This is a genomic window from Rhodosalinus sediminis, assembly GCF_003385555.1.
Taxonomy (GTDB): Bacteria; Pseudomonadota; Alphaproteobacteria; order Rhodobacterales; family Rhodobacteraceae; genus Rhodosalinus; species Rhodosalinus sediminis.
On record NZ_QOHR01000001.1, the window covers coordinates 273047 to 381874 of the forward strand.

Consider the following 108828-nt stretch of genomic DNA (forward strand, 5'->3'; position numbering starts at 1 on the left):
TCGCCCATCAGGCGCGCGAGGAGGACCGCGCGCGCGTCGCGGCCTTCTACGCCGAGCACGGCATCGCGGCGGAGGTGGCGCCCTTCTTCCGCGACGTGCCCCGCCGCATGAGCGAGGCGCAGCTGGTCGTCAGCCGCGCGGGCGCCTCCTCCATCGCCGATATCGCCACCATCGGGCGCCCGGCGATCCTGATCCCGCTGGCGAGCGCGGCGGGCGACCATCAGACGGCGAACGCGCGCGGGCTGACGGAGGCGGGCGCCGCGATCCGCATCCCGGAGTCCAAACTCACCGCCGAGAGCCTCGCCGAGCAGATCGCCGCCGTGCTCCGCCACCCCGAGGGCGCCCAGCGGATGGCCGCCGCCGCGCAGGGCTGCGCCGTGCCCGATGCCACGGAGCGGCTTGCGCGCATGGTCGAACGGCTGGCAGAGGGGCGCATCACGGAGGGCGGGGCATGAACGCGGCGACGAAACTTCCCAACGACATCGGGCCGATCCATTTCGTCGGCATCGGCGGCATCGGCATGTCGGGCATCGCCGAGGTGCTGTTGAACCACGGCTACCGGGTGCAGGGCTCCGACCGGAAGGCCTCCGACATCACGCGGCGGCTCGAAGCGCTCGGCGCGCGGGTGTTCCTCGGCCAGGACGCGGAGAACCTCGACGGGGCGGAGGTCGTGGTGATCTCCTCGGCGATCAAGCCGGGCAATCCCGAGCTCGACGCCGCCCGCGCGCGCGGCCTGCCGGTGGTGCGCCGGGCCGAGATGCTCGCCGAGCTGATGCGGCTCAAGTCCAACGTCGCGGTCGCGGGCACGCACGGCAAGACGACGACGACGACGCTGGTCGCCACGCTTCTGGACGCGGGCGGGCTCGACCCCACGGTGATCAACGGCGGCGTGATCCACGCCTACGGCTCCAACGCGCGGCCGGGCGACGGGGAGTGGATGGTCGTCGAGGCCGACGAGAGCGACGGCACCTTCACCCGCCTGCCCGCGACCATCGCGGTCGTCACCAACATCGACCCCGAGCATCTCGATCACTGGCGCGATTTCGAGACGCTGAAGCGTGGCTTCGACGATTTCGTGGGCAACATCCCCTTCTACGGGCTCGCTGTCTGCTGCACCGACCACCCGGAGGTGCAGGCGCTGGTGGGCCGCGTCACCGACCGGCGCATCCTGACCTACGGCTTCAACGCGCAAGCCGACGTGCGCGCGGTGAACCTGCGCTACGAGCGCGGCGTCGCGACCTTCGACGTTGCGTTGCAGGCGGAGGGGCGCACGATCGAGGGCTGCACCCTGCCCATGCCGGGCGAGCACAACGTGTCCAACGCGCTCGCCGCCGTGGCGGTGGCGCGTCACCTCGGCCTGCCGCGGGTGGCGATCCGCGAGGCGCTCGAGAGTTTTCAGGGCGTCAACCGCCGCTTCACCCGCGTGGGCGAGGTGGACGGCGTCACCATCATCGACGACTACGGCCACCATCCCGTCGAGATCGCCGCGGTGCTGCGCGCCGCGCGGCAGGCCTGCGAGGGCCGCGTGATCGCCGTGCACCAGCCGCACCGCTACTCGCGTCTCTCCTCGCTCTTCGAGGAGTTCTGCGGCGCCTTCCACGAGGCCGACGTCGCCGCCATCGCCGAGGTCTACGCCGCCGGCGAGGACCCGGTCCCGGGCGCCGAGCGCGACGATCTGGTGGCCGGGCTCGTGCGTCACGGCCACCGCGGCGCGCGCGCCGTCACGGGGCCGGAGGGGCTCGAGGCGCTCGTGCGCGAGGTGGCGCGGCCCGGCGACATGGTGGTCTGCCTCGGCGCGGGCACGATCAGCGGCTGGGCGCGCGCGCTGCCCGAGCGGCTCGCCCGCGGCGCGGCCTGAGGCGGGGCGGGGCGCGTGACGCTCTCCCTCACGCTCTTCTGCCTCTGGGCCGTGATGGCCAATGTCGCCGCGATGATCCCCTCGCGCGACCGCCACCGCCGCCGCGCCGTGGCGCTGATCGCCACGGGCCTCCCGCTCGTGGGCTTCATGGCTTACGAGACCGGGCCCTGGATCGGCCTGCTGACGCTCGCCGCCGGCATGAGCGTGCTGCGCTGGCCGGTGGCGTATCTGATGCGCCGGATCGGCGGAGGCGGCGATGCGGCTTCCTGAGGTGCGCGGCCGCCTGACGCCGGCGAAGCCGCTCTCGGAGCTCACCTGGCTGCGGGTGGGCGGGCCGGCGGAGTGGGTGTTTCAGCCGGCGGACCTTGACGATCTGGCGGATTTCCTGCGCGGGCTCGACCCCGGGGTGCCGGTCTTTCCGATGGGGGTCGGCTCCAACCTGATCGTGCGCGACGGCGGCCTGCGGGGCGTGGTGATCCGGCTCGGGCGGGGGTTCAATCACGTCCGGGTGGAGGGCGAGCGCGTGATCGCGGGCGCCGCGGCGCTCGACGCGCATGTGGCGAAGCGCGCGGCGGAGGCGGGGCGCGATCTGACCTTCCTGCGCACGATCCCGGGCGCCGTGGGCGGCGCCGTGCGCATGAACGCGGGCTGTTACGGCACCTATGTCGCCGATCGCCTGATCGAGGCGACCGCCGTCACCCGCGCGGGCGAGGTGGTCCGCCTCACGCCCGGCGATCTGGCCTTCCGCTACCGCGAGACGGACCTGCCCGCGGGCTGGGTGCTGACCGAGGCGGTCTTCGCCGCCCCCGCGGGCGATCCGGAGGCGCTGCGCGACCGGATGGCGGATCAGCTCGCCCGCCGCGACGCGACGCAACCCACGAAGGAGCGCACCGCCGGCTCCACCTTCCGCAACCCGGCGGGGTTCTCCTCCACGGGGCGCGCCGACGACACGCACGAGCTCAAGGCCTGGACGCTGATCGAGGCGGCGGGGATGCGCGGCGCGCGCCTCGGCGGCGCGATGATCTCGGAAAAACACGCCAACTTCCTCGTCAACGCCGGTGGCGCGACGGCCGCGGAGCTGGAGGCGCTGGGCGAGCGCGTCCGAAAAAGGGTTTTCCACGCAAGCGGAATAGAGCTAGAATGGGAAGTGATGAGGGTCGGTCAACCGGCCCCTGACGAGAGCCGGGACGACGCAGAAGCCCGGCCCGATCGAGGCAGGCGCGACTGAGGCAGACGGCAGTCCGCCGCACACCACGACCAAAGAGACCCGGCCGGCGTCCGCCGCGCGGGGTATGACAATTCGGGCGCGGACCCGAGGGGCAGTGCGAGGCGAACGCGGGGATGTCGGGCAGGACACACCCCAGAGTGGCGGTTCTGATGGGCGGTCTTTCGGCCGAGCGGGAGGTGTCGCTCTCCTCGGGGCGCGAGTGCGCCGCCGCGCTCCGGGGCGAAGGCTTCGACGTGGTCGAGATCGACGCGGGCCACGACCTGCCCGACCGGCTGGCCGAGGCGGCGCCCGACGTCGTGCTGAACGCCCTGCACGGCCGCTGGGGCGAGGACGGCTGCGTGCAGGGCATGCTCGAGTGGCTGGGCCTGCCCTACACCCATTCCGGCGTGCTGGCCTCCGCGCTCGCCATGGACAAGCAGCGCTCCAAGGCGGCCTTCGCCGCCGAGGGGCTGCCCATCGCCGAAAGCCGGATCGTGCCCCGGGCCGAGGCCGAGGCGGGCCACGTCCTGCCGCCCCCTTACGTCGTCAAGCCCAACGCCGAGGGCTCCTCCGTCGGCGTCTACATGGTGGCGGCCGAGGCGGCGGCGCCGCCCGCGCTCGGCCCCGAGATGCCGGCCGAGGTCATGGTCGAGGCCTTCGCGCCGGGGCGCGAACTCACGACGACCGTGCTCGGCCCCGGCCCGGTGCAGGACGCGGCGTGCGCGCTCGGCGTCACCGACATCGTGACCGAGGGGTGGTACGACTACGCCGCCAAATACACCCCCGGCGGCTCGCGCCACGTCCTGCCGGCCGAGATCCCGGCCGAGATCGCCGCGCTCTGCGAGGACTACGCGATCCGCGCGCATGCCGCGCTCGGCTGCCGGGGCGTGAGCCGCACGGACTTCCGCTGGGATGAACGCCGGGGCGCCGAGGGGCTCGTGGTGCTCGAGCTCAACACGCAGCCCGGCATGACGCCCACCTCGCTCTCGCCCGAGCAGGCGCGCGCGGCGGGGATGTCCTTCGGGGCGCTCTGCCGCTGGATGGTGGAGGACGCGTCATGTGGCCGCTGAGGCGCCCGTCCGATCCGCGGCGCGATCCGGCGCCCTCGCGCTGGGCCTACCGGATGCAGCGGCTGATGCTGACGCCGGCCTTCCGGCTGACGCTGCGCGCGGGGCTTCCGGCGGCGGCGGTCGTCGCGGCGGGCGCGCTCTGGCTCGGCGATGCGGAGCGGCGCGCGCATCTCCTCGGCTACGTCGCCGAGGCGCGCGCGGCGATCGAGAGCCGGCCGGAGTTCCGGGTGGAGCTCATGGCGATCGACGGGGCGAGCGCCGATCTCGCCGAGGAGATCCGCGCGACGCTCGCGCTCGACCTGCCGACGACGAGCTTCGATCTGGACCTCGACGCCCTGCGCGAGACGGTCGCCGCACTCGCGCCGGTCGAGTCGGTGAGCCTGCGCATCCGGCCCGGCGGCGTGCTGCAGCTGGAAGTGACCGAGCGCGTGCCCGCCCTCGTCTGGCGCAGCGCCGAGGGTCTGCACCTGCTCGACGCCGAGGGGCACGCCGTGCGCCGGATCGCGGCGCGGACGGACCGCCCCGATCTGCCGCTGATCGCCGGCGAAGGCGCAAATGCGCACGTTGCCGAGGCCCGCGCGCTCCTGTCGGCGGCGCGGCCCATCGCGCCACGCGTGCGCGGGCTCGTCCGCGTGGGCGAGCGGCGCTGGGATCTCGTGCTCGACCGCGGGCAGCGGATCATGCTGCCGGCCGAACGCCCGCGCCGGGCGCTCGATCGCGTGATCGCGATGGACGGGGCTCAGGATCTGCTCGCGCGGGACGTGACGGCGGTGGACATGCGCCTCGCCGGGCGGCCGACGCTGCGGCTCGCGCCCGCGGCGATGGAAGAGATGCACCGCATCCGGCGGATCGAATGGGGAGAGGACTGAGGCGGAATGAACGAGCTCTATCAATCCCAGCGCGCGATGCGCGCGATGCGCAAGGCGGCGATGCAGCGCGGCGTCGTGGCGATCCTCGACGTGGGCACCTCCAAGATCGCGTGCCTCGTGCTGCGCTTCGACGGGGCGGACCCGCGTCTCGACTCCGACGGCGTGGGCCCGCTCGCAGGGCAGGCGGGATTCCGGGTGATCGGCGCGGCGACGACGCGCTCGCGCGGGGTGCGCTTCGGCGAGATCGCCGCGATGCAGGAGACCGAGCTCGCCATCCGCACGGTGCTCAAGACCGCGCAGAACATGGCGCAGATCCGCGTCGATCACGTCATCGCCAGCTTCTCGGGCGCCGAGCCGCGGTCCTACGGCCTCGCCGGCGAGGTGGAGGTCGCCGAGCAGACCGTGAGCGAGCACGACGTCGCCCGCGTGCTCGCCGCCTGCGAGGTGCCGGACTACGGCGCCGGGCGCGAGGTGCTGCACGCGCAGCCGGTGAACTTCGCGCTGGATCACCGCACGGGGCTCTCCGACCCGCGCGGCCAGATCGGCAACGCCCTCGCCGCGGACATGCACATGCTGACGGTCGACGCGCAGGCGGTGCAGAACCTCGCCCAGGCGATCAAGCGCTGCGACATGGAGCTCGCGGGTCTCGCCTCCTCAGCCTATTGCGCGGGCATCTCGGCGCTCGTCGAGGACGAGCAGGAGCTCGGCGCGGCCTGCATCGATATGGGCGGCGGCTCCACCGGGGTGTCGATCTTCATCAAGAAGCACATGATCTACGCCGATTCGGTGCGCATGGGCGGCGACCACGTCACCGGCGACATCTCGATGGGGCTGTCGGTGCCGACCTCGGTCGCCGAGCGCATCAAGACCTTTCACGGCGGGGTCGTGGCCACCGGCATGGACGACCGCGAGATGATCGAGATCGGCGGCGACACCGGCGATTGGGAGCACGACCGCCGCACGGTGAGCCGGGCGGAGCTCATCGGCATCATCCGCCCGCGGGTGGAGGAGATCCTCGAGGAGGTGCGCGCCCGCCTCGACGCCGCCGGCTTCGAGCACCTGCAGAGCCAGCAGATCGTGCTCACCGGCGCGGCGAGCCAGATCCCCGGCCTCGACGGGCTGGCCTCCCGCATCCTCGGCCAGCGGGTGCGGCTCGGCCGACCGATGCGCGTGCACGGTCTGCCGCAGTCGGTCACCGGGCCGGGGTTTTCCGCGGCGGTGGGCCTCTGCCTCTTCGCGGCGCATCCGCAGGACGAGTGGTGGGACTTCGAGATGCCGGCCGAGAGCTACCCGGCGCGCAGCCTGCGCCGCGCGGTGCGCTGGTTGCGGGAGAACTGGTGACCCCCAGATGTCCGCATCTCGGCAAAATACCGCGAAAAGAGGCTGGACACGCGCCATATTTGGCCGCTTTCGACGCATTTTCGCGTGACGTAATGGCGACGAGTCGGTAGGATCGACCCCGACAGGCAGACAGAGGGCTCGCGCAACGGGTCCGGAGAACGACAGGCGGACAGAGCGATGACACTCAACCTTTCCCTGCCCGGGCAGGACGAGCTGAAGCCCCGGATCACGGTCTTCGGGGTCGGCGGCGCCGGGGGCAACGCCGTCAACAACATGATCGACAAGGAGCTCGGCGGCGTCGATTTCGTCGTGGCCAACACCGACGCGCAGGCGCTGCAGCAGACGCGCGCGGAGCACCGGATCCAGCTCGGCATCAAGGTGACCGAGGGGCTGGGCGCGGGCGCGCGCGCCAGCGTCGGCGCCAAGGCCGCCGAGGAATCGATCGAGCAGATCGTCGATCACCTCGCCGGCGCGCACATGTGCTTCATCACCGCCGGCATGGGCGGCGGCACCGGCACCGGCTCGGCCCCGATCATCGCGCAGGCCGCGCGCGAGCTCGGCGTGCTGACCGTGGGCGTCGTGACCAAGCCCTTCCAGTTCGAGGGCGGCAAGCGGATGCGCCAGGCCGAGGAGGGCGTCGAGGCCCTCCAGAAGGTGGTCGATACGCTCATCATCATCCCGAACCAGAACCTCTTCCGCCTCGCCAACGAGAAGACGACCTTCACCGAGGCCTTCTCGCTCGCCGACGACGTGCTCTATCAGGGCGTGAAGGGGGTGACCGACCTCATGGTGCGGCCGGGCCTCATCAACCTCGACTTCGCCGACGTGCGCGCGGTGATGGACGAGATGGGCAAGGCCATGATGGGCACCGGCGAGGCCGACGGCGAGGATCGCGCGATCCAGGCCGCCGAGAAGGCGATCGCCAACCCGCTCCTCGACGAGATCAGCCTGCGCGGCGCCAAGGGCGTGCTCATCAACATCACCGGGTCGCACGACCTGACGCTCTTCGAGCTCGACGAGGCCGCCAACCGCATCCGCGAGGAGGTGGACCCCGACGCCAACATCATCGTGGGCTCGACGCTGGACACGGAAATGGCCGGCGTGATGCGCGTCTCGGTCGTGGCCACCGGGATCGACGTGAGCGCCGAGCAACAGGAGGTGCCCGCGCCGCGCCGCTCGCTCTCGCGCCCGCTCGAGCGCGAGGAGCCCGCGGCGGCGCCGGAGCCCGAGGTGCAGCCCGAGCCGCAGGAGCGCTACGAGGCGCCGGCCCCCACCGAGGTCGCCCCGGCGGCCGAAGACGGCCCGCTCTTCGCGCAGGCCGAGGACGCCGAGCCGCCGGTCGAGGACGACCTGCCGCCGCCCGCCTATCAGCCGCGCCGCGCCGAGCCGGAGGCGCCGGCCGCGCGCGCCGAGCCGGAGCCGGCCCCGGAGAACCCCGCCGCCGCGCAGGCGCCGGGGACGCCGTCGCCGGAGGCCCGCGCCCGCCTCGAGCAGGCGGTGCGCCGCGCGCCGCGCCCCGCGGGCGAGGCCGCGCGCGAGGTCGAGGATACGCAGGCCGACAAGTCGCGCTTCGGCATTAATTCGCTGATCAACCGGATGACCGGACATGAGGGCGGGCAGAAGGCGCAGCCCGCCGCGCAGCGGCGCACGCCGCCGACGCTCGGCGGTGCGGAAAGCCCGTCCTACGATCACGACGACGAGGCGGACCCGGATCAGGAGCGCATCGAGATCCCGGCGTTCCTGCGGCGTCAGGCGAACTGAGCGCGCCACGCCGCCACCTGGTTCGAAGGGGCCGCCGCCGCGCGGCCCCTTTTCTTTCGAAAACCGGGTGGATCGGGCCCGTGACGGCGGGTGTCCGCCTGTTGCAGACCGTCGCAATCCGTGAGTTGAGGCCGCCGCGGGCCCCGGGTTAACCGGTAAGCGGCGGCGGGTGAAACGCCCGACGATTGAGATCGGGCCGTCCGCGCCGGGGCGACGAGCGAGGGGCGATCGTGCAAAGGACAGTGAAGAGCGACCTGCGCTTCGAGGGCGTCGGCCTGCACACGGGCCGCGCGGCGCGCATGGTCGTGCGCCCGGCCGCCGCCGGGCAGGGCATCCGATTTCGGCGCACCGACGTCGTGCGCGGCGACCCGCTGATCCCGGCGCGCTGGGACGCGGTCGAGATGTCGCCGCTCTGCACGCGTCTCGTCAACGCGGCGGGCGTGAGCGTCTCGACGGTGGAGCACGTCATGGCGGCGCTCGCCGGCACCGGCATCCACGACGCCCTGATCGAGATCGACGGGCCGGAGGTGCCGATCCTCGACGGCTCGGCCGCGCCCTTCGTGCGGGCGCTGCTCGCCTGCGGCGCGCGCCGGTTGCCCGCGCCGGTGCAGGCGCTCGAGATCCTGCGCGAGGTGCGCGTCGAGACGGAGGCCGGCTGGGCCGCGCTCGCCCCCGCCGAGGGGGTCGAGATGGCGTTCCACATTGATTTTCCGGACGCGGCCATCGGGCGGCAGGACCTGACGCTCGACCTCGGCAACGGCGCCTTCGTGCGCGAGCTCTGCGACGCGCGCACCTTCTGCCGCCAGCAGGACGTGGAGGCGATGCGCGCCAGCGGCCTCGCCCTCGGCGGCTCCTTCGACAACGCGGTGGTGGTGGACGGGGCCTGCGTCCTCTCGCCCGGCGGGCTGCGCCGCGCCGACGAGGCGGTGCGCCACAAGATGCTCGACGCGGTGGGCGACCTCGCGCTCGCGGGCGGGCCGATTCTCGGCCGCTACACCGGCCACCGGGCGGGCCACGCGCTGACCAACCGCCTGCTCCGCAAGCTTTTCGCGACGCCGGGCGCGGTGCGGGGCGTGACCTGCGACGCCGCGCGCGCGGCCCGGCTGCCCGGCATCGGCGCGGATCTCGCGGAAATGCCGGCCGTCGCCTGACGCCGGGCCGGGATCGGCGCAAAGGCGTTTTGCCCCGCAATCAACTGTGCTAGGACCGGCGCGAAGCGGCGGCGGGCGAGGGCCGCGCCGCGCGTAGGGGGTGGAGTGCGGATGACCGGCACGAAGGCGCTGAGAGGGACGATCGCCGCGGTCTGCGCGGCGGCGCTGCTCGCGGGATGCGGCGACCGGCTGCGCGGGGGCTTCGGAGAGGACGCGCCCATCGAGTCCTTCAGCGCCCAGCAGATCTACGAGCGCGCGGAGTTCGAGCTGGCCAACGACCGCAACGAGAGCGCCGCCGAGTATTTCGCCGAGGTGGAGCGACTCTATCCCTACTCCGAATGGGCGCCGCGCGCGCTCGTCATGCAGGCCTTCGCCTGGCACGAGGAGGGCAACTACGAGGAGGCGCGCGCCGCGGCGCAGCGCTATCTCGACGTCTACCCGGCGACCGAGGACGCGCCCTACGCGCAGTATCTCCTCGCGCTCAGCTACTACGACCAGATCGAGGACGTCGGCCGCGACCAGGGCCTGACCTTTCAGGCGCTGCAGGCGCTGCGCGAGGTGATCGAGCGCTACCCCGAAAGCGAGTACGCGCGCTCCGCGATCCTGAAGTTCGAGCTCGCCTTCGACCATCTCGCCGGCAAGGAGATGGAGGTCGGCCGCTACTACCTGAAGCGCGGCCATTACGCCGCCGCCGCCAACCGCTTCCGCGTGGTGGTCGAGGATTTCCAGACCACGACCCACACGCCGGAGGCGCTGCACCGGCTGGTCGAGGCCTATCTCTCGCTCGGGCTCACCGAAGAGGCGCAGACCGCCGGCGCGATCCTCGGCTACAACTACCAGGGCTCCGACTGGTACGAAGACAGCTACGCGCTGCTCACCGGCGAGGGGCTGGAGCCGGAGGCGCGCGGCGACAACTGGCTCGCGGCCATCTACCGGCAGGTGATCCGGGGCGAATGGCTGTGAGACGCGGGGCGTAGCCTGCATGCTGCGTGCCCTCGACATCCGGGACATGCTGATCATCGACCGGCTGGAGCTGCGCGCCCGGCCGGGGCTCAACGTGCTCACCGGCGAGACGGGGGCGGGCAAGTCGATCCTGCTCGACTGCCTCGGCTTCGTGCTCGGCTGGCGGGGCCGCGCGGAGCTCGTCCGCGAGGGCGCCGATCAGGGCGAGGTCGTGGCCGAGTTCGCGCTCACGCCAGACCACCCAGCCCATGCCGTGCTCGCCGAGGCGGGGCTGCCGGACGAGGAGGACGCGCTCCTCCTGCGCCGGGCGAACCGGCGCGGCGGGACCAAGACCGCCTGGGTGAACGACCGCCGCGTCTCGGGCGAGATCCTGCGCCGGCTCTCGGACACGCTGGTGGAGCTTCACGGCCAGCAGGACGACCGCGGCCTGCTCGATCCGCGCGCGCACCGCGGCTTGCTGGACGCCTTCGGCGGGCTCGAGGATCAGGTCGCCGCCGTCCGCGCCGCCTGGGGCGAGCGGCGCGCGGCGCGCAAGCGCCTGGAGGAGGCCGAGGCCGCGCTCGCCGAGGCCCGCGCGGAGGAGGACTACCTCCGCCACGCCGCCGGCGAGCTCGACGAGCTCGCGCCCGAGCCCGGCGAGGAGGAGGCGCTCGACGCGCGCCGCCGGATGATGCAGGGTGCCGAGCGCGTGCGCGAGGACGTGGCGCGCGCGCAGACGGCGCTCGGCCCGCAGGGCGCCGAGGGCGCGATGGGCGACGCGCTGCGCTGGCTCGAGGGCGCCGTCGAGACGACCGAGGGGCGCCTCGAGGAGCCGCTCGCCGCGCTCTCGCGCGCGATGGTCGAGCTCGGCGAGGCGGTCTCGGGCGTCGAGGAGGTGCTTCAGGCGCTCGCCTTCGACCCTCTGGAACTCGAACAGGTGGAGGAGCGGCTCTTCGCCATCCGCGGCCTCGCGCGGAAGCATCAGGTGCTGCCCGACGAGCTGCCCGACCTCGCCGAACGCCTGCGCGCCCGGCTCGAGGCGCTCGACGCCGGGGAGGGCGAGATCGCCGGCCTCCGCGCCGAGGTGCAGGCGGCCGAGGCCGCCTACGACACGGCCGCCGAGGCGCTCACCGCCGCGCGGCGGGAGGCGGCCGGGCGCCTCGACGCCGCGGTGACCGCCGAGCTCGCGCCGCTGCGGATGGAGCGCGCCGTCTTCGAGACGCGCCTCGAGGCGGCCGAGCCGGGGCCGGAGGGGCGCGACACGGTGCAGTTCATGGTCGCGACCAACCCCGGCGCGCCGGCCGGCCCGCTCGACCGCATCGCGTCGGGGGGCGAGCTCAGCCGCTTCCTGCTCGCGCTCAAGGTCTGCATCGCCGCGCCCGACCGGGGCGTGACGATGATCTTCGACGAGATCGACCGGGGCGTGGGCGGCGCGACCGCCGACGCCGTGGGCCGGAGGCTGAAGGCGCTCGCCGACGGGGGGCAGGTGCTGGTGGTGACCCATTCGCCGCAGGTCGCCGCCCTCGGCGCGCATCACTGGCGGGTGAGCAAGCGGGTGGCCGACGGCGTGACGCTGACCGACATCGCGGCCCTCGACGCCGCGGGACGGGTGGAGGAACTCGCCCGGATGCTCGCAGGCGACCGCATCACCGCCGAGGCGCGCGCGGCGGCGGAGTCGCTCCTTGCGGGGTAGGGGGGGCGTGCTCGTACCCTGCGGATGAGGGGGGCGTGCGGCGCGTAGTGCGTCCGCGCACGAACCGCCCGTCACGCAGCGCACCCGCGCGTCACGGCCTGCGCCGACGGTCACGCACCGCCCCGCCCGTCACGGCCTGTACCGACGGTCACGCACCGCCCCGCCTGTCAGGCACCGAATCGTTCGTTAGCCACAGCGCCGCCCATAACGCACCACACCGCCGACGCACCACACCGCCGTTACGCAGCGCACCCGCCCGTCACGACACACCGCACCGCGCGTCACGCACCGGACGGCGCGTCAGGCGCCGCCCGTCACGTACGCGGCGCCCGTCACCCCGACCCGTCGCGCCCGTCCTCTCCGGCTTCGGGCGTGAGGCCGTAGCGCGCGGCGAGGCGCCAGACGTGGGCGGGCACCATGTTCTTCATCTTCGCGGGATGCGCGCGGCGCAGGTGCAGCACCGTCTCGATCGCCTTCATCTCGACCCGCGCGCGTGCGAACTCCAGCCCGCGCGGCCCCGTCCGCGGCTGGAGCCACGCCACCAGCGGGCGCAGCCAGTCGGGCATCCGGCGCAGCGGTAGCCCGCCCGCCGCGCGCTCGGTGTTGGCCATGAAGCCCTTCACGGCGGCCTCGCGCTTGCCCTTGTCGGTGAGCGGCGCGGTCGTCAGCCGGTCGCCGAGGGCCGAAAGCATCTCCTCGCCGCGGGCGTTGCGCGCGATCACCCATTGCTCGCCGTCGCCGGCCATGTAGCCCACCGTCACGTCGGCGAGGCGGTTGGTGTAGTCCACGCAGGTCTTGCAGGTCATCGGGAAGAAATCCGCCGGCAGGTCCGAGAGCGGCAGCTTCAGGAAGGGGATGAAGCGCGGCTTGCGGCCGTCGTCGAAGCGCAGCTCCACCCGGTAGTCGGCGCGGAACTCCAGGTAGCTGATCGTCTCGGGCCGGTCGTCCAGCCGGGCGAGGAAGTGGTGGAAGTTCTCGGTCGTCGTGTTGTCGGAACAGGGCGTGCCGATGACGTGGATGCGGTCGAAGCCCAGCTCCTCCTCCAGCGCGCGCAGGGCGTAGACCTGGCAGGGGATGCCGACGAGCGCGATGCGCCGGTGCCCGGCGGCGCGCGCGGGCTCCAGCAGCGCGAGCGTCGGCGCGTAGCCCATCCGCATGCCGCGGCAGCGCGCCATCGCGTCGGGGTCGGTGACGATCACCGGCTGCGGCTTCCAGCGGTCGTCGGGATGCGGCGCGACGGCGAGAACGGCGTCCACGGTGCCGGTCCGCAGGAGCTCTGCGGCGAGCGCGGTGGTGAGGCCGGTCCATTGCGCCCCCTCGGCGGGCGGGTCGAGGCGCGCGCGCCACATCGCGCGCGCGACGCCGAAGAAGGCCTCCTCGCCGTGCTCCGGGTCGGCGGCGCGGCCGTGGGCCTTCGCCTCGAGCGTGGGGTAATCGGGCCGGATGAACTGACACGCCCGCCCGCAGGCGCGCCCGTCGCCTATGCGCGAGACGCCGCAGTCGGTGCAGAGCCCGGGCCGCGCGGCGCCGCCGAGCGCCGGCGCGGAGATCCCCTCGGGCAGGTCGAGGTCGGAGGGGGGCAGGGTCATGCGCGGCTCCTGTATCGCGGGCCGAGTGTCGGTCCGGACGCCCCGGGTTGTCAAGTTGTCCTGACAGTCGCCCGCCGGGCCGGCCCGCCGCGCCATTCGCCTGCCGCATGGCAGCGATGTGCCCGGGGCTTGATACAGGTCAAGGAATCGGGCGCGCGCCCGCGCGAGTGTCGCGGGGAAACGTGCGATCTACGGACCAAGGAGGCCCGCATGAAATCCCTTACAGCCACGTTGGCCGGAAGCGCCGCCGCTTTCGCGCTGGCCAGCCCCGCCATGGCGCAGGACGAACTTCGCGACTGGGCGCTGGACATGTTCAGCCCCGTGCCCGCGACCGTTCCGGCGCTCGAGGACAACATCGTCACCCCCGAGAAGGTCGATCTGGGCAAGGCGCTCTTCTTCGACCCGCGCATGTCCGCCTCGGGCGTGTTCTCCTGCAACTCCTGCCACAACGTGGGCACGGGCGGCGACGACAACATGCCGACCTCGGTCGGCCACGGCTGGCAGACCGGCCCGCGCAATTCGCCCACGGTGTTCAACGCCGTCTTCAACGAGGCGCAGTTCTGGGACGGCCGCGCCGCCGACCTCGCCGAGCAGGCGAAGGGCCCGGTGCAGGCGGGCGTCGAGATGGCGAACACGCCGGACAACGTGCTCAAGACGCTGAACTCGATGCCGGAATACGTCGAGTGGTTCGAGGAGTCCTTCCCCGGTGAGGACGACCCGGTCACCTTCGACAACTTCGCCAAGGCGATCGAGGCCTTCGAGGCGACGCTCATCACGCCCGCGCCCTTCGACGCCTGGCTGAACGGCAACGACGCCGCCATGACCGAGGAGCAAGTCGCTGGCCTCGAGACCTTCCTCGAGGCGGGCTGCGCGAGCTGCCACAACGGCGTGAACCTCGGCGGCAACGGCTACTATCCCTTCGGCCTCGTCGAGAAGCCGGGCGCGGAAATCCTGCCCGAGGGCGACAAGGGCCGCTACCAGGTGACCGAGACGGCGGTGGACGAATACGTCTTCCGCGCCTCGCCGCTGCGCAACATCACGGAGACGGCGCCCTATTTCCACTCCGGCGTGGTCTGGGACCTGCGCACCGCCGTGGACATCATGGCGAGCTCGCAGCTCGGCGCCGACCTGAGCGAGCAGGAGATCGACGAACTCACCGCCTTCCTCGGCGCGCTTACGGGCGAGGTGCCGGAGATCACCTACCCGATGCTGCCCGCGGAGACGGCGGAGACGCCGCGCCCGTCGAGCGAAGTGCTGCCGAACTGATCCGGCACGCCTGACGGTGACACGAGACCCCCGGCGGCGGCGCCGGGGGTCTTTTGCTGTGCGCTCAGCCCTCCGCGCCGATCAGCGCCGCGACGATGGCCTTCGCGCTGTCCGAGGCCCATTCGGCGTCGCCGCGCAGGCGCGCGATCTCCTCGCCCTCGGGCGACAGGATCACCGTGATCGGCAGGCCGAAGATGCCCATCTCGCGGGCGAGCGCCTGACGCGGGTCGCGGTGGAGCGGGAGGTTGTCCACGCCGATCTCCTCGAAGAAGGCGCGCATGCCGGGCACCGCGTTGCGCCCGGTGGCGACGGTGACCACCTCGAAGGACTCGCCGCCGAACTCTTCCTGAAGCTCGGAGAGATAGGGCATCTCCTCGCGGCAGGGGGCGCACCACGTCGCCCAGAAATTCAGCACCACGTGCTTGCCCGCGTAGGCGTCCAGCGTGAGCTCGCCGCCGTCGACCGTCTCGAAGGCGGCCTCTCCGGCGGGCTTCGGCGTCTCGTGCCAGGCGAGCTTCTTCATGTCGCCCTCGGCGAGCGCGGCGAGCGCCTGCGTGTCGGCGGCCGCCGCGGCGTTTGCGCCGAGCGCGAGGGCCGTATAAAGGGCGATGGACTTCAGATACCGCATCATTCCTCCGGGCGGGACGCCATGACTGACCAGACCTCCAACGCGATGTGGGGCGGCCGCTTCGCCGCCGGACCGGACGCCGTCATGGAGGCGATCAACGCCTCCATCGGCTTCGACCAGCGGCTCGCGGCGCAGGACATCGCGGGCTCGCGCGCCCATGCGGCGATGCTCGCCGCCACGGGCATCCTGAGCCATAGCGACGCCGAGGCGATCCGGGAAGGGCTGCTCACGGTCTTGTCAGAGATCGAGGGGGGCGACTTCGCATTCTCCCCCGCGCTCGAGGACATCCACATGAACGTCGAGGCGCGGCTGAAGGAGATCGTGGGCGAGGCGGCCGGGCGGCTCCATACCGCGCGCTCGCGCAACGACCAGGTGGCGACCGATTTCCGCCTCTGGGTGCGCGACCAGATCGACGCGGCCGACGCCGGCCTCGCCGCGCTCCAGCGCGCGCTCGTGGCGCAGGCGGAGGCGGGCGCGGACCTCGTGATGCCGGGGTTCACCCATCTGCAGACCGCGCAGCCGGTGACATGGGGCCACCACATGCTGGCCTACGTCGAGATGTTCGCGCGCGACCGCGGGCGGCTCGCCGACGCGCGGCGCCGGCTGAACGAGTGCCCGCTCGGCGCCGCGGCGCTCGCCGGGACGGGCTTTCCCATCGACCGGGAGATGACGGCGCGCGAGCTCGGCTTCGACCGGCCGACGGCCAATTCGCTGGACGCGGTCAGCGACCGCGACTTCGCGCTGGAGTTCCTCTCGGCCGCCTCGATCTGCGCGATGCACCTTTCGCGGCTGTCCGAGGAGCTGGTGATCTGGGCCTCGGCGCAGTTCCGCTTCGTGCGGCTCTCGGATCGCTTCTCGACCGGGTCGTCGATCATGCCGCAGAAGAAGAACCCCGACGCGGCCGAGCTCATCCGCGCCAAGATCGGCCGCATCCTCGGCGCGACGATGGCGCTCTTCACGGTGATGAAGGGGCTGCCGCTCGCCTATTCCAAGGACATGCAGGAGGACAAGGAGCAGGTCTTCGACGCCGCCGACGCGCTCATGCTCTCGCTCGCCGCGATGGAGGGGATGGTGCGCGACATGGAGGCGAACGCCCCGGCGCTCGAGGCGGCGGCCGCGACCGGCTTCTCGACGGCGACCGACCTCGCGGACTGGCTCGTGCGCGAGCTCGGGCTACCCTTCCGGGAGGCGCATCACGTCACGGGCCGCCTCGTCGCGGCGGCGGAGGCGAAGGGCTGCGACCTGCCCGACCTCTCGCTCGCCGAGATGCAGGCGGTGCACGAGAGCATCCGCGCGGATGTCTTCGACGTGCTGGGCGTGCACAATTCGGTGGCCTCGCGCACCAGCTACGGCGGCACGGCGCCCGCCCGCGTGCGCGAGCAGGTGGCGGCCTGGAAGGAGCGGCTGGGATGAGACTGGGACTTGCACTCGCGGCGCTCGCGGCGCTCGCCGCCTGCGGCGCGGACGGCGCGCCCGAGCGGCCGGGGGCGGAGACGCGCTCCGGCGTGACGCTCTCCGGCGAGGCGCGCTTCGGCCTGACGGGAGCCTGGTGAGATGGGGCGGCTCAAGTATCTCTGGCTCGCCCTCGCGCTCTGGGGGACGGTGCATCCGATGTACTGGTTCCTGTCGTGGTTCCGCGCCAACGGCTTCGACCTCGCGGGCATGGTGGAGGCGTGGCACGCCAACGCGGCGACCTCGGGCCTCGTCTGGGACCTGACCGTCGCGGCGGTGACGCTCACGCTCTGGATCCTCGTGGACGCGGTCGGGCGGCGCGACTGGCTCTCGCTCTTGGCGATCCCGACGATCTTCGGCATCGGGGTGAGCTGCGGGCTGCCGCTCTACCTCTATTTCCGCGCGCGCTTCGCCGGGGCCGCCGCCGCCAGCACGGGCTGAGCCGTCGCGGTCCGCCGCTGGCGCGGCGGGCCTCCGGCGGGGATATTTTCGCCAAGAAGAAGCAGGGGCGCGCCGCGCCCCGGGAGACGCGGATGGATCATTTCGTCTATCGGGAGGGGCGCCTCTTCGCCGAGGAGGTGCCGGTCGCCGGGATCGCGGCGCAGGTGGGCACGCCCTTCTATGTCTACTCGGCCGCGACGCTCGCGCGGCATTACCGGCTCTTCGACGAGGCGCTGGCCTGGGGGCCGCACCTAGTGTGCTTCGCGGTCAAGGCGGCCTCGAACCTCGCGCTGCTGAAGCTTCTGGGCGAAATGGGCGCGGGCATGGACGTGGTCTCGGGCGGGGAATACCGCCGGGCGCGCGCCGCGGGCGTGCCGGGCGAGCGGATCGTTTTTTCCGGCGTGGGCAAGACGCGCGAGGAGATGCGCCTCGCGCTCGAGGGGGGCGTGCGCCAGCTCAACGTGGAAAGCGAGCCGGAGATGCGCGCGCTCTCGCAGGTGGCCGTGGCGCTCGGCGTGACGGCGCCGATCAGCGTGCGGGTGAACCCGGACGTGGACGCGAAAACCCACGCCAAGATCGCCACCGGCAAGGCGGAGAACAAGTTCGGCGTGCCGATCGCGCGGGCGCGCGAGGTCTACGCCGAGGCCGCGCGCCTGCCGGGGCTCGAGGTCGTGGGCATCGACGTGCACATCGGCAGCCAGCTCACCGAGCTCGCGCCCTTCGAGGCGGCCTATACCAAGGTCGCGGAGCTGACGGAGACCCTGCGCGGGGACGGGCACGACATCCGGCGGCTCGACCTCGGCGGCGGGCTCGGCATTCCCTACGCGCGCTCGAACGAGGTGCCGCCGCTGCCGGCCGATTACGGCGCGCTCATCCGGCGCACGGTCGGGCATCTGGGCTGCGAGATCGAGATCGAGCCGGGCCGCCTGATCGCGGGGAACGCGGGGCTCCTGGTCTCTGCCGTGATCTACGCCAAGGAGGGCGAGGGGCGCGATTTCCTGATCCTCGACGCGGCGATGAACGATCTGATCCGGCCCGCGATGTACGACGCCTGGCACGACATCGTGCCGGTGACCGAGGCGCCGGCGGAGGCCGCGCGCGCGCCCGTCGACGTGGTCGGCCCCGTCTGCGAGACGGGCGACACCTTCGCGCGCGGCCGCCCGCTGCCGCCGCTGGACGAGGGCGATCTGGTCGCCTTCCGCTCCGCCGGCGCCTACGGCGCGGTCATGGCGGGGGAGTACAACACCCGCCCGCTGATCCCCGAGGTGCTGGTGAGCGGCGATCACGTCGCCGTCATACGCGCGCGGCCGACCTTTGACGAAATGCTCGCGCGCGATACCATTCCAGAATGGCTGTAGCGGCGTGACGCGCGCCGGTCGGCCCGACCCCCTGGGCGGCTGCGGGAGAGCCGAGGCGCGATGGACGAGCGAGAGAGCGGCGACACCGATATCCTGACGCGGCTCGGCCGCCCGCTGCGCCTGACCCGGCTCGGCATGGCGGCGGAGCGCGCGGCGCGCGCCTTCTGGCCGCTCTGGTCGATCGTGGCGGCGGCGCTCGCGCTCCTGATGCTCGGCGTGCAGGACGCGGTCGCCGTGGAGGGCGTCTGGGCCGCCGGCGCGGTCACCGGCCTCGCCGCGCTCTGGGCGCTCCGGCACGGGCTGCGCCGCTTCCGCTGGCCCGGCCGGGTGGAGGCGATGGCGCGGCTCGACGCGACGATGCCGGGGCGGCCGATCTCCTCGGTGCTCGACGCGCAGGCGGTGGGCGCCACGGACGCGGCCTCCGCCGCCGTCTGGCGCGCGCATCGGGCGCGCATGGCCGCCCGCGCCGCAGAGGCCCGCGCGCCGCGGCCCGACCTGAACGTCGCACGGCGCGACCCCTTCGCGCTGCGCTACGTCGCGCTCCTCGCGCTGGCGGTGGCGCTGCTTTTCGGCTCGGTGCTGCGCATCGGCTCGGTCGCTGAAATGGCGCCGGGGCAGGCGCAGGCGCTCGCCGGCGGCCCCGCCTGGGAGGGCTGGGTCGAGCCGCCGGCCTACACGCGCCTGCCGGCCGTCTATCTCAACGACATCACGGCGGAGCAGCTTTCCGTCGCCGAGGGCAGCCAGGTGACGCTCCGCCTCTACGGCGAGGTCGGCGCGCTTTCCGTGCGCGAGACGGTGTCGGACCGGCCCGCGCCGGAAAAGCCCGCCGCGTCGCCCAGCCAGGTGTTCGAGGTGACGGGCGACGGTCGCCTCGCTGTCGAGGGGCCGGGCGGGCGCGCCTGGCAGATCGCGCTGCGCCCGGATCAGCCGCCGCGGGTGGCGCTCGAGGGCGCGCCGGAGGCGACCGCGCAGGGCGAGATGCAGCTGCCGTTCTCGGCCGGGGACGACTACGGCGTGACGGGCGGCGAAGCGCGGCTCGCGCTCGACCTCGCGGAGGTGGACCGGCGCTACGGCCTCGCCACCGAGCCGGAGGCGCGCCCGGCGATCGAAGTCCCCCTGCCGCTGCCGATCTCGGGCGACCGGGCGGAGTTCGAGCAGACGCTGGTCGAGGATTTCTCCAAGCACCCCTGGGCGAACCTGCCGGTCGAGGTGCGCCTCACGGTGGAGGATGCCGCGGGGCAGACCGGGCGCTCCGAGCCGCGGACCATCACGCTGCCGGGGCGGCGCTTCTTCGACCCGCTCGCCGCCTCCGTGGCCGAGCAGCGCCGCGATCTCCTCTGGTCGCGCGCGAACGCCCGCCGCGTGTCGCAGGTGCTGCGCGCGGTCTCGCACCTGCCGGACGATGTGTTCCGCTCCGAGACCTCGGCGCTGCGCCTGCGCGTGACGCTCGAACGGCTCGAGACCTACGCGCGCCACGGCCTGACCAAGGACCAGCGCGACGACATCGCCGAGGCGCTCTGGGATCTCGCCGTGGAGCTCGAGGAGGGCGACCTCGCCGACGCGCTGGAGCGACTGCGCCGCGCGCAGGACCGGCTCGAGGAGGCGATGCGCAACGGCGCCTCGGACGCCGAGATCGCGGAGCTCATGCAGGAGCTGCGCGAGGCGACGGACGACTACCTGCGCGAACTGGCGCGGCGCCAGATGCAGGAGGGCGAGCAGGGCCAGCAGAACCAGCAGGCGCAACAGTCGCCCGGCATGGAGATGACGCAGAACGACCTGCAGGAGATGATGGACCGCATCCAGGAACTGATGGAGCAGGGCCGCATGGCCGAGGCGCAGGAGGCGCTGCGCCAGCTTCAGCAGATGATGGAGAACATGCGCGTCACCCAGGGGCAGGGTCAGCCCTCGCCCGGGCAGCAGGCGATGGAGGGCCTCGCCGAGACGCTGCGCGATCAGCAGGGCCTCTCGGACGAGGCGTTCCGCGAGTTGCAGGAGCAGTTCAACCCCGGCCAGCAGGGCCAGCGCGGGCAACAGGGCCAGCAAGGGCAACAGGGTCAGCAGGCGCGGCCCGGCCAGCCCGGACAGGGGCAGCAGGGCCGCCCCGGCCAACCGGGCCGGGGCCAGCAGCAGGTCGAGCCGGGCGAGGGCGAGGGTCTCGGCGACTCGCTCGAGGAGCGCCAGCGCGCGCTCCGCGACGAGCTGCGCCGCCAGCGCCAGGGCATGCCCGGTCTCGGCGGCGAAGAGGGCGAGGCGGCCGAGGAGGCGCTTGACCGCGCCGAGGGCGCGATGGAAGGCGCCGAACGCGCGCTGCGGGACGGCGACCTGGCCGAAGCGATCGACCGGCAGGCCGAGGCGATGGACGCGCTCCGCGAGGGCATGCGCAACATGGGCGAGGCGCTCGCGCAGGAGCAGCGGCAGGGCCAGGGCCAGCAGGGCATGGCCGAGGGCGACCCGTCGGGCGAGCCGCGCGACCCGCTCGGGCGCAGCACGGGGCAGGGCGGCCAGCTCGGGACCGAGGAGAACCTCCTGCAGGGCGAGGACGTGCGCCGGCGCGCGCAGAACCTGCTCGAGGAGCTCCGCCGCCGCAGCGGCGAGGCCGCACGCCCCGAGGTCGAACGCGAGTATCTCGAGCGGCTGCTGGAACGCTTCTGAACCCCGGCGCGCCCCTGCCGGCGGCCGGCTTCCCTCCGTGTCGCGCGGCGGCGCCGCGGCGAGGTCGCCGACCGGCACGAGGCCGTCGTGCAGGTCGAGAGACGCAGGGCCGATGCCGTGCGCCCCATGAGACTGTCGCGCACCCGACCGCCGTCACGCCCGCGCCTGGCGAGGCGGTGCAAGGCGCACGGACGATTCGCCGGTCCTGTCCCCGCCGGCGGCCAGCGCGCCGTCCCGCACGAACGTCGCTGGCGATGCCCTGCGCGACGCCCCACGCTCCGGACGCGCACCGCGCCCCCGCCGGACGGACCGTCCGGCGCAACGTCCGTGCAAAGCCGCGACCGGCCCCTTCTTCTTGGTCCAAATATCCTCGGGGGGTGAATTGGCCGAAGGCCAAGAGGGGGGCAGACAGCCCCCCTCCCGCGGGCCGGCCATGTCCCTCAGTAGATGTAGCGGATCTGGTCGCTCCAGTAGCGTTCGAGCCGGCGCAGCGTGTGCGTCATCTCGTCGAGCGCGTCGAGGTCGAGCACCTGCGCCGAGACGAGCCCCTCTGCGTGGCGCGCGAAGAGCGCGGCGACGGTGCGGCGGATCTCCTGCCCTCGGGGCGTCAGGCGCACGCGCACGGCGCGGCGGTCGATCTCGCAGCGCTTGTGGTGCATGAAGCCGCCCTCGACCAGTTTCTTGAGGTTGTAGCTGACGTTCGAGCCCTGGTAGTAGCCGCGGCTCTTGAGCTCTCCGGCGGTGACCTCGTTGTCGCCGATGTTGAAGAGCAAAAGCGCCTGCACCGCGTTCACCTCGAGCACGCCGACGCGCTCGAACTCGTCCTTGATGACGTCGAGCAGCAGCCGGTGCAGCCGCTCGACGAGCGAGAGCGCATCGAGATACCCGGCCATCACCCCGCGCTCGGCCCCGGCCGGAAGGGGCGTGTTCATGTTCATGTCGTCGCCTCCGCCTCGGTGGACGACGACACCCTCGCGCGGAATACCGAACAAGCGGTTAAATCGCGCCGTGGTCGCGTAAAATCCGCTCTATTCCGTACTCGGAAGCAGGGCCTGGATGGCGGCGACGGCCTCTGCGTGGCGCTCGGGCGGCGGCGTCTGGCCGGAGATCCAGGCGTAGAGGTCGGTGTCGCCCTCCTCGAGCAGCGCCTCGTATTGGTCGAGCGCGGCGGCGTCGAGCGACGCGCCCTCGGCCTCGAAGTAGCGCATGAGGATGACGTCCATCTCCTTGGTGCCGCGCCGCATCGAGCGCATGGCGAGGCGGCGCAGCCGGGTGTCGCGGTCCTCCGGGCTCACTGGCCGGTCTCCCTGAGCTGCACGCGCAGCTGCTTTTCCAGCCGGGCGAGGCGGTCGGAGGCCGACTTGAGCTCGGTGCGCAGCTCGCGCATGGAGGCGAGGATGCGGCCGACCTCGGCGGGCACCTCCGCGGTGTCCTCCGGCCCGTCGAGGCCGTCGCCCTCGCCGGTCAGCAGCCACATGATCGAGACGTTCAGGATGCCGGCCATCATCGAGAGCCGGTTGGCGCGCGGCTCGCTCAGGTCGTCCTCCCAGCCGCGCAGCGTCGAGAGCTTCACGCCCAGCCGGCGCGCCAGCTGCGCCTGGGTCATCGCCGCGCGCTCGCGCGCCGCGGCGAGCCGGTCGCCGAATGTGGCGACCTCGGGGCCGTACCAGTTGACGGCCTCCTGAAGATCCTCGTTCATCCGTCTCTCCCTTCCGCGGCCGGGGCCGCTTGATCCGTCGTTCGCCGGCAGCCTATGACATGGGCTGTCCGCCTTCAAACCGGTGCCGCATGATCCCTCTTTCCGCGTCCCTCGCCCGCGTGCGCCCCTCTCCCACCGTCGCCGCGAGCCAGCGCGCGCGGGAGTTGATCGCCGCCGGGCGCGACGTGATCTCGCTCAGCGCCGGCGAACCCGACTTTGACACGCCGCGCCACGTCAAGGACGCGGCGATTGCGGCACTCGAAGGGGGGAAAACGAAATATACCGCCCCCGACGGCATCCCCGAGCTCAAGGCGGCCATCGCGGCGAAGTTCCGCCGCGAGAACGGGCTCGACTACGCCCGGGAGGAGATCACCGTCGGATCGGGCGGCAAGCAGGTGATCTTCAACGCGCTGATGGCGACGCTGAACCCCGGCGACGAGGTGGTGATCCCCGCGCCCTACTGGGTCAGCTACCCCGACATCGTGCGCCTCGCCGGGGCCGAGCCGGTGATCGTCGAGACGGAGATGGCCGCGGGCTTCAAGCTCGCGCCCGCGGCGCTCGAGGCCGCGATCACGCCGCGCACGCGATGGGTGCTGCTGAACTCGCCCGGCAATCCCTCGGGCGCGGGCTACGGCCGCGCCGAGCTCGCTGCGCTGGCCGAGGTGCTCCTGCGCCACGAGCAAGTGCTCGTCCTCGCCGACGACATCTACGAGCACATCGCCTACGAGGGCTTCACCTTCGCCACGCCCGCGGAGGTCGCGCCGCGCCTGCGCGACCGCACGCTGACGCTCAACGGCGTCTCCAAGGCCTACGCGATGACCGGCTGGCGCATCGGCTACGCGGGCGGGCCGGCGGAGCTGATCGCGGCGATGGGCAAGCTTCAGTCGCAGAGCACCACCTGCCCGGCGGCGCTCAGCCAGTGGGCGGCGGTCGCCGCGCTCGAGGGGCCGCAGGACTTCCTCGCCGAGGCGCGCGCCGCCTACCGCCGGCGGCGCGATCTGGTGGTCGAGCGGCTGAACGCGATTCCCGGCGTCGCGTGCCCGGTGCCGGAGGGCGCCTTCTACGTCTATCCCTCGATCGCGGGGCTCATCGGGCGCACCACCGCCGGCGGCCGGCGGATCGGCAGCGATCAGGATTTCACCGACGCGCTTCTGGAGGAGCAGGGGGTCGCGGCGGTCTTCGGCGCGGCCTTCGGCCTCTCGCCGCATTTCCGGGTGAGCTACGCCACCTCCGACGCGGTGCTGGAGGACGCCTGCGCGCGCATCGCCGCCTTCGTCGGGGGCATGCGGGCATGAGCGACCTGCCGGCCTATTACTTCCGCGTGCGCGAGACCGGCGCGCTCGTCTTTCGCGTGGACGGCGCCAACCGGCACAGCCGCCTCGAGATGGACCCGATCGCGGTGGTCAATGTCCGCAACGGCCAGATCCGGCCGCAGGGCGACCGCACGCTCGACGACGCGGACCACGCCGCCATCCGCGACTGGATGGAGGAACGCCGCGCGGTGCTCGCCGCGCGCGAGATGGACGACATCCGCCGCACGCTCGACCGGATCAACCTCGCCGCGCAATGGGCGCAGAGCCGCGCGACCGACGCCGAACTGGAGGAGGTGACGGACGGCCTGCTGCTGGCGATGCACGACCTGCGCACCGTGCTCGTGCGCAAGAAGGCCGAGCGCGCCGCGCGCGAGGACTAGGCGCGCGCCACGCGCGCACGCAGGCGCGGCACCGCGCGGCCCCAGAAGCGCGCCATCATCAGCACCCCCGCGCAGGCGAGGCCCAGCGTCATGCCCAGCCACACCCCCGCGCCGCCCCAGTCGAGGACGAAGCCCATCACGAGCGCGCCGGGGATGCCGACGCCCCAGTAGCTGACCGAGGCCATGACCATCGGCACCGTGGTGTCGCGCACCCCGCGCAAAAGGCCGAGCGCCATGACCTGCGCGGCGTCCACCAGCTGAAAGAGCGCGGCGATGGCGAGGAGCGTCGCGCCGAGCGCCATGATCTCGGCCCGCGCGGGCTCCTCCGGGTCGAGGAAGAGCGCGTAGAGCGGCCCCGGCGCCGTCAGGAACAACAGGATCGTCACCCCTGCCGCGAGCGCGCTCAGCGCGAGGACGGCGCGCGCGCCGCGGGTCAGGTGCTCGGCGTCGCCGAGCCCGTAGGCGTTGCCCGCCCGGATCGTCGCCGCGTTCGAGAGCCCCATGTGCATCATGAAGAAGGCCGAGGTGACCTGCAGCGCGATGCCGTGCGCGGCGAGCGGGATGGTCCCGAGCCAGCCCATCATCACCGAGGAGAAGGAAAAAAGCGCCACCTCGGCGAGATTCGTCACCCCGATCGTCGCGCCCATGCGCGCCACCTCGCGGAAGGCGTCCCAGTCCGGCCGCCAGAGCCGCGCGAAGAGCCGGTGCCCGGGCAGCACGACCGCGGCGTAGGCCGCCGAGAAGAGAAGTGCGAGCGCATTGGTCGAGACGCTCGCCACCGCCGCGCCGCGCAGGCCCAGCTCGGGCGCGCCCCAGTTGCCGAAGATCAGCGCGTAGTTGAACCCGGCGTTGGCCACCGCCGCGGCGACGGTGATCCAGAGCACGACCTGCGTGCGCCCGAGCGCGGCGAGATAGGACTTCAGCACCATCACGAGAAGCGCGGGCAGGAGCCCCGGCCCCGCGATGCGCAGGTAGGTCTCGGCCGCCGCCGAGAGCTCCGGCGTCTGCCCGAGCGCGCGCATAACCGGCGCCGAGAACCACACCAGCGGCAGGCAGGCGAGCGCGAAGAGCGTCGAGAGCCAGAGCCCCATGCGCGTGACGCGGCGGATCGCCGTCTCGTCCGCCTCCGCCTCGGCCGAGGCGACGAGGGGCATCACCGCCCAGGCGATGCCCGATCCCATGATCCAGAGCATGAACCAGAGCGCCGTCGCCAGCGTCAGCGCCGCGAGCCCCTCGACCGAGTGCCAGCCCATCATCACCGTGTCGGTGAGATGGATGGCGAACTGCGCCAGATGCCCGCCGACGAGCGGCAGGCCCAGCACGAGGATCGCGCGGAGGTGGCGGGGATAGGTCATCCGGGGCGCGGCCATGGCCGCGGCTTACGCACCGCCCCCGCCGCCCGCAAGGCGCCTCAGACGAGCCGCAGCGCCATCTGCCACGAGAGCGCCGCGATGACCGCGCCCGCGCCCACCTCGAGAAGCGGCGCGGCGCGGGCGAGCGTGCGGCTCTCCGAGAGCTGCGCCAGCGCGCCCTCGCGCGCGGTGAGCGCGGCGAGGGCCACCGCGACGGTCACGCTCGCCGTGCCGAGGGCCATCGCCATGACCCCCGCGATCCCCTGCCAGACGAGGTCCATCCGCCAGGTCAGCACCAGCAGAAAGAGCGCCCCGGTGCAGGGGCGCAGCGCCACCGCCCCGATCAGCGCTGCCGCGTCGCGCCAGCCGGTGACCCGCGCGGCGGCCTCGGGGCCCGGCCCGTGGGCGTGCCCGCAACAGGCCGCCTCCGCCCGCAGCCGCATGAGGCGGCGCGCGCCGCGCAGGACAAGCCACGCGCCGATCGCGCCGACGGCGGCGTAGGAGAGCGGCGCGAGCCAGGACTCTGCGGTCCCGGTCAGCTGCGCCCGAGTCAGCCCGAGCGCCCAGACCCCGCCGTAGACGAGCGCCACGGCGCTCGCCCCCTGCGCGAGGCTCGAAGCGAGCGCGAGCGCCGAGAGCCGCGCCGCCGGCACCCGGGTGCCCGCCGCGTAGCCCCCGAGCAGGAGCTTGCCGTGCCCGGGCCCGGCCGCGTGGAAGAAGCCGTAGGCGAAGGTGACGCCCACGAGCGCGGCGAGCGCGCCGGGCTCGCCCGCGCGCAGCGCGCGCAGGGGCGCGGCCATCGCGCGCTGCGCGGCCTGCTGGCCCTCGGCGGCGCGGCGCGCGACCTCCTCGGCGCCGCCGAGCAGCCAGAGCCAGCCCGCCGCGAGGCCGACGGCGGCGAGCCCGATCAGGAGGAGGGCGCGCATGCGATCCGGGCCCCGTCGGCGTAGAGATGGCCGACCTCCAGCACCTCGAAGGTCATCTCGTCCACCGCGCCGGCCATCTCGGCCACCTTGCGGTCGGCGGCGGCCTCGTCCGCCGGCTCGATCTCGGCGCGGCAGCCCTCGGGCGGGGTGACTTGGGTCAGGGTGTAGTCCACGAAGAAGGTCGGGTCGTAGGCCTCCAGCACCGTGCCCGCGGCCGGGACGGGGGCGACCGGGCGGCGGTGGCTCGCCACGATGCGCGCGTTCTCGACGGCGATGCCCGTGGCCTCGGGCAGGCCGATATCGGCGGTCGCCTCGCCGCGGCGGAGGTAGATGTCGCCCTCGAAATCCTCGGGCCAGATCTCGAGGTCGAAACCGCGCAGCTCCGCGAGCTCCGCCTCGGTGAGCTCGGCGTCGCCGTCGGGGTCGAGCCCCATGTCCTCGAGGATCATCAGCGTCGAGAACTCGTCGTAGGTCCAGGTGACCTCGACCGCGGTGATCCGCCCCTCCGCGTCCGCCTCGAGCGTCACCGCCGTATCGACGAACATGTGCGGATGCGCGGCGCCGGGGACGGGCGCGAGCGCGAGGGCCGTCGCGGTCAGGGCAGGGCGCAGCATGCGCGGAAAGCTAGGCGCCGCCCGCGCCCGCCGCAAGCGCGGCGCGCCGCGCGGTCGGCGGCGCTCCGCCGCCCGCCGCGTGGCGGACCCGTGCGCAGCCCCTTTCCGGGCGGCGCGGTTGCTGGTCTAATGGTGGACCAAACAGAAGGGCCGGGCAGGCATGGCAGACGATCTTCTCTCTCAGCAGGGACACGGCGACTACGACGCTTCCTCGATCGAGGTGCTCGAGGGGCTGGAGCCGGTGCGCAAGCGCCCCGGCATGTACATCGGCGGCACCGACGAGCGCGCGCTCCATCACATGGCCGCCGAGGTGCTCGACAACGCGATGGACGAGGCCGTCGCCGGCCACGCGAGCCGCATCGAGATGGAGCTGCACGCCGATGGCGCGCTCACCATCCGCGACAACGGTCGGGGCATCCCCGTCGATCCGCACCCGAAGTTTCCCGAGAAGTCCGCGCTCGAGGTGATCCTCTGCACGCTTCATGCGGGCGGCAAGTTCTCGGGCAAGGCCTATCAGACGAGCGGCGGCCTGCACGGCGTCGGCGCCTCGGTCGTCAACGCGCTTTCGGACACGATGACCGTGCAGGTGGCGCGCAACAAGGTGCTGCACGAACAGCGCTTCGCCCGCGGCAAGCCGCAGGGCCCGGTTGAGGAGGTCGGCGCGGCGCCCAACCGGCGCGGCACCACCGTCACCTTTCACCCCGACGCCGAGATCTTCGGCGCCGCGCGCTTCAAGCCCGCGCGCCTCTTCGCCCTCGCGCGGTCGAAGGCCTATCTCTTCTCCGGCGTCGAGATCCGCTGGAAATCAAACGTGGACGACGGCGAGACCCCGGCCGAGGCGACCTTCCGCTTCCCGGGCGGGCTCGCCGACTACCTCGCCGAGCGCCTCGAGGGCGCGACGACCTATTCCGAGCGCCCCTTCGCCGGCAAGGTCGATTTCGAGGAACGCTTCGGCCGCCCCGGCAAGGTCGAATGGGCGATCAACTGGACGCCCGCGCGCGACGGTTTCGTGCAGAGCTACTGCAACACCGTGCCCACGCCCGAGGGCGGCACGCACGAACAGGGCTTCTGGGCGGCGATCCTGAAGGGCATCCGCGCCTACGGCGAGCTCGCGAACAACAAGAAGGCCGCGCAGATCACCCGCGAGGATCTCATGGGCGGGGGCTGCGCGCTCGTCTCCTGCTTCATCCGCGAGCCGGAGTTCGTGGGCCAGACCAAGGACCGCCTTGCCACCGCCGAGGCGGCGAAGCTGGTGGAAGGCGCCGTGCGCGACCACTTCGACAACTGGCTCGCCGCCGATCCGAAGAGCGCGGGCGCGATTCTCGATTTCCTCGTGCTGCGCGCCGAGGAGCGCCAGCGCCGCAAGCAGGAGAAGGAGACCGCGCGCAAGTCCGCCACGCGCAAGCTGCGCCTGCCGGGCAAGCTCGTGGACTGCACGGCGAACGCGCGCGAGGGCACGGAGCTCTTCATCGTCGAGGGCGACAGCGCGGGCGGCTCGGCCAAGGCGGCGCGCGAGCGGCGCACGCAGGCGCTCCTGCCGCTCCGGGGCAAGATCCTGAACGTGCTCGGCGCGGCCTCCTCCAAGCTCGGGCAGAACGCCGAGATCAACGACCTCTCCCAGGCGCTGGGCGTGGGGCTCGGCACGAAGTTCCGCCTCGACGACCTGCGCTACGAGAAGGTCATCATCATGACCGACGCCGACGTGGACGGCGCGCATATCGCCTCGCTGCTGATGACCTTCTTCTTCAGCCAGATGCGCCCGCTGATCGACCACGGGCACCTCTATCTCGCCTGCCCGCCGCTCTACCGGCTGACGCAGGGCGCGAAGCGCGTCTACGCCCTCGACGACGCGGAGCGGGAGGCGTGGATGCAGACGGGCCTCGGCGGCAAGGGCAGGATCGAGGTCAGCCGCTTCAAGGGCCTTGGCGAGATGGACGCCAAGGACCTGAAAGAGACCACGATGGACCCGGCCTCCCGCCGGCTGATCCGGGTGACCATCGACGACGACGAACCGGGCGAGACCGGCGACCTCGTCGAGCGTCTTATGGGCAAGAAACCGGAACTGCGGTTCCAGTACATCTCCGAGAACGCGCGGTTCGTGGAAGAGCTGGATGTGTGAGCGGCCGCAGGGTGCGTGCCGGGCCCGCGCCCTGCGCCGGCCGCGGCGGCGGCGGCTATCCCGCCTGCGGCGCGACCCTTTGTGAAGCTGCGACAACGGCTGTGCCCCCACCACCCCCCAGTTGAAACCCGGCCCGCGCGCGGGCATGGTGACGAGGACACGGGCGCGGGGCGTCCGGAGGGGCCAATCCGGAGAGGCGGCATGAGCGGAGCGGGGCGTGCGGTCCTGGCGGGCGGGGTGATGCTGACGCTCGCGGCCTGCGGGGCGGGGCGGTTGCAGAACGCCTGCATCGATTCGGGGCGCGCCGGGGCCAATCCGGCGCTCTGCGGCTGCGTGCAGGCGGTGGCCGACCGGGAGCTCGACCGGGGCGACCGGCGCCTCGCGGCGAGCTTCTACGACAATCCGCAGCGCGCGCAGGACATCCGGCAATCCGACAGGCCGGCCGACCGGCGCTTCTGGGATCGCTACACCGCCTTCGCCGATGAGGTGGAGCGCAGCTGCGCGCGGCTGCGCTGACCGGGCGGCGCGCCCGCCGGGAGGAGGCGATGGGGTTCAAGGGCGTCACCCTGCGCGGGCTCGAGGTGTTCGAGGCGCTCGCCGCGACCGGCTCCGTCGCCGAGGCGGCGGCGCGCACGGGGCTCTCCGCCCCCGCCGTCTCGCAGCAGTTGCGCAACCTCGAGGCGGCGCTCGGCACCGCGCTCGTGGATCACGCGCGCCGGCCGATGCAGCTGACGCCGGCGGGGCGGCATTTCCTGCCGCGGGCGCGCGAGGTGCTCTCGCAACTGCGCCTCGCGCAGTCCGAGATCACGATGATGGATCTCTCGGGGCTCACGACGCTGGCGCTCGGGCTGATCGACGATTTCGACAGCGACCTGACGCCGCGCCTCGCCACGATCCTCGCCGAGAACATGGCGCGCTGCCGCTTCCGGATGGTCACCGCGCCGAGCCACGAGATCACGCAGGCGGTGGCCGAGCGCCGCCTCGATCTCGGCGTCGCGGCGCGCCCGGGCACCCCGCCCGAGGGCCTCGCCGAGCGGCCGCTGGTGCGCGATCCCTTCATCCTCGTCACGCCGCGCGGCCCGCAGGAGGGGCAGGCGGCGCTCGGGCGGCTGCCGTTCCTGCGCTACGACCGCACGCAGCTCATCGGCCGCACGATCGAGGCGCATCTGCGCAGCGAAGGGGCCGAGTATCCCGAGCGCTTCGAGATCGGCGCGCATCAGGCGCTGATGGCGCTGGTGGCGCGCGGCGCGGGCTGGGCGATCACGACGCCTTTGGGCTACATGCGCGCGGCGCGGCTGCACGACCGGATCGCGGCGCACCCGCTGCCCTTCGCGCCGCTGTCGCGCACGATCTCGCTTTTCGCCGGGGCCGACTGGGCGAGCCCGGTGCCCGAGGACATCGCGCGCACGATCCGCGATCTCGTGGAGACGCAGGTGGTGGGCCCGGCGCGCGCGCAGCTTCCCTGGCTCGAGGGCGCGCTGCGGACGCTGGGGTGAGTCACGCCTCGAGGAAGGCGCGCACCGCCGCCTCGAACTCGCGCGGCTTGTCGGCGTGCAGCCAGTGCCCCGCGCCCGGGATCTTCGCCATGCGCGCGGCGGGGAAGAGCACCTTGATCCGCGCGCGGTGCTCGGGGCGGATATAGTCGCTCTCGGCCCCCGCGAGGAAGAGCGCCGGGCCGTCGAAGGGGCCCGTGACCTCCGGAAAGCCGAGGATCGCGTCCATGTCCCGCGCGAGGGCGTCGAGGTGGAGCCGCCAGCGCCGCGCCTTGGCGTCGAGCGACTGCGCGAGAAAGGCGGCGAGGCCCTGCGCGTCCTCCCCGCCCAAATGCTGCGCGAGGGCGGCGGTCGCCTCCGCCCGGCTGTCGATCCCGGAGAGGTCGAGCGCGCACATCGCTTCGAGCGCGGGCGCCTGCGAATGCGCGTAGGCGACGGGCGCGATGTCGGCCACGACGAGCCGGCGCAGGCCCGCGGGCGCGGTGAGCGCGAGGACCATCGCCGCCTTGCCGCCCATCGAATGACCCAGCAGGTCGCAGTCCCGCCTCTCCGCCGCGATCACCTCGGCCAGGTCGGCGGCCATGCCGGGGTAGTCGTGGCGTTCGGTGCGGGGGCTTTCGCTGTGGTTGCGCATGTCCACAGCGATCACCTCGCGCGTGTCGGAGAGGCGCTTGGCGATCACGCCCCAGTTGCGGCCCGAGCCGAAGAGCCCGTGCGCGATGACGAGCGGCGGGCGGTCGGTGGGCGTGCCGTGGCGGGTCAGGGCGAGCATGGCGCGTCCCTAGCGCGCCACGCTCCGGTTTGCCAGCCTCGCAGGCGCGACCCCCTCCCGTCCGGTCGGTCGTCGCGGGACGCGCCCGGGCGGGCGCGCCGCGCGCCGCGGCTCAGAGCTGCGGGTAGAGCGGGAAGCGGCCGCAGAGCTCGGCGACCTCGCCCTTGACCTTCTCCTCGACCGCGCCGTTGCCCTCCTCGCCGTTGGTGGCGAGGCCGTCGACCACCTCGGTGATCCAGCGGCCCACCTGCCGGAACTCCGGCTCGCCGAAGCCGCGCGTGGTGCCGGCCGGCGAGCCGAGGCGGATGCCGGAGGTCACCATAGGCTTCTCGGTGTCGAAGGGGATGCCGTTCTTGTTGCAGGTGATGTGCGCGCGGCCGAGCGCCTTTTCGGTGGCGTTGCCCTTCACGCCCTTTGGCCGCAGATCGACGAGCAGCACGTGGCTGTCGGTGCCGCCGGTCACGAGGTCCAGCCCCCCCTCGACGAGCGATTCGCCGAGCGCCTTGGCGTTGGCGATCACCTGCTTCTGGTAGGTCTTGAACTCCGGGCGCAGCGCCTCGCCGAAGGCGACGGCCTTGGCCGCGATGACGTGCATCAGCGGTCCGCCCTGGATGCCGGGGAAGATGGCGGAGTTGAACTTCTTCGCCAGCGCCGCGTCGTCGGTCAGGATCATGCCGCCGCGCGGGCCGCGCAGCGTCTTGTGCGTGGTCGTCGTGGCGACATGGACGTGCGGGAAGGGCGAGGGATAGACGCCCGCCGCGATCAGCCCGGCGAAATGCGCGACATCGGCGAGCAGCCAAGCGCCCACGCTGTCGGCGATCTCGCGGAAGCGCGCGAAGTCGAGCTGGCGCGGAATGGCCGAGCCGCCGGCGATGATCATCGCCGGCTTGTGCTCCTCGGCGAGCCGCGCGATCTCGTCGTAGTCCACGTCGAGGGTGTCGCGCCTCACGCCGTATTGCACGGCGTTGAACCACTTGCCCGACTGGTTCGGCGCCGCGCCGTGGGTCAGGTGCCCGCCGGCGTCGAGGCTCATGCCGAGGATGGTGTCGCCGGGCTTCAGCAGCGCGAGCGAGACCGCCTGGTTCGCCTGGCTGCCGGAGTTGGGCTGCACGTTGGCGAAGCCGCAGCCGAAGAGCTTCGTCGCGCGCTCGATCGCGAGCTCCTCGGCGACGTCCACCCACTGGCAGCCGCCGTAGTAGCGCCGGCCGGGGTAGCCCTCGGCGTACTTGTTGGTCATCACCGAGCCCTGCGCCTCCATCACGGCGGCGGAGACGATGTTCTCGGAGGCGATCAGCTCGATCTCGTCGCGCTGGCGGCCGAGCTCGCCGCGGATGGCGTCGAAGAGTTCGGCGTCGCGGCTTTCGAGGCTTTCGGTGAAGAAGCCGTCGTCGCGGTGCGGGGCGTTCATGCGCGGTCCTCCTCTGTCGGGGTCGGCCCGGACATACCGGAAAGGGGGCCACGGTAAAAGGCCGGAAAGCGGCAGGGCGTCCTCTGGACGCGGCGCGCACTGGTGCGCGGCGCCGATCCGTGCTTGTCTCGCGCCGCACGACGCGCCGCGCGAGGGACCCGCATGAGCCTCCGGATCGCCTTCACCGCTTCGGACTGGGACGTGGCGCAGGAGGCGCGCGACCGCCTCAAAGCGCGCTACGGCGACGCGCCCGAGGAGACCGCCGACGTCATCGTCGCCCTCGGCGGCGACGGCTTCATGCTGGGCACGCTGCACCGGACGTCGCACCTCTCGGCGCCGGTCTACGGGATGAACCGGGGCACCGTGGGCTTCCTGATGAACGCGTATTCCGAGGATGACCTGCCCGCGCGGATCGCGGCTGCGGAAGAGACGGTCATCAACCCGCTCGCCATGCGCGCCGAGGCCGCGGACGGCACGGTGCAGGAGGCGCTCGCCATCAACGAGGTCTCGATCCTGCGCGCCGGGCCGCAGGCCGCGAAGCTCCGGATCACGGTGGACGGCAAGCTGAGGATGGAGGAGCTCGTCTGCGACGGCGCGCTCGTGGCGACGCCGGCGGGCTCGACGGCCTACAACTACTCGGCGCACGGCCCGATCCTGCCCATCGGCTGTGACGTCCTCGCGCTGACGGCGATCGCGCCCTTCCGGCCGCGGCGCTGGCGCGGCGCGCTCCTGCCCAAGACGGCGACGGTGCGCTTCGACGTGCTCGACCACGAGAAGCGCCCGGTGATGGCGGATGCGGATTCGCGCGCCGCGCACGACGTGGTCCGCGTCGACGTGCGCTCGGAGCCCGCGATCGCGCACCGGCTCCTCTTCGATCCGGGCCACGGGCTGGAGGAACGGCTCATTCAGGAGCAGTTCGTCTGACGAAAGGGAGATTTTTCGTACGAAAAATCTCCCCCGCCGCGCCCTGTCTCCGCGCGCGCCCTGCCGCGCCGGCCCCGCGCGGCGATTTTTCGTACGAAAAATCGCCCCCGTTCAGCCCATGCGCGCCCAGAGCCGCGGCGCCATGGGCCCCACGCGCGCCTCGATCGCAGCCATGGCGTCCACGACGAGGTCCTCGCGCCAGCGCCGGCCGACGATCTGCACGCCGATGGGCTGCGGCCCCTGCGGCAGCTCCGCGAGCCGGGCGGGCACGTTGCCGGCGGGCAGTCCGAGGAAGTTCATCGCGAAGGACCAGAGCGCGGAGCCAAGCGCCTCGGTCATGCCCTCGGCCCCTTCGAGGTCGCGGTCGGGCGCGAAGAAGGGATGCGCGAGGAAGGGCGTGAGCGCGAGCGGATAGGTCTCCTGAAAGACCGACCAGGCGCGGGCGAAGGCGCTGCGCTCGGCCATGGCCGCGAGAAGCTCGGCGCCCTCGTAGGGCGGATACTGGCGGAAGTATTCCTCGAAGAGCGCGCGGAAGGCGGGCGAGCCGTTGCGCGCGAACTCCTCGGAGAGCAGCGCCTTCGTCTCGCCCATCAGCGCGCGGTAGCCCACGCGCGCGGCCTCGGGCATGGCGGGCGGCGTGATCTCCTCGACGGCGTAGCCCGCCGCGGCCAGCGCCTCCGCCGCCGTGTCCAGCGCCGCGGAGACCTCCGGGTGGAGGGCAAAGCCGAAGCAGTCCTTCGTGAAGGCCACGCGCAGCGGCGCGTCGAGCGGGGGGGCCGCCCAGGGCAGGGGCACGTGGAACGGGTCGCGCGGGTCGGGCGCGATCAGGCCCGGCATCGCGAGCGCGAGATCCGCGGCGCTGCGCGCGAGAAGGCCCTGCACCGACATGGACTGCGCGAGCATCCCCCGCTCGGCCTTCTGCGACGGGTTGTAGGCAGGCACCCGGCCGAGGCCGGGCTTGACGGTCACCGCCCCGTTGGCCGCGGCGGGGAAGCGCAGGCTGCCGCCGATGTCGTTGCCGTGCGCGAGTGCGCCGATCCCGGCCATCACCGCCGCGCCCGCGCCGCCCGAGGAGCCCCCGGGCGAGACATGATCGCCCCAGGGGTTGTGCGTGCGCCCGTGGAGCGGATTGTCCGTGTCCGCGCGGAAGGAATACTCGGGCGTGTTCGTGCGCCCGATCGGCACCGCCCCCGCCTTCAGGAGGTTCGCGACCACCGGCGCGTCGTCGGGCGCGATCAGCTCGGCGTAGGCCGTGACGCCGTTGGTGGTGGCGCAGCCCTTCTGGTCCACGTTGACCTTGACCGTCACCGGCACGCCGTGGAGCGGCCCGGTCACCCCGCCCGCGTCGAGCGCGTCGGCGCGGGCGCGCGCCGCCTCGGCGAGGCTCTCGACCACGGCGTTCAGCCGCGGGTTGACCGCCTCCATCCGCGCGAGCGCGGCCTCCGTCGCGGCGCGCGCCGTCAGGCGGCCCGTGCGGATCGCCTCGGCCGTCTCGGCGGCGGAGAGGCGCCATGGTTCGTCAGCGTCGGTCCCGGTCATGGCGCGTCCCTTTCAGAGTGCGGAGCCGTGGCGCGCCCGTGTCGGGCGGTGGGGCGAGCCATCGGGGCATATGTGGTCGCCACGCTGGGCGGCGGCGTCGTTGTGGTGGCGCGGCCCGCGTCGCGGGGGCCGCGCCGGCCGTGGCGGTCCGCTTCGCCCAGCGCTTGCCCTATTCCCAAGCTAGGGGGCGCGCCGCGGCGCCTGCAAGCCGGCTCACTCGACGGCGATCCACGCGAGGTCCACGGCGGCCGTGTGATCGCGCCCGTAGGCGACCAGCGCGATGGAGCGCACGGCGCCTGGACGCACCGCGTCCCGCAGGAGCCCGCCGGAGGGCGTGAAGGCCGACAGCGGCACGCGCAGCTCCTGCCAGTCCCCGGTCGTGTCGAAGGCCGCCTGGTAATACTGCCACGGCAGGATCGTCCCGCTCGTGCGCAGGTGCAGGAAATAGCGCTGCCCGTCGCCGCGCACGGTGATGGCGAGCGCCTCCGTCCCCTCGGGCAGGCCCTCGGGCAGATCGCGCCGCGCCTGGATGAAGCCGCCGCGGTTCTCGGTGCTGACCTCGCCGGTGAGGCGCAGCGCCGTCCGCTCGCCCTGAACGATGGTCGCCTCGCCCGTCGAGACGCCGCCCATCACCTGATCGGTGAAGAAGCGCCACTCGCCCGCGGGCGGCGCGAAATCCTCGATCACCGTCTGGGCCATGGCGGGCAGGGCTGCGAGCGCGAAACAGAGCGCGAGGAGGTGGCGCATGGAAAGCTCCCGTGGTGCATACATCGGAGGTAAGGGCGCCGGCGGCCGCCGCCAAGGGCCTTGCAAGGCCCTTGGCCCGCCCGCCGGGCGGGCGCCGCGATCCGCGGGATCGCGGCCAAGGCGCGTCGCACGCGCCTTTCCCCGCTCAGCCGCCCGCGTAGCCGAGGCGGCGGCAGGCGGCGCGGATCTCGTCGAGGATCGCGGGATCGTCGATGGTGGCCGGCGTCTTGACCGCCTCGCCGTCGGCGATCTTGACCATCGTGCCGCGCAGGATCTTCCCCGAGCGCGTCTTGGGCAGCCGGTCCACGACGACGGCGTGCTTGAAGGCCGCCACCGGGCCGATCTGGTCGCGCACGAGCGCCACGCATTCGCGCACGATCTCCGCCTCGGATCGGGTCACGCCCTTCGTCAGGCAGAGGAACCCCATCGGCAGCTGGCCCTTGAGGTCGTCGGCCACGCCGATCACCGCGCATTCGGCGACATCGGGATGCGCGGCGAGCACCTCCTCCATGCCGCCGGTGGAGAGGCGATGACCGGCCACGTTGATGACGTCGTCGGTGCGCGCCATGATGTAGAGGTAGCCGTCCGCGTCCATCATCCCCGCGTCGCCGGTCTCGTAGTAGCCGGGGAAATGCGCGAGGTAGCTCTTGCGGAAGCGGTCCTCGGCGTTCCAAAGCGTCGGCAGCGTGCCCGGCGGCAGCGGCAGCCGGATCGCCACGGCGCCCAGCGTGTCGGGCCCGACCGGGTGCCCGCCCTCGTCGAGGATGCGGACGTCGTAGCCGGGCATCGGCACGCCCGAGGAGCCCATGCGCGGCTCCGCGCCGCCGAGGCCCACGGGCACGCCGGTGATGGTCCAGCCGGTCTCCGTCTGCCACCAGTGGTCGATCACCGGCACGCCGAGCTGCGCCTTCGCCCACGCGATGGTGTCGGGGTCCGCGCGCTCTCCGGCGAGGAAGAGGGTGCGCAGGCTCGACATGTCGTAGCGGCCGACGTGGCTGCCCTCCGGGTCCTCCCGCTTGATCGCGCGGAAGGCGGTGGGCGCGGTGAAGAAGGCCGCGACCTTGTGCTCCTGGATCACGCGCCAGAAGGTGCCGGCGTCCGGCGTGCCCACCGGCTTGCCCTCGAAGACGATCGTCGTGTTGCCGTGGATGAGCGGCGCGTAGGCGATGTAGGAGTGCCCCACGACCCAGCCCACGTCGGAGGCCGCCCAGAACACCTCGCCCGGCTCGACGCCGTAGATGTTCTTCATCGTCCAGTTGAGCGCGACCAGATGCCCGCCGGTGGGGCGCACCACGCCCTTGGGCTGGCCCGTCGTGCCGGAGGTGTAGAGGATGTAGGCCGGGTGCGTCGCCTCCACGGGCACGCAGTCCGCGGGCTCGGCGCCGTACTGGAAGGCGTGCCAGCCCACGTCGCGGCCGGGCTCCAGCCGCGCCACCTCCTCTTCGCGCTGGAAGATCACGCAGAACTCGGGCTGATGCGCGGCCTCTGCGAGCGCGCCGTCGAGAAGCGGCTTGTAATGCACCACGCGCCCCGGCTCGATCCCGCAGGAGGCGGCGATCACGCACTTGGGCTTGGCGTCGTCGATGCGCACGGCGAGCTCGTGGCTCGCGAAGCCGCCGAAGACCACCGAGTGGATCGCGCCGAGCCGCGCGCAGGCCAGCATCGCCTCCAGCGCCTCGGGCACCATGGGCATGTAGATCACCACGCGGTCGCCCTTCCCGACGCCCTTGGCCCGAAGCGCCCCCGCGAGCCGCGCGACGCGGTTTCTCAGCTCGTCGTAGGTGATCTTGTGCACGACGCCGGTGACCGGGCTGTCGTGGATGATCGCCACCTGCCCGCCGCGCCCGGCCTCGACGTGGCGGTCCACCGCGTTCCAGCAGGTGTTGACCATGCCGTCGGGAAACCACTCGTAGAGCGGCGCGTTCGACGCATCCAGCGCGGTCTCGGGGAAGCGGTCCCAGTCGATCCCGCGGGCGGCCTCCAGCCACCAGCCCTCGGGGTCCGCCTGCCACCGCGCATACTCCTCGGCGTAGCTCATCTCTGTCCTCCTCCCGGGTCGTCCTCGCGCGTCGCCCGCCCCTTTACGCATGGTCCCGCCCGGCGTCCAGCCGGGGCGGTTGTGCGGTGCCGTCGCACGGCGAGGCTCGATCCGGGCGACCGGCCTCGGGCGATCGATCCCGGATGCACCGGCACCGGCGTTGCGCCGCCGGCGCGCTCCGCGCAGGATCGCGCGCGAAAGGAGCGCGCCCATGACCCACCGCTTCCAGTGCCGCGTCTACTACGAGGACACCGACTTCGGCGGCATCGTCTATTACGCCAACTACCTGAAGTTCATCGAGCGCGCGCGGAGCGAGTGGGTGCGCGCGCTGGGTCTCGACCAGCGCGCGATGAAGGAGGGCGCGGGCACCGTCTTCGCCGTGCGGCGGATCACGGCGGAGTACCTGAGCCCCGCGCGCTTCGACGATCTGCTCGACGTCGAGACCGAGGTGGTCTCGGTGCGCCCCGCGCGGATGACCCTCCGACAGCGGGTGCTGCGCGAGGGGGTCGTTCTCTTCGACGCGGAGGTGGAGCTCGTCGCGATCGGGCCGGAGGGGCGGCCCGTGCGCCTGCCCGAGGTGCTGCGCGCGCTCGCGGGCTAGCCGTCCGGCCGGGGCCGCGCGCCGCGACGCGCGCCCGTCAGGGCGTGAGGAGCCGGCCGGACGCCGGCGACAAATCGCGGATGCCGGGGCCGGTCACACGCGGTTGTGTTGGCGTCGGCGCGCCAAATCGGGTATTGGTGACCTCAAAGAAGCCGCGCCGCGCGCGAGGGGCGTGCGAGGGCGGTCCGGGCAGGCCGGGGCGGCGGGGCCGCTCCGCAAGAACAGAACGAGCAGGCGGAATGGAAACGGAAGCTCTGGCGCTCGCGCAGGAGATGGATTTCTCCATGTGGGGGCTCTTCGCACGCGCGACGCTCACGGTGAAGCTCGTGATGGTCGTGCTCGTCCTCGCGTCCTTCTGGGCCTGGGCGATCATCATCCAGAAACTGATCGCCTACCGCGCCGCGCGCGCCGAGGCGCGCCGCTTCGACGCCGCCTTCTGGTCGGGCGAGCCGCTCGACGAGCTCTACGCGTCGCTCGGGCCCGATCCCGCGGGGCGCGCCGAACGCGTCTTCGCCGCCGGCATGGGCGAATGGCAAAGGAGCCACACGGGCGACGGCGGGCTGATCGCCGGCGTGCAGTCGCGCATCGAGCGCAGCATGGACGTGGCCATCGCGCGGGAATCCGAGGAGCTTCAGAAGGGGCTGCCGCTGCTGGCGACGGTGGGATCGACCTCACCCTTCATCGGGCTCTTCGGCACGGTCTGGGGCATCATGCACGCCTTCATCCAGATCGCCGAGGCGGGCAACACCAACCTCGCCGTGGTCGCGCCGGGCATCGCGGAGGCGCTGCTGGCGACCGGGCTCGGCCTGCTGGCGGCGATCCCGGCGGTGATCTTCTACAACAAGCTCTCGGCGGACGCGGACCGCATCGTGGCGGGCTACGAGGCCTTCACCGACGAGTTCGCCACCATCCTCAGCCGCCAGCTGGACGGCTGAGGCGATGGGCGCGGGCGTCACCCAGAAGGCCGAGCAGCCGCGCCGCGGACGCGGCCGGCGCCGCCGCGCGGTGCCGATGGCCGAGATCAACGTCACGCCCTTCGTCGACGTGATGCTGGTGCTCCTGATCATCTTCATGGTGGCCGCGCCGCTGATGACGGTGGGCGTGCCCGTGGACCTGCCCGAGAGCGCGGCGCGGTCGCTCCCCGTCGCCGAGGAGGAGCCGCTGACCGTGAGCATCACCGGCGAGGGCACGGTGGCGATCCAGACGACCGAGGTGCCGGCCGGTGAGCTCATCCCGCGGCTGCGCGCCATCGCCGAGGAGCGGGCGAGCCCGCAGATCTACCTGCGCGCCGACGGGGGCGTGCCCTACGCCCGCGTGATGGAGGTGATGGGCGCGCTGAACGCCGGGGGCTTCGACCGCATCGGGCTCGTGACCGAGAGCGGCGGGCCGCGCCTCGGCGCGGAGGAGTGAGGGGCCGCGCGTGCATGTCGGGCATTACATCTCCGGCGCCGGGCACATCCTGCTCCTCGGCTGGGCCTTTATCGGCGGCGCCTTCGAGTCCGAGCCGCTGCCGATGGAGGTGGCGGAGGTGACGCTGATGACGGGCGAGGAATACGCGGCGCTCGTGGCGCCCGATCCCTCGCCCGAGGCCGCGCCCGGCGTGGCGCAGCCCGAGGCGCCCGCGCCCGAAACCGCCACGCCGGAGGCCCCGGCCGCCGAGACGCCGCCCGAGCGGCCCGCGCCGCCCGAGGCCGCGCGCGACCCCGCGCCGGACGCCACGCCGGTGCCGCCCGCGCCGCCGACCCCGGCGCCCGAGGTGGCCGAGCCCGACCCGGCGCCCGAGCTCTCGCCGCCCTCCGAGGCTGCGACGCTCCTGCCGGAGGAGACCCCGCGCCCCGCGCCGCGCCCGGCCGACCGTGTCGCCCCGACCCCGGCGCCGCCCGCGCCTCCGCAGGCCGAGAGCGCGCCCGACGCCACGCCGCAGGCCGCGCCGGCCCCGGACGCGCCGCCCGCGCCGCAGGAGCCGCCCGCCGCGCCGGAGGAGGCCGCCCCCGAGATCGTCACCGAGGCCGAGGAGGCGCCCTCGGGCGCGCCGCGTGCCTCGCTGCGCCCCCCGGCGCGGCCGGCGCCGCGGCCCGAACCGGCGCCCGAACCGGAGCCGGAGACCGAGACGGCCGAGGCCGCGCCGGAGCCCCCCGCCGAACCCGCCGAGAGCGACGCGACCCGCGCGGCGGTGGACGAGCTGCTCGCCGAGGCCACGCGCGGCGGCGGCGGCGAGACCCCGGATGCCCCGCCGCTCAGCCGCGGCGAGCGCGAGGCGCTGCGCGTCGCGGTCGAGCGCTGCTGGGTCGTGGACGTGGGCAGCCGCGCGGCCGACGTGACGGTGACCGTGGGCATGGAGATGAACCCCGACGGCACGGTGGTCGACGGCTCGCTGCGCCTGATCTCGGCCGAGGGCGGATCGGGGCGCGCGGTCGAGACCGCCTATCAGGCCGCGCGCCGCGCGGTGCTGCGCTGCGGGCGGGACGGCTTCGATCTGCCGGAGGAGAAATACGCGCGCTGGGAGACGATCGAAATGGTCTTCGATCCGTCCCGGATGCGATGACCCGGCCTTGCGCCGGGCGCGGCGCGCGGCTTGACTGGAAGCGCGGCCCGGCGCGGGCGGCGAAAGGGAGAAGGCGATGATGCATCGGCGACATCTGCTGCGGTGGCTGGCGGCGCTGCCGGCGGCGGGGCTTGCGCGGCCGCTCGCGGCGCAGGGCGAGGGGCCGCTGCGCATCGAGATCACCGAGGGCGTGATCGAGCCCATGCCGGTCGCTGTGCCCGACTTCGTCGCCGAGACGCCCGGCGCGGGGGACTGGGCGCGCCGGATCGCCCGCGTCGTCGCGGCCGATCTGACCGGCACGGGGCTCTTCCGCGAGATCCCGCAGGAGGCGCATATCGCCACGATCACCAGCTTCGCCTCGCCGGTGGCCTTCGCCGACTGGCGCGCGGTGAACGCGCAGGCGCTCGTCACCGGGGCCGTGGCGGTGCGGGGCGACCGGATCGAGGTGAAGTTCCGCGTCTGGGATGTCTTCGCCGGCGCGGAGCTCGGGCAGGGGCTGCGCTTTCAGGGCACCACGGAAAGCTGGCGGCGCATGGCCCACAAGGTGGCCGACGCCGTCTATTCCCGGATCACCGGCGAGGGCGGCTATTTCGACAGCCGGGTGGCCTTCGTCTCGGAGACGGGGCCGAAGGGCGAGCGGCAGAAGCGCCTCGCCGTGATGGACTACGACGGCGAGAACCTGCGCTACCTGACGGGCGGCGACTCCCTCGTGCTCGCGCCGCGCTTCTCGCCCACCGGCGACCGCCTTCTCTACACCAGCTACGAGACGGGCCGGCCGCGCATCTACCTGCTCGACGTGGGATCCGTCACGCGGCGCGCGCTGCCGACCGAGCCGGGCGCGACGGCCTTTTCCCCGCGGTTCAGCCCGGACGGGCGACAGGTGCTCTATTCGCAGGCTGCGGGCGGCAACACCGACCTCTGGCGCCTCGACATCGCGAGCGGGCGCACCGAGCGGCTGACGCGCGCGCCCTCGATCGAGACCGCGCCGAGCTATTCGCCCGACGGCGCGCGCATCGTCTTCGAGAGCGACCGCTCCGGCGGACAGCAGCTCTACGTGATGGAGGCCGGCGGCGGGCGGCCGCGGCGGATCAGCTTCGGGCAGGGGCGCTACGGCACGCCGGTCTGGTCGCCGCGCGGCGACCGCATCGCCTTCACCAAGCAGGCGGGCGGGCGCTTTCACATCGGCGTGATGCGCACCGACGGCTCGGACGAGCGGCTCCTGACGGCGAGCTTCCTCGACGAGAGCCCGACCTGGGCGCCGAACGGCCGGGTCCTGATGTTCAGCCGCGAGACGCAAGGCGAACGAGGCACCTCGGCGATCTATTCGGTGGACGTCTCGGGGCGCAACCTGAAGCGGGTGCCGACGCCCGCGGGCGCCTCGGACCCGTCGTGGGGCCCGTTGCAGGACTGAGGCGGCTTTCGCGCGCGCGGCGCGCTGTGGTATCACTTGGACGCCACGCGCCCGGCACAAGGGCGCGCGAGGGCAGCAGAGGCTGGGCAACAGAGACCAGGCAGCAGAGACCAGGCAGCAGAGACCGGGCAGGAGAGAGCGGGCATGACAGGACTTGGCAAGGTGGCGCTGATCGCGGGGGCGCTCGCGCTCGCGGGGTGCGCGGATCAGCGCTTCGGCGCGGGGACCGGCGCCGGCATGGGCGGCGACGGCATGACGGGCGCCGGGGCGGGCGCGACCGCCGGCAGCGTCTCGGACCCGACGAGCGAGGCCTTCTTCCAGGAGGCCGTGGGCGACCGCGTCTTCTTCGCGGTGGATCAGTCCACCCTGTCGACCGAGGCGCGCCGCGTGCTCGACGAACAGGCCGAATGGCTGATGACCAACGCTGATTTCGCCGCGACGATCGAGGGCCACGCCGACGAGCGCGGCACGCGCGAATACAACATCGCGCTGGGCGACCGCCGGGCGAACGCCGTGCGCGACTACCTCGTGAGCCGGGGCGTGGCGCCGAACCGGATCACCACGGTGAGCTACGGCAAGGAGCGTCCGGTCGCGCTCTGCTCGGACGAGAGCTGCTATTCGCAGAACCGCCGCGCGGTGACCGTGCTGGCGCTCGGCGCGGGGGTCTGAGGCGATGCGGCGCGCGGCGGCGTGGCTCTCGGTGGCGCTGGTCCTCGGGCTGGCCGCGCCGCTCGCGGCGCAGACCGAGCCCACGGCGCGGGAGCGCACGCTCGCCGACGTGCGCCAGGATCTGAACGTCCTCTACATCGAGATCCAGCGCCTGAAGCGCGAGCTCTCGACCACCGGCGGCCCCGACGTCACGCCGAGCGCGGGCGGGCCGATGCTCGACCGGGTGGACGCGATCGAGGGCGCGCTGCAGCGCCTGACCGCCCGCACCGAAGAGCTCGAGCACCGCGTCGAGCGCATCGTGGAGGACGGCACGCAGCGCATCGGCGATCTCGAGTTCCGCCTCGTCGAGCTCGAGGGCGGCGACGTCTCCGCGCTCGAGGAGACGACGACGCTCGGCGGCGAGGTCGACGCGCCGGCCCCCGACCCGGCGCCCGAGGCCGACGCGCCCCAGCTCGCCGTGGGCGAGGAGGCCGATTTCGAGGCGGCCACGGCCGCGCTCGAGGCGGGGGAGGCGGGGCGCGCCGCGGCGCTTTTCCGCACCTTCCGCGAGGACTATCCCGGCAGCCCGCTCGCGCCGCGCGCGGCGCTCGGGCTCGGCCGGGCGCTCGCGGCGGAGGGCGACACCCGCGCGGCGGCGCGCGTCTGGCTCGACGGGTTTTCCGCCCACCCGGACGCAGAGGTGGCCGACGAGACGCTCTACCGCCTCGGCGACGCGCTCGCCGCGCTGGGCCAGACGGAGGCGGCCTGCCCGATCCTCGCGGACGTCGGCGTGCGCTTCCCCGACTCGCCCTTCGCCGGGGAGGCCGCGGCGCGGCGCGAGGGGCTTTCCTGCCCGTGACGCTCGACCGGCGGGCGGCCGCCGCGCTCGACCGGCTCCTGCCGGAGGTCCCGGAGCGGCTGGGCGTCGCCGTCTCGGGCGGCGGCGACAGCATGGCGCTCCTCCATCTCTGCCAGACTTGGACCGCGGCGCGCGGCGTGGCGCTCGCGGCGATCACCGTCGATCACGGGCTCCGCCCGGAGGCGGCCGCCGAGGCCGCGCTCGCCGCGCAGGCCTGCGCCGCGCTCGGCGTCCCGCACGAGACGCGGGCCTGGGCCGGATGGGACGGGCGCGGCAACCTGCAGGACGCGGCGCGGCAGGCGCGGCGCGCGCTTATCGCCGACTGGGCGGGCGAGCGCGGGGTCGGCGCCGTCGCGCTCGGCCACACGCTCGACGATCAGGCCGAGACGGTGCTGATGCGCCTGGCCCGCGGCTCGGGGGTGGACGGGCTATCCGGTATGGCGGAGGCCGCGCGGGATCGCGGCACGCTCTGGCTGCGCCCGCTGCTTGAGGTGCGCCGGGACGAGCTGCGCGCCTGGCTGCGCCGGCGCGACATCCCCTGGGCTGACGACCCGTCGAACGCCGACGAACGCTTCGCCCGGGTGCGGGCGCGCGCGATCCTCGCGGCCTGCGCGCCGCTCGGGCTGGACGCGCCGCGCCTCGCGCGCACCGCCCGGAGCATGCGCCGCGCGCGCGCCGCGCTCGCCGCGGCGGCGCAGGATCTGGCCGCGCGGGCGGCGGAGGTGACCGCGGGGGCGGTGGCGCTCGACCGCGCGGCGCTCGCCGCGGCGCCGGAGGAGACGCGCCTGCGCGTGATCGCGGGGGCGATCGCGCTCATCGGCGGGCGGGCCTATCGCCCGCGCCTCGACGCGCTGGAGGCGCTCGCCGAGGCGGGCACCGGCACGCTCCATGGCTGCCGCGCGGTGAGCGTGGAGGGGCGCCTCTGGATCGCGCGCGAGGCCGCGGTGGTGGCGGATCTCACCGCGCGTCCCGGCGCGATCTGGGACCGCCGCTGGCGCGTCACCGGGCCGCGGGCCGATGCGGCCGTCGGCACGCTCGGGCCGGAGGGCCTTGCCGAATGCCCGGGCTGGCCGGCCACCGGGCTGCCGGCCGCGGTGCTGGAGGCGAGCCCGGCAGTGCGCGACGGCGCCGATCTGGTCGCCGCGCCCGTGGCGGCGCCGGAGGCCGCCGCGGCGGCGGGCTGGCGGGCGGAGCCCGTCCTCGGCGCCTGCGACCTCGCCGCGCGGCTGGGCGCGCATTGAACCCGGGGCGGCGATTTCTATGTTACATGTAACCGTGCCGTGCTAGGCATGGCCGTGACATTTACAGGAGTGTTCCCTTGGGCAACGCACGCAACATCGCCTTCTGGGTGGTTCTGTTCCTCCTGATCCTGGCGCTCTTCAACCTCTTCTCCGGCGGCAACTCGACGCTGCAGAGCCGCGAGATGAGCTACACGGAGTTCGTCGAGTCGGTCGAGAACGACAACTTGAACGCCGTCACCATCGACGGCGAGCGCATCCGCTTCCGCGGCAACGACGGCAACGAGTACGTCTCCGTCAAGCCCGAGGACGCGCAGGTGACCGAGCTCCTGATGGAGAACGGCGTCGAGATTCGCGCCGAGGTGCAGGAACAGTCGGGCTTCCAGACCTTCCTTCTGTCGCTCCTGCCGTTCCTTCTGCTGATCGGCGTCTGGATCTACTTCATGAACCGGATGCAGGGCGGCGGCCGCGGCGGCGCCATGGGCTTCGGCAAGTCGAAGGCCAAGATGCTGACCGAGAAGCACGGCCGCGTCACCTTCGACGACGTGGCCGGCATCGACGAGGCGAAGGACGACCTCGAGGAGATCGTCGAGTTCCTGCGCAACCCGCAGAAGTTCTCGCGCCTCGGCGGCAAGATCCCGAAGGGCGCGCTCCTCGTCGGCCCGCCGGGCACCGGCAAGACGCTGCTCGCGCGCGCCGTCGCGGGCGAGGCGGGCGTGCCGTTCTTCACCATCTCGGGTTCCGACTTCGTCGAGATGTTCGTGGGCGTCGGCGCGAGCCGCGTGCGCGACATGTTCGAGCAGGCCAAGAAGAACGCGCCCTGCATCGTCTTCATCGACGAGATCGACGCGGTCGGCCGCTCGCGCGGCGCCGGGTACGGCGGCGGCAACGACGAGCGCGAGCAGACGCTGAACCAGCTCTTGGTGGAGATGGACGGCTTCGAGAGCAACGAGGGCGTCATCATCGTCGCCGCCACCAACCGCAAGGACGTGCTCGACCCGGCGCTCCTGCGGCCCGGCCGCTTCGACCGCGAGGTGACGGTGCCCAACCCCGACATCAAGGGCCGCGAGAAGATCCTCGGCGTGCACGCGCGCAAGACGCCGCTCGGCCCGGACGTGGACCTGCGCATCATCGCGCGCGGGACGCCCGGCTTCTCGGGCGCCGACCTGTCGAACCTCGTCAACGAGGCCGCGCTGATGGCGGCGCGCGTGGGCCGGCGCTTCGTCACCATGGAGGACTTCGAGAACGCGAAGGACAAGGTGATGATGGGCGCCGAGCGACGCTCGATGGTGCTCACGCCCGAGCAGAAGGAAAAGACCGCCTACCACGAGGCCGGGCACGCCATCGTCGGCCTGACGCTGCCGCAGTGCGATCCCGTCTACAAGGCGACGATCATCCCGCGGGGCGGCGCGCTCGGCATGGTTGTCTCGCTGCCCGAGATCGACCGCCTGAACTGGCACAAGTCCGAGTGCGAGGAGAAGCTCGCCATGACGATGGCCGGCAAGGCGGCCGAGATCATCCACTACGGCGAGGAGATGGTCTCAAACGGTCCGGCCGGCGACATCCAGCAGGCGAGCGCGCTGGCGCGCGCCATGGTCCTGCGCTGGGGCATGTCCGAGAAGGTGGGCAACATCGACTACGCCGAGGCGCACGAGGGCTACTCGGGCAACACCGCGGGTCTGTCGGTCTCGGCGCATACTAAGGAGCTCATCGAGGACGAGGTGAAGCGCATCGTCTCCGACGCCTATGAGCGCGCCTATTCGATCCTGATGGAGCGCAAGGAGGACTGGCAGCGCCTCGCCGAGGGGCTCCTCGAATACGAGACGCTCACCGGCGAGCAGATCAAGCGCGTGATTCGCGGCGAGCCCCCGCATCTCGGGGAGGACGAGGACGACAAGCCCTCGTCTGGCAGCGCGCCCTCGGTCACCGCGATCCCGAAGACCCGGCCGAAGCGCAAGCCGCCGACCGAGCCGGGCCCGGACATGGAGCCGGAGCCGACCTGACCCGGCCATGCGACAGCGACCGCCCCCGAAGCCCGCGCTTCGGGGGCGTTTTTCTGTCGGGCGCCCGGACGGTCACGCAATCGCGGGCCGGAGCGTCGCGGCCATGCGCTCGGAGGGGTCGGCAGCACGGCGAAGCGCCAGCGCCGTCGCGCCGGACGCGCCCCGCGACACACCGCCGCAACAGCGGCGGGAAATGTCGGAAACACGCGTTGGCCTCCTCCGCACGCGCGGTATAGGCGAGAGGGAAACGCGCCCGCAGACGCCGCCAAACCGCAAGGGACGGACATGAGCCACAAATCCGACATCGAGATCGCCCGCGAGGCCGCCAAGCGCCCGATCCAGGAAATCGGCGCGAAGCTCGGCATCGGGGCCGACGATCTGCTGCCCTACGGCCACGACAAGGCCAAGGTGAGCCAGCCCTTCATCGACGGTCTCGCCGACCGGCCCGACGGCAAGCTGATCCTCGTCACCGCGATCAACCCGACGCCGGCGGGCGAGGGCAAGACGACGACGACGGTGGGCCTCGGCGACGGGCTGAACCGGATCGGGAAGAAGGCCGCGATCTGCATCCGCGAGGCGAGCCTCGGGCCCTGCTTCGGCATGAAGGGCGGCGCGGCCGGCGGCGGCTACGCGCAGGTGGTGCCGATGGAGGAGATGAACCTCCACTTCACCGGCGATTTCCACGCCATCACCAGCGCGCACAACCTGCTCTCGGCGATGATCGACAATCACATCTACTGGGGCAACGCGCTCGGCATCGATCAGCGCCGCGTCGTCTGGCGCCGGGTGATGGACATGAACGACCGCGCGCTGCGCGACATCGTCACGAGCCTCGGCGGCGTGCCCAACGGCTTCCCGCGCCAGACGGGCTTCGACATCACCGTCGCCTCCGAGGTCATGGCGATCCTCTGCCTCGCCTCCGACCTCGCCGATCTGGAGCGTCGGCTCGGCGACATCATCGTGGCCTATACCCGCGACAAGGCGCCGATCACCTGCCGCGACATCGGCGCGGACGGGGCGATGGCGGTGCTCCTGAAGGACGCAATCCAGCCCAACCTCGTGCAGACGCTGGAGAACAACCCGGCCTTCGTGCACGGCGGCCCCTTCGCCAACATCGCGCACGGCTGCAACTCCGTCATGGCGACCAGGACGGCGCTGAAGCTCGCCGACTACGTGGTGACCGAGGCGGGCTTCGGCGCGGACCTCGGCGCCGAGAAGTTCATGGATATCAAGTGCCGCAAGGCGGGCATTTCACCGGACGCGGTGGTGATCGTCGCCACCGTCCGCGCGATGAAGATGAACGGCGGCGTCGCCAAGGGCGACCTCGGCGCGGAGAACGTCGCGGCGGTGCAGGCGGGCTGCGCCAACCTCGGCCGCCACATCGAGAACGTGAAGAGCTTCGGCGTGCCGGTGGTGGTGGCGATCAACCACTTCGCCGGCGACACCGAGGCCGAGATCGCGGCAGTCACCGACTATGTCGCCGGGCAAGGTTCGGAGGCGGTGCTCTGCAAGCACTGGGCCGAGGGCTCGGCCGGGACCGAGGCGCTCGCCGAGCGCGTCGTCGCCCTCGCCGAGGGGGAAGGCAGCGCCTTCTCGCCGCTCTACCCCGACGAGATGGGGCTCCTTGAGAAGATCGAGACCATCGCGACGCGCATCTACCGCGCCGACGGCATCGTCGCCGACGCCAAGGTGATCAAGCAACTCGAGGAGTGGGAGGCCGCGGGCTTCGGCCATCTGCCCGTCTGCATGGCCAAGACGCAGTACAGCTTCACCACCGACCCGACGGCGCGCGGCGCGCCCACCGGCTTCTCGATCCCGGTGCGCGAGGTGCGCCTCTCGGCCGGCGCGGGCTTCGTCGTGGCGATCTGCGGCGAGATCATGACCATGCCCGGCCTGCCCTCCGCGCCGGCGGCGGAGACGATCCGCCTCAACGAGGCGGGCGACGTCGAGGGGCTGTTCTGAGCGAAACCGCCCGGCCGGGGCGTCGAGCCCCGGCCGGGCGGGCCTCCGGCGGGGGTATTTTCGGCAAGAGGAAGGCCCGGCGGCAGAGCTGACGTTGGGTGCGTTCTTGCACGCACCATCGATTGACGGGCAGGCATGCGCCGAGAAAGAGGGACGACATGACGGCGGAGATCATCGACGGCAAGGCCTTCGCGGCGCGGCTGCGCGGCGAGGTGGCGGAGCAGGTCGCGGTGCTGAAGCGTGACCACGGGATCACGCCCGGCCTAGCCGTGGTGCTCGTGGGGGAGGACCCGGCGAGCCAGGTCTACGTGCGCAACAAGCACAAGCAGACGCTCGAGGCGGGGATGGAGAGCTTCGAGCATCGCCTGCCGGCGGAGACGCCGGAGGCGGAGCTTCTCGATCTCGTCGGGCGGCTGAACGCCGATCCGGCGGTGCACGGGATTCTCGTGCAGTTGCCGCTGCCCGATCACATCGACGCCGAGAAGGTGATCGCCGCGATCGACCCGGACAAGGACGTGGACGGCTTTCACGTCTCGAACGTCGGGCGGCTGGCGACGGGGCAGGCGGCGCTCGTGCCCTGCACGCCGCTTGGCTGCCTGATGCTGCTGCGCGACCGGCTGGGCAGCCTGTCGGGGCGCGAGGCGGTGGTGATCGGGCGCTCCAACATCGTGGGCAAGCCGATGGCGCAGCTTCTCCTGCGCGACAGCGCGACGGTGACGATCGCCCATTCGCGCACCCGCGACATCGAGGCGGTCGTGCGCCGCGCCGAGATCGTGATCGCCGCCGTGGGCCGGCCGCGCATGGTGACGGGCGACTGGCTCCGCCCCGGGGCGACGGTGATCGACGTCGGCATCAACCGGATCGAGGACCCGGAGGCCGGCAAGACGCGCCTCGTCGGCGATTGCGATTTCGAGAGCTGCGCGGCGGTGGCGGGCGCGATCACGCCGGTGCCGGGCGGGGTGGGGCCGATGACCATCGCCTGCCTGCTCGCCAACACGCTGACGGCGACCTGCCGGGCCGCCGGGCTGCCGGCGGCGGAGGGGCTGACGGCCTGAGCGCGGGCGGTCGGGCAGGGGCCTCGCAGGGGCGGCGGTCGCGGCGCTAGCGCGCCGGCGGGGCCGGGACCATCGTGCCCTGCAGGAGCGCGATGGGCCGGCGGGTGCCGTCGGCCTCCGCCTCGACCTCGGCGGTGACGACGACGAGGCGGCGGCCGGGCTTCACCACGCGGCCCGTGGCGATCAGCCGGTCGCCCGCGCCGGGGGCGAGCAGGTTGATCTTGATCTCGGCAGTGAGCACCTCGCTCCCCTCGGGAAGCAGCGTGAGCGCGGCGTAGCCCGCGGCGCTGTCGCCGAGCGCGAAGGTCAGCCCGGCGTGGGCGTAGCCGTGCTGCTGGCGCGCGGCGGGCAGGATCGGCGCCTCGATCACCGCGCGGCCGGGGGCGAGCGCGGTCATCCCGGCGCCGAAGGTCGCCATCAGGCTCTGCGCCGCGAAGCTCTCGCGGATGGCCCGGGCGTGGGCCTCGGACAGGCGTGCGGTTTCGTCCATGGGCGCCCTCCGGCTGTCGCGCCGTGCGAGCCTGCCCCGCGCCGCGGCCGGGCGCAATCGCGGCCTTTGCGGGGTGCTGTCAGGCGCGGGCGGTGCGGCGCGGGTGCATCGGCACGGCGAGCGCGCGCCGGCCCGTCAGCACGGCGATCGCCTCGGGGCGCATGAGCGCCGTGAGCGCCGGGTCCTCGCAGCAGAGCCCGCCGGTATAGGTCCCGTAGGCAGGCAGGATCGCCCGGTCGCCGTCGATCAGGAAGGCCTTGCGCGCCACGCGGCCCGCGGCGGTGCGCAGCCGCGCCTTGGGGTGGTAATGCCCGGAGATTTCCGCCGTCGCCCCGGGCGCCGCGATGTGGCGGAAGGTGAGCGGGCCGATCGCCGCCTCGGCGAGATGCGTGCCGCCGAGGTCCGTCGGCCCCGGATCGTGGTTGCCCGCGACCCAGATCCAGCGCCGCCCGACCTGAAGCCGCGCGACGGCGGTGCGCGCGGCCTCGGGCAGGGCGCGGGCGGCGGCGTCGTCGTCGAAGCTGTCGCCGAGGCAGACGACCGTCTCGGCGCCGGTGGCGGCGAGATCGGCGTCGAGGCGGGCGAGCGTCTCTTCGGTCTCGTAGGGAGGCAGGGCGGCGCCGCCGCGGCGCGCGTGGCGCTCGGCCTTGCCGAGGTGGAGGTCCGCGACGCAGAGCAGCCGCCGCGCGGCCCACCAGAGCGCGCCCGAGGGCAGGGCGCAGAGCTCCGCGCCGGCGAGGGAGAAGGCGTGGCCGTTCATGCAACGTTCCGTGCCCCGGGCGCGCGCCGCTGGCAAGGGGGCGAAAAATCTTCCTCCGAAGATTTTTCCCCGCGGCGCGCCCGGGCCGGCGATTTTTCGTCCGAAAAATCGCGGGTTCAGGCGGGCAGGCCCGCTTCGGCCATGAGCGCCGCGGCGGCGTCCTCGGCGAGGCGTTCGCGTCCCGCGCCCTCGACCGGCACGCGCCCGGGCTCGAGGAAGAGCGGCGCGGCGAGCGGCGTCACGCGGTCGAGCGCCATGTGGTCGATCCGCCCCGCGACGCGCGCGCACATCTCCCGGACGCGGTCGAAATCCACCAGCCCGCGCATCGCCTCGTCGCGGGTGATGCGCAGCATTAGGTGGTCGGGGTCGTACTTGCGCAGCGTGTCGTAGAGGATGTCCGAGGAAAAGGTCGCCTGTTTCCCGGATTTCCTCGCCTGCGGCGTGTTGCGCTCGATCAGCCCGGCGATGGTCGCCGAGGCGCGGAAGGTCCGCTTCATCACCGCGTTGGCGGCGAGCCAGCGCTCGAGCCCGGCCTCGAGCGCCGCGATGTCGAAGAGGGGCGCGGGGTCGGGCACCGCCTCCAGCCCCCAGATCAGCGTGGCGTAGTCGGTCGAGACGAAGCCGAGCGGGTCGAGGCCCATCTCCTCCATCCGCTTCGTCAGCAGGAGGCCCAGCGTCTGCTGCCCGTTCCGCCCCGCGAAGCCGTAGGCGACGAGGTGCTGGCGCCCCTCGTGGGGAAAGGTCTCGATCAGGAGCCGGTCGGGCGCCGGCAGGCGCGAGACCGTGCGCTGGAGCGCCAGCCAGTCGGCGGTGTGCGCGGGCAGCTCGGGCCAGGCGTCCTGTTCGAAGAGCGCCAGGATGCGCGCCGAGAGCTGGGTGGAGGTGGCGAATTTCGTGCCGTTGAAGACGGCGATCTTCGGCGTCTTGCGGCCCGAGGGCGAGACCTCCACCGTCAGCTCGCGCAGGGCGTCGTAGCGCACGATCCGTCCGCCGATCAGGAAGGTGTCGCCGGGGCTGAGCGAGGCGGCGAAGGCTTCCTCCACCTCGCCCAGCATCGGCCCGCGGCCGCGCATGCGCACCTTGAGCGTGTCGGTGTCCTGGATCGTGCCGATGTTCATGCGGATGCGTTGCGCCGCGCGCGGGTCGCGCAGGTGCCAGCGGCCCGCCGCGTCCTGTTTCAGCCGCTGCCAGCGGTCGTAGGCCTTGAGCGCGTAGCCCCCCGTCGCCGCGAACGCGAGGCAGGCGTCGAAATCCGCGCGCGCGAGACCGGCGTAAGGCCCGGCGCAGCGCACCTCGTCGTAGAGCGCGTCGGCCTCGAAGGGCCCCGCGCAGGCGGCGATCAGGATCTGCTGGCAGAGCACGTCGAGCGGCCCGGGCCCGCGCGGCTCCCCGTCGAGATCGTGCGCGCGCACCGCCTGCAGCGCGGCCTCGCATTCGACCACCTCGAAGCGGTTGGCGGGCACCACGAGCGCCTTCGACGGCGCGTTGTAGCGGTGGTTCGCCCGCCCGATCCGCTGCACCAGCCGCTTGACGTTCTTCGGCGCGCCCACCTGGATCACGAGGTCCACGTCGCCCCAGTCGATGCCGAGGTCGAGCGAGCCGGTGCAGACCACCGCGCGGAGCTGGCCGGCGGTCATCGCCGCCTCGACCTTCTCGCGCTGCGCGCGGTCGAGACTGCCGTGGTGGATGCCGATGGGCAGGCCGTCGTCGTTGGCGAGCCAGAGGCTGTGAAAGAAGATCTCCGCCTGCGCGCGGGTGTTGTGGAAGATGAGCGTGGTGCGATGGGCGCGCACCGCCTCGAGCACCTCCGGGATCGCGTAGGCCCCGCCGCCGCCGGCCCAGGGGGGCGCCGCGCGTGTGCGCAGCATGCGGATGTCCGGGTCGGGGCCGGGGTCGGCCTCTACCACCTGCGCGGGGGCATCCGAGCGCGCGAGGAACCGTGCGAGGGCCGGCGGGTCCTCGACCGTGGCCGAGAGCCCGACGCGGCGCAGCCCCGGCGCGAGGCTCTCGAGGCGTGCGAGCGCCAGCATCAGCTGGTCGCCGCGCTTCGATTCGGCGAGGGCATGCGCCTCGTCCACGATCACGCGGCGGAGCCCGGCGAAGATGCGCGGCGCGTCCTCGTAGCTCGTCAGCAGCGCGAGGCTTTCCGGCGTCGTCAGCAGGATATGCGGCGGGTCGGCGCGCTGTCGGCGCTTTTTCGTGTAGGAGGTGTCGCCGGTGCGGTCCTCGACGCGGACGGGCAGGCCCATCTCCTCGATGGGCCGGGTCAGGTTGCGCCGGATGTCGGCCGCGAGCGCCTTCAGCGGCGAGACGTAGAGCGTGTGCAGGCCCGCGTGCGCGCCGTCGGCGAGCTCCGCCAGCGTCGGCAGGAACCCGGCGAGCGTCTTGCCGCCCCCGGTGGGCGCGACGAGCAGGAGCGCCGGCTCGCCCGCGCGCTCGAGCATCTCCACCTGATGGGGGTGGATCTCCCAGCCGCGGGCGGCGAACCACTGGGCGATGGGCGGGGGCAGCTCGGTCATGCGCCGGATGTAGCAGAGCCGGCGCCGTAGGGGAGGGGCCGCTGCCCCGTCACTTCGCGATGGTCTCGTCCCGCACGAACATGTTGGCCCAGGCGCGGTCGATCAACTCGGGCGTCATTTGGTAGGGAAGGCCCTCGAAGTCGCAGATCGAGAGGATCTGATCGATCAGGAAGACGGGCTGATAATTGGCGTAGACGTTGCCGATCGCCGGGTATTTCTCCTTCAGCAGGTAGACGAGCGCCGCCTCGTCGAGCGGCAGCCCCTTCTTGCGCGCGACGAGCGCGAAGATCCTCAGGAAGTTCTCCTGAGTGGGGCCGTCCACCTTGATCTTGAAGAAGATGCGCCGGAGCGCGGCCTGGTCGAAGATCTCGTTCGGGTGGAAATTGGTCGAGAAGATGACGAGCGTGTCGAAGGGCACCTCGAACTTCTCGCCCGACTGCAGGGCGAGGATGTCCTTCTGCTCCTCCAGCGGGACGATCCAGCGGTTGACGAGCGCCTGCGGCGGCTCCTTCTGACGGCCGAGGTCGTCGACGATGAAGATGCCGCCTGTCGCCTTCAGTTGCAGCGGCGCCTGATAAGTGCGCGCGGTCGGGTTGTAGACGAGGTCGAGCATATCGAGCGTCAGCTCGCCGCCGGTGATGACGGTGGGCCGCTCGCAGCGCACGTAACGGGTGTCGAAGGTGCGCCGCCGGCGGAGCGCGCGGGGGTCGTCCACCTCCTCCTCGGCGGCGCTGTGCACGATGGGATCGTAGACGGTGATGACCTGCCCGCCGTATTCGATCGCGCGGGGGACGTAGATCCTGTCGCCGAGCGCGTCGCGGATGCCGTTGGAGATGGAGCTCTTGCCGTTGCCGGGCGGGCCGTACATCAGGATCGAGCGGCCCGCGCCGACCGCCGGGCCGAGATGGTCGAGCAGGTCCTCGGGCAGCACCAGATGCCCCATGGCCTGCGTGAGTTCGCTTCGCGTGATCCGGATGTTGCGGATGGACTGGCGCGCCACCTGCTCGCGGTAGACCGCGAGCGGCACGGGCATCGCGCCGTAGTATTCCGACTGCGCGAGCGCATCGTGGACGCGCGCGCGGCCCGCGTCGGTCAGCTGATAGCCCATTTCCTGCGCCGCGGTGGCCGACAGCGTGCCGGTCGCCTCGAGGAGCTTCTGGCCGCGCGCGAGATCGACGAGATCCTGCGTGACGTTCACCGGCAGGCAGACGGCGCGCGCCAGCTCGCTGACGAGGTCGAGGTTCTTGCGGAACATGGTCTTGAGCAGGATGTCCCGCATCATCACCGTCGGCAGCTGCATCTCCTCGAGGCTGCGCGGCGGGGGCGGCGCCGTGACGGCGGGCGGCGCTTCCATGTTCATGTCGTCTCTCCCTGTGTCCCGGGGGCGTCGGGGCAGGGGTGCCAGCGCCGTCGATCGTGCGCGGGGCGGGAATGTGGCGATTCCGGGGCGCGCCGCTCAGGCGCCGTGCACCGCGCCGAGCGCCAGATACGCCAGCAGCGTCGGCCCCAGCGCGAAGCCCATCGGAAAGTCCTTCGTGCGTTGCCAGCTTTCCCAGTCCGGGGCGAGCGCGCCGAGCGGCGTCGCCCGCGCGAGGCGATGGGAGACATAGGCGGCGAGCAGGACCCCGGCGAAAAGCACCGTCACGGCGAGCGCGTCGCCCGGCGCGACGAAGGGCGCCGCCGCGGCGAGGAACTTCGCGTCCCCCGCGCCGAGCAGGCCGCCCGCGTTCAACAGGATGCCGACCACGAGGACGCCAGCCAGCTGCGCCAGCCGCCAGGGATACTCGGCGAGCGGCAGCGCCCAGAGCCCGACCACCAAAAAGACCCCCGCCAGCGCGAGGTTGGCCTTGTTCGGGATCTTCATAGTGGCGAGATCGGACCACGCCACGTAAAGGCAGATCGGCGCCGCGAAGGGCAGGAACCAGAGCGCCGCGCTGGCCGCGATTTCCATGCCCTCAGTCCTCGAGCGCGGCGAGGCTGCGCGCCGCGGGCTCGTAGTACTGCGGATGCGTCTCCAGCGCGTCGCGGAAGAGCCCCTCTCCGGTGGCCACGTCGCCCCGCTTGACCGCGGACAGGCCGAGCGTGTGCAGGAGCTGCGCGCGCTCGGTCTGCGTCATCGGGATCACCGGCAGCGTGTACTTGCCCTGCGCGCCGCGGGCGAGGACGAGGTTGTTCTTGGCGGTGAAAAGCTCCGGGTCCTGCCGGATCGCCTGCGCGAAGAGGCGCTCGGCTTCCGCCGGGGCGCCGCGCGTGAGCTTGGAGTAGCCCCAGTTGTTCAGCACGCCGGCGGGCTGCGTGGTCAGGCCCACGGCGGTCTCGTAGAAGCTGTCGGCGGTCTCCCACTCCTCGTTGGCGTCGGCGACCATCGCCTCCAGCCGGTAGCGGCGGAAGGTCTCATGCGTCGGCGGGATCGCGTCGAGCACCTCCTCGGCGCGCGCCCAGTCGCCCGCGCGGATCAGCGCGTCGGCGAAGGCGACGCCGTCGGCGTGGGTGGCCCCCTCGTCCGCGGTCACGCGCTCCCATGCGGGCACCGCCTCGGTGGTGCGGCCCGCGCGCACGAGCGACTTGGCGAGACCGCGCTTCAGGTCGAGGCGGTCGGGGTTCTGTTGCGCCGCGCGCTGGAAGTAGCGCACCGCCTCGGCGGGGTCGGCGGCGCTCAGCATGACGTCGCTCAGGTTGGTCTCGTCCACGACGTCGATATCGGCCAGCGCGCGATCGACCTCGTTGCCGCCGGAGGGCGCGTCGCACCCCGCCAGCGCGCCGAGAGCGGCCGCGCAGAGGGCCACGGTGAAGGGATGGCGCATCGGACCGGCGCTCCTCGCTGCTCTGCCTCTCAGGGAACGCGGCGGATCAGGTAGCTGCCCGAGCCGCGGCGCACCAGCTTGTAGTCTTGTTCTTGGCCCGGATCATACGTCGAATTTTCGACTTTTTCGAGAGCGAGGCGCAGATTGTCACGGATCGCGTCGCTTTCGCCGTCGTCGAGGGCGTAGGCCCGCCGGAACACCTGCGCCGCCTCAGCCGTCTCGCCCCGCTCCATGAGCACCACGCCGAGATTGTTCCAGACCTCGGGCCAGGCTTCGCCGCGGTCGGTGACGCGCCGCAGCAGCGTCTCCGCCTGGTTGAGCCGGCCGAGCGCGATGTTCGCAGTGCCCATGGCGCTCAGCACCTCCGGCGTGAGCCCGCGCTCCGCGCCCGCGCGGCGGAAGGCGTCGAGCGCGAGATCGTATTCGCCGGCGCGCATCAGGCGATGGCCCACCACCATGCCGTCGACCGCGTCGCCCGCGGGATCGAGCGCGGGCGCGAAGGTCCGCTCGGGCGCGTCGGCGGTGCCGCAGGCGGCGAGGACCAGCGCCAAGAGCGCCGCCCGGACCGCGCGCGCGATGGTCATGCTCTGTCTCTCCCGGGTGATCGTCGGGCCTCTGCCGCGCTACATCTCGCCCAGCTTGGCGATATCGACGAGCGACGGCCCCAGCAGGATGAGCAGGAGCGGCGGCACGGTCAACATCATGGTGGTCAGCGTCATCTTGGTCGGGAGCTTGTTGGCGGCTTCCTCGGCGCGCATCACGCGCTTGTCGCGCATCTCTCCGGCGTAGACGCGCAGCGCCTCGGCGATCGAGGTGCCGAAGGTCTGGCTCTGGATGAGGACGGTGACGAAGCTCGACACGTCCTGCACGCCGCAGCGTTCGGCCATGTCGTTGAGCACCGCGGTCTTGTCCTTGCCCGCCTTCATCTCGTGGCTGACGATCTCGAGTTCGTCGGCGAGCGAGGGGGCCGAGGCGCGCAACTCGGTCGCGACGCGCAGGATCGCCTGATTGAGCGACTGCCCCGCCTCGACGCAGACGAGCAGCATGTCGAGCGCGTCGGGGAAGGATTGGGTGATCTCCTCCTGCCGTTCCTGGATGCGCCGGCTGATCCAGTACTTGGGCAGGAAATAGCCCGCCGCGCCGGGGCCGAGGATGAAGCCCACCTGCTGCTGGGTCGAGAGGTTGTCGGTGCCCACGACGGCGAGCGCGTAGAACAGCCCGATCCCCAGCCCGACGAGGCCGAGCGCCATCTGCGCGAAGTGGAAGATGCGCACCGCCTCGCGGGTGCGGTAGCCCGCCTGCAGCATCCGCAGCCGCATGTCGGAGAGCTCCTGCTCGTCCTGCGGCTCGAGGAAGGTGGCGTATTTCTTGAGCCGCTCGGCGCGCGCGCGCTGCCGGAGGTCGGCCTGCCCCGCCCCCTCGGCCGCGCGCCGTCGGGTGCCCGCGGCTTCCTCCTTGAGCTTGTCCATCGGGTCCTTCTTCGCGCCGAGGAGGAAGGGCAGCGTGCCCAGCACGAACAGAAGCCCCACGGCGCCGAGCGCGATGGCCGGCCCGAGCGGGCCGAACATGTCCGTGAGCAGCGCGAAAAGCGTATCCAAGGTGGAGCTCCTCAGACCTTGATGTTCACGAGGGCGCGCATGACGAGCATGTTCGCCACGAGAAAGATGCCGACGACGAAACAGGCGGGCACGAACCACGGGTGATCCATCACCGGGTCGTAATACGTCGGATCGAGCAGGTTGATCGCGATCAGCGCCACGATCGGGAAGCCCGAGAGGAACTTGCCCGACCACTGCGCCTCGGCGGTGATGGCCTTGACGCGTCGGAAGAGGCGGAAGCGCGCCCGGATGACCCGCGCGAGGCCGGCGAGGATCTCGGCGAGGTTGCCGCCCGACTGCTGCTGGATGGTGACCGAAACGGCAAGGAAGCGCAGGTCCTGCATGTCGAGCCGCTCGGCCATGTGCTTGAGCGCCTCGCCCACGTCGCGCCCGTAGGCCGATTCGTCCGCGATCACGCCGAACTCGGTGGCGAGCGGGTCCTTGATCTCCTTCGAGACGACGGACAGCGCCGAGGAGAAGGGATGCCCCACCCGGAGCGAGCGCACCATGAGCTCGATCGCGTCGGGCAGTTGCTCCTCGATCAGGGCGAGGCGCTTCTTGGCCTTGGAATTCACCCAGAAATAGACGCCGCCCACCCCCATGGCGACGGCGGTGACGAGGCGCACGACCGGGCCGGTGTCCGTGGCCACCGACAGCCCGATGAAGGCCATGAGCGAGAGCGCCGCCATCACGAGGATCAGCTGATTGGGCGTGAAGGCCAGCGCCGCCTTCTGCGCCTTGTCGGCGAGCAGCGAATAGAGCGGGATGGACCGCGAGCGCATGTGCTGGTCCATCTCCTTGCGCAGCGTCTCGAGCACCTCCTCGCGCCGCGTGCCGCCCTGCAGCATCTCGAGGCGCCGGTTGACGCGGCTGTTCAGGCTGATCGATTTGCCGAAGACGGTGAGATAGAGGCCCTCCACGAGGAAGAGCACGGCGACGAAGATCGCCCCGTAGATCAGCGGTTCGGCCGAAATGCTCATGCTCTCACTCCGCGGCGACGGGATCGAAGAGGGTCGGCGGCAGGTCGTAGCCCCACTGCCGGAAGCGCTCGGCGTAGTGGCTGCGCACGCCGGTCGCGGTGAAATGGCCGATGATCTTGCCGTCGGGGGCGAGGCCCATCCGCTGATAGCGGAAGACCTCCTGCATGGAGATCACCTCGCCCTCCATGCCGGTGACCTCGGTGATCGAGACCATCCGGCGGGAGCCGTCCTGCAGGCGGCTCGCCTGCACGATCAGGTTCACCGCGCTCGCGATCTGGCTGCGCACCGCCTTGAGCGGCATCTCGATGCCGGCCATGGCGATCATGTTCTCGAGGCGCGAGACCGCGTCGCGCGCGTTGTTGGCGTGGATCGTCGTCATCGAGCCGTCGTGGCCGGTGTTCATGGCCTGCAGCATGTCGATGACCTCCTCGCCACGGGTCTCGCCGACGATAATTCTGTCGGGGCGCATCCGGAGCGCGTTCTTCAGGCAGTCGCGCTGCGTCACCGCGCCCTTGCCTTCCACGTTGGGGGGGCGGCTTTCCATGCGGCCGACGTGGGTCTGCTGAAGCTGAAGCTCGGCCGTGTCCTCGATCGTCAGGATGCGCTCGTCGTCGCCGATGAAGCTCGACAGGGCGTTGAGCGTCGTCGTCTTGCCCGAGCCCGTGCCGCCCGAGACGATCACGTTCAGCCGGCAGGCGACGGCGGCCTGCAGGTAGGCGGCCATCTCCTCGGTGAAGGCGTCGAAGCGGATCAGGTCGTCGATGCCGAGCTTTTCCTTCTTGAACTTGCGGATCGAGACGAGCGAGCCGTCCACCGCGATCGGCGGCACCATGGCGTTGAAGCGCGAGCCGTCGGCGAGGCGCGCGTCGACGTAGGGATTCGATTCGTCCACGCGCCGGCCCACCGCGCTCACGATCTTGTCGATGATGCGCAGCAGGTGGCGCTCGTCCTTGAAGGTGACGTCGGACAGCTCGAGCTGGCCGTTGCGCTCCACGAAGATCTGCTGCGGGCCGTTCACGAGGATGTCGTTGACGCTGTCGTCCTGCAGGAGCGTCTCCAGCGGGCCGAGGCCGCGCACCTCGTCGTAGAGCTCCTGGTTGAGGGTGGTGCGGTCCTCGCGGTTGAGGACGATGCCCTTCTCCTGCAGCGCCTCCGAGGCGATGTCGTTGATCTCGGCGCGCAGGTCCGCCTCGCTCGCGTGCTCCAGCGCGGCGAGGTTGAGGTTCTCGAGAAGCGCGCGGTGCAGCTCCAGCTTGATCTCGGCGAGGCGTTCCTTGCGCTTCTTCTCCTTGTCCGCGGGCGCGGCCTGCGCGGCGCGGCGCGGCGCCGGCCGCCGCCGGACGGCGGGTTCGTCGCTCTGGCGCGCCTCCGGCGCCGGCGCGGCGGCGTCCGGCTCGGGGGCGGGCTTCGCGGCGGTCGCGGTCTGTTTTTTGTAGCGCGAGAACATCCGGTTCCTCCTCAGGCGGCTTCCGTGGCGTCGCGGCCGAGGTCGAAGAGCGACTGCGCCAGCTTGGCGACGTCGCGGCGCAGGGGATTCTTGGGCGCGGACCGCGCGAGCGGCGTGCCGTGATCGCCCGCTTGCGCGACCTGCCGGCCGCCGTCGGACAGATGCAGCTCGATCGAGATGCCGAGCGATTCGGCCATGCGCTTGACCCGCGCCTTGCCGTTCAGGTCGGTGAAGCGCGGCGCCCGGTTGAGCGCGAACCGCAGCTTCTCGAAGGGCAGGTCCTCCGCCTGCAGCGCCTGCTTGAGGCGCAGCGTGTTCTGCGCCGAGCGCATCTCGAGCTCGACGAGCGCGAAATAGACATGCGCCGCGGTCAGCACCGTCTCGGTCCACTGGACGACCGCGCCGGGCATGTCCACGACGACGAAATCGAAGTGCCGCGCGGCCATGTCGAGCACGCGCTCGATGTCCTGGGGTGTCACGATGTCGAGCGGCACGAGATCGGCCGGCGCGGTCAGCACCTGCAGCGTCTCCTCGTGGGTGACGAGCGCCTGCGCGAAGACCTCCTCGTCCATCGCCTCGGTGTCGTTCAGCATCTCGAAGACCGCATCGCGGCGGGGCAGGTCGAGATAGGTCGCCGCCGCCCCGCGCTGCAGGTCCAGATCGAGCAGGCAGACCCGCGGCGCGTTCTCCTTGGCGACGGTCGCCAGTTCCCAGGCGAGGTTGACGGCCAGCGTGCTCGTGCCGACGCCGCCGGCGAGGCCCTGCACCGCGAGGATCACGCCGTCGCCGCCCTCCGAGAGCTTCGACGCCTCGGCCGCAGGTTTCGGCGTCGCCGGCTGGCGCAGCCGCTTGATCGCCGCCATCAGCTCCCCTTCGGGCAGGGGGTAGGGGACGAATTCGTCGGCGCCCTGACGCAGGAGCTGATGCAGCGCGGCCGGCGTCACGTCCTCGGCGATCAGGATCACCTTGATGCCCTTGGCGGCGGCGGCGGCGATCACCTCGCCCATGATGGCGAGGTTGTCCTCGTCCTCGCCGTCGATCGCCAGGGCGACGAACTCGAGGCGGTTCGCCTCGGGCTGGTTGAAGAAGGTCAGCGCCTCCGCGAAGCCGAGATCGCCCCAGCTCTCGCCGAGCGCGGCCTCCATGTCCTCGATCAGCAGATCGAAGTCCTGAACGTCCCGGCTGATCGTGCAGGCCACGATCGGAGCGGGATCGGGTTGCAGGCTCGCCGTACTCGTCATCGCCTCACGTCCTGTCCTTGGGCCGCCGCGCTGCGGGCGGCCATCCGGGGGCGTGCGTCACGCAGGCGGTGCCGCGCCGTCCCGTGCCGAGACCATCGTGGAAGAGTTGGGCGAGATTAGGGCTGAAAGATCGTATTATTTGGTCTGCGGCGACGATCGCCGCAGACGCCGATCACTGTCCGCCGCCTGCGCCGCCGCCGCCCGCGCCGGCCTCGAAGTCGCTCTGCGGCTGCGCGCTCGCGACGTATTCGCGGTAGATGACCTCGGCGTAGCGCCCGTCGAGCACCGTCGGGTGACGCTCGTAGAAGCCGTTCACCTCGGTCACCGTGCGCCGGTTGCGCCGCTCGCGGCCCTCGGTGACGATCAGCGGCTGGCGTTCGCCGAAGGAGACGACGGCCTCCAGCCGGTCGCGCGAGATGCCCTGCCGGACGAAGAAATCCACCACCGCGCGCGCCCGGCGCAGGCCGAGGCGCTGGTTGTAGGCCTCCGTCCCGACGAGGTCGGTGTGACCGTAGACCCGGAAGCGCAACTCTGGGAACTGCCGGATGAAGTCCGCCTGCCGCGCCAGCGTCGCGCGGGCCTCCGGCCCGAGCCGCGCGCTGTCGAAGTCGAAGTTCACCGTGGTCTCGACCGCGTCGGCGAAGCGCTCGGCGAGCGCGGTCGTGCAGTCCTTCTCGCCGGTCATGCACTGCGTGTTGTGCATCGTCGCCGCGCCGAAGTTGCCGTGCGCGTCGGCGATGGCGCCGGCCTCCGCGTCGAAGGCGGTGCGCTGGCCCGGCGCGCAGGCGGCGAGCAGCCCGGCGGCGAGGCCGAGACAGGCGAGGGAAGCGCGGGGCCTTTGCATCGTTTCTCTCCTGTCCCTCAGTCCAGCACGTAGCCGTAGGAGCCCGGGAAGTCCTGCCGCGCGACCTCTCCCGCGCCGCCGTTCGCGGGGCGCGACACGCGCCCGCGCAGGAACAGGTCCCGCTCGGTCGGCGGCCGTACGCGGTCCGTGGGCAGCGCCAGCGCGTCGCCCCGCGTGGGCGTCACGAGGTGCGGTGTCACGATGATGACGAGCTCGGACTGCGCGCGCTGGTACTCCGCGCTGCGGAAGAGCGCGCCGAGCACCGGAATGTCGCCGAGCCACGGCACCTGGCCCGAGAGATCGCGGAAATCGTCCTGCAGAAGGCCCGCGATGGCGAAGCTCTCCCCGTCGCGCAGTTCGACGGTGGTGGACGCCTCGCGGCGGCTGAAGGCGTCGATGGTGAACCCCTCGCCGACCTGAACGCCGTTCGCCGAATCGATGGACGAAACCGCGGCTTGCAGTTCGAGGTTGATCAGGTCCTCGTCGACCACGCGCGGCACGAAGCCGAGCTCGACGCCGAAGGGGCGGTAATCCACCGAGATGGTGCCGCCCTCCTGCGAGCTCGGCACCGGGTACTCGCCGCCCGCGAGGAAGTTCGCCTCCTGGCCGGACAGCGCGGTCAGGTTCGGCTCGGCGAGGGTGCGCACCATGCCCTTGGACTCCAGCGCTTCGAGCAGCACGCCCACCTCGACCGCGCCGACGTCGAAGCCGAGGAGAAGCGCCCCCTCGTTTTCGCTGGCGCCGGGCAGCGCCCCGGTCAGGAGGGATTGCTGCGCGCCGCCGGTCACGCCGGCATTGGTGCCCGACTGCACCCCTAGGTCGCCATCGAGCGCAGAGCCGCCGAGGGCGAGCGACGTGCCGAGCGACTTCGAAACGGAGCGCCGCATCTCGGCGAAGCGAACCTTGAGCATCACCTGCTGCACGCCCGCCACGCTCATCAGGTTCGACACCCGCTCCGGCGCGTAGCGCTCCGCGAGATCGAGGGCGCGCTGCATTTTTTGCGTGGAGGAGGCCGTGCCCGAGAGCACGATCCCGTCGTTCGCGGTGCGCACCTCGATGTTCTCGCCCGGCAGGATCTGGCGCAGACGCTCCTTGAACTCGGTGATGTCGGCGGCGACGCGCACATCGACGTTGGTGATGAGATGCCCGTTGGCGTCGAGCAGCGTCAGCGTCGTGATGCCCGGCGACCGGCCGAGCACGTAGATCGTGCGGTCCGAGAGCGACGAGATGTCGGCGATCTCTGGGTTGGCGATGGAGAGTTCGGCGAAGGGCGTTTCGCTCTCGACGACGACCGCCCGGTTCATCGCCACGTTCAGGGATTTGGCCGTGCCGGCCGTCACGACGCGCACATCGCTCGCCATGGCGGCGGGGAGTTGCGTCAGGCTCGCGGCGAGCGCGAGCAGGGCGGCGCGGACCACGCGCTCGAATGTCATGCGACCTGCCTCTCGATCACGGATGATGGCGGGTCTCACGCCCGCTTTGCGTCAACTTTGGGGTAACGTCGCACTTTAATCAAGAATCAATGCCTTTCGCGGCACGCTTGATGTGGACAACTGGCAACAGGGGCGCCGCCCCCGTCGCCGGCGTCGGGTCTCAATTCGTGCAGGGGATCTCGATGTTGACCACCTCGCTGCCGCGGCGGGTGCGGATGGTGCATTCCTCGTCCTCCTCGGGCGCGGCCGTCGGCGCCTCGGGTGGCGGCTCGATCCCGAGGAGCCCCATCTGATCGACCTGCACCGCCTGGGAGACGGTGTCGTCGTTCGCCCCCACGAGCGAGAGTGAGAGCCGGCCCGTCGATTGCGCCTGCGCCAGCGCCGCGACCTGCTGCGGCGTCGCGGCGACCGTCACCGTGCGCGCGATGGTCGTGCCCGAGACGTCGCTGCTGTCGGCTTCCTGATCCACGGCGACGAGCTCGATGCCCGTCTGGATGAGCTTGGTGATCTCGCCCTGCCCGTTGGCGCGCCCGGTCCAGTAGACGTCCACCCGGTCACCCGGCCGCAGGAAGCCCGAGACGCCCGAGGCCACGTCCACGCCGATCGCGAAGGCGCGCATCCCCGGCGCGAGCCGCGTCGTCAGCCCGCCGGGCGCGCCCGGTTCGGTGACCTTGCCGGCGAGGATCGGCTCGTGTTTTTCCATGGTGCGCAGGACGAGGCGGCGGCCTGCGTCGCTGAAGAGATCCTCCGCCTTGGCGCGGAAGGCGCCCTCCGGCACCGCCTCCTCGGGCCAGCGGATCGCCTGCACGCTCTTCTCGGTGAGCGCGTCGCCGTACTCCAGCCGGTCGGCGGCGACATAGACGGTCGTGAGCGGGATCGCTTCGGGCTGCTGCGCGCGCTCGGCGGCGAGCGCCGCCTCGTAGCGGTCGATGTAGTTCTTGGCCATGTAGACCGCGCCCCCCGCGAGCGCGATGCCCACCAGAAGGACCAGGCCGAATACGATACGCATGTCGAACACCTCGCGTCAGGCGCCGCGCCGGGCGGCGGATTGCGTCGCGCGCAGCGTGACGGGGGAATGTGGTTTTTTGAGGGAGGGGGTGTGCCGCCGCTGGGGCGACCTCATGCGCCGGAGGCGTAGTGTAGGCAGTTGCGCCTAGGCGACCACCTCAGAACTCGAGCGGCTCCGGGCGCGTCGTCTCGTTGTCGATATATCGCGCACTGGTGCTCACTTCTGCCTTGAAGATCACGATGACGCTGATGGACAGGCCGATGATCGCTGCCGTCAGGACAACCCAGTCCACGGTCACGACGCCATCGTCGCGACGGAGGAAGCGCCGAAAGATCTGTTTCATGGGACCGATCCTCACCGTGCGTCCCCGGTAAGAAAAACGGGCCGGGAGCGGTGTCCCGGCCCGTCGTGGCGTCGAATGGCTGCACGAGCTGCCGCCAGAGTGATTATCAGAGGCCGCCGGTTCCGGAGCCTGCCGAGCCGTCGCCCGTCGACGGGCTGGCGACGCTCGCGTTGCCCATCGCATTGCTAGCGTTCGTCGCGAGGCTCTCGGCGCCGTTGTTGATTTGCGTGAAGGCAGCGATCGCCAGGCCCACCACGGCGGCGGTCAGCACGACCCAGTCGACCGTGACCGCGCCGTCTTCGTCGTTGCGGAAGGCGTTGAGGAACTTCATCATGGTTCTGTCTCCGTACTCGAGTTTGCTCAGTCTCACCGCTCCGGTCCGTGGTGCGCCGGCCTCTCTCTCCGGCCCGTCCCGTCTCGGCATGCTTGTAATTAGCCAGCGGAATGGGGCACGATTTTGGCGCGAATGAAGCGATTTCAGCTTCTATTAATGACGTTCGGGTTTACCGTGTAAGATGCTGATATCGCGTGACATATTTTTCGCCCTGCCCGGCATCGCCACGCGTCGGGCGCGCGGATGTGGCGCGCTCGATCCTGCAATGTGTCGGCCCCGGCGACAGATCCGGGCGCGCGGGCGCGATCGTTCAGGGCCTCCGGCACGACTCGCGTCGCTCCCCGTGCTCTGCCTCGCGGCCCTGCCCGCGGTCGCGGAGGAGGCGGGCGCCACGGCGAAGTGGATCGGCCCGCCCGAGGGCGACGGCCCGCGCATCACCGTGCAGATCACGCCCGAGGACATCGCCCGCCAGCGCGGCGGCAAGCCCGGCGTTCGGGCCGCGCCGCCCGCTGCGGTCGAGCCGGCGGCGCCGGCGCCCTACGCCTGGTTCTGGCGCGCCGTCTCGCCCGCGGCGGAGGACGCCGCGCCCGGGCGCCTCGCCCCCGCGCTCGCCGCGCTGGACACGGGGGAGGTCGCGGCGCCGCGCCTCGCCGCGCTGCAGGACCTCGTGCGCGCCCACGGGCCGGCGATTCTCGGCGCCACGGCGGGCACGCGGGTCTCGCCGGCGCTGGCGCTCGCCGTCATGGCGGTCGAATCGGGCGGGGCGCCCGCCGCCGTCAGCCGGGCCGGCGCCGAGGGGCTCATGCAGCTCATGCCGGCGACGGCGGCGCGATTCGGCGTCGCCGACAGCTTCGACGCCGCCCAGAACATCCGCGGCGGCGTCGCCTATCTCGACTGGCTGATGGCGCACTTCGGCGGGGACCCGATCCTCCTGCTCGCCGGCTACAACGCGGGCGAGGGCGCGGTGCGCGACCACGCGGGCGTGCCGCCCTTCGCGGAGACGCGCGCCTATGTGCCGAAGGTCTTGGCCGCCTACCGCGTCGCGCGCGGGCTCTGCCGGCGGCCGCCCGCGCGGCTCGCGGACGGCTGCGTCTTCGTCACCGGCGACGCCTGAGGCTCAGACGATCGCCGCCTCGGTCTTGGCGACGATCTCTTCGCGGGTGACGCCGGGGGCCGTCTCGACGATGTGCAGGCCCTTGTGGGCGACGTCGAGCACGCCGAGGTTGGTGATGATCCGGTCCACCACGCCCTTGCCCGTCAGCGGCAGGGTGCAGTCCTTCAGAAGCTTCGGGTCGCCCGCCTTGTTGGTGTGGTCCATCACCACCACGACGCGGCCGACCCCGGCGACGAGGTCCATCGCGCCGCCCATGCCCTTCACGAGCTTGCCGGGGATCATCCAGTTGGCGAGGTCGCCCTCCTCGCTCACCTCCATCGCGCCGAGGATCGCCATGGCGATCTTGCCGCCGCGGATCATGCCGAAGCTGGTGGCGCTGTCGAAATAGGAGGTGTGCGGCAGCTCGGTCACCGTCTGCTTGCCGGCGTTGATGAGGTCCGGGTCCTCCTCCCCCTCGACGGGGAAGGGGCCCATGCCGAGCATCCCGTTCTCGGACTGCAGCGTGACCTCGACCCCCTCGGGGATGTGATTCGACACCAGCGTCGGGATGCCGATGCCGAGGTTGACGTACATCCCGTCCTCGAGCTCCTGCGCGGCGCGCGCGGCCATCTGATCGCGGTCCCAGGGCATCACGCCTCCTCCTTCTTGCGGACGGTCCGCTGCTCGATGCGCTTCTCGTGCGCGCCCTGGATCAGGCGGTGCACGTAGATGCCCGGCAGGTGGATGTGATCGGGGTCGAGCTCGCCCGGCTCGACGATCTCCTCGACCTCCATCACGCAGGTGCGCCCGCACATCGCCGCCGGCGGATTGAAGTTGCGCGCGGTCTTGCGGAAGATCGCGTTGCCGGTGGTGTCGGCCTTCCACGCCTTGACGATGGAGAGATCGGCGAAGATGCCGCGCTCGAGGATGTAGGGCTCGCCGCCGAACTCCTTGACCTCCTTGCCCTCGCCGATCTTCGTGCCGTAGCCCGTCTTGGTGTAGAAGCCCGCGATGCCCGCGCCGCCGGCGCGCATGCGCTCGGCGAGCGTGCCCTGCGGGTTGAACTCGAGCTCCAGCTCGCCAGAGAGATACTGCTGCATGAAGGTGTCGTTCTCGCCCACGTAGGACGAGATCATCTTCTTCACCTGCCGCGTCTGCAGAAGAAGCCCGATCCCGAAATCGTCGACGCCCGCGTTGTTCGAGGCGAAGGTCAGGTCCTTCACCCCCGCCTCGCGGATCGCGCCGATCAGAAGCTCCGGAATGCCGCAGAGCCCGAAGCCCCCCGCGGCGATGAACATCCCGTCGTGCAGCAGGCCGTCGAGCGCCGCCTCGGCGCTGGCGTAGACCTTCTTCATGCCGCGCTCTCCTCCTCTTGCCGGTCGGGGCACGTTGTGGCGCCGCGGCGCGGCGAAGTCAACGCGGGCCTATTTCCCGGCGGCGGTCTTTCCCTTCGCCGCGGAGGTCGACTTGGCCTTGGTCCCGGATTTCGCGGCCGTCTTGGCGCCGCTCTTGGCGGTCCCGCTCTTCGTGCCGCCCTTGGCGGCGCCCGACTTCGCCGGCGCCTTCTTCCTGCCGCCGCCCTTCTTCGCTGCCTTCTCGTCGACGAGCTGCACGGCGGTCTCGAGCGTGACCTCCTGCGGGTCGGTGCCCTGCGGCAGGGTGGCGTTCACCTTCTCCCACTTGACGTAAGGACCGTAGCGGCCGTCCATCACGTTGACCGCGCCGCCCTTCTCGGGATGCTCGCCCAGTTCCTTCAGCGGCTTGGCCGCCGCGCCGCGCCCGCCGCGCGCCTTCTTCTGCGCGAGGAGCTCGACCGCGCGGTTCTGCCCGACGACGAAGACCTCGTCCACGCTCTCGAGGTTGGCGTAGGTCCGCCCGTGGCGCACGTAGGGGCCGTAGCGGCCGATGCCCGCCTCGATCGGCTCGCCGTCCTCGGGGTGCGGGCCGATCTCGCGCGGGAGGGAGAGCAGCATCAAGGCCTTCTCGAGGTCGATCTCCTCGGGCGCCCAGCCCTTGGGGAGCGAGGCGCGCGGGGGCTTCGGGATTTCCTCCGTCGCCTCGCCGCGCTGGACGTAAGGGCCGAAGCGGCCCTTGCGCAGCGTGATCGCGTCGTCGCCGTCGTAGCCCAGGAGCTTGCCGTCGGGGCCGATCTCGTCGTCCTCCATGCCCGGCGGGCCGAAGGGGCGGGTGAAGCGGCACTCGGGGTAGTTCGAGCAGCCGATGAAGGCGCCGCCCGCCCGCGAGGTGCGCATCGAGAGCCGCCCCGTCCCGCAGTTGGGGCAGAGGCGCGGGTCGCCGCCGTCCTCGCGCGGGGGGTAGAGATGCGGCGCGAGCACCGCGTCGATCTGGTCGAGCACCTCCGAGATGCGCAGATCGGCCGTCTCGGCGAGATGGGCGGAGAAGTCGCGCCAGAAGCGGTCGAGCACGTCCTTCCAGTTCCGTTCCCCGGCGCTGACGTCGTCGAGCTCCTCCTCGAGCTCGGCGGTGAAGTCGTAGCCCACGTACTTGCGAAAGTAGTTGACGAGGAAGGCCGTCACCAGCCGCCCCTTGTCCTCGGGAAAGAGGCGGTTCTTCTCCTTGCGGACGTAGCCGCGGTCCTGGATCGTGGAGAGGACGGAGGCGTAGGTGGAGGGCCGCCCGATGCCGAGCTCCTCCATCTTCTTGACCAGCGTCGCCTCGGTGTAGCGCGGCGGCGGCTGGGTGAAGTGCTGCTCGGGCGTGACGGTACGCTTCTCGGCCGCCTCGCCTTCGGCGATCTGGGGCAGGCGCTTGTCGTCGTCGTCGCCCGCGGGCTCGTCGCGGCCCTCCTCGTAGACCTTCATGAAGCCGTCGAAGAGCACGACCTGCCCCGTGGCGCGCAGGCCCACCTGTCCGTCCGCGCTGCCGATCTCGACGGTGGTGCGCTCGAGGCGCGCGGCCTCCATCTGACAGGCGAGGGTGCGCTTCCAGATCAGGTCGTAGAGCTTCTTCTGGTCGGGGTCGGAAAGCTTGAGCGCGCCCGCGTCCTTCGTCATGTCGGTGGGGCGGATGCACTCGTGCGCTTCCTGCGCGTTCTTCGCCTTGTTCTTGTACATGCGCGGCGAGTCGGGGACGTAGTCCGCGCCGTAGCGGTCGCGGATCGCGTCGCGCGCGGCGTGCACGGCCTCCGGCGCCATGTCGATGCCGTCGGTCCGCATGTAGGTGATGTGCCCGGCCTCGTAGAGGCGCTGCGCGGCGCTCATCGTCTGCTTCGCGCCCATGCCGAACTTGCGGCTGGCCTCCTGCTGGAGGGTAGAGGTCATGAAGGGCGGCGCGGGCTTCCGGCTCGCCGGCTTGGCCTCGACCGAGGTGACGGTCAGATCGCGCGAGCGCACCGCCTGCACGGCGAGCTCCGCCTCCTCGGTGGTGGCGATGTCGAACTTGTCGAGCTTCTTTCCGCCGAGGACCGTCAGCCGCGCCTCGTAGGTCTGCCCGCGCGGCGTGGCGAGCGCGGCGGTCACGCTCCAGTATTCGCGGGGGCGGAAGGCCTCGATCTCCATCTCGCGCTCGACGATCAGGCGCAGGCAGACCGACTGCACGCGCCCGGCCGATTTCGCGCCGGGGAGCTTGCGCCAGAGCACCGGGCTCAGCTTGAAGCCCACGAGGTAGTCGAGCGCGCGGCGGGCGAGGTAGGCTTCCACCAGCGCGTCGTCGACGTCGCGCGGGTTCTCCATCGCCTCGGTCACGGCGGACTTGGTGATCGCGTTGAAGACGACGCGCTTGACCGGCGTGTCCTTCTTGAGCGCGCGGCGCTTCCTGAGCGCCTCCTCGAGGTGCCAGGAGATCGCCTCCCCCTCGCGGTCGGGGTCGGTGGCGAGAATGAGTTCCGGGTCGTCCTTCAGCGCCTCGGCGATGGCGCGGACGTGCTTCTGGCTGTCGCTGGCCACCTCCCATTTCATCTCGAAGCCGTGGTCGGGATCGACCGAGCCGTCCTTGGGCGGCAGGTCGCGGACATGGCCGTAGGAGGCGAGCACCGTGTAATCCGAGCCCAGATACTTGTTGATGGTCTTGGCCTTGGCCGGGGACTCGACGACGACGACGGGCATGAGGGGCGCTTTCCTTGGCGGCGGACGCGGCGGGATATGGTCCGCGCGAGGATGGAGCGCAAGGTCCGGTTGTCAAACGGCCAGTCGCGGGGCCGGGGCGAAGGGGGGCGCGTTCGGGCGTCATGCGAGCGCCAGAAGGCCGCCCGGCTGGCGGGTGATCCGCCCGTCGAGCTCGAGGTCGAGAAGCGCGGGCGCGACGGCCTCCGCCCCGGCGCCGAGATCGCGGATCAGCTGATCCTCGGCGAGCGGCGAGGGCCCGAGCCGGGCGAGGATCCGCGCGTGGAGCGCCGCCGTCGGCGGGGCCGCGTCGCCGGGCTGGCGATCGCCGGTCGCCTTTCCGGGTTCGCCCGGCGGGTCGCCTTCGGCGCGTGTGGCCCGCTCTTGTTCAGGGGCGCGGCGGGAGGCGCCCCCGGCCTGCGGCTGCCCGCGCTCCGGCGCACGGGGCGGCGAGGGCGCCGGCGCACGGCCCGGGTCCTGCGGCGGCGTGGTCGGCGTGCCGGGCGGCGCGGTCGCGCTCGCCGCCGTGCCGGAGGCGGTGCTTCGGGCGGCGCCGCGGCCCCCCGTATCGGTCGGCCCGTCGGAGGGACGGGACCCGGGGTGCAGACCGGTCGCGCCGTCCGACGTTCCGAGCGGCAGGCCGGGCTCCGCCGTGGGCGCGAGCGTCTCGAGCACGTCCTCCGCGCCGCGCACGAGCGGCGCGCCGTCGCGGATCAGCGCGTTGCAGCCGGCGGCGCGGGCGTCGAAGGGGTGGCCGGGCACGGCGAGCACGTCGCGCCCCTGATCGAGCGCGGTGCGCGCGGTGATCAGGCTGCCCGAGCGCGCCGCGGCCTCCACCACGACGACGGCGCGGGCGAGGCCCGCGATGATTCGGTTGCGCGCGGGGAAGTGCCGGGCGCGGGGCACGGCGCCCATAGGCTGCTCCGAGAGGCGCAGGCCCGCGTCGTCGATCCGGCGGGCGAGCGCCGCGTTCTCCGACGGGTAGAGCACGTCCACGCCGCCGGCCATCACCGCTATGGTGCCATGCTCCAGCGCGGCTTCGTGCGCGGCGGCGTCCACCCCGCGGGCGAGGCCGGAGACTATCACCTTCCCGGCGGCGCCGAGATCGCGCGCCAGCGCGCGCGCCATGCGCAGCCCGAGCGAGGAGGCGTTGCGCGCGCCGACGAGCGCGAGCGCAGGCCGCGCGAGGAGGCCGGGATCGCCCAGCGCCCAGAGCGCCGGCGGCGCGTCGGGCAGGTCCAGCAGCGCGGCCGGGTAGCCGGGCCGGCCGTGCAGGAGAAGGCGCGCGCCGGCCGCGCGTCCGGCCGCGAGTTCGGCCTCGGCCACGCCGGCGGGGCAGGGGCGGTAGTCCTCCACCCCGGCGGCGCGGGCGACCTCGGGCAGCGCGGCGAGCGCCGCCTCGGCGGAGCCGTGTTCGCCCATGAGGCGGTGAAAGGTGGCCGGGCCCACCCGGCGGGAGCGCAAGAGGCGGAGCCACGCCACCGGATCGTCTTCCGGGGTGGGTGGGAGTGGGGGGTGAGTGGAAGAATCTGCCGTTCCGGTCATCCGCGACCCCGCCGCCTTGCAGAATCGCTTGTAGCCCCTCGAGGGTTAAAGACACGTAAACCGTGACGCGGGCATCAGAGCTCTCCGGCCTACGGCGGGCCGGTCCCACGGTCCCGCGCAGCACCAGCCAGTAGATGCCAGCGATCCGCAACGCGCCCGGCAGCACAATGTCGGGGTCGAGGCCTGTCAAAAGGCTGGCGGCCGCGGCCTGCGCCGCGCCCGTGCCGGGCGCCATCGCCCAGCCGGCACAGCCCGTGCGCAGCTCGAGCACCGACACCGGGATACCGACGAGCAACCCCGCCCGGGACAGGTCGGGCGAGGCCAGCAGGGAAAACCCGTGTCAGGCGATGTAACTTGCCGTTTGCGGGCGCTGCTCGACCAGAGTGCCGAGCCAGAGCGGCCGCGCGTCCGGCGGGCGCTGGCGCCGGACAGGTCCCCGCCGCCAGCGCCCGCCCGGCGAGCCCGCTCACCCCGTCTGCGCGCCGCCCACGGTCAGGCCGCCGATCAGGACGCTCGGCTGGCCGACGCCCACGGGCACCCATTGGCCGTCCTTGCCGCAGGTGCCCATGCCGGGATCGAGCGCCATGTCGCGGCCGAGCCCGCGGACGTTTCGGAGCGCGGTGGCGCCGTCGCCGATGAGCGTCGCGCCCTTGACCGGCGCGCCCACCTTGCCGTCCTGCACGCGGTAGGCCTCGGTGCAGGAAAAGACGAACTTGCCGTTGGTGATGTCCACCTGCCCGCCGCCGAAGCCCACGGCGTAGATGCCGTCCTTCAGCTCGGCGACGAGGTCGTCCGGGTCGGCGTCGCCGCCTTCCATGATCGTGTTGGTCATGCGCGGCATCGGCGCGTGCGCGAAGCTCTGGCGTCGGCCGTTGCCGGTGGGCGCGACGTCCATCAGGCGCGCGTTCTGCCGGTCCTGCAGGTAGCCGACGAGGACCCCGTCCTCGATCAGCACGTTGCGCGCGCTCGGCGTGCCCTCGTCGTCCACCGTGATCGAGCCGCGGCGGTCGGGCAGGGTGCCGTCGTCCACGACCGTCACGCCCCGTGCCGCCACCTGCTGCCCCATGAGCCCGGCGAAGGCGGAGCTGCCCTTGCGGTTGAAGTCGCCCTCGAGGCCGTGGCCCACGGCCTCGTGCAGGAGGATGCCGGGCCAGCCGGAGCCGAGCACGATGTCCATGACGCCCGCCGGCGCGGGCTCGGCGCGGAGGTTGACGCGGGCGATGCGGATCGCCTCGTCGGTCCGCGCCTTCCAGTCGTCCTCCGCGAGCAGCCCGTCGAGGCCGACGCGCCCGCCGCCGCCGGCGGCGCCCGCCTCGCGGCGGCCGTCCTCCTCGACGATCACGGAGACGTTGAGGCGCACCATCGGCTGCGTGTCGGAGACGAGGCTGCCGTCGGAGCGCAGGATCGCGATCTCGCGGCAGGCCGCCGAGAGCGAGGCGGTGACCTGCACCACGCGCGGATCGGCCTCGCGGGCGTAGGCGTCGATGGCGCGCAGCGTCTCGACCTTGACCGGGAACTCGGCCCCCGCGATCGGGTCGAGATCGGCGTAGAGCCGGCGGTTGGTGGGCGCGGGCGCCTCGGCCAGCGTGCCGCCGCCCTCGGCCACGGCGAGGCGCGCGGTCTCGGCCGCGCGGGCGAGCGCCGCCTCGCTGATCTCGGTCGAATGGGCGTAGCCCGTGACCTCGCCGCGCACGGCGCGCAGGCCGAAGCCCTCGGAGGCGTCGTAGGAGGCGTTGCGCAGGCGCCCGTCGTCGAAGGTCAGGCTTTCGGACCGGCTGCGCTCGAGGAAGAGCTCGCCGTCGTCGGCGCCCGCGGTGGCGGCGGTCAGGACGGCGAGCGCGCGGTCGCGGTCGAGGCGCGTGTCGAACGGGCGGAAGGGGGCGGTGGACATGGCGGCTCTCCGGGGCTGCGGGTGACGCGGGAAAAGGCGGCTGTTCGCCGCATGATATTTTCTTCCCCTCGGTCGAGGAATATGGTTAGACACGCGCAGATGACAACGGGGCCTGCACGCCGGTCATGTATACCGTGGTGTCCGGCGGGTAAGCGCTCCGGCAGCCAACCGGGTAGATGCATGACCATCAAGACGATTCTTGCCGGCCTCGGGGCCAGCCTGACCGCAACCGCCGCCACGGCGCAGTCCGCCACCGAGGGGCTCGAGATCATCGGCAGCCCCAAGGACGGCGGCACCGGGTTCCAGCCCGCCGCGAGCGAGCTCGCGCGTGACCTGCAGTGGCTCGACGGGATGCTCCTCGTGATCATCACCGCGATCACGCTCTTCGTGCTCGGCCTTCTGCTTTACGTGATCGTGCGCTTCAACAAGCGCGCCAATCCCGAGCCGGCGCGCTTCACGCACAACACGCCGATCGAGGTGGCCTGGACCGTGGTGCCGGTGATCATCCTCGTCTTCATCGGCGCCTTCTCGCTGCCGGTGCTCTTCAAGCAGCAGGTGATCCCGGAGGCCGACGTCACGATCAAGGCGACCGGCTACCAGTGGTTCTGGGGCTACGAGTACGTCGACGAGGGCTTCGGCTTCGACAGCTTCATGCTCGCCAAGGACGAGCTGGAGGAGTACGGCTACAACGAGGACGAATACCTCCTCGCCACGGACACCGCGGTGGTCGTGCCGGTGGGCAAGACCGTGGTGATGCAGGTGACCGCGGCGGACGTGATCCACTCCTGGACGATCCCGGCCTTCGGCGTGAAGCAGGACGCGGTGCCCGGTCGCCTCGCCGAGCTGCACTTCACGCCCGAGAAGGAGGGCGTCTACTTCGGCCAGTGCTCCGAGCTCTGCGGCAAGGACCACGCCTACATGCCGATCACGGTGAAGGTGGTCAGCCAGGAGAAATACGACACCTGGCTCGACAACGCGCAGGCGGAATACGCCGAAGCGCCCTCCGCCGTGCAGGTGGCCTCGGCCGAATGACCGGACGTGCCCGCGGCGGCCCGGCCGCCGGCGGGCGCGCTCCGTCCAGGATTTGGAACATCCGATGACCGACACGAGCCTTCACAGCGAGCGCGCGGCGACGGGCGAGGCCGACTTCGGCGACTACGTCGCGCTGCTCAAGCCGCGGGTCATGACGCTGGTCGTCTTCACCGCCCTCGTCGGCCTGCTGGCAGCGCCGGCGCCCGTGCATCCGATGGTGGGCTTCGCCGCCATCCTCTTCATCGCGGTGGGCGGCGGCGCCTCGGGCGCGCTCAACATGTGGTGGGACGCCGACATCGACGCGGTGATGCGGCGCACCCGCCGCCGCCCCGTGCCCTCGGGGCGCGTCGCGCCGGAGGAGGCGCTGGCCGTGGGCCTCGCGCTCTCCGGCTTCTCGGTGGTGATGCTGGGGCTCGCCACGAACTGGCTCGCCGCCGCGTGGCTCGCCTTCACGATCTTCTTCTACGTGGTCGTCTACACCATGTGGCTGAAGCGCACGACGCCGCAGAACATCGTCATCGGCGGCCTCGCGGGGGCCTTTCCGCCGCTCATCGGCTGGGCCGCGGCGACCGGCTCGCTCGCGCTCGAGCCGTGGCTGATGGTGGCGCTGATCTTCATGTGGACGCCGCCGCATTTCTGGGCGCTCGCGCTCTTCATGCGGTCGGACTACGACGACGCGGGCGTGCCGATGCTGACGGTGACGCACGGCCGGCCGGCGACGCGGGCGCAGGTGCTGATCTACACGGTGCTTCTGGCCGCGCTGGCGGTGGGCACGGGGCTGACCTCGGTCGGCGGGCCGGTCTATCTCGCCGTGGCGATCGTGCTCAACGCGCTCTTCCTCAAGGGCGCCTGGGCGATCTGGCGCCGCGACGAGCGCATGGCCGAGGCGGACGACTACCGCGTCGAGAAACGCTTCTTCAAACTTTCGCTGATCTATCTCTTCGCCCATTTCGGCGCGATCCTGGCCGAGGCCGGGATCGACCGGATCGGGGCCGCGGGAGGCTTCTGATGAGTATCGCAAGGACGCACGAGATCCATCGCCGGCGGCGCGGGCGCAACCTCGGGGTCGCGCTCCTGCTGGTGGCCTTCATCGCCGTGATGTTCGGCCTGACGGTGGCCAAGATTTCCGACGGCAGCTTCGCACCGCCGCATCAGGAGGGGACATGACGCTCTTTCCCACGGGCAAGACCCGCACGGTCGCGCAGGCGCTGGGCGTGGTTCTCTTCATGGGCGGCATGGCCTGGGCGTCGGTGCCGCTCTACGACTGGTTCTGCCGCGTGACCGGCTACGGCGGCGAGACGAGCACCGCCGAGGCGGGCTCCGACGAGATCCTCGACGAGACGATCACCGTGCGCTTCGACGGCTCGCTCGAGCGCGACATGCCGTGGGAGTTCGAGCCGATGCAGCGCGAGGTGGAGCTGCGCATCGGCGAGACGGGGCTCGTCTTCTACGAGGCCTACAACCCGACCGACCGGCCCGTCGCCGGCACGGCGAGCTACAACGTCGCGCCCTTCGACGCGGGCGGCTTCTTCACCAAGATCGACTGCTTCTGCTTCGAGCAGCAGGTGCTCGAACCCGGCGAGCGGGTGGAGATGCCGGTGACCTTCTACGTCGATCCCGACATCGTCGAGGATCGCGACGCGAAGTACATCCACACCATCACGCTCAGCTACACCTTCTACGAGACGGACCTGCCCGCCGAGACGACGGAGCAGGCCGCGCTCGACACCGGCGCCCGCGCCGCAACCAAACCGAACTGACGCCAAAAGGTCCCAGGGGAAAGCGATGGCACACGCCAAGAACCACGATTACCACATTCTGAGCCCGTCGATCTGGCCCTTCCTCGGGGCGGTCTCGACCTTCGTGATGCTCTTCGGCTCGGTGCTCTGGATGCACAACAGCGGGCCGTGGGTCTTCCTGATCGGGCTCGTCGGCGTGGCCTACACGATGTTCGGCTGGTGGGCCGACGTCGTGTCCGAGAGCCGCGCGGGCGACCACACGCCGGTGGTGCGTATCGGCCTGCGCTACGGCTTCATCCTCTTCATCATGTCCGAGGTGATGTTCTTCGCGGCATGGTTCTGGAGCTTCTTCAAGCACGCGCTCTACCCGATGGACCCCGGCGGCATGAGCCCGGCGGTCGACGGGCAGTGGCCCCCCGCGGGGATCGAGACCTTCGATCCCTGGCACCTGCCGCTGATCAACACGCTGATCCTGCTCTGCTCGGGCGCCGCGGCGACCTGGGCGCACCACGCCCTCGTCGAGGAGAACAACCGCGAGGACGTGAAGCGCGGCCTGATCATCGCCATCGTGCTCGGCGTGATCTTCACCTTCCTGCAGGGCTACGAGTACACGCACGCCGCCTTCGGCTTCGCCGGCAACATCTACGGCGCGAACTTCTACATGGCGACGGGCTTCCACGGGGCGCACGTCATCATCGGGACGATCTTCCTGTTCGTCTGCCTGATCCGCCTGATGAAGGGGCACTTCACGCAGGAAAAGCACGTCGGCTTCGAGGCCGCGATCTGGTACTGGCACTTCGTGGACGTCGTCTGGCTCTTCCTCTTCGCCGTGATCTACGTCTGGGGCGGCTGAGCCGCGACACGCAGCTAGGGGTTCGGGGCGCGCGGTCCGGCCGCGCGCCCTTCGTATGGGAGGGGTCATGCGACGCTTCATCGGACCGCTCGTCATCGGCATCGCGGGGGCGGCGGTGCTTATCGCGCTCGGCGTGTGGCAGGTCCAGCGCCTCGCCTGGAAGGAGGCGCTGCTCGCCGACATCGAGGCGCGCATCGCCGCCGAGCCGGTCGCGCTGCCCGCCGACCCGGACCCGGAGGCGGATCGCTACCTGCCGGTGCGGGCCGAGGGCACCATCGGCGAGCGGGAACTGCACGTCCTCGTCTCCACCAAGGCCGAGGGGGCGGGCTTCCGCATCGTCGCGCCCTTCGAGACGGAGGCGGGGCGGCGCGTCCTGCTCGACCGGGGGTTCGTTCCCAACGCCGCGAAGGCGGCCGATCGCCGCACCGGCGCCGCTACTGTGACCGGCAACCTGCACTGGCCCGACGATCGCAATTCCTCCACGCCCGAGAACGACCCGGCGGATAACTACTGGTACGCCCGCGATCTCGGCCCGATGGCGGAGGCGCTCGGCACCGAGCCGCTCCTCCTGATCGTGCGGCAGGAAAACCCGCCCGCGCCCGGAATCACGCCCTTGCCGGTGGACACCAGCGGGATTCCGAACGATCACCTCGAATACGCCGTCACCTGGTTCGGGCTCGCCGTCGTCTGGGTGGCGATGACGGGGTATCTCTTGTGGCGCACCGCGCGAAGGACCGCCTGATGCACTACGTTTCCACCCGCGGGCAGGCGCCCGCGCTCGACTTCGAGGCGACGATGCTCGCCGGTCTGGCCCGCGACGGCGGGCTCTACGTCCCCGAGCGCATCCCCGAAATGGCGCCGGCGGAGATCGCCGCGCTCGCGGGGGCGCCTTACGAGGAGGCCGCGCTGCGCGTGATCGCGCCCTTCACGGGCGAGGCCTTCGGCGAGGCGGCGCTGTCCGACATGATCGAACGCGCCTACGCGGGCTTTCGCCACGAGGCGCGCGCGCCGCTCAAGCAGCTGGCGCCGAACCACTTCCTGCTGGAGCTCTTCCACGGCCCGACGCTCGCCTTCAAGGACTTCGCGATGCAGCTCATCGGGCAGCTCTTCCAGGCCGCGCTCGCGCGGCGGGGGGAGCGCATCTGCATCGTCGGGGCCACGAGCGGCGACACCGGCTCCGCCGCGATCGAGGCGTTCCGCGGGCTCGACAACGTGGACGTCTTCATCCTCTTCCCCGAGGGCCGCGTCTCGGAGGTGCAGCGCCGGCAGATGACCACCCCGCAAGAGGCGAACGTCCACGCGCTCGCCATCGAGGGGGACTTCGACGCGGCGCAGGCCCGCGTGAAGGACATGTTCAACGACCACGCCTTCCGCGACGCGGTGGGGCTCGCCGCGGTGAACTCGATCAACTGGGCGCGGGTGCTCGCGCAGACGGTCTATTACGTCACCGCCGCGGCGAGCCTCGGCGCGCCGCACCGCCCCGTTAGCTTCACCGTGCCCACCGGCAATTTCGGCGACGTCTTCGCGGGTTACGTGGCGAAGCGCATGGGGCTTCCGATCGACAAGCTCGTGGTGGCCACCAACCAGAACGACATCCTGCACCGTTGCCTGACCACCGGCCGCTACGAGGTGGAGGGGGTCGTGCCCTCCATCAGCCCCTCGATGGACATTCAGGTGAGCTCGAACTTCGAGCGCGCGCTCTTCGACGTCTACGACCGCGACGGCGCGGCGGTCGCGCAGCTCATGGAGGAGCAGAAGGCCCGGGGCGGCTTCGCGCTTAGCCAGGGCGCGCTCGCCCGCCTGCGCGAGGTCTTCGCCTCCGGCCGCGCCTCGGAGGAGGAGACGCGCGCCACGATCGCCCGCACGCTCGAGGCCACGGGCGAGCTTCTCTGCCCGCACAGCGCCGTCGGCGTGCATGTGGCCGAAGCGGCGCGCGCGCGGGACGTGCCGATGGTCACGCTCGCCACCGCCCATCCGGCGAAGTTTCCCGACGCGGTGGAGGCGGCGACCGGCGTCCGCCCGGCCCTTCCCCCCAGCATGGCGAACCTCTATGAGCGGCCGGAGCGGGCGACGACCGTGCCCGACGACCTCGCCGCCATTCAGGATCTCATCAGGGAGCGCCTTCGCCGTTGACCGTGCCCACCACCCGCCTCGACACCCTGCCGAACGGCCTCCGGGTCGTGACCGAACACATGCCCGGCCTCGCCTCCGCCGCGGTCGGAGTCTGGGTCTGCGCCGGCGGCCGCGACGAACGGGAGAGCGAGTGCGGCGTCGCGCATTTTCTCGAGCACATGGCGTTCAAGGGCACCGAGCGGCGCAGCGCGCTCGAGATCGCCGAGGCGATCGAGGACGTGGGCGGCTACATGAACGCCTACACCTCGCGCGACGCGACGGCCTATTACGCCCGCGTGCTGGGCGAGGACGTGCCGCTCGCGCTGGACGTGATCGCGGACATCCTGCTCGCCCCCGCCTTCGCGCCCGAGGAGATCGAGGTCGAGCGCGGCGTGATCCTGCAGGAGATCGGGCAGGCGCTGGACACGCCGGACGACATCGTCTTCGACTGGCTGCAGGAGGCCGCCTATCCGGGTCAGCCCTTCGGCCGTCCGATCCTCGGCCCGGCCGAGCGGGTGGAGCGCTTCGGCCGCACGGATCTCGCGCGCTTCGTCGAGGAGCACTACGCGCCGGGGCAGATGATCCTCGCCGCCGCGGGCGACGTGGACCACGACGCGCTGATGCGCCTCGCCGAGCGGCACTTCGGCCACCTCGCCCCGCGGCCCGCGCCGGCGCCTGCGCCCGCCGTCTTCCGGGGCGGCGAGATCCGGCGCGACAAGCCGCTGGAGCAGGCGCACATGGCGCTCGCCTTCGAGGCGCCCTCTTACCACGACCCGCTCCTCTACGCGGCGCAGGTCTGGTCCGTGGCTTTGGGCGGCGGCATGTCGAGCCGGCTGTTCCAGGAAATCCGCGAAAAGCGAGGCCTCTGCTACACGATCTTCGCGCAAGCGGGCGCGCATGCCGACACCGGCTGCCTGACGATCTACGCCGGCACCGGGGGGGACGCGCTCGGCGATCTGACGGCGCTCACCTTCGACGAGCTCGCCCGCGCCGCCGACGACCTGACCGAGGCCGAGATCGCTCGCGCCCGCGCGCAGATGAAGGCGGGGCTCCTCATGGGGCTCGAAAGCCCGTCGAACCGGGCCGAACGCCTCGCCCGGATGGTGCAGGTCTATGGCGAGGTCCCCGGCGTGAGCGAGACGGCGGCGCGCATCGACGCGGTGACCCGCGACGAGCTGCGCGCGGCGGGCGCCCGCATCGCCGGTCAGGCGCCCATGGCGCTCGCCCTTTACGGGCCGCTGGAGCGCGCGCCCGCCTTCGCGGCGCTGCAGGCGCGCCGGGCGGCGTGATGTTCCGGCCAGGGCGGAAGCTCCGGCTGGAGACCGAGCGCATGACGCTCCGCCCGCCGAGCCACGCCGATTTCCGCGACTGGACGGCGCTGCGCGATCGCTCGCGCGCGTTCCTCGTCCCGTGGGAGCCCGCCTGGGCCGAGGATCACCTGACGCGCAAGGCCTTCACCAACCGCGTCTACTGGGCGGGCCGGGCGATCGGGCAGGGCACGGCGGTGCCGCTCTTCCTGATCCGGCGCGAGGATCAGTGCCTGATCGGGGCCGTCACGCTCGACAACATCCGCCGCGGCCCCGCGCAGTCGAGCACGCTCGGCTACTGGATCGGCGCGCCCTACGCGCGGCAGGGCTACATGCGCGAGGCGCTGGAGGCGGTCGTGCACCACGCCTGGACGAAGCTCGACCTCTCGCGGCTCGAGGCCGCTTGCCTGCCCGAGAACACCGCCTCGCGCGGGCTCTTGGAAAAGGTCGGCTTCAAGTACGAGGGCGTCGCGCAGAGCTACCTGCAGATCGCGGGGCGCTGGCGGACGCATGTCCTCTACGCGGCGCTGCGCGCCGACCGGCGGGGGCGCACCGATGCCGGCTGAGCGCGCGGCCCCGAGCGAAGAGGCCCCGCACGGGGCCGATGCGCGCATGCCGGGGCTGACGCGGCGTCCGGATGTCCTATCTTCCCGGTATCGAGGAGGTGCCGGACCATGATTCGACTGCTCGCCGCCGCGCTCGCCGTGTGCCTTGCCCTGCCCGCCGCCGCTCAGGACGCGGCGGAGCGCCGCCCCAGCCACTGCATCGCCATCGCCGACGCGGCGCCGGGGATCGAGTATCGCCGCGCCTCCGCCCAGACCGCTTCGCCACCGGCCGCGCGGCTCTGGCGCGCCTCCACGCAGCCGAGCCACCGGGAGGCGCTGCCCGACTACACCGTGCGCCTGCGCTTTCTCGGGCACGCCTCCTTTCTGATCCGCACGCCCGGCGGGCTGACGGCGGTGACCGATTACACCGGCTTCATCGGCAACACCGACCTGATCCCGGACGTGGTCACCATGAACCACGCCCATTCGACGCACTGGACGGCCAACCCCGACCCGGCGATCCCGCATGTCCTGCGCGGCTGGGGCGAGGAGTTCGGCGCCGGGATCGAGCATCACCTCGACCTCGGCGAGATGCTCGTGCGCAACGTCTCCACCGACATCCGTGGCGGCTTCAACGGCCGGGACGAGCCGCGCGGCAACTCGATCTTCGTCTTCGAGGTGGCGGGGCTCTGCATCGGGCATCTCGGGCACCTGCACCACATGCCGACCGAGGCGCAATTCGCCGCGCTCGGGCGCCTCGACGTGGTCATGGCGCCGGTGGACGGCGGCTACACCATGGCGCTCGACGACATGATCGCGGTGCTCAAGCGCCTGCGCGCCTCCGTCGTCCTGCCGATGCACTGGTTCTCGGGGCGCTCGCTCGGCACCTTCCGCGACGGGATGGCCGACGACTTCGCCATCGTCGACCGCAACGCACCCTTCATCGACGTGAGCCTCGCCGACCTGCCGGAGCGGCCGACGGTGGTCTTCCTGCAACCGCGGCGGCTGCGCGACTGATGGACGGCGCGCTCCGGCTCTCCGAGGCGGACGCCGCCTTCGCCGAGCGACTGGCCGCCCGCCTGCCCGCGGGGCGGATCGGCGCGCCGGGGGCCGCGCATCTGGAGGAGCCGCGCGGGCGCTGGCAGGGGCAGGGCGGCGTGCTCGCCCGCCCCGTCACGGCAGAGGAGGTGGCCGAGATCGTGCGCACCTGCGCCGAGGCGCGCGTGCCGGTGGTGCCCTACGGCGGCGGCACGGGCCTCGTCGGCGGACAGATCGCGACGGAGGGGCCGCGGCCCGTGATCCTCTCGCTCGACCGGATGACCGCGATCCGCGGCGTCGACGCGCGCGAGAACGTGCTCACCGTCGAAGCGGGCGCGGTGCTCGCCGACATCCGGGCGGCGGCCGAGGGGGCCGGGCGGCTCTTTCCGCTCTCGCTCGCCTCCGAGGGGACGGCGCGCATCGGCGGGCTGCTCGCCACCAACGCCGGCGGGATCAACACGCTGCGCTACGGCAACGCCCGCGCGCTCTGCCTCGGGGTGGAGGCGGTGTTGCCCGACGGGCGCCTCTGGCACGGGCTGACGCGGCTCAGGAAGGACAACACCGGCTACGACCTGCGCGATCTCCTGATCGGGGCGGAGGGGACGCTGGGCGTGATCACCGCGGCGACGCTCGCGCTCCACCCGCGCCCGGCGGGGGAGGGGACGGCGCTTTTCGCGGTGCGCGACCCCTCCGCCGCGCTCGACCTGCTGGCGCGCGCGCGCGACCGTCTGGGCGAGGGGATCTCGGCCTTCGAGCTCATGCACCGGCAGGGGATGGAGTTCCTCGCCGAGACGCTGCCGGAGACGCGCCTGCCCTGGTCCGAGCCGCCGGAGTGGACGGTACTGATCGAGGTGGGTCTCGCCGCCGGGCTCGACCCGGCCGGGGCGCTCGAGGACCTCTTCGCCGAGGTGGCGGAGGCCGGGCTCGCCCACGACGGGCTGATCGCGCAGTCGGAGACGCAGCGCGCCGCGGTCTGGGCGGTGCGCGAGCGCATCCCGGAGGCGAACCGCCTGATCGGCGCGATCTCCAGCCACGACATCTCGGTGCCGCTCGCCGCGATCCCGGAGTTCATCGCCCGCGCCGGCGCTGCCCTCGCCGAGATCGGGAGCTTCCGCGTCAACTGCTTCGGGCACGTGGGCGACGGCAACCTGCATTACAACGTCTTTCCGGTGCTCGGGCGCAGCCGCGCCGACCACGAGCACCAGCGCGACGCGATCAAGCGTTGCGTGCACGACATCGTCCACGCCCTCGAGGGCTCCGTCGCGGCCGAGCACGGCGTCGGCCGGCTCAAGGTGCCGGACCTGGAGCGTTATGGCGACCCCGCGAAACTCGCCGCGATGCGCGCGATCAAGGCCGCGCTCGACCCGGCGGGCATCATGAACCCCGGCGCGGTGCTGCGCGCGCCCTGAGGACGCCGCGACGGTGCCCCGGCCACCGCTGGCGCGCGCGACGGCGCCGGCTGCCCGATCCCATCCCCCGCGCTCAGCCTGCGCCCGTCGCGGGACGGTCGGTCGCGCGGACGGCGAGGCGCATCTGCTTCTCGGTCTCGATCAGCCCGAAGAAGACGGCGCCGATGGCGATGATCAACACCCCGTCGAGGAGCGGCACGCCCTCGGTCCCGAAGAGCGCCTGCAGCGGGGGCACATAGGTGATGGCGAACTGCGCCACGGTCACCGCCGCGATGCAGATCCACACGATCCGGGTGCCGCGGACCGCGGCCCATGTCAGCGAGGTGCCGTGGATGTTGCGGATGAAGAAGAGGTGGAAGATCTTGAGCACCACCAGCGTGTTCAGCGCCATGGTCTGCGCGAGGGCGAGGGAATACCCCTTGTCCAGCGCGTAGACGAAGATGCCGTAGATCCCGGCGAGGAACAGCGTCGAGACGAGCATGATGTGCCAGATCAGCGCGCCCGTCAGCAGCGGCTCGTCGCGCGGCCGGGGCGGGCGGCGCATGGTCCTCGCTTCCGTCGGCTCGAAGGCGAGCGCGATTCCGAGGGTGACCGCGGTGATCATGTTGGTCCAGAGGATCTGCACCGGCGTGATCGGCAGCGCCATGCCGAGCGCGAGCGCCAGCACGATCGTCATCGCCTCGCCGCCGTTGGTGGGCAGGGTCCAGCTGATCACCTTCTTGATGTTGTCGTAGACGGTGCGGCCCTCGCGCACGGCCGCGGCGATCGAGGCGAAATTGTCGTCGGCGAGGACGAGCTCCGCCGCCTCCTTCGCCGCCGCGCTGCCCTTCAGGCCCATCGCCACGCCGGCGTCCGCGCGCTTGAGCGCGGGCGCGTCGTTCACGCCGTCGCCGGTCATCGCCACGGTGAGCCCCCGCGCCTGAAGCGCGGTGACGAGGCGCAGCTTGTGCGCCGGGGAGGTCCGGGCGAAGATGTCGGTCTGCACCGCCGCCTCGGCGAGGGCGGCGTCGTCCATCGCCTCGAGGTCCGCGCCGGTGAGCACGCGGTCGCGGTTGCGCAGGCCGATCCGCCCCGCGATGGCGCGTGCCGTCGCGGCGTGGTCCCCGGTGATCATCTTCACGCGGATGCCGGCGGCGTGGCAGTCCGCGACGGCCTCGATCGCCTCCGCGCGCGGCGGGTCGATCAGCCCGATCAGCCCGATCAGTGTCAGCCGCCCCTCGACGTCCGAGGTGTTGAGCACCGTGTGCTCCTGCGGCACGGACCGCGCGGCCACGGCGATCACCCGCTGCCCCTCGGCGGCGAGCTCTTCGACCCTTTGATGCCAGCGCTCGGCGTCGAGCGGTTCGGACCCGCCGTGCGCCGCCCGCTGGTCGGCGCAGAGCGCCAGCACCGCCTCGGGGGCGCCCTTCACGTGGATGCAGGCGCGGCCCTCGTGGTCGTGGTGGAGCGTCGCCATGTAGCGATGCGCGGAATCGAAGGGGATGACGTCGGTGCGGGTCCACTGCCGGAGGGGATCGCCCCCCTCGCCGGTGATCTTGCCGGCGAGCGCCATGAGCGCGCCCTCCATCGGATCGCCCTCGACCCGCCAGCCGGACTCGTGGGCGTGCAGGGTCGCGTCGTTGCAGAGGCCGGCGGCGCGGGCGAATTCCGCGAGCACCGCGTGCGCGTCGGGATGCGCGTCGGCGTCGCGCCAGCGCACGGCGCCCTCGGGCGCGTAGCCGTCGCCGCCGACCGAATAGACGTCCTCGGCGGCCGCCAGCGTCGCCGCCATCATCTCGTTCCGGGTGAGGGTGCCCGTCTTGTCCGAGCAGATCACCGAGACCGAGCCCAGCGTCTCGATCGCGGGCAGGCGGCGGACGATGGCGTTGCGCCGCGCCATCGCCTGCACGCCCACGGCCAGCGTGATCGTCAGCACCGCCGGCAGCCCCTCGGGAATGGCCGCGACCGAGAGGCCGACCACCGCCATGAAGAGCTCGCCGAAGGGCAGGTGGCCGACGAAATAGCCGTAGACGAGGAGAGAGGCCGCCCCGATCAGGATGAAGACCGTGAGCCAGCGCGCGAAGCGGTCCATCTGGGCGACGAGCGGCGTGGTCAGCGTCTCGACCCGGCCGAGCATGCCGCTGATCCGGCCGATCTGCGTCTCCGCGCCGGTGGCGGCGACGACGCCGCGGCCGGCCCCGGCGGCCACCAGCGTGCCCGAGAACAGCATCGAGGAGCGGTCGCCCAGCGCCGCGTCCTCCGCCGCCGGCGCCGTGCCCTTGTCGACGGGGACGGATTCGCCGGTGAGGATGGCCTCTTCGGCCGAGAGCCCGCGCGCCTCGATCAGCCGCAGGTCGGCGGGCACGCGGTCCCCGGCCTCGATCAGCACGACGTCGCCGGGCACCAGCTCGGCCGCGTCGAGGCTGATCCGGCGGCCGTCGCGCAGCACGGAGGAACGCGGGGCGAGCATGCCGCGGATGGCGTCCATGGCCTGCTCGGCGCGGCCTTCCTGAATGTAGCCGATCACCGCGTTGACGACGACGACGGCGAGGATGATGCCCGTGTCGACCCAGTGCTGCAGCGCCGCCGTGACGAGCGCCGAGGCGATCAGCACATAGATCAGCACGTTGTGGAAGTGCGACAGGAACCGCAGGATCGGGCTGCGCTTCGGCGGCTCGGGCAGGCGGTTAGCGCCGTGCTCGGCGTGCCGGCGCGCGGCCTCCGCCGCGTCGAGGCCGCCCGGACGGGAGGCGAGCGCCTCCAGCGCCGCCTCCGGCGTCATCGCGTGGGGATGTGCGGGCAAACGGGTTTCGGTCATCGGGGCGGTCCGTCCGTCGGGCTGCGTCATCGCGCTCAGGAGGCCTGCTTGTCCTCGGCTTCGATGGTCGGGATTTCCGTGCGCTCCTCCTCGGGCGCGCCGCAGAGAAGCTCGACGGCCCGGTCGGCGGCGTCCTGGAACGGCTCCAGCACCATGTCCGCCCCGGAGGCGAAGAGTTCCTCGGTGTCGCGGGCGTGATGGGAGGCGACCGCGACGCGCCCGGCGAAGCCCGACATGCGCGTGAGCTGGATCAGCGTCGCCCGCGTGTCCTCGTGGCTGAGGCCGGTCGGGTGAATGGGCACGGTCGAGACGATCCATTGCGCCCGGCCCAGCGGCAGGTCCGCCACGAATTCGGGGTCGGTCGCGTCCCCGAACTCGGTCTCGAGGCCCAGTTCGCGCCAGCGCCGCACCGCGCCCGGGTTGAAGTCGACCCCGAGCACCCGGATGCCCCGCTTCTTCAGGCGCATACCGATGGCCGTGCCGAAGCGCCCCAGCCCGAAGACGATCACCTCGTAACCGTCCTCGCGGTGCGCCCCCGTCTCGGAGGGTTCGCGCGGCGTGCCCTTGCGCTCGAACACGCCGAGGAGCGGCTCGAAGACGGCGTAGAGCTTGTGCGAATAGGTGATCATGTAGGTCGAGGCGGCGATGGTCACGAGGCCGACCATGGTCACGAGGCCCAGCGCCTCTTCCTGCACATGGCCGAGCGAGACGCCCATGGCGATGAAGATCAGCGAGAACTCGCTGATCTGCGCCACGGTCAGGCCGGCGAGGAAGCCCGTGCGCTTACGGTAGCCCATCGCCCCCATGATCGCGAGCACGATGAGCGGGTTGCCGATCAGCACGAAGAGCGAAAACGCGGCCGCCCCGCCGATATGCGCGCCGAGGAGCGACAGGTCGAGCGCCGAGCCGAGCGCGATGAAGAAGAACAGGAGCAGGAAGTCGCGCAGCGGCGCCAGCCGCGCCGCGATCGTCTCCCGGTAGGGCGTCGAGGCGAGCGCGACACCGGCCAGCAGCCCGCCCACCTCCTTGCCGAGCCCGACGATGTCGCCCGCCGCCGCGAACATCGCCGCCATGGCGATGGCGAAGATCACGAGGAGCTCGGGCGCATGCGCCAGCCGCTCGGTCAGCGGATTGGCCACGTAGCGCACGAAGAGCACCACGAGTGCCACCATCGCCACGCCGGAGGCGAGGACCAGCGGAACCGACCCGCCGCCGTGCCCCCCGTCGCCGCCCGCGCCGATGCCGATGGCCGAGAGCACGATCATCGACAACACGACGACGAGATCCTGCACGATCAGGAAGCCGAGCGCGATCTGCCCGTGCAGCGCGTCGATCTCGCGCTTGTCCGACAGGAGCTTCACGATGATGATCGTCGACGAGAAGGTGAGCGCGACGGCGACATAGAGGCTCGTGACGTGCCCGAGCCCGAGCGCCAGCCCGATCAGGTAGCCGAAGATCGAGGTGAAGGCGACCTGGCCGAGGCCGGTCAGCAGCGACACCGCCCCGAGCGACCGGATCAGCTTCACGTCGAGCTTGATGCCGACGAGAAACAGAAGCACGGCGATGCCGAGCTCGGACAGCAGGCTGATCTCCTCGTCCGAGCGCACGAGGTCCAGCACCGAGGGCCCCGCGATCAGGCCGACCGCGATGAAGCTGACGATCAGCGGCTGGCGCAGGATGATCCCGAGGAAGCCGATCACCGCCGCCAGCACGAGAAGCGCAGCGATTTCCGCGAACGGCGACTGAACGATAACTTCCATCAAGGCGTCTGTCCCTTCGTGTTGCGCCCCGGCCTCGCCGGGACTGTCCTGCCGTGGCCGCGTTTCGCGGCGCGGCGCGGCCGATGCGCCCCGCCGCGGCGATGCGGCGACGGTTCTGCCTGCCTGCCCCGCGGTGGCCTCGTCGCCGAGACCGCCGCGCGCGCCGGGACGATAGCGCAGAACGGCCCGCGCAGACAAAGCCTGACGCGCCGCGCCCGCCATATCGTGCGGGCGCGATGGAGAGGGGCGCGCGCGTGCCCGAAAACAGGGCGCGTCAAGATGCGGCGCGCGCCGGCCTCCCGGCCCCTGCGCCGAGACCGCGCCGTGCCGCTCCGCGCCGGATCAAGATGCGCAGGATCGACGGGCGGGAGACCTCGCTCGGCCCAGCCGGCCCCTCAACCGGCCCCGGCCGCGACGCCCACCGGGCGCAGCCGCGCGGCGGCGAGCGCCGAGAGGCCGACGAGCACGGCGGCGGTGCCGAGCATCAGCGGCAGGCCCCCAGCCTGATAGGTCGCCCCCGAGAGCACCGTGCCGAGGAGCCGCCCGCCCGCGTTCGCCATGTAATAAAAGCCTACGTCCATCGTCACCCGCGCCTCCTGCGTGAAGGCGAGGATCAGGTAGGAGTGGAGCGACGAGTTCACCGCGAAGATCGCCCCGAAGACGAGAAGCCCCGCGATCAGCGCCGCGGTGAGCCAGGGCGCCGGTCCGCCCGCGGCGAGCGCCAGCGCGGCGAGGAGCGCCGGGACCACGGCGAGCGCCCCCGCCCAGCGGCGCGCGGCCGCGATCAGCTCCGCCTCGGGCCGGGTGGCCGCGGAGAGCAGCCGCGGCGCCCAAGCTTGCACGCCGCCGTAGAGGATGATCCAGACCGCCATGAAGCTGCCCACCGTGAAGAAGGCCGCGCGGTCGCCCGCCTCGGTGCCGTCGGAGAGCACCGCGTAGAAATAGACCGGAAGCCCCACGACGAACCACACGTCCCGCGCGCCGAAGAGCGCGACCCGCGCCGCCGAGAGCCAGTTGACGTTGGCGCTGTCGGAAAAGACCTCCGCGAACGGCACGCCCTTCTTCCCCTTGGGCAGCCCCGGCGGCATGAACAGGAGCACCGCCACGAGGATCGCGGCGAGCACCGCGGCCATGCCGAGCACGGCCCAGACGAAGCCCACCGTGGCCAGCAAGGCCGCGCCGAGCAGGAATCCCAGCCCCTTCACCGCGTTCTTCGAGCCCGTCAGCACGGCGACCCAGCGAAAGAGCCCGCCGCCCTCGGTCGGGGCGAGGAGCTTGACGGCGGATTTCGAGGACATCTTGGCGAGGTCCTTCGCCACGCCGGAGGCGCCCTGCACGACCATCACGTAGGCCACCGAAAGCCCCACCGCCCAGCCGGGATCGAGCCGCGCGAGCGCCAGCAGCGCCGCCACCTGGATCGCGAGCCCCGCGTAGAGCGTCGAGGTCAGCCCGAAGCGCGCCGCGATCCAGCCCGCCGAGAGATTCGTGACCATCCCCGCGATCTCGTAGAGGACGAAGAGATAGGCGAGCTGGACGGGCGAGAAGCCGAGCGTGTGGAAGTGCAGCAGCACCAGCATCCGCAGCGCGCCGTCGGTGAGCATGAAGGCCCAGTAGGCCGCCGTGACGGCGACATAGGCCGCCAGCCCCTCGGGCCGGGCGCTCACGCCGACGCCCCGACCATGAGGGCCACGTCCACGAGGCGGTGGGCGTAGCCCATCTCGTTGTCGTACCAGGCGTAGAGCTTCACCTGCGTGCCGTTCACCACCATGGTCGAGGGTCCGTCCACGATGGCGGAGCGCGTGTCGTTCACGTAATCCGCCGAGACGAGGGGGCGGTCCTCGTAACCGAGGACGCCGGCGAGCGGCCCGTCCGCGGCGTCCCGCAAGAGCGCGTTGACCTCCTCGGCCGTGGTCTCGCGCATCACCTCGAAGACGCAGTCCGTGAGCGAGGCGTTGAGCATCGGTACGCGCACCGCGTGGCCGTTCAGCCGGCCCTCGAGCTCGGGAAAGATCGCGGCGATGGCCGTCGCGCTGCCGGTGCTCGTCGGGATCAGCGAATTGAGCGCCGAGCGCGCGCGGCGCAGGTCCTTCGCCGGGCGGTCCACGATGGTCTGGGTGTTGGTGACGTCGTGGATCGTGGTGATCGACCCGTGGCGGATGCCGAGCGCCGCGTGGATCACCTTGACCACCGGGGCGAGGCAGTTCGTCGTGCAGGAGGCCGCCGTCACGATCCGGTGGCGCGCGGGGTCGTAGGCCGCGTCGTTGACGCCGTGGACGATGTTCACCGCCTCCGCGTCCTTCACCGGGGCCGAGACGACGACCTTTTTCACGCCCGCCGCGAAATAGGGCGCGAGCGCCGCGGCCGACTTGAAGACGCCGGTGCAGTCGATCACCACGTCGACGCCCTCGAGCGGCAGCGCCGCGGGATCGCCGGTGCCCACGAAGGGCAGGCGGGTGCCGTCGATGGTGACGCTGTCGTCGTCGGCGGCGAAGGCCGCGTCCCAGCGCCCGTGCACTGTGTCGAACTCCAGAAGATGCGCGTGCATCGCCGGATCGCCCGTCGCGTCGTTGATCCAGGCGATCTCGGCACCGCGCTCCAACAGCGGGCGCAGGGCGAGCTTGCCGACGCGCCCGAGGCCGTTCAGCGCATAGACGGTCATGCCGGCGCGCTTTCGTCGGCGCGGCCGATCTCGTCCACGGCGTGCTGGAGCGAAATGCGGTCGAGCGTGTCGAAGGGCAGCGCCGCGAAGGCGCGGATGCGGTTCCGGAGCGTGCCGTAGGCGTGCTGAAAGGCGAGCGCGCGCTCCGCGTCCGTGCCCTCGGCCTTCACCGGGTCCGGCGTGCCCCAGTGCGCGCTCACCGGCTGGCCCTCCCAGACGGGGCACTCCTCGTTCGCGGCCCGGTCGCAGACGGTGAAGACGAAGTCGAAGCCCAGCGCCTCCGGCCGCTGGAACTCCGCGACCGTCTTGGCGCGCAGGACGGAGGTGTCGTGCCCCTTCGCCTCCAGCAGGTCGACGGCGAAGGGATTGAGCGTGCTGAAGGGGCGGGTTCCGGCGGAGTGCACCTCGAAGCGGTCGCCCGCCTCGGCGCGCAGGATCGCCTCGGCGAAGATCGAACGGGCGGAGTTGCCGGTGCAGATGAAGAGCACCCGGTACCTGTGGTCTGACATTGGAATGGGTCCTTGCGAGGCGAGAGCGAGAGGGGCGCAGACGTCGGGCCGCCCGCGGCAACAGTCGAGAAGCAGGTAGTCGAAGGTGTCCCGCACCGTGTCGAGCGCCACGCCGTAGCGCCGCGAGGTGCCGTGCCGCGCCTGCGTCACGAGCCCTGCCTGCATGAGCGCGCTCAGATGGGCCGAGAGCGTCGAGGGCTTGAGGCCGAGGGCCACGGCGATCTCGCCGGCCGCGACGCGGCCGGGATGGCGGCGCATCAACAGCCGGAAGATCTCCAGCCGGTGCGGATGGGCCAGCGCCGAGAGTCGTGCGGGAATCACATCTTCCATATTTCGAGAATAACCGAAATACTGGGGCGTGCAACCCGGTGTCCCGTCCATGCTCCGTCCGTGTCCGGGCGGCGCGGCCGCGCCCCTTCTTCTTGGGTCAAATATCCTCGGGGGGTGAATTGGCCGCAGGCCAAGAGGGGGGCGGACAGCCCCCCTCCCGCGGGCGGGCGGCTTGGCAAGCCGCCCGCCGCCCGCTAGGCAAAGACCGAACAGCCAAGGGAGCCCGCCCATGCCCGCGCTTCACGACACCGTCGATCCCGGCGGCCTCGCCGAGTTCTCGGTCGTCTTCACCGACCGCTCGCTCAACCACATGTCCGCCAACTTCCAGCAGGTCATGCGCGATCTCTCCGCGATGCTGCGGCAGGTCTACGCGGCCGAGGGCGTGGCCATCGTCCCCGGCGGCGGCAGCTACGCCATGGAGGCCGTGGCGCGCCAGTTCGCCCGCGACGCGCGCGTGCTCGTCGTGCGCAACGGCTGGTTCTCCTACCGCTGGAGCCAGATCCTCGAGACCGGCGGCATCGCCGGCGAGGCCACCGTGATGAAGGCGCGCCGCACCGGCAACGCCGCGCAGTCGCCCTTCACCCCCGCGCCCATCGAGGAGGTGGTCGACCGCATCCGCGCCGAGCGCCCCGCGGTGGTCTTCGCGCCGCATGTCGAGACCTCCGCCGGGCTGATCCTGCCCGACGCCTACATCACCGCGATGGCCGAGGCCGCGCACGAGGTGGGCGCGCTCATGGTGCTCGACTGCATCGCCTCCGGCGCGGCCTGGGTGGACATGGCCGCCACGGGAGTCGACGTGCTGATCTCCGCGCCGCAGAAGGGCTGGTCCTCCACGCCCTCGGCCGGGCTCGTGATGATGTCGTCGATCGCGCTCGACCGGCTGGAGGCGACGGAGTCCGACAGCTTCGCGCTGAACCTCGCGACCTGGACCAATGTCATGCGCGCCTACGAGAACGGCGGGCACGCCTATCACGCGACGATGCCCACGGATTCGCTCCGCGCCTTCCGCGACGCGATGCTCGAGACGCAGGACTTCGGCTTCGAGGCCGCGCGCGAGGCCCAGTGGCGGCTGGGCGCGGCCGTGCGGGCGAAACTCGCCGAAAAGGGCGTCGTCTCCGTCGCCGCGGAGGGCTACGGCGCGCCGGGCGTCGTCGTGGGCTACACCGACGACCCGGAGGTGCAGTCGGGCCGCGCCTTCCTCGCGCAGGGCACCCAGATCGCGGCCGGCGTGCCGCTCCGGGTGGACGAGCCCGAGGGCTTCTCGACCTTCCGCCTCGGTCTCTTCGGCCTCGACAAGCTGCGCGACGTGGACGGCACCCTCGCCCGGCTCGCGCCCGCGCTCGACGCGGCGCTCGCCTGACGCCGCGCGTCGCGCCCGGGCGGGCGCGGCTCGCTCCGCCCGCGCTGCGTCAAGGATCGGCTTGCACGGGCCCGGCGGCGCTGTCGCGCGCGAGGAGGCCCGTCAGGGCCGAGGAGCGCCCCCGCCGTGCCCCTCAGGCCCCCGGCACGTTCCCCGCGCCGAGGCCGAGGCGCATCAGCCCCCGCCGCACGGGCGCGATGTCGTGCAGCGCCCCGATCCCGCGCGCGCGCAGCGCCGCGAAGGGCGGCCCGCCGAGCATCGAGACGCCGTTGAGCATCGAGACGCCGGCCACCCGCATCCGCACGTCGAGCGCGCGCTTGCGGTCGTAGGCGGCGAGCATCTCCGCGTCTCCCAGGCCCTCGGGCCGCGCCTCGGCGAGCTCCAGAAGCGCGGCGAGATCGGCGAGCGACATGTTGAGCCCCTGCGCGCCGATCGGCGGCACCACATGCGCGGCCTCGGCCACGAGCGCGACGCGCTCGCCCGCGAAGCGGTCGGCGACCTGGCTGATGATCGGCCAGAGCGTGACCTGCGAGGCGAGCGTGAGCGGGCCCAGCAGCCCGCCCGAGCGCGCCGTCATCGTCGCCTCCAGCGCCTCGACCGGCAGATCGCGCAGCCGCAGGGCCTCGCGCCCGTCCTCCATCCAGACCACGGCGGAGGAGGGCCGGCCCTCGTGGTCGGGCAGGGGCACCAGCGTGAAGGGCCCGCCCTTCAGGTGGATCTCGGTCGAGACGTTCCCGTGCGGGACGGGATGGGTGACGGCGAAGGCGAGCGCCTTCTGCCCGAAACGCAGCGTGCGCGCGGCGATGCCCGCCTGGCGGCGCATCGGCGAGTTGCGCCCGTCGGCGGCCAGCACGAGCCGCACCCGCGCTTCGTCCCCGTCCGAGAGGCGCACGCGCGCCTCGCCCCGCCGCGTGAACAGCGTCTTGGCCGCGACGCCGGGGCGGAAGGAAACGCCCGGCATCTCCTCCAGCCGGGCCGCCATCTCGCGGCGCAGGAGCCAGTTGGGCAGGTTCCAGCCGAAGGGCGCGTCCGAGATGTCGGCGGAGTCGAACTCGCGCCGCGTCCGGTCGCGCTCCATCTCGCCGCTGATGTCCATGATCCGCATGGTCTGAAGCGGCATGGCGTGCGCCTCGAGCCGCGTCCAGAGCCCCGCGCGCTCCAGAAGCGCGCGCGCCGGCTGCAGGAAGGCGGTGGTGCGCAGGTCCGCACCCTCGGCCTCGCGCTCGGTGACGGGGGGCGCGGGATCGACGCAGAGCACCGAAAAGCCCGCGGCGCCGAAGGCCGCGGCGGCGGTCAGGCCGGCGATCCCGCCGCCGGCCACCAGGATGTCGTGATGCAGGGCTGTCATGGGCGCGCTCCTTTCACCACGGGACGTAGCGCGGGCAGGGGGGGACGGCCAAGGCCGAAACGCCGCGGCCGCCGTGTCAGCGCCCGATCGTCAGCAGCACCAGCGTCGCCATGATCGCCGGCACCAGCGCGACGGCGGTCAGCGTGAGCGCGGGCAGCCCCCAGGTCATCACGGCGATCGCCCAGAGGCTCAGCACCGCGACGAGAAGATAGTAGATGTTGTCCGATCCGCCCTCGGCAAGATCGCGCGCGATCCAGCCGATCACTGGGACCGCGTAGAAGGCCCGCCGCGCGGGGGAGGGCCGCTGGGGTCGTTCGGTGACGCTCATATTCCGCTCCTGTAATGTGCAGGGCGAAAATATGTATACGACGGCATTCTATAAGCGGACCGATTGTCGCAGCTGCGCGGCGCCGCGGCTCAGATCACCTGCGCGAGGAACCCCGTGAGGTCGTCGGTGTGGTGATGGATGTGCTCGGCCGCGTGACGCTCGGGGGCGACGTGGACGGTGCGCATCCCCATCGCGTGCGGCGCGGCGAGGTTGCGCGGATCGTCCTCGAACATGGCGGCGCGCGGGGTCTCGACGCCGGCGGCGGCGAAGACCCGCTCGAAGGCGGTGCGCCGCGGCTTCGGCTCGAAACCGGCGTGTTCGACACCGAAGACCGCGTCGAAGAGCCCCTCGAGCCCGCGTGCCGCGAGCACCCGCTCGGCGTAGGGGGCGGAGCCGTTGGTGTAGACGATGCGCCGCCCCGGAAGCTCCGCGAGGCGCGCGGCGAGATCGGGCGCGGGCGGCAGCACGGAGAAGTCGATCTCGTGCACCTCCCGCAGGTAACGCTCGGGCGGGATGCCGTGCACCTCCATCAGCCCGGCGAGGGTGGTGCCGTACTCCTGCCAGTAGCGGTGGCGCAGGCGCCCCGCCTCGGCCCGGTCGACGCCCAGCGCCTCCATCACGAAGGACGTCATGCGCCCCTCGATCTGGTCGAAGAGCCGCACCTCGGGCGGGTATAGCGTGTTGTCGAGATCGAAGACCCAGTGGGCGACGTGATCGAAATGCTGCCTGACCATCCCGCGAAGCTAGGCCAGCCGCCGCGCTGCGGCAATGCCGCGCTTGTTGCCCGCGCGCGGCGGCGATAGGCTCCGCGCGTTCCGAGGAAAGAGCCGCCCATGACCTCTCAGCCCCACACGATGCCCAAGGCCGCGCAGAAGGATGCCTATACCCTGATCCTCGAGGCCATCGACAGCGGCATCTACAAGCCCGGCGACCGGCTGGTGGAATCCGAGCTCGCCGAGCGGTTCGGCGTCTCGCGCACGCCGATCCGGGAGGCGCTGCAGCGTCTCGAGACGCAGTCGCTCCTGACGCGCGACGGGCGCTCGCTGATCGTCGCCTCGCTCGATCACAACCAGATGGCCGAGCTCTACGTCGTGCGCTGCGAGCTCGAGGGCCTCGCGGCGAGCCTCGCGGCGCGCCACGCCACCGAGGAGGAGATTCAGGTGCTGCGCGACATGGTCGCGGAGGACCGGGCGCTGCTCGACGATCCGGGCGCGCTCGCGCGGGCGAACCGGCGGTTTCACAAGATGATCCATCTGGCGTCGCACAACCGCTACCTCGTGCAGCAGCTCGACCTCGTGCACCGGTCGATGGCGCTCATGGCGACGACGTCGCTCGCCGCCGAGGGGCGCGGCGTGAAGGCGCTGGAGGAGCACGCGGCCATCGTGGACGCCATAGCCCGGCGCGACGAGCAGGACGCCTATCGCGCGCTGCGCGACCATATCTCCGTGGCCTTCGTCACGCGTCTGAAGCTCGATTCGGTCGAAGCGGTGGACGAGGCCTAGGCGAGCTGTCCTAGGGGCGGGGGCGGCGCAGGCCGCGCGCCTCGGCGCCGCGCGGGGCGCGCTCCGCGTCGAGCGAATGGCCGTGCGCGGTCTTGTCCCAGTAAAAGGGCGCGCGCATGAGCTCGACGATCGCCTTGTAGGAGGCGAAGGCGCCGATCGGGAAGTAAAGGTGCGTCGTCGGCACCCAGGGCAGCAGACCCCTGTGCGCGGTCGAGCGCACCGCGACGATCGCGATGGTCACGGCTACGGCCTCGGTGAGCAGAAAGCCGAGGCCCGCTCGGATCAGCGTCTCGCGGCCGAGCGCCCCCTCGAGCGGGTGCGGCAGGCCGAGCGGTACCGCCCAGAAGCTCCAGAGAAGCGGCGCGAGCACAAACTGCGTCGTCGCCGTCAGCAACAGGAGCTGCACGCCCCAGAAGCGGCGCGCCCCGAGCTGCCGGAAAAGCTGCAGCGGCCGGCGCATGTGCACCGCGTAGGTGATCATGAAGCCCTTGAGCCAGCGCGAGCGTTGCCGGATCCACGGCAGGAGCCGATTGTTCGCCTCCTCCTGCGTCACCGTCTCGAGGATCTCGGTGCGCCAGCCGTGACGGGCGAGGCGCAGGCCGAGGTCGCAATCCTCGGTCACGTTGTGCGCGTCCCAGCCGCCGAGCGCCTCCAGCACGTCGCGGCGAAAGAAGAGCGTCGTGCCCCCGAGCGGCACGACGAGCCCCAGCCGGGCGAGCCCGGGCAGGACGACGCGGAACCATGTCGCGTATTCGATGGTGAAGCACCGCGCGAGCCAGGTGGAATGCGGGTTGTAGTAGTCGAGCATCCCCTGCAGGCAGGCGACGTCGTCCGGCGCCTCCGCGAAGCGGGCGGCCACGCGGATGAGCTGATCGCGCTCCGGCGCGTCCTCGGCGTCGTAGATGCCGATGATCTCGCCCCGGCAGAAGTCGAGCGCGTAGTTCATCGCGCGCGGCTTGGTGCGCAGCCGGCTGTCGGGCACCTCCACCACCCGGATCCACGGCGGCAGCGTCATCGTGTCGAGCACGCGGCGCGTGCCTTCGTCGGTCTCCTCCAGTATGAGCACGACGTCGAGCAGCGCGCGCGGATAGTCGAGCGCCTGCAGCCGGCCGACCAGCGCGGGCAGGATGTCGCCCTCGTCCAGCAGCGGCACGAGGATCGAGATGACGGGCGGCCGCTCGGGCAGCCGCGGCGGCGTGCGGGCGGGACGGGGCAGGAGGCGCGCGGCGAGCGCCATCGCTTTCATGCCCGTGGCGAGCGCCAAGGACACCAGCGCCCAGAGAAAGAGTGCGCCGAAAAAGATTCCGGGCGCGAGCAGCAGCAGCCCGGCGGCGGAGAGCACCAGCGCGAGGGTGACCGCGCGCTGCTCCGGCGTGGGGCGCGACCAGTGCCGGCAGCTCTCGCCGTCCGCCACGCGGGTCTCGGCGCGCGCGGCGAGCGCCGCCCCGTGGCGGGTGGCGATGGCTTCTTCTATGTCGCCAGCCGAGGCCACCGCCATCCGCACCGGTGCCAGCGTGCCCGCGATCTCGGGCAGGCGGGCGGCGAAATCCTGCGGCCGGCTGGTCGCGACGACGGTGATCTGCCCGTCGCGCCGCCACGGCAGGAGCCCCTCGGCGAGGCAATAGGCCGGGTCGAGCGCGTCCGACAGGCTCGGGTCCGGCGGGCTGCGCGCGGCGTCGCAGGCCTCCACCCCGAATTGCGCGGCGAGCGCGTCGCGCAGCTCGCCCTCGGTGATCATCCCCTCGGCGAGACAGATGCGCCCGAGCGGCGCGCCGGTGCGCGCCTGCCGCCCGAGCGCGGCGAGCAGGTCCTCGGCCGTGATCAGCCCCAGATCGCAGAGGATGCGCCCGAGCGGCTGGCCGTAATGGGCCGTCACCCGTGTGGCGTGCGTCGCCTCAAGCGTCTGAACCGTCACCGTCGCGCCCCGTGTGTCCCTTGCCCCGCGCGTCGGCACAGGGGGGCACGGGCTTGGTTAACGCGCGGTTAACGCCGGTGGGGCCGCGGGACGGCTGCGCTCACCCGGCCGGGGCCGCCTTGCGGGCGGCCATGTCGGCGGCGAATCGCTCGAAGAGGTAATAGCTGTCCTGCGGCCCCGGGCTCGCCTCCGGGTGATACTGCACCGAATAGACCGGGCGCCCCGCGACGCGAATGCCGCAGTTCGAGCCGTCGAAGAGCGAGACATGCGTCTCGGCCACGCCCTCGGGCAGGGTCTGACCGTCGACCGCGAAGCCGTGGTTCATCGAGGTGATCTCGACCTTGCCGGTCTCGAGATCCTTCACCGGGTGGTTCGCGCCGTGGTGGCCGTGGTTCATCTTGACTGTCCGCGCGCCGAGCGCGAGGGCGAGCATCTGGTGCCCGAGGCAGATGCCGAAGACCGGAAGATCGCGCTCCAGCACCTCGCGGATCATCGGCACGGCGTAGTCGCCCGTCGCCGCCGGATCGCCCGGCCCGTTCGACAGGAAGACGCCGTCCGGATCATGCGCCAGCACCTCCTCAGCGGTGGCGGTGGCGGGCAGGACCGTCACCTCGCAGCCGGCCGAGGCGAGGCAGCGCAGGATGTTGCGCTTGGCGCCATAGTCCACCGCGACGACGCGGTGGCGGGCCTCGTCCTGCGGGCGGTAGCCCTCCGGCCAGCGCCAGCGCATCTCGTCCCAGCGGTAGGACTGCGCGCAGGTGACGTCCCGCGCGAGGTCGCGCCCCTCGAGCCCGGGAAAGGCGCGCGCGGCCTCGACCAGCGCGGCGATGTCGAAGTTTCCCTCGGGGTCGTGGGCGAGCGCGACATGCGGCGCGCCCTGCTGGCGGATCGCCCGGGTCAGGCGCCGCGTGTCCACGCCGCCGATGGCGATGCGCCCGCGCCGGGCGAGCCAGTCGGTCAGCGTCCCCGCCGCCCGCCAGTTGGAGGGCGCGGTCGGGTCCCATTTCACGACCATGCCGGCAGCCACCGGATCGGCGGTCTCGTCGTCCTCGGGGGTGACGCCGACGTTGCCGATGTGCGGGAAGGTGAAGGTGACGACCTGCCCGGCGTAGGAGGGATCGGTCATGATCTCCTGATAGCCGGTCATCGCCGTGTTGAAGCAGAGCTCGGCCACGGTCTGCCCCGTGGCGCCGAAGCCGCGCCCGTAGAACACCGTGCCGTCCGCGAGGGCGAGACAGGCGGTCGGGCGGGACGAGGGGCTCTGGGACATGGCGTGACTCCGCTGGATCAGCGGTTACCTATGGGTTGGGCGGGAGCCGGTCAAGGGCGCGCCGCCCCGTGTGCCGGATGGTGAAATGTAATGAAAACAAGGATCTAGAAAGTGCCGCGCGGAGTTGCGGCCGCACAGCCCCTCGGATAATGTGCGGGGCTTCCACGTCTGCAGGAGCAGGAGCGAGCGATGGAACTGCGCCAGCGCATCAATGCCGCGTTGAAACAGGCGATGCGGGACAAGGAGAGCGAGCGTCTGGCGACGCTGCGCCTCATCAACGCCGCGATCCGCGACCGCGAGATCGCCAAGCGCGCCGAGGACGGCGAGGACGCGGTGCACGAGGCCGAGGTGCTCGAGATCCTCTCGAAGATGGTCAAGCAGCGCCGCGAGAGCGTGCGCGCCTACGAGGAGGCCGGGCGCCTCGATCTCGCGGAGGCGGAGCAGGACGAGATCGCGGTGATCGAGGAGTTCCTGCCGCGCAAGCTTTCGGAGGCGGAAGTGGAGAAGGCGATCGATGCCGCGGTCGCGGAGGTCGGCGCGAGCTCGATCCGCGACATGGGCAAGGTCATGGGCGCGCTCAAGGCGCGCTACACCGGACAGATGGACTTCGGCGCCGTCGGCGCGAAGGTGAAGGCGCGGCTCGGCTAGAGCGCCGAGGTCGCGGCGAGCCGCGCGCGCAGGTCGCCGTAGAGCGCCTTGCGCTCGTCCTCCGAGAGGAAGGCGCCGATCTCCACCTGCCGGCCGCCGCCGCGCAGGGTGACGTAATAGGGCACGGGGCCGCCGGCCTCGTGCAGTTCGACGCGCGTCCAGTAGGGGTTGCTGTGCCATTCCTGCACCGCGCCGCGCGGCTCGCGCCGGGTGAGGCGGATGTCGTCCTCGGTCAGGCGCAGTTCCTCGAGGATCTCGCCGTCGCGGTAGCTGCGCCGGAGCGCGATCCAGAGCCCGGCGAGCGCGATCAGCGCGAAGGGCAGCACGCCCCAGAGGACGGCCGTCCCGATCACCGCCAGCATGGGCAGGCAGGCGAAGGCGAACATGCCGAGGATGACGGCCGCGAAGCCGGGCAGGGGCAGCGAGCGGTGCGGCCAGAGCCGCAGCTCGGCGCCGGCGCGCGGATCCTCGCTTTCGGTCCAAGCGTAGGGCATGGCGTGAAGATACCCGCAAAGAAAAAGGAGGCAAGCGCGCGGCCTGCCTCCCCCTCGTGTCGTGGCGCAGGCCGCGTCAGTGGGCGGGGCTGCGATCCCAGTCCTCGCGCTTCGGGAGCTCCTCGAAGGTGTGCTCCGGCGGCGGCGAGGGCAGCGTCCACTCCAGCGTGTCGGCGTATTCGTTCCAGTAGTTCGCCTCGGTGATCCGCGCGCCGCGGAAGACGGAGTAGGTGATGAACACCAGGAAGAACACGAAGCTGGCGAAGGCGATGAAGGCGCCGATCGAGCTGACGTAGTTCCAGAGCGCGAAGGCCTCCGGGTAGTCGATGTAGCGCCGCGGCATGCCCTGCCGGCCGAGGAAGTGCTGCGGGAAGAACGTCAGGTTGGCGCCGATGAAGAAGGTCCAGAAGTGGAGCTTGCCGGCCCACTCCGGATACTGCCGGCCGGTCATCTTGCCGAACCAGAAGTAGATCGCGGCGAAGATGCCGAAGATGGCGCCGAGGCTCATGACGTAGTGGAAGTGCGCCACGACGTAGTAGGTGTCGTGATAGGCACGGTCCACGCCCGCCTGGCTGAGCACGATGCCCGTCACGCCGCCGAGCGTGAAGAGGAACAGGAAACCGAAGGCCCAGAGCATCGGCGTCTTGAACTCGATCGAGCCGCCCCACATCGTGGCGATCCAGCTGAACACCTTGATGCCGGTGGGCACCGCGATGACCATCGTGGCCAGCATGAAGTAGCTCTGCTGCGTCACGCTCATGCCGACGGTGTACATGTGGTGCGCCCAGACCACGAAGCCGAGCGCGCCGATGGCGATCATCGCCCAGACCATCGGCAGGTAGCCGAAGATCGGCTTCCGCGAGAAGGTCGCGACGATGTGGCTGATCACACCGAAGGCCGGCAGGATGAGGATGTAGACCTCGGGGTGGCCGAAGAACCAGAAGATGTGCTGGTAGAGCACCGGGTCGCCGCCGCCCGACGGGTCGAAGAAGGTCGTCCCGAAGTTCCGGTCGGTGAGCAGCATGGTGATCGCGCCCGCGAGCACGGGGAGCGACAGCAGCAGCATCCACGCGGTGATGAAGATCGACCACGCGAAGAGCGGCACCTTGAAGAGCGACATGCCCGGCGCGCGCATGTTCAGGAAGGTGGTGATGATGTTGATCGAGCCGATGATCGAGGAGGCGCCGACCACGTGGATCGCGAAGATCGCGAGGTCGGTGGACATGCCCATCTCGGTCGTCGAGAGCGGCGGATACATCACCCAGCCGATGCCGGAGCCCAGCTGCCCGTTGCCGCCCGGCGCGAAGAGCGACGCGAAGGCGAGCGCCGTGCCGGCCACGTAGAGCCAGTAGGAAAGGTTGTTCATCCGCGGGAACGCCATGTCCGGCGCGCCGATCTGCAGCGGCATGAAGTAGTTGCCGAAGCCGCCGAAGAGCGCCGGGATCACCACGAAGAACATCATCAGGATGCCGTGGTAGGTGATCAGGACGTTCCAGAGGTGGCCGTTCGGCGTGCAGGAGCCCTCGGCCGCGGCGGTCAGGCGCGCGCCCTCGAGGCACATGTACTGCACCCCGGGCTCCATAAGCTCCATCCGCATGTAGACGGTGAAGGCGACGGCGACGAATCCCACCACCGCGGCGGTGATGAGATACAGGATGCCGATGTCCTTGTGGTTGGTGGACATGAACCACCGGGTGAAGAACCCGCGGTGGTCCTCGTGGGCGTGGCTGGAAATGGCGGCGTCTGCCATGTCTCTCCTCGTGTTGGCGACCGGGCTCGCGTCCGGAAGGTGCACGGCCCGTGTTTCTTTCCATTCACGTTCTAGAATGCCTCGGCCCGCGGGGCAACGTTCCGTCGTGCCCGGACATGGGAAAAAATGCCGCGGTATACTCTCGCGCGCGCCGCGGTCCCCGATCAGCCGAGCGCGCTGTCGAAAGTGCGCCGGAGCGCCACGTCGAGATCGCCCATCTCTACCGGCAGGCCGAGGTCCACGAGGCTCGTGACCCCGTGGTCCGCGATGCCGCAGGGCACGATGCCGTCGAAGTGCGCGAGATCCGGGTCCACGTTGATCGCGAGGCCGTGAAAGCTCACCCAGCGGCGAAGGCGGATGCCGATGGCGGCGATCTTGTCCTCGCGCGGGGTGCCGTCGGGCAGGGGGGGCTTCTCGGGGCGGGCGACCCAGACGCCCACGCGGCCCTCGCGGATCTCGCCCCGCACGCCGAACTCGGCGAGCGCGGCGATCGTCCAGCGCTCCAGCGCGGCCACGAATCGGCGCACGTCCCGTCCCCGGCGGTCGAGGTTCAGCATCACGTAGACGACCCGCTGGCCCGGCCCGTGATAGGTGTACTGGCCGCCGCGGCGCGTCTCGAAGACGGGAAAGCGGTCCGGCGCGCGCAGGTCCTCCGCCCGCGCCGAGGTGCCGGCCGTGTAGAGCGGCGGATGCTCCAGGAGCCAGATCGCCTCGTCCGCGCGGCCCTCGGCGATGGCGGCGGCGCGCGCCTCCATCTCGCTCACGGCGTCGGGGTAGGGGACGAGCCCCTCGGAGGCGATCCATTCCACCATGCGCGGTCTCTAGGGCGCGGACCGGAGCCTGTCAAAGCGCCGCGGAGGGCCGCCGCGACGGCAGGCCGCCCGCGCGGAGGAAATCCGCCGATCCCCCCCTTGAACCCCCGGCGTTTCCTCGTCTATATCGCCGTCACTACCAGCGACGTGCGGTCGTGGCGGAATTGGTAGACGCGCAGCGTTGAGGTCGCTGTGGGGTAAAACCCGTGGAAGTTCGAGTCTTCTCGACCGCACCATAAACTCCGGCTCCCGAGCCCGCGTCCCGGACGCGGCCGGAGCCTCCCCCAAGCGATAAAGCGAGCGCATGCAGTGCGACGCGGATGACGTTACGCCGACCGCAGCCGGTGCGCGCAGGCCGCGTGGAACGCCCGGGATGCGTGGCGGTGCCGGATCGCGCTGAGGTTGATTAAGATGTATATCGCGGTACACTTTCGGCACTGAACATGTGCGGAGGGGCGCGACATGGCGTTCGATACCGAGACCTTCTCCCGCGCGGCCTCCGTGTTTCGGCTCAAGCGCGACGCGCTCGCCCCCGCGGCGGTAGAGACGCTGGCGCGCGACATCGTCCAGCGCCTCGCCGAACTCCCGCAACAGACCGCCGGGTCCGAGGCGGCGCAGGTGAGCGACGAGAGCGTCGCTGCCTTCTGCGCGGCGCTGGTGGAGCCCGGGCCGGAGGCCGCGCTCGCCTTCATCGAGGCGCGCCGCGCCGAGGGGATGACCCGCGCCGGCGTGTCGCTCGGCTACGTGGCCGCGGCCGCCCGGCGCCTCGGGGCGGACTGGGACGCGGATCGCCTGTCCTTCGTCGAGGTGACGGCCGGGACGGGGCATCTCTACGCCGTGATGCGCGCGCTCCGTAAGACGTCGGCGCCCGTCGACGCGGGGCCGCTGCGCGCGGCGCTCTTCGCCACGGTACCGGGCGAAGCGCACGGCCTCGGCATTACCGTCGCGGCCGATCTCTTCCGCGACGCGGGCTGGAGCATCGATCTGCAGATCGGCGCCGACCACGACGCGCTCGTGGCGTATGCCGAGCGGACGCAGCCGCATGTCGTCGGGCTTTCGCTGAGCACCGAACAGCGCCTCGACGCCCTGGCGCGCCTCGTGGTCGCGCTGCGCCTCGTCGTGCCGCAGGCGCTCGTCGGGGTCGCCCCCGCCGAGGACATGGACGCCGAGCGCCTCCGCGCGCTCGCGGACATCGACCTCGTCTTCGGGGACGCACCCGGCGCGCTGGCGGAGCTCGAGCGGCTGATGGCGCTGCGCGACTGACCCAAACGCCGCGGGCGCGGCCCTGCGCAGGGACCGATGCCGACCTGTCGATGAAATGGTGCCCAGGAGATCGGCCATCTCGTGGGTTGTGTTCCCGTCACAGGCACCCTTGGTCGCCCTGCAATCAGCATGGGCTGGGTAGCAGGGGCCGAGAGTCCCGGTCAACAGGCGCGGCTGGTACTACGGTTGGTACTACGGTGCGAGGGTCGGCTCGTCGGCGGTGAGACGCGGTCACCATGCGGGGCATGCTGCCGAGCTGGTGCTTCTTCTTCCTCTCTTGCCGCTTCTTCCTAGGCATCTCCATCGCACGGAGCGACAGGGCCATGATGTCTTCCTCGGTCTCGAAGTTCTCTTCGCCTCGGACGTAGCCGCCGTCCTTGCGGATGGCGGGCAGGACGGTGCCGTTGACCCATTTGCGGAACGCGCGGGCTGCAGGCTTCCGGCTTGCACCGATCAGGTCGTAGATGCCGGTCTCGTTGACGCAGAGCATCCCACGGTTGGGGAAGCTAACGTGATTTGAAGTCACCTTTGACAGCTCGGTCTGGAAGACGTGGCGACGGTCCTCCGGGTCGAGCCTGCGCTTGGCGACCACACCGGGCTGGGAGATGCCCAGCAGGTCGCACACGTCTTTCGCCGGGAACTACGCGGTGCCGTCGATGTCGATGACGCGGATGTCTGCGCCGTTGCCTGGCAGGGGGTGCCCCCCGTCGCAGGGCACGGGGGGAACGCAGCGCTATCGCACTATTGGTAGGCCGCTGAGATACGTGACTCCTATCAGGTCGCGCAGTCGTCGTCATCGGGGAAGATAAAGCGCAAGCCCTTCTGGATGCGCCCGTCCACCTGAGCTTCCGCGACTTCCAGACCCCGCTCAGCTATCGCGGACGAGAAGCAGTCTCTCTTCAGCACGGTCTTCCTGAAGTTGGCCTTGTCCTTGAAGTCGAGTTCATCGCGAAGCCACGAGAACGGTATGAAGTCCCAAAGGTCCGCCTCATGCTTCAGAAGCCAGTCGATCAGATCGATCACCTTTTCGACATTGCTCGTCATCTGCTGCGGGAACGGCTCCCACGCGCTCACCGTGCAGCCGGGGAAGAGATCGGGCAGGAGCTTCGCGATCCCTGACTGGTTGCTGGCAATGACGTAGGCTCGGCAGGGACGGCAGCGCCCCTCGGCATCCACACCGCGCACCGACGCCCGGCACAGGGCCTGCAGGATGCCGTGCATGTGCTCGCCTTCCTTCACCACCTGCTTGACGTTCGGGTGGAGCTTATCCTCGTCGCACAGACCGGCGGCCAGCCGGGCACGGCCCTCGTAGACCTTGTCGGGCAGGAAGAAGGTGCCGGCGAGGACAACATTCTCGATGTGAGCGTAGTCGTTCGTACCGTGGTGGTCGCCCCAGTGCAGGAAGCTGACCCTGGAGAGGACCTCATCCGACAGGAAGTCGCGGAGTTGGTCCCTGAATGGCTGCGCTCTCTCTCGGTCCTTGTGGTGGATAACCAGCCATTCCTCGTCAGGCCGCTTACTGATGGTCTGTGCGATCCCTCGATGCCGCTCGCTCTCGCTGTCCTGTGCGAAGGAACTTCTCCCGCCGCCAATGGCCCAGACCCCGATCTCCAGATTGCTGTAGTCCTTGGTAACCGCGTCGTGGCATATGAGGTTGCCTCGCTTTGCCTCCATCAGCTTGTAGGTGTGACGGCACCGGCCAGACGCATCGAGGATTACCATGGGGGCCAGATCGGACGGGATCGTGTCTCGGTAGTCGAGCATGATCTTGACCCCATCATTGCGACTGTCGTGATGGACCAGCGGTGACATCTCGGCGATATCCCGGAGGTTGCGAGCAGCCGTCTGGACGTTCTCGGCTTGGTTCGTGTCCACGGAGATACCGTACAGCGCAGCTTGTGCTTCCTGAGCGCTAAGCCCGCTCATGGCGGACACATGCAGGCGCTTGTTGACCGTGGCATCCCTCAGCACGTCCCGCAGGTCGTCCACTGCAGTGGCAAGAGCTTCGCTACGATCCCGAGCAGGGACAAGTAGACTGGCAAGGTCGTCGGATGACATCGAGAACTCCTCGCCCGGCATGAAGCTCTCGTCCCAGATACGGACAGGCCGTGGAGCCCCCTGATAGTGGAAGGCGGAGGTCTTGGCGAAGCGACGGCCACGACAGCGCTGTGTGAGCATCTGCTGGGTCGTGATGAGGACCCTTGCCTTGTGAGGTTCGACGCAGCCTAGCTTGGTGAAGCGCTGTTCCCCTGCCTCCTTGCCGACAAAGACACCGACATGATCGCGGAGACCCAATCCCTGCAAGTCGCGGATCCGCTTCCCCACCTCGTCCAACCGCGACAGGAAGACGACGGCGGAGACCCCTTCATGGTGGTCAGACCTGATGAGCTGGTCGAGGAAGTGCTTGACCATGGTGGTCTTGCCGACACCCGGGTCGAGGCTGAACAGGTGGTGATGAGAGGAGAGACGGTGTTCGGCCATATCCTGCAAGGCTGCAGCAAGACCGCCAAGCCCATTCCGCATCGACGTGGTCGGCATCAAGCCATGGTCTTCCAGCTCTAGCACGACATTGTGCAGGGTCTGGCTAGACAGGTTCGACGAGGTCGCCGAGGAGGTGGGGGGTACTGTATTCCTACAGCTCTCATGGGGTGATTTACCCCCCGGCTGTAGATCGCGCACAGCAAGGGTCTCGCCATGCGCGGACGGCGCTGGAGTTGTGGAACATCTGAAAA

Annotated in this window: 98 protein-coding genes, 1 tRNA gene and 1 pseudogene (1 of these 100 running past the window's edge); 51 read left to right on the forward strand and 49 right to left on the reverse strand. The window is 71.8% G+C overall.

The window, feature by feature from the left end; all coding sequences use genetic code 11:
- The 11 genes from DRV84_RS01365 to recN form a co-directional block, all read left to right on the forward strand.
- Window positions 1–455: the 3' end of a UDP-N-acetylglucosamine--N-acetylmuramyl-(pentapeptide) pyrophosphoryl-undecaprenol N-acetylglucosamine transferase gene (locus DRV84_RS01365; protein WP_115978048.1), read on the forward strand. It extends 634 nt beyond the left edge of the window; 455 of the gene's 1089 nt are visible here — the last part of the coding sequence; the start codon falls outside the window, past its left edge; its stop codon occupies window positions 453–455.
- On the forward strand, window positions 452–1858 hold the full coding sequence (gene murC / locus DRV84_RS01370; RefSeq protein ID WP_115977944.1) for a UDP-N-acetylmuramate--L-alanine ligase: 1407 nt from the start codon (window positions 452–454) through the stop codon (window positions 1856–1858). The genes DRV84_RS01365 and murC overlap by 4 nt, the downstream gene beginning before the upstream one ends.
- A gap of 15 nt (window positions 1859–1873) precedes the next feature.
- Window positions 1874–2128 carry a DUF2484 family protein gene (locus DRV84_RS01375; RefSeq protein ID WP_115977945.1) on the forward strand — a complete coding sequence of 85 codons (255 nt, stop codon included), beginning with the start codon at window positions 1874–1876 and terminating at the stop codon, window positions 2126–2128.
- Window positions 2115–3086, forward strand: a complete 972-nt coding sequence (murB, locus tag DRV84_RS01380) for a UDP-N-acetylmuramate dehydrogenase (protein ID WP_115977946.1) — start codon at window positions 2115–2117, stop codon at window positions 3084–3086. Before DRV84_RS01375 ends, murB begins: the two co-directional genes overlap by 14 nt.
- Window positions 3087–3199: 113 nt before the next feature.
- Window positions 3200–4135 (forward strand): D-alanine--D-alanine ligase, encoded by a 936-nt coding sequence (locus DRV84_RS01385; protein WP_115977947.1) that lies wholly within the window; start codon window positions 3200–3202, stop codon window positions 4133–4135.
- On the forward strand, window positions 4123–5004 hold the full coding sequence (locus tag DRV84_RS01390; RefSeq protein WP_115977948.1) for a cell division protein FtsQ/DivIB: 882 nt from the start codon (window positions 4123–4125) through the stop codon (window positions 5002–5004). The genes DRV84_RS01385 and DRV84_RS01390 overlap by 13 nt, the downstream gene beginning before the upstream one ends.
- Window positions 5005–5010: 6 nt before the next feature.
- Window positions 5011–6345, forward strand: a complete 1335-nt coding sequence (gene ftsA, locus DRV84_RS01395; RefSeq protein ID WP_115977949.1) for a cell division protein FtsA — start codon at window positions 5011–5013, stop codon at window positions 6343–6345.
- Window positions 6346–6522: 177 nt separating this feature from the next.
- Window positions 6523–8106, forward strand: coding sequence for a cell division protein FtsZ (gene ftsZ / locus DRV84_RS01400; protein ID WP_115977950.1), 1584 nt, complete (start codon window positions 6523–6525; stop codon window positions 8104–8106).
- A 230-nt stretch (window positions 8107–8336) separates the two neighbouring features.
- Window positions 8337–9257, forward strand: a complete 921-nt coding sequence (lpxC, locus tag DRV84_RS01405; protein ID WP_115977951.1) for a UDP-3-O-acyl-N-acetylglucosamine deacetylase — start codon at window positions 8337–8339, stop codon at window positions 9255–9257.
- 111 nt (window positions 9258–9368) lie between these two features.
- On the forward strand, window positions 9369–10220 hold the full coding sequence (locus DRV84_RS01410) for an outer membrane protein assembly factor BamD (protein WP_115977952.1): 852 nt from the start codon (window positions 9369–9371) through the stop codon (window positions 10218–10220).
- 19 nt (window positions 10221–10239) lie between these two features.
- The gene (recN, locus tag DRV84_RS01415) at window positions 10240–11892 is read left to right on the forward strand and encodes a DNA repair protein RecN (protein WP_115977953.1); all 1653 of its coding nucleotides are present in this window, start codon (window positions 10240–10242) and stop codon (window positions 11890–11892) included.
- Between the two features lie 332 nt (window positions 11893–12224).
- Here recN and DRV84_RS01420 read toward each other — a convergent pair whose 3' ends face one another.
- A complete protein-coding gene (locus DRV84_RS01420; RefSeq protein ID WP_115977954.1) occupies window positions 12225–13481 on the reverse strand; it encodes a Coenzyme F420 hydrogenase/dehydrogenase, beta subunit C-terminal domain in 1257 nt (418 codons plus the stop codon).
- Between the two features lie 210 nt (window positions 13482–13691).
- Here DRV84_RS01420 and DRV84_RS01425 point away from each other — a divergent pair, with 210 nt between their 5' ends.
- Entirely contained in the window at window positions 13692–14747 is a 1056-nt protein-coding gene (locus tag DRV84_RS01425) for a cytochrome-c peroxidase (protein WP_115977955.1), read from the forward strand.
- Window positions 14748–14811: 64 nt separating this feature from the next.
- On the opposite strand, the gene DRV84_RS01430 is transcribed toward DRV84_RS01425, so the two are convergent.
- Window positions 14812–15375: a TlpA family protein disulfide reductase gene (locus DRV84_RS01430; protein ID WP_115978049.1), complete on the reverse strand. Its 564-nt coding sequence runs from the start codon at window positions 15373–15375 to the stop codon at window positions 14812–14814.
- A gap of 21 nt (window positions 15376–15396) precedes the next feature.
- Here DRV84_RS01430 and argH point away from each other — a divergent pair, with 21 nt between their 5' ends.
- The 5 genes from argH (at window position 15397) to DRV84_RS01450 (ending at window position 21278) form a co-directional block, all read left to right on the forward strand.
- On the forward strand, window positions 15397–16788 hold the full coding sequence (gene argH, locus DRV84_RS01435) for an argininosuccinate lyase (protein ID WP_115977956.1): 1392 nt from the start codon (window positions 15397–15399) through the stop codon (window positions 16786–16788).
- On the forward strand, window positions 16785–16928 hold the full coding sequence (locus DRV84_RS15530; RefSeq protein WP_158547714.1) for a hypothetical protein: 144 nt from the start codon (window positions 16785–16787) through the stop codon (window positions 16926–16928). The genes argH and DRV84_RS15530 overlap by 4 nt, the downstream gene beginning before the upstream one ends.
- Before the next feature lies 1 nt (window position 16929).
- Window positions 16930–17268 (forward strand): DUF2834 domain-containing protein, encoded by a 339-nt coding sequence (locus DRV84_RS01440; protein WP_115977957.1) that lies wholly within the window; start codon window positions 16930–16932, stop codon window positions 17266–17268.
- A gap of 92 nt (window positions 17269–17360) precedes the next feature.
- On the forward strand, window positions 17361–18626 hold the full coding sequence (gene lysA / locus DRV84_RS01445; protein WP_115977958.1) for a diaminopimelate decarboxylase: 1266 nt from the start codon (window positions 17361–17363) through the stop codon (window positions 18624–18626).
- Between the two features lie 60 nt (window positions 18627–18686).
- A complete protein-coding gene (locus DRV84_RS01450) occupies window positions 18687–21278 on the forward strand; it encodes a TIGR02302 family protein (RefSeq protein WP_115977959.1) in 2592 nt (863 codons plus the stop codon).
- Window positions 21279–21718: 440 nt separating this feature from the next.
- On the opposite strand, the gene DRV84_RS01455 is transcribed toward DRV84_RS01450, so the two are convergent.
- From DRV84_RS01455 to DRV84_RS01465, 3 genes are all read right to left on the reverse strand, one after another.
- Window positions 21719–22216 (reverse strand): MarR family winged helix-turn-helix transcriptional regulator, encoded by a 498-nt coding sequence (locus tag DRV84_RS01455; protein ID WP_192881380.1) that lies wholly within the window; start codon window positions 22214–22216, stop codon window positions 21719–21721.
- A gap of 90 nt (window positions 22217–22306) precedes the next feature.
- A complete protein-coding gene (locus DRV84_RS01460; protein ID WP_115978051.1) occupies window positions 22307–22531 on the reverse strand; it encodes a succinate dehydrogenase assembly factor 2 in 225 nt (74 codons plus the stop codon).
- A 38-nt stretch (window positions 22532–22569) separates the two neighbouring features.
- On the reverse strand, window positions 22570–22977 hold the full coding sequence (locus DRV84_RS01465; protein WP_115977960.1) for a helix-turn-helix domain-containing protein: 408 nt from the start codon (window positions 22975–22977) through the stop codon (window positions 22570–22572).
- Between the two features lie 89 nt (window positions 22978–23066).
- Between DRV84_RS01465 and DRV84_RS01470 the strand changes: the two genes are divergently transcribed.
- Window positions 23067–24272, forward strand: a complete 1206-nt coding sequence (locus tag DRV84_RS01470; RefSeq protein ID WP_115977961.1) for a pyridoxal phosphate-dependent aminotransferase — start codon at window positions 23067–23069, stop codon at window positions 24270–24272.
- Window positions 24269–24670 carry a hypothetical protein gene (locus DRV84_RS01475; RefSeq protein WP_115977962.1) on the forward strand — a complete coding sequence of 134 codons (402 nt, stop codon included), beginning with the start codon at window positions 24269–24271 and terminating at the stop codon, window positions 24668–24670. Before DRV84_RS01470 ends, DRV84_RS01475 begins: the two co-directional genes overlap by 4 nt.
- Here the strand turns inward: DRV84_RS01475 and DRV84_RS01480 are convergent.
- From DRV84_RS01480 to DRV84_RS01490, 3 genes are read right to left on the reverse strand one after another with little or no spacing between them, the layout of a single operon-like run.
- The gene (locus tag DRV84_RS01480; RefSeq protein WP_239994951.1) at window positions 24667–26040 is read right to left on the reverse strand and encodes an MATE family efflux transporter; all 1374 of its coding nucleotides are present in this window, start codon (window positions 26038–26040) and stop codon (window positions 24667–24669) included. The two genes, DRV84_RS01475 and DRV84_RS01480, sit on opposite strands and share 4 nt — an antisense overlap.
- Before the next feature lie 41 nt (window positions 26041–26081).
- Window positions 26082–26948 (reverse strand): nickel/cobalt transporter, encoded by an 867-nt coding sequence (locus tag DRV84_RS01485; protein ID WP_115977963.1) that lies wholly within the window; start codon window positions 26946–26948, stop codon window positions 26082–26084.
- The gene (locus DRV84_RS01490; protein ID WP_115977964.1) at window positions 26930–27562 is read right to left on the reverse strand and encodes a DUF1007 family protein; all 633 of its coding nucleotides are present in this window, start codon (window positions 27560–27562) and stop codon (window positions 26930–26932) included. Before DRV84_RS01490 ends, DRV84_RS01485 begins: the two co-directional genes overlap by 19 nt.
- Before the next feature lie 160 nt (window positions 27563–27722).
- Here DRV84_RS01490 and parE point away from each other — a divergent pair, with 160 nt between their 5' ends.
- The 3 genes from parE to DRV84_RS01505 all read left to right on the forward strand — a co-directional run bounded on the left by parE (window position 27723) and on the right by DRV84_RS01505 (window position 31177).
- Complete coding sequence (gene parE / locus DRV84_RS01495; RefSeq protein WP_115977965.1) at window positions 27723–29681, forward strand: DNA topoisomerase IV subunit B; 1959 nt, start codon at window positions 27723–27725, stop codon at window positions 29679–29681.
- A gap of 201 nt (window positions 29682–29882) precedes the next feature.
- The gene (locus tag DRV84_RS01500; protein WP_239994952.1) at window positions 29883–30197 is read left to right on the forward strand and encodes a hypothetical protein; all 315 of its coding nucleotides are present in this window, start codon (window positions 29883–29885) and stop codon (window positions 30195–30197) included.
- Window positions 30198–30226: 29 nt separating this feature from the next.
- On the forward strand, window positions 30227–31177 hold the full coding sequence (locus tag DRV84_RS01505; RefSeq protein WP_115977967.1) for a LysR family transcriptional regulator: 951 nt from the start codon (window positions 30227–30229) through the stop codon (window positions 31175–31177).
- Between the two features lies 1 nt (window position 31178).
- Here DRV84_RS01505 and DRV84_RS01510 read toward each other — a convergent pair whose 3' ends face one another.
- Window positions 31179–31946, reverse strand: a complete 768-nt coding sequence (locus DRV84_RS01510; RefSeq protein WP_115977968.1) for an alpha/beta fold hydrolase — start codon at window positions 31944–31946, stop codon at window positions 31179–31181.
- A gap of 112 nt (window positions 31947–32058) precedes the next feature.
- Window positions 32059–33354 (reverse strand): serine hydroxymethyltransferase, encoded by a 1296-nt coding sequence (glyA, locus tag DRV84_RS01515; protein ID WP_115977969.1) that lies wholly within the window; start codon window positions 33352–33354, stop codon window positions 32059–32061.
- 162 nt (window positions 33355–33516) lie between these two features.
- Between glyA and DRV84_RS01520 the strand changes: the two genes are divergently transcribed.
- Window positions 33517–34278 carry an NAD kinase gene (locus DRV84_RS01520; protein ID WP_115977970.1) on the forward strand — a complete coding sequence of 254 codons (762 nt, stop codon included), beginning with the start codon at window positions 33517–33519 and terminating at the stop codon, window positions 34276–34278.
- A gap of 111 nt (window positions 34279–34389) precedes the next feature.
- On the opposite strand, the gene DRV84_RS01525 is transcribed toward DRV84_RS01520, so the two are convergent.
- The 3 genes from DRV84_RS01525 to DRV84_RS01535 all read right to left on the reverse strand — a co-directional run bounded on the left by DRV84_RS01525 (window position 34390) and on the right by DRV84_RS01535 (window position 38602).
- Window positions 34390–35817 (reverse strand): amidase, encoded by a 1428-nt coding sequence (locus DRV84_RS01525; RefSeq protein WP_115977971.1) that lies wholly within the window; start codon window positions 35815–35817, stop codon window positions 34390–34392.
- A 213-nt stretch (window positions 35818–36030) separates the two neighbouring features.
- Window positions 36031–36564, reverse strand: coding sequence for a CIA30 family protein (locus DRV84_RS01530; RefSeq protein ID WP_115977972.1), 534 nt, complete (start codon window positions 36562–36564; stop codon window positions 36031–36033).
- Window positions 36565–36709: 145 nt separating this feature from the next.
- Window positions 36710–38602, reverse strand: coding sequence for a propionyl-CoA synthetase (locus DRV84_RS01535; protein ID WP_115977973.1), 1893 nt, complete (start codon window positions 38600–38602; stop codon window positions 36710–36712).
- 211 nt (window positions 38603–38813) lie between these two features.
- Here DRV84_RS01535 and ybgC point away from each other — a divergent pair, with 211 nt between their 5' ends.
- From ybgC to folD, 11 genes are all read left to right on the forward strand, one after another.
- Window positions 38814–39203, forward strand: a complete 390-nt coding sequence (ybgC, locus tag DRV84_RS01540; protein ID WP_115977974.1) for a tol-pal system-associated acyl-CoA thioesterase — start codon at window positions 38814–38816, stop codon at window positions 39201–39203.
- A gap of 239 nt (window positions 39204–39442) precedes the next feature.
- Entirely contained in the window at window positions 39443–40138 is a 696-nt protein-coding gene (tolQ, locus tag DRV84_RS01545; RefSeq protein ID WP_115977975.1) for a protein TolQ, read from the forward strand.
- A 4-nt stretch (window positions 40139–40142) separates the two neighbouring features.
- Window positions 40143–40613 (forward strand): protein TolR, encoded by a 471-nt coding sequence (gene tolR, locus DRV84_RS01550; protein ID WP_115977976.1) that lies wholly within the window; start codon window positions 40143–40145, stop codon window positions 40611–40613.
- Window positions 40614–40623: 10 nt separating this feature from the next.
- Window positions 40624–41748, forward strand: a complete 1125-nt coding sequence (locus tag DRV84_RS01555; RefSeq protein WP_115977977.1) for a cell envelope biogenesis protein TolA — start codon at window positions 40624–40626, stop codon at window positions 41746–41748.
- 79 nt (window positions 41749–41827) lie between these two features.
- Window positions 41828–43159 (forward strand): Tol-Pal system beta propeller repeat protein TolB, encoded by a 1332-nt coding sequence (gene tolB / locus DRV84_RS01560; protein WP_420852964.1) that lies wholly within the window; start codon window positions 41828–41830, stop codon window positions 43157–43159.
- A 144-nt stretch (window positions 43160–43303) separates the two neighbouring features.
- A complete protein-coding gene (gene pal / locus DRV84_RS01565) occupies window positions 43304–43828 on the forward strand; it encodes a peptidoglycan-associated lipoprotein Pal (protein ID WP_115977979.1) in 525 nt (174 codons plus the stop codon).
- A 4-nt stretch (window positions 43829–43832) separates the two neighbouring features.
- The gene (locus tag DRV84_RS01570; RefSeq protein WP_115977980.1) at window positions 43833–44666 is read left to right on the forward strand and encodes a tetratricopeptide repeat protein; all 834 of its coding nucleotides are present in this window, start codon (window positions 43833–43835) and stop codon (window positions 44664–44666) included.
- Window positions 44663–45907, forward strand: coding sequence for a tRNA lysidine(34) synthetase TilS (gene tilS, locus DRV84_RS01575; RefSeq protein ID WP_115977981.1), 1245 nt, complete (start codon window positions 44663–44665; stop codon window positions 45905–45907). The genes DRV84_RS01570 and tilS overlap by 4 nt, the downstream gene beginning before the upstream one ends.
- A gap of 77 nt (window positions 45908–45984) precedes the next feature.
- Window positions 45985–47907 carry an ATP-dependent zinc metalloprotease FtsH gene (gene ftsH / locus DRV84_RS01580; protein WP_115977982.1) on the forward strand — a complete coding sequence of 641 codons (1923 nt, stop codon included), beginning with the start codon at window positions 45985–45987 and terminating at the stop codon, window positions 47905–47907.
- A gap of 285 nt (window positions 47908–48192) precedes the next feature.
- Complete coding sequence (locus DRV84_RS01585; RefSeq protein WP_115977983.1) at window positions 48193–49869, forward strand: formate--tetrahydrofolate ligase; 1677 nt, start codon at window positions 48193–48195, stop codon at window positions 49867–49869.
- Window positions 49870–50027: 158 nt separating this feature from the next.
- Window positions 50028–50924 (forward strand): bifunctional methylenetetrahydrofolate dehydrogenase/methenyltetrahydrofolate cyclohydrolase FolD, encoded by an 897-nt coding sequence (gene folD / locus DRV84_RS01590; protein WP_115977984.1) that lies wholly within the window; start codon window positions 50028–50030, stop codon window positions 50922–50924.
- Between the two features lie 46 nt (window positions 50925–50970).
- On the opposite strand, the gene DRV84_RS01595 is transcribed toward folD, so the two are convergent.
- The 16 genes from DRV84_RS01595 to DRV84_RS01670 form a co-directional block, all read right to left on the reverse strand.
- Window positions 50971–51414, reverse strand: coding sequence for a PaaI family thioesterase (locus tag DRV84_RS01595; RefSeq protein WP_115977985.1), 444 nt, complete (start codon window positions 51412–51414; stop codon window positions 50971–50973).
- 79 nt (window positions 51415–51493) lie between these two features.
- Window positions 51494–52174, reverse strand: a complete 681-nt coding sequence (gene pdeM / locus DRV84_RS01600; protein ID WP_115977986.1) for a ligase-associated DNA damage response endonuclease PdeM — start codon at window positions 52172–52174, stop codon at window positions 51494–51496.
- Window positions 52175–52290: 116 nt separating this feature from the next.
- Window positions 52291–54693 carry a ligase-associated DNA damage response DEXH box helicase gene (locus DRV84_RS01605; RefSeq protein WP_115977987.1) on the reverse strand — a complete coding sequence of 801 codons (2403 nt, stop codon included), beginning with the start codon at window positions 54691–54693 and terminating at the stop codon, window positions 52291–52293.
- Between the two features lie 49 nt (window positions 54694–54742).
- On the reverse strand, window positions 54743–56053 hold the full coding sequence (locus DRV84_RS01610) for a P-loop NTPase family protein (RefSeq protein ID WP_115977988.1): 1311 nt from the start codon (window positions 56051–56053) through the stop codon (window positions 54743–54745).
- A gap of 96 nt (window positions 56054–56149) precedes the next feature.
- The gene (locus DRV84_RS01615) at window positions 56150–56644 is read right to left on the reverse strand and encodes an A24 family peptidase (protein ID WP_115977989.1); all 495 of its coding nucleotides are present in this window, start codon (window positions 56642–56644) and stop codon (window positions 56150–56152) included.
- A gap of 4 nt (window positions 56645–56648) precedes the next feature.
- Complete coding sequence (locus DRV84_RS01620; RefSeq protein ID WP_115977990.1) at window positions 56649–57497, reverse strand: tetratricopeptide repeat protein; 849 nt, start codon at window positions 57495–57497, stop codon at window positions 56649–56651.
- A gap of 29 nt (window positions 57498–57526) precedes the next feature.
- Window positions 57527–58081 carry a tetratricopeptide repeat protein gene (locus tag DRV84_RS01625; protein WP_115977991.1) on the reverse strand — a complete coding sequence of 185 codons (555 nt, stop codon included), beginning with the start codon at window positions 58079–58081 and terminating at the stop codon, window positions 57527–57529.
- A 39-nt stretch (window positions 58082–58120) separates the two neighbouring features.
- Complete coding sequence (locus DRV84_RS01630) at window positions 58121–59095, reverse strand: type II secretion system F family protein (RefSeq protein ID WP_239994953.1); 975 nt, start codon at window positions 59093–59095, stop codon at window positions 58121–58123.
- 11 nt (window positions 59096–59106) lie between these two features.
- Window positions 59107–60075: a type II secretion system F family protein gene (locus DRV84_RS01635; protein WP_115977992.1), complete on the reverse strand. Its 969-nt coding sequence runs from the start codon at window positions 60073–60075 to the stop codon at window positions 59107–59109.
- Window positions 60076–60079: 4 nt separating this feature from the next.
- Window positions 60080–61522: a TadA family conjugal transfer-associated ATPase gene (locus DRV84_RS01640; RefSeq protein WP_115977993.1), complete on the reverse strand. Its 1443-nt coding sequence runs from the start codon at window positions 61520–61522 to the stop codon at window positions 60080–60082.
- Between the two features lie 11 nt (window positions 61523–61533).
- Window positions 61534–62763: a CpaE/TadZ family protein gene (locus DRV84_RS01645; protein ID WP_115977994.1), complete on the reverse strand. Its 1230-nt coding sequence runs from the start codon at window positions 62761–62763 to the stop codon at window positions 61534–61536.
- Between the two features lie 172 nt (window positions 62764–62935).
- Window positions 62936–63607, reverse strand: coding sequence for an OmpA family protein (locus tag DRV84_RS01650; RefSeq protein WP_115977995.1), 672 nt, complete (start codon window positions 63605–63607; stop codon window positions 62936–62938).
- Window positions 63608–63624: 17 nt separating this feature from the next.
- Window positions 63625–65040 carry a type II and III secretion system protein family protein gene (locus DRV84_RS01655; RefSeq protein ID WP_115977996.1) on the reverse strand — a complete coding sequence of 472 codons (1416 nt, stop codon included), beginning with the start codon at window positions 65038–65040 and terminating at the stop codon, window positions 63625–63627.
- Window positions 65041–65200: 160 nt separating this feature from the next.
- A complete protein-coding gene (gene cpaB, locus DRV84_RS01660) occupies window positions 65201–66049 on the reverse strand; it encodes a Flp pilus assembly protein CpaB (protein ID WP_115978054.1) in 849 nt (282 codons plus the stop codon).
- A 157-nt stretch (window positions 66050–66206) separates the two neighbouring features.
- A complete protein-coding gene (locus tag DRV84_RS01665) occupies window positions 66207–66392 on the reverse strand; it encodes a Flp family type IVb pilin (protein ID WP_115977997.1) in 186 nt (61 codons plus the stop codon).
- 106 nt (window positions 66393–66498) lie between these two features.
- On the reverse strand, window positions 66499–66726 hold the full coding sequence (locus DRV84_RS01670; protein WP_115977998.1) for a Flp family type IVb pilin: 228 nt from the start codon (window positions 66724–66726) through the stop codon (window positions 66499–66501).
- A 343-nt stretch (window positions 66727–67069) separates the two neighbouring features.
- Between DRV84_RS01670 and DRV84_RS01675 the strand changes: the two genes are divergently transcribed.
- Window positions 67070–67840, forward strand: a complete 771-nt coding sequence (locus tag DRV84_RS01675) for a lytic transglycosylase domain-containing protein (RefSeq protein WP_338052653.1) — start codon at window positions 67070–67072, stop codon at window positions 67838–67840.
- A 3-nt stretch (window positions 67841–67843) separates the two neighbouring features.
- Here the strand turns inward: DRV84_RS01675 and DRV84_RS01680 are convergent, their stop codons facing one another.
- The 5 genes from DRV84_RS01680 to tldD form a co-directional block, all read right to left on the reverse strand.
- Window positions 67844–68470 (reverse strand): 3-oxoacid CoA-transferase subunit B, encoded by a 627-nt coding sequence (locus tag DRV84_RS01680; protein WP_115978000.1) that lies wholly within the window; start codon window positions 68468–68470, stop codon window positions 67844–67846.
- Window positions 68470–69174 carry a CoA transferase subunit A gene (locus DRV84_RS01685; protein WP_115978001.1) on the reverse strand — a complete coding sequence of 235 codons (705 nt, stop codon included), beginning with the start codon at window positions 69172–69174 and terminating at the stop codon, window positions 68470–68472. The genes DRV84_RS01680 and DRV84_RS01685 overlap by 1 nt, the downstream gene beginning before the upstream one ends.
- 69 nt (window positions 69175–69243) lie before the next feature.
- Window positions 69244–71883 (reverse strand): type I DNA topoisomerase, encoded by a 2640-nt coding sequence (gene topA / locus DRV84_RS01690; protein ID WP_115978002.1) that lies wholly within the window; start codon window positions 71881–71883, stop codon window positions 69244–69246.
- Window positions 71884–72003: 120 nt separating this feature from the next.
- On the reverse strand, window positions 72004–73425 hold the full coding sequence (gene dprA / locus DRV84_RS15925; protein WP_420852963.1) for a DNA-processing protein DprA: 1422 nt from the start codon (window positions 73423–73425) through the stop codon (window positions 72004–72006).
- A gap of 466 nt (window positions 73426–73891) precedes the next feature.
- On the reverse strand, window positions 73892–75316 hold the full coding sequence (gene tldD / locus DRV84_RS01705) for a metalloprotease TldD (RefSeq protein WP_115978003.1): 1425 nt from the start codon (window positions 75314–75316) through the stop codon (window positions 73892–73894).
- 180 nt (window positions 75317–75496) lie between these two features.
- On the opposite strand from tldD, the gene coxB reads away from it, so the two are divergent.
- The 11 genes from coxB (at window position 75497) to DRV84_RS01755 (ending at window position 85351) form a co-directional block, all read left to right on the forward strand.
- Complete coding sequence (coxB, locus tag DRV84_RS01710) at window positions 75497–76348, forward strand: cytochrome c oxidase subunit II (RefSeq protein ID WP_115978004.1); 852 nt, start codon at window positions 75497–75499, stop codon at window positions 76346–76348.
- A 64-nt stretch (window positions 76349–76412) separates the two neighbouring features.
- Window positions 76413–77357, forward strand: coding sequence for a heme o synthase (gene cyoE / locus DRV84_RS01715; RefSeq protein ID WP_115978005.1), 945 nt, complete (start codon window positions 76413–76415; stop codon window positions 77355–77357).
- Window positions 77357–77515 carry a hypothetical protein gene (locus tag DRV84_RS15745; protein WP_192881381.1) on the forward strand — a complete coding sequence of 53 codons (159 nt, stop codon included), beginning with the start codon at window positions 77357–77359 and terminating at the stop codon, window positions 77513–77515. The genes cyoE and DRV84_RS15745 overlap by 1 nt, the downstream gene beginning before the upstream one ends.
- A complete protein-coding gene (locus tag DRV84_RS01720) occupies window positions 77512–78108 on the forward strand; it encodes a cytochrome c oxidase assembly protein (RefSeq protein ID WP_115978006.1) in 597 nt (198 codons plus the stop codon). Before DRV84_RS15745 ends, DRV84_RS01720 begins: the two co-directional genes overlap by 4 nt.
- Window positions 78109–78133: 25 nt before the next feature.
- Complete coding sequence (locus DRV84_RS01725; protein ID WP_115978007.1) at window positions 78134–78940, forward strand: cytochrome c oxidase subunit 3; 807 nt, start codon at window positions 78134–78136, stop codon at window positions 78938–78940.
- Window positions 78941–79007: 67 nt separating this feature from the next.
- Entirely contained in the window at window positions 79008–79682 is a 675-nt protein-coding gene (locus DRV84_RS01730) for an SURF1 family protein (protein WP_115978008.1), read from the forward strand.
- Window positions 79682–81073: a threonine synthase gene (gene thrC, locus DRV84_RS01735; RefSeq protein ID WP_115978055.1), complete on the forward strand. Its 1392-nt coding sequence runs from the start codon at window positions 79682–79684 to the stop codon at window positions 81071–81073. Before DRV84_RS01730 ends, thrC begins: the two co-directional genes overlap by 1 nt.
- Window positions 81070–82341 (forward strand): M16 family metallopeptidase, encoded by a 1272-nt coding sequence (locus DRV84_RS01740; RefSeq protein ID WP_275668713.1) that lies wholly within the window; start codon window positions 81070–81072, stop codon window positions 82339–82341. The genes thrC and DRV84_RS01740 overlap by 4 nt, the downstream gene beginning before the upstream one ends.
- Window positions 82341–82925, forward strand: coding sequence for a GNAT family N-acetyltransferase (locus tag DRV84_RS01745; RefSeq protein ID WP_115978009.1), 585 nt, complete (start codon window positions 82341–82343; stop codon window positions 82923–82925). Before DRV84_RS01740 ends, DRV84_RS01745 begins: the two co-directional genes overlap by 1 nt.
- 108 nt (window positions 82926–83033) lie before the next feature.
- Entirely contained in the window at window positions 83034–83921 is an 888-nt protein-coding gene (locus DRV84_RS01750) for an MBL fold metallo-hydrolase (protein ID WP_115978010.1), read from the forward strand.
- On the forward strand, window positions 83921–85351 hold the full coding sequence (locus tag DRV84_RS01755; protein WP_115978011.1) for an FAD-binding oxidoreductase: 1431 nt from the start codon (window positions 83921–83923) through the stop codon (window positions 85349–85351). Before DRV84_RS01750 ends, DRV84_RS01755 begins: the two co-directional genes overlap by 1 nt.
- Window positions 85352–85424: 73 nt before the next feature.
- Here the strand turns inward: DRV84_RS01755 and DRV84_RS01760 are convergent, their stop codons facing one another.
- From DRV84_RS01760 to DRV84_RS01780, 5 genes are all read right to left on the reverse strand, one after another.
- Window positions 85425–88148 carry a cation-transporting P-type ATPase gene (locus DRV84_RS01760; protein WP_115978012.1) on the reverse strand — a complete coding sequence of 908 codons (2724 nt, stop codon included), beginning with the start codon at window positions 88146–88148 and terminating at the stop codon, window positions 85425–85427.
- A gap of 35 nt (window positions 88149–88183) precedes the next feature.
- Window positions 88184–89908, reverse strand: a complete 1725-nt coding sequence (locus tag DRV84_RS01765) for a cation:proton antiporter (protein WP_115978013.1) — start codon at window positions 89906–89908, stop codon at window positions 88184–88186.
- Between the two features lie 395 nt (window positions 89909–90303).
- Complete coding sequence (arsJ, locus tag DRV84_RS01770; protein ID WP_115978014.1) at window positions 90304–91572, reverse strand: organoarsenical effux MFS transporter ArsJ; 1269 nt, start codon at window positions 91570–91572, stop codon at window positions 90304–90306.
- Window positions 91569–92567, reverse strand: coding sequence for an ArsJ-associated glyceraldehyde-3-phosphate dehydrogenase (locus DRV84_RS01775; protein ID WP_115978015.1), 999 nt, complete (start codon window positions 92565–92567; stop codon window positions 91569–91571). Before DRV84_RS01775 ends, arsJ begins: the two co-directional genes overlap by 4 nt.
- Window positions 92564–93406 (reverse strand): metalloregulator ArsR/SmtB family transcription factor, encoded by an 843-nt coding sequence (locus DRV84_RS01780; protein ID WP_115978016.1) that lies wholly within the window; start codon window positions 93404–93406, stop codon window positions 92564–92566. The genes DRV84_RS01775 and DRV84_RS01780 overlap by 4 nt, the downstream gene beginning before the upstream one ends.
- A gap of 229 nt (window positions 93407–93635) precedes the next feature.
- On the opposite strand from DRV84_RS01780, the gene DRV84_RS01785 reads away from it, so the two are divergent.
- Window positions 93636–94766, forward strand: coding sequence for an aminotransferase class V-fold PLP-dependent enzyme (locus tag DRV84_RS01785; protein ID WP_115978017.1), 1131 nt, complete (start codon window positions 93636–93638; stop codon window positions 94764–94766).
- Window positions 94767–94899: 133 nt separating this feature from the next.
- Here DRV84_RS01785 and DRV84_RS01790 read toward each other — a convergent pair whose 3' ends face one another.
- The 3 genes from DRV84_RS01790 to DRV84_RS01800 form a co-directional block, all read right to left on the reverse strand.
- Window positions 94900–96114, reverse strand: coding sequence for a UbiH/UbiF family hydroxylase (locus DRV84_RS01790; protein ID WP_115978018.1), 1215 nt, complete (start codon window positions 96112–96114; stop codon window positions 94900–94902).
- A 76-nt stretch (window positions 96115–96190) separates the two neighbouring features.
- Window positions 96191–96442, reverse strand: a complete 252-nt coding sequence (locus DRV84_RS01795; protein ID WP_115978019.1) for a hypothetical protein — start codon at window positions 96440–96442, stop codon at window positions 96191–96193.
- Between the two features lie 89 nt (window positions 96443–96531).
- Window positions 96532–97176 carry a pyrimidine 5'-nucleotidase gene (locus tag DRV84_RS01800; RefSeq protein ID WP_115978020.1) on the reverse strand — a complete coding sequence of 215 codons (645 nt, stop codon included), beginning with the start codon at window positions 97174–97176 and terminating at the stop codon, window positions 96532–96534.
- Window positions 97177–97275: 99 nt separating this feature from the next.
- Between DRV84_RS01800 and DRV84_RS01805 the strand changes: the two genes are divergently transcribed.
- Entirely contained in the window at window positions 97276–97944 is a 669-nt protein-coding gene (locus DRV84_RS01805; RefSeq protein ID WP_239994955.1) for a GntR family transcriptional regulator, read from the forward strand.
- Between the two features lie 10 nt (window positions 97945–97954).
- On the opposite strand, the gene DRV84_RS01810 is transcribed toward DRV84_RS01805, so the two are convergent.
- On the reverse strand, window positions 97955–99859 hold the full coding sequence (locus DRV84_RS01810; RefSeq protein ID WP_239994956.1) for a glycosyltransferase: 1905 nt from the start codon (window positions 99857–99859) through the stop codon (window positions 97955–97957).
- A 100-nt stretch (window positions 99860–99959) separates the two neighbouring features.
- Window positions 99960–101129, reverse strand: a complete 1170-nt coding sequence (gene carA, locus DRV84_RS01815; RefSeq protein WP_115978021.1) for a glutamine-hydrolyzing carbamoyl-phosphate synthase small subunit — start codon at window positions 101127–101129, stop codon at window positions 99960–99962.
- A 189-nt stretch (window positions 101130–101318) separates the two neighbouring features.
- Here carA and DRV84_RS01820 point away from each other — a divergent pair, with 189 nt between their 5' ends.
- Window positions 101319–101777 (forward strand): GatB/YqeY domain-containing protein, encoded by a 459-nt coding sequence (locus tag DRV84_RS01820; RefSeq protein ID WP_115978022.1) that lies wholly within the window; start codon window positions 101319–101321, stop codon window positions 101775–101777.
- Here the strand turns inward: DRV84_RS01820 and DRV84_RS01825 are convergent.
- The 3 genes from DRV84_RS01825 to lipB form a co-directional block, all read right to left on the reverse strand.
- Window positions 101774–102271, reverse strand: coding sequence for a DUF2244 domain-containing protein (locus DRV84_RS01825; RefSeq protein ID WP_115978023.1), 498 nt, complete (start codon window positions 102269–102271; stop codon window positions 101774–101776). The genes DRV84_RS01820 and DRV84_RS01825 overlap by 4 nt on opposite strands.
- Window positions 102272–102347: 76 nt before the next feature.
- Window positions 102348–104021, reverse strand: a complete 1674-nt coding sequence (gene ctaD / locus DRV84_RS01830; RefSeq protein WP_115978024.1) for a cytochrome c oxidase subunit I — start codon at window positions 104019–104021, stop codon at window positions 102348–102350.
- 164 nt (window positions 104022–104185) lie between these two features.
- The gene (lipB, locus tag DRV84_RS01835) at window positions 104186–104833 is read right to left on the reverse strand and encodes a lipoyl(octanoyl) transferase LipB (protein WP_115978025.1); all 648 of its coding nucleotides are present in this window, start codon (window positions 104831–104833) and stop codon (window positions 104186–104188) included.
- Window positions 104834–104982: 149 nt separating this feature from the next.
- On the opposite strand from lipB, the gene DRV84_RS01840 reads away from it, so the two are divergent.
- Window positions 104983–105069 (forward strand) — tRNA-Leu (locus DRV84_RS01840).
- 226 nt (window positions 105070–105295) lie between these two features.
- Window positions 105296–106096: a cobalamin B12-binding domain-containing protein gene (locus DRV84_RS01845; protein WP_115978026.1), complete on the forward strand. Its 801-nt coding sequence runs from the start codon at window positions 105296–105298 to the stop codon at window positions 106094–106096.
- Between the two features lie 124 nt (window positions 106097–106220).
- On the opposite strand, the pseudogene DRV84_RS01850 reads toward DRV84_RS01845, so the two are convergent.
- Window positions 106221–106724, reverse strand: a pseudogene (locus DRV84_RS01850) (BRO-N domain-containing protein); the annotation flags it as partial.
- 146 nt (window positions 106725–106870) lie between these two features.
- Window positions 106871–108661 carry a hypothetical protein gene (locus tag DRV84_RS01855; RefSeq protein WP_158547716.1) on the reverse strand — a complete coding sequence of 597 codons (1791 nt, stop codon included), beginning with the start codon at window positions 108659–108661 and terminating at the stop codon, window positions 106871–106873.
- Between the last annotated feature and the right edge of the window lie 167 nt (window positions 108662–108828).

Bases quoted from the DNA above. Each gene is read 5' to 3' on its own strand.
- cpaB (WP_115978054.1), bottom strand. From the start codon at position 66,049: ATGCGTATCGTATTCGGCCTGGTCCTTCTGGTGGGCATCGCGCTCGCG.
- DRV84_RS01520 (WP_115977970.1), top strand. From the start codon at position 33,517: ATGAGCCTCCGGATCGCCTTCACCGCTTCGGACTGGGACGTGGCGCAG.
- DRV84_RS01485 (WP_115977963.1), bottom strand. From the start codon at position 26,948: ATGCGCGCCCTCCTCCTGATCGGGCTCGCCGCCGTCGGCCTCGCGGCG.
- pdeM (WP_115977986.1), bottom strand. From the start codon at position 52,174: ATGAACGGCCACGCCTTCTCCCTCGCCGGCGCGGAGCTCTGCGCCCTG.
- lipB (WP_115978025.1), bottom strand. From the start codon at position 104,833: ATGGTGGAATGGATCGCCTCCGAGGGGCTCGTCCCCTACCCCGACGCC.
- DRV84_RS01610 (WP_115977988.1), bottom strand. From the start codon at position 56,053: ATGAACATGGAAGCGCCGCCCGCCGTCACGGCGCCGCCCCCGCCGCGC.
- DRV84_RS01755 (WP_115978011.1), top strand. From the start codon at position 83,921: ATGGACGGCGCGCTCCGGCTCTCCGAGGCGGACGCCGCCTTCGCCGAG.
- ctaD (WP_115978024.1), bottom strand. From the start codon at position 104,021: ATGGCAGACGCCGCCATTTCCAGCCACGCCCACGAGGACCACCGCGGG.
- DRV84_RS01825 (WP_115978023.1), bottom strand. From the start codon at position 102,271: ATGCCCTACGCTTGGACCGAAAGCGAGGATCCGCGCGCCGGCGCCGAG.
- DRV84_RS01795 (WP_115978019.1), bottom strand. From the start codon at position 96,442: ATGAGCGTCACCGAACGACCCCAGCGGCCCTCCCCCGCGCGGCGGGCC.
- DRV84_RS01620 (WP_115977990.1), bottom strand. From the start codon at position 57,497: ATGCGCCATCCCTTCACCGTGGCCCTCTGCGCGGCCGCTCTCGGCGCG.
- DRV84_RS01730 (WP_115978008.1), top strand. From the start codon at position 79,008: ATGCGACGCTTCATCGGACCGCTCGTCATCGGCATCGCGGGGGCGGCG.
- lysA (WP_115977958.1), top strand. From the start codon at position 17,361: ATGGATCATTTCGTCTATCGGGAGGGGCGCCTCTTCGCCGAGGAGGTG.
- cyoE (WP_115978005.1), top strand. From the start codon at position 76,413: ATGACCGACACGAGCCTTCACAGCGAGCGCGCGGCGACGGGCGAGGCC.
- DRV84_RS01765 (WP_115978013.1), bottom strand. From the start codon at position 89,908: ATGGAAGTTATCGTTCAGTCGCCGTTCGCGGAAATCGCTGCGCTTCTC.
- DRV84_RS01595 (WP_115977985.1), bottom strand. From the start codon at position 51,414: ATGGACGAAACCGCACGCCTGTCCGAGGCCCACGCCCGGGCCATCCGC.
- DRV84_RS01720 (WP_115978006.1), top strand. From the start codon at position 77,512: ATGACGCTCTTTCCCACGGGCAAGACCCGCACGGTCGCGCAGGCGCTG.
- DRV84_RS01790 (WP_115978018.1), bottom strand. From the start codon at position 96,114: ATGACAGCCCTGCATCACGACATCCTGGTGGCCGGCGGCGGGATCGCC.
- DRV84_RS01480 (WP_239994951.1), bottom strand. From the start codon at position 26,040: ATGGCCGCGCCCCGGATGACCTATCCCCGCCACCTCCGCGCGATCCTC.
- DRV84_RS01490 (WP_115977964.1), bottom strand. From the start codon at position 27,562: ATGCTGCGCCCTGCCCTGACCGCGACGGCCCTCGCGCTCGCGCCCGTC.
- DRV84_RS01655 (WP_115977996.1), bottom strand. From the start codon at position 65,040: ATGACATTCGAGCGCGTGGTCCGCGCCGCCCTGCTCGCGCTCGCCGCG.
- tolB (WP_420852964.1), top strand. From the start codon at position 41,828: ATGCATCGGCGACATCTGCTGCGGTGGCTGGCGGCGCTGCCGGCGGCG.
- DRV84_RS01640 (WP_115977993.1), bottom strand. From the start codon at position 61,522: ATGTTCTCGCGCTACAAAAAACAGACCGCGACCGCCGCGAAGCCCGCC.
- DRV84_RS01470 (WP_115977961.1), top strand. From the start codon at position 23,067: ATGATCCCTCTTTCCGCGTCCCTCGCCCGCGTGCGCCCCTCTCCCACC.
- DRV84_RS01760 (WP_115978012.1), bottom strand. From the start codon at position 88,148: ATGACCGAAACCCGTTTGCCCGCACATCCCCACGCGATGACGCCGGAG.
- DRV84_RS01605 (WP_115977987.1), bottom strand. From the start codon at position 54,693: ATGACCGAGCTGCCCCCGCCCATCGCCCAGTGGTTCGCCGCCCGCGGC.
- tolQ (WP_115977975.1), top strand. From the start codon at position 39,443: ATGGAAACGGAAGCTCTGGCGCTCGCGCAGGAGATGGATTTCTCCATG.
- DRV84_RS01650 (WP_115977995.1), bottom strand. From the start codon at position 63,607: ATGCAAAGGCCCCGCGCTTCCCTCGCCTGTCTCGGCCTCGCCGCCGGG.
- DRV84_RS01505 (WP_115977967.1), top strand. From the start codon at position 30,227: ATGGGGTTCAAGGGCGTCACCCTGCGCGGGCTCGAGGTGTTCGAGGCG.
- DRV84_RS01745 (WP_115978009.1), top strand. From the start codon at position 82,341: ATGTTCCGGCCAGGGCGGAAGCTCCGGCTGGAGACCGAGCGCATGACG.
- argH (WP_115977956.1), top strand. From the start codon at position 15,397: ATGACTGACCAGACCTCCAACGCGATGTGGGGCGGCCGCTTCGCCGCC.
- folD (WP_115977984.1), top strand. From the start codon at position 50,028: ATGACGGCGGAGATCATCGACGGCAAGGCCTTCGCGGCGCGGCTGCGC.
- DRV84_RS01425 (WP_115977955.1), top strand. From the start codon at position 13,692: ATGAAATCCCTTACAGCCACGTTGGCCGGAAGCGCCGCCGCTTTCGCG.
- DRV84_RS15745 (WP_192881381.1), top strand. From the start codon at position 77,357: ATGAGTATCGCAAGGACGCACGAGATCCATCGCCGGCGGCGCGGGCGC.
- DRV84_RS01615 (WP_115977989.1), bottom strand. From the start codon at position 56,644: ATGGAAATCGCGGCCAGCGCGGCGCTCTGGTTCCTGCCCTTCGCGGCG.
- pal (WP_115977979.1), top strand. From the start codon at position 43,304: ATGACAGGACTTGGCAAGGTGGCGCTGATCGCGGGGGCGCTCGCGCTC.
- DRV84_RS01385 (WP_115977947.1), top strand. From the start codon at position 3,200: ATGTCGGGCAGGACACACCCCAGAGTGGCGGTTCTGATGGGCGGTCTT.
- DRV84_RS01625 (WP_115977991.1), bottom strand. From the start codon at position 58,081: ATGACCATCGCGCGCGCGGTCCGGGCGGCGCTCTTGGCGCTGGTCCTC.
- DRV84_RS01775 (WP_115978015.1), bottom strand. From the start codon at position 92,567: ATGACCGTCTATGCGCTGAACGGCCTCGGGCGCGTCGGCAAGCTCGCC.
- tolR (WP_115977976.1), top strand. From the start codon at position 40,143: ATGGGCGCGGGCGTCACCCAGAAGGCCGAGCAGCCGCGCCGCGGACGC.
- DRV84_RS01820 (WP_115978022.1), top strand. From the start codon at position 101,319: ATGGAACTGCGCCAGCGCATCAATGCCGCGTTGAAACAGGCGATGCGG.
- DRV84_RS01465 (WP_115977960.1), bottom strand. From the start codon at position 22,977: ATGAACGAGGATCTTCAGGAGGCCGTCAACTGGTACGGCCCCGAGGTC.
- DRV84_RS01785 (WP_115978017.1), top strand. From the start codon at position 93,636: ATGCCCGCGCTTCACGACACCGTCGATCCCGGCGGCCTCGCCGAGTTC.
- DRV84_RS01510 (WP_115977968.1), bottom strand. From the start codon at position 31,946: ATGCTCGCCCTGACCCGCCACGGCACGCCCACCGACCGCCCGCCGCTC.
- DRV84_RS01800 (WP_115978020.1), bottom strand. From the start codon at position 97,176: ATGGTCAGGCAGCATTTCGATCACGTCGCCCACTGGGTCTTCGATCTC.
- DRV84_RS01475 (WP_115977962.1), top strand. From the start codon at position 24,269: ATGAGCGACCTGCCGGCCTATTACTTCCGCGTGCGCGAGACCGGCGCG.
- DRV84_RS01645 (WP_115977994.1), bottom strand. From the start codon at position 62,763: ATGACGAGTACGGCGAGCCTGCAACCCGATCCCGCTCCGATCGTGGCC.
- DRV84_RS01440 (WP_115977957.1), top strand. From the start codon at position 16,930: ATGGGGCGGCTCAAGTATCTCTGGCTCGCCCTCGCGCTCTGGGGGACG.
- tldD (WP_115978003.1), bottom strand. From the start codon at position 75,316: ATGTCCACCGCCCCCTTCCGCCCGTTCGACACGCGCCTCGACCGCGAC.
- DRV84_RS01430 (WP_115978049.1), bottom strand. From the start codon at position 15,375: ATGCGGTATCTGAAGTCCATCGCCCTTTATACGGCCCTCGCGCTCGGC.
- murC (WP_115977944.1), top strand. From the start codon at position 452: ATGAACGCGGCGACGAAACTTCCCAACGACATCGGGCCGATCCATTTC.
- carA (WP_115978021.1), bottom strand. From the start codon at position 101,129: ATGTCCCAGAGCCCCTCGTCCCGCCCGACCGCCTGTCTCGCCCTCGCG.
- DRV84_RS01685 (WP_115978001.1), bottom strand. From the start codon at position 69,174: ATGAAGAAGGTCTACGCCAGCGCCGAGGCGGCGCTCGACGGCCTGCTG.
- ybgC (WP_115977974.1), top strand. From the start codon at position 38,814: ATGACCCACCGCTTCCAGTGCCGCGTCTACTACGAGGACACCGACTTC.
- DRV84_RS01635 (WP_115977992.1), bottom strand. From the start codon at position 60,075: ATGAGCATTTCGGCCGAACCGCTGATCTACGGGGCGATCTTCGTCGCC.
- murB (WP_115977946.1), top strand. From the start codon at position 2,115: ATGCGGCTTCCTGAGGTGCGCGGCCGCCTGACGCCGGCGAAGCCGCTC.
- DRV84_RS01450 (WP_115977959.1), top strand. From the start codon at position 18,687: ATGGACGAGCGAGAGAGCGGCGACACCGATATCCTGACGCGGCTCGGC.
- DRV84_RS01665 (WP_115977997.1), bottom strand. From the start codon at position 66,392: ATGAAACAGATCTTTCGGCGCTTCCTCCGTCGCGACGATGGCGTCGTG.
- DRV84_RS01680 (WP_115978000.1), bottom strand. From the start codon at position 68,470: ATGCCCTGGGACCGCGATCAGATGGCCGCGCGCGCCGCGCAGGAGCTC.
- dprA (WP_420852963.1), bottom strand. From the start codon at position 73,425: ATGACCGGAACGGCAGATTCTTCCACTCACCCCCCACTCCCACCCACC.
- DRV84_RS01570 (WP_115977980.1), top strand. From the start codon at position 43,833: ATGCGGCGCGCGGCGGCGTGGCTCTCGGTGGCGCTGGTCCTCGGGCTG.
- DRV84_RS01410 (WP_115977952.1), top strand. From the start codon at position 9,369: ATGACCGGCACGAAGGCGCTGAGAGGGACGATCGCCGCGGTCTGCGCG.
- DRV84_RS01750 (WP_115978010.1), top strand. From the start codon at position 83,034: ATGATTCGACTGCTCGCCGCCGCGCTCGCCGTGTGCCTTGCCCTGCCC.
- DRV84_RS01525 (WP_115977971.1), bottom strand. From the start codon at position 35,817: ATGACCGGGACCGACGCTGACGAACCATGGCGCCTCTCCGCCGCCGAG.
- coxB (WP_115978004.1), top strand. From the start codon at position 75,497: ATGACCATCAAGACGATTCTTGCCGGCCTCGGGGCCAGCCTGACCGCA.
- DRV84_RS01460 (WP_115978051.1), bottom strand. From the start codon at position 22,531: ATGCGCTCGATGCGGCGCGGCACCAAGGAGATGGACGTCATCCTCATG.
- DRV84_RS01845 (WP_115978026.1), top strand. From the start codon at position 105,296: ATGGCGTTCGATACCGAGACCTTCTCCCGCGCGGCCTCCGTGTTTCGG.
- parE (WP_115977965.1), top strand. From the start codon at position 27,723: ATGGCAGACGATCTTCTCTCTCAGCAGGGACACGGCGACTACGACGCT.
- DRV84_RS01780 (WP_115978016.1), bottom strand. From the start codon at position 93,406: ATGGAAGATGTGATTCCCGCACGACTCTCGGCGCTGGCCCATCCGCAC.
- DRV84_RS01805 (WP_239994955.1), top strand. From the start codon at position 97,276: ATGACCTCTCAGCCCCACACGATGCCCAAGGCCGCGCAGAAGGATGCC.
- ftsA (WP_115977949.1), top strand. From the start codon at position 5,011: ATGAACGAGCTCTATCAATCCCAGCGCGCGATGCGCGCGATGCGCAAG.
- DRV84_RS01455 (WP_192881380.1), bottom strand. From the start codon at position 22,216: ATGAACATGAACACGCCCCTTCCGGCCGGGGCCGAGCGCGGGGTGATG.
- DRV84_RS15530 (WP_158547714.1), top strand. From the start codon at position 16,785: ATGAGACTGGGACTTGCACTCGCGGCGCTCGCGGCGCTCGCCGCCTGC.
- DRV84_RS01530 (WP_115977972.1), bottom strand. From the start codon at position 36,564: ATGCGCCACCTCCTCGCGCTCTGTTTCGCGCTCGCAGCCCTGCCCGCC.
- DRV84_RS01535 (WP_115977973.1), bottom strand. From the start codon at position 38,602: ATGAGCTACGCCGAGGAGTATGCGCGGTGGCAGGCGGACCCCGAGGGC.
- DRV84_RS01670 (WP_115977998.1), bottom strand. From the start codon at position 66,726: ATGATGAAGTTCCTCAACGCCTTCCGCAACGACGAAGACGGCGCGGTC.
- recN (WP_115977953.1), top strand. From the start codon at position 10,240: ATGCTGCGTGCCCTCGACATCCGGGACATGCTGATCATCGACCGGCTG.
- ftsZ (WP_115977950.1), top strand. From the start codon at position 6,523: ATGACACTCAACCTTTCCCTGCCCGGGCAGGACGAGCTGAAGCCCCGG.
- topA (WP_115978002.1), bottom strand. From the start codon at position 71,883: ATGCCCGTCGTCGTCGTCGAGTCCCCGGCCAAGGCCAAGACCATCAAC.
- DRV84_RS01500 (WP_239994952.1), top strand. From the start codon at position 29,883: ATGAGCGGAGCGGGGCGTGCGGTCCTGGCGGGCGGGGTGATGCTGACG.
- glyA (WP_115977969.1), bottom strand. From the start codon at position 33,354: ATGAACGCCCCGCACCGCGACGACGGCTTCTTCACCGAAAGCCTCGAA.
- thrC (WP_115978055.1), top strand. From the start codon at position 79,682: ATGCACTACGTTTCCACCCGCGGGCAGGCGCCCGCGCTCGACTTCGAG.
- DRV84_RS01420 (WP_115977954.1), bottom strand. From the start codon at position 13,481: ATGACCCTGCCCCCCTCCGACCTCGACCTGCCCGAGGGGATCTCCGCG.
- DRV84_RS01585 (WP_115977983.1), top strand. From the start codon at position 48,193: ATGAGCCACAAATCCGACATCGAGATCGCCCGCGAGGCCGCCAAGCGC.
- DRV84_RS01725 (WP_115978007.1), top strand. From the start codon at position 78,134: ATGGCACACGCCAAGAACCACGATTACCACATTCTGAGCCCGTCGATC.
- DRV84_RS01390 (WP_115977948.1), top strand. From the start codon at position 4,123: ATGTGGCCGCTGAGGCGCCCGTCCGATCCGCGGCGCGATCCGGCGCCC.